The sequence below is a fragment of the Sporocytophaga myxococcoides genome (assembly GCF_000775915.1).
GTDB lineage: Bacteria > Bacteroidota > Bacteroidia > Cytophagales > Cytophagaceae > Sporocytophaga > Sporocytophaga myxococcoides_A.
The window spans coordinates 1-115,343 of the sequence record NZ_BBLT01000010.1 but is presented as its reverse complement, the minus strand read 5'-3'; the positions used below and the strand labels follow the sequence as shown (position 1 = coordinate 115,343).

Annotated in this window: 92 protein-coding genes, 4 tRNA genes and 1 riboswitch (1 of these 97 running past the window's edge); of the genes, 23 read left to right on the top strand and 73 right to left on the bottom strand. The window is 36.4% G+C overall.

The features are described from left to right. The 17 genes from MYP_RS20180 to MYP_RS20100 form a co-directional block, all read right to left on the bottom strand. A protein-coding gene (locus MYP_RS20180; RefSeq protein ID WP_045467546.1) for a PRC-barrel domain-containing protein crosses the window boundary here: on the bottom strand, nt 1-304 show its 5' portion. The gene continues 200 nt to the left of window position 1, outside the view; 304 of the gene's 504 nt are visible here — the first part of the coding sequence; the start codon lies at nt 302-304; its stop codon lies off the left edge, out of view. A gap of 12 nt (nt 305-316) precedes the next feature. After that, nucleotides 317-949, bottom strand: a complete 633-nt coding sequence (locus MYP_RS20175) for a hypothetical protein (protein ID WP_156140756.1) — start codon at nt 947-949, stop codon at nt 317-319. 231 nt (nt 950-1,180) lie between these two features. After that, complete coding sequence (locus MYP_RS20170) at nt 1,181-1,513, bottom strand: DUF3467 domain-containing protein (protein ID WP_045467542.1); 333 nt, start codon at nt 1,511-1,513, stop codon at nt 1,181-1,183. 98 nt (nt 1,514-1,611) lie between these two features. Continuing rightward, a complete protein-coding gene (gene rpoC, locus MYP_RS20165; RefSeq protein WP_045467540.1) occupies nt 1,612-5,931 on the bottom strand; it encodes a DNA-directed RNA polymerase subunit beta' in 4,320 nt (1,439 codons plus the stop codon). Nucleotides 5,932-6,010: 79 nt separating this feature from the next. Further along, complete coding sequence (gene rpoB, locus MYP_RS20160) at nt 6,011-9,880, bottom strand: DNA-directed RNA polymerase subunit beta (protein WP_045467538.1); 3,870 nt, start codon at nt 9,878-9,880, stop codon at nt 6,011-6,013. A gap of 150 nt (nt 9,881-10,030) precedes the next feature. Continuing rightward, the gene (gene rplL / locus MYP_RS20155; protein ID WP_028979654.1) at nt 10,031-10,408 is read right to left on the bottom strand and encodes a 50S ribosomal protein L7/L12; all 378 of its coding nucleotides are present in this window, start codon (nt 10,406-10,408) and stop codon (nt 10,031-10,033) included. A 65-nt stretch (nt 10,409-10,473) separates the two neighbouring features. Continuing rightward, nucleotides 10,474-11,010, bottom strand: a complete 537-nt coding sequence (gene rplJ / locus MYP_RS20150) for a 50S ribosomal protein L10 (RefSeq protein ID WP_045467753.1) — start codon at nt 11,008-11,010, stop codon at nt 10,474-10,476. Between the two features lie 4 nt (nt 11,011-11,014). Next, entirely contained in the window at nt 11,015-11,713 is a 699-nt protein-coding gene (gene rplA / locus MYP_RS20145; RefSeq protein WP_045467536.1) for a 50S ribosomal protein L1, read from the bottom strand. A gap of 12 nt (nt 11,714-11,725) precedes the next feature. Further along, entirely contained in the window at nt 11,726-12,169 is a 444-nt protein-coding gene (rplK, locus tag MYP_RS20140; RefSeq protein WP_045467534.1) for a 50S ribosomal protein L11, read from the bottom strand. Nucleotide 12,170: 1 nt separating this feature from the next. Further along, nucleotides 12,171-12,731: a transcription termination/antitermination protein NusG gene (nusG, locus tag MYP_RS20135; RefSeq protein WP_028979658.1), complete on the bottom strand. Its 561-nt coding sequence runs from the start codon at nt 12,729-12,731 to the stop codon at nt 12,171-12,173. A gap of 15 nt (nt 12,732-12,746) precedes the next feature. Continuing rightward, complete coding sequence (secE, locus tag MYP_RS25850) at nt 12,747-12,938, bottom strand: preprotein translocase subunit SecE (protein ID WP_045467750.1); 192 nt, start codon at nt 12,936-12,938, stop codon at nt 12,747-12,749. A 20-nt stretch (nt 12,939-12,958) separates the two neighbouring features. Next, nucleotides 12,959-13,029 (bottom strand) — tRNA-Trp (locus MYP_RS20125). A 110-nt stretch (nt 13,030-13,139) separates the two neighbouring features. Then, nucleotides 13,140-14,327 (bottom strand): elongation factor Tu, encoded by a 1,188-nt coding sequence (gene tuf, locus MYP_RS20120; RefSeq protein WP_045467532.1) that lies wholly within the window; start codon nt 14,325-14,327, stop codon nt 13,140-13,142. 108 nt (nt 14,328-14,435) lie between these two features. Continuing rightward, nucleotides 14,436-14,507: transfer RNA gene (locus tag MYP_RS20115), tRNA-Thr, on the bottom strand. Between the two features lie 35 nt (nt 14,508-14,542). Then, nucleotides 14,543-14,615 (bottom strand) — tRNA-Gly (locus MYP_RS20110). Nucleotides 14,616-14,738: 123 nt separating this feature from the next. Then, nucleotides 14,739-14,821 (bottom strand) — tRNA-Tyr (locus MYP_RS20105). Nucleotides 14,822-15,011: 190 nt separating this feature from the next. Further along, nucleotides 15,012-17,513: a M1 family metallopeptidase gene (locus tag MYP_RS20100; RefSeq protein WP_045467530.1), complete on the bottom strand. Its 2,502-nt coding sequence runs from the start codon at nt 17,511-17,513 to the stop codon at nt 15,012-15,014. A 54-nt stretch (nt 17,514-17,567) separates the two neighbouring features. Between MYP_RS20100 and MYP_RS20095 the strand changes: the two genes are divergently transcribed. The 3 genes from MYP_RS20095 to frr are packed head-to-tail and all read left to right on the top strand — an operon-like array spanning nt 17,568 to nt 19,422. Next, entirely contained in the window at nt 17,568-18,068 is a 501-nt protein-coding gene (locus MYP_RS20095) for an acetyl-CoA carboxylase biotin carboxyl carrier protein subunit (RefSeq protein ID WP_052430381.1), read from the top strand. Nucleotides 18,069-18,127: 59 nt separating this feature from the next. Beyond that, nucleotides 18,128-18,835 carry a UMP kinase gene (gene pyrH / locus MYP_RS20090; protein ID WP_028979663.1) on the top strand — a complete coding sequence of 236 codons (708 nt, stop codon included), beginning with the start codon at nt 18,128-18,130 and terminating at the stop codon, nt 18,833-18,835. A gap of 26 nt (nt 18,836-18,861) precedes the next feature. Continuing rightward, entirely contained in the window at nt 18,862-19,422 is a 561-nt protein-coding gene (gene frr, locus MYP_RS20085) for a ribosome recycling factor (protein ID WP_045467528.1), read from the top strand. A gap of 9 nt (nt 19,423-19,431) precedes the next feature. On the opposite strand, the gene nadD is transcribed toward frr, so the two are convergent. From nadD to MYP_RS20065, 4 genes are read right to left on the bottom strand one after another with little or no spacing between them, the layout of a single operon-like run. Then, on the bottom strand, nt 19,432-20,004 hold the full coding sequence (gene nadD / locus MYP_RS20080; RefSeq protein ID WP_045467526.1) for a nicotinate (nicotinamide) nucleotide adenylyltransferase: 573 nt from the start codon (nt 20,002-20,004) through the stop codon (nt 19,432-19,434). A gap of 14 nt (nt 20,005-20,018) precedes the next feature. Then, nucleotides 20,019-20,615: a guanylate kinase gene (gene gmk, locus MYP_RS20075; RefSeq protein WP_045467524.1), complete on the bottom strand. Its 597-nt coding sequence runs from the start codon at nt 20,613-20,615 to the stop codon at nt 20,019-20,021. 8 nt (nt 20,616-20,623) lie between these two features. After that, nucleotides 20,624-20,869 carry a zf-HC2 domain-containing protein gene (locus tag MYP_RS20070; protein ID WP_045467522.1) on the bottom strand — a complete coding sequence of 82 codons (246 nt, stop codon included), beginning with the start codon at nt 20,867-20,869 and terminating at the stop codon, nt 20,624-20,626. 36 nt (nt 20,870-20,905) lie between these two features. Next, nucleotides 20,906-21,496, bottom strand: coding sequence for a sigma-70 family RNA polymerase sigma factor (locus tag MYP_RS20065; RefSeq protein ID WP_045467520.1), 591 nt, complete (start codon nt 21,494-21,496; stop codon nt 20,906-20,908). Between the two features lie 252 nt (nt 21,497-21,748). Between MYP_RS20065 and MYP_RS20060 the strand changes: the two genes are divergently transcribed. From MYP_RS20060 to MYP_RS20045, 3 genes are all read left to right on the top strand, one after another. Beyond that, complete coding sequence (locus tag MYP_RS20060; RefSeq protein ID WP_045467518.1) at nt 21,749-22,954, top strand: O-antigen ligase family protein; 1,206 nt, start codon at nt 21,749-21,751, stop codon at nt 22,952-22,954. A 43-nt stretch (nt 22,955-22,997) separates the two neighbouring features. Beyond that, nucleotides 22,998-24,002, top strand: coding sequence for a glycosyltransferase family 9 protein (locus MYP_RS20055; protein WP_045467517.1), 1,005 nt, complete (start codon nt 22,998-23,000; stop codon nt 24,000-24,002). A 486-nt stretch (nt 24,003-24,488) separates the two neighbouring features. Beyond that, nucleotides 24,489-26,330: an ABC transporter ATP-binding protein gene (locus MYP_RS20045; RefSeq protein ID WP_045467513.1), complete on the top strand. Its 1,842-nt coding sequence runs from the start codon at nt 24,489-24,491 to the stop codon at nt 26,328-26,330. An 81-nt stretch (nt 26,331-26,411) separates the two neighbouring features. On the opposite strand, the gene MYP_RS20040 is transcribed toward MYP_RS20045, so the two are convergent. After that, the gene (locus tag MYP_RS20040) at nt 26,412-27,383 is read right to left on the bottom strand and encodes a glycoside hydrolase family 16 protein (protein ID WP_045467512.1); all 972 of its coding nucleotides are present in this window, start codon (nt 27,381-27,383) and stop codon (nt 26,412-26,414) included. Between the two features lie 290 nt (nt 27,384-27,673). On the opposite strand from MYP_RS20040, the gene MYP_RS20035 reads away from it, so the two are divergent. Next, nucleotides 27,674-28,378, top strand: coding sequence for an N-acetylmuramoyl-L-alanine amidase family protein (locus tag MYP_RS20035; RefSeq protein ID WP_370568887.1), 705 nt, complete (start codon nt 27,674-27,676; stop codon nt 28,376-28,378). 265 nt (nt 28,379-28,643) lie between these two features. Here MYP_RS20035 and MYP_RS20030 read toward each other — a convergent pair whose 3' ends face one another. Beyond that, nucleotides 28,644-30,149, bottom strand: coding sequence for an MFS transporter (locus MYP_RS20030; RefSeq protein ID WP_045467508.1), 1,506 nt, complete (start codon nt 30,147-30,149; stop codon nt 28,644-28,646). 171 nt (nt 30,150-30,320) lie between these two features. Here MYP_RS20030 and MYP_RS20025 point away from each other — a divergent pair, with 171 nt between their 5' ends. The 5 genes from MYP_RS20025 to MYP_RS20005 all read left to right on the top strand — a co-directional run bounded on the left by MYP_RS20025 (nt 30,321) and on the right by MYP_RS20005 (nt 35,693). Then, entirely contained in the window at nt 30,321-30,584 is a 264-nt protein-coding gene (locus tag MYP_RS20025) for a hypothetical protein (protein WP_045467507.1), read from the top strand. A 49-nt stretch (nt 30,585-30,633) separates the two neighbouring features. Then, nucleotides 30,634-30,852: a hypothetical protein gene (locus MYP_RS20020; RefSeq protein WP_045467505.1), complete on the top strand. Its 219-nt coding sequence runs from the start codon at nt 30,634-30,636 to the stop codon at nt 30,850-30,852. Between the two features lie 104 nt (nt 30,853-30,956). Next, nucleotides 30,957-34,547, top strand: a complete 3,591-nt coding sequence (gene dnaE, locus MYP_RS20015) for a DNA polymerase III subunit alpha (RefSeq protein WP_045467503.1) — start codon at nt 30,957-30,959, stop codon at nt 34,545-34,547. A gap of 76 nt (nt 34,548-34,623) precedes the next feature. Next, a complete protein-coding gene (gene trxA / locus MYP_RS20010) occupies nt 34,624-34,944 on the top strand; it encodes a thioredoxin (protein ID WP_028979679.1) in 321 nt (106 codons plus the stop codon). A 203-nt stretch (nt 34,945-35,147) separates the two neighbouring features. Then, entirely contained in the window at nt 35,148-35,693 is a 546-nt protein-coding gene (locus MYP_RS20005) for a hypothetical protein (RefSeq protein WP_045467500.1), read from the top strand. Nucleotides 35,694-35,702: 9 nt separating this feature from the next. Here the strand turns inward: MYP_RS20005 and MYP_RS20000 are convergent, their stop codons facing one another. The 5 genes from MYP_RS20000 to MYP_RS19980 form a co-directional block, all read right to left on the bottom strand. Continuing rightward, nucleotides 35,703-37,001 carry an HTTM domain-containing protein gene (locus tag MYP_RS20000; RefSeq protein WP_045467498.1) on the bottom strand — a complete coding sequence of 433 codons (1,299 nt, stop codon included), beginning with the start codon at nt 36,999-37,001 and terminating at the stop codon, nt 35,703-35,705. Nucleotides 37,002-37,120: 119 nt separating this feature from the next. Then, the gene (locus MYP_RS19995) at nt 37,121-37,687 is read right to left on the bottom strand and encodes a hypothetical protein (RefSeq protein ID WP_045467496.1); all 567 of its coding nucleotides are present in this window, start codon (nt 37,685-37,687) and stop codon (nt 37,121-37,123) included. Nucleotides 37,688-37,780: 93 nt separating this feature from the next. Further along, complete coding sequence (locus MYP_RS19990) at nt 37,781-39,175, bottom strand: hypothetical protein (RefSeq protein ID WP_045467494.1); 1,395 nt, start codon at nt 39,173-39,175, stop codon at nt 37,781-37,783. 156 nt (nt 39,176-39,331) lie between these two features. Further along, nucleotides 39,332-42,139, bottom strand: a complete 2,808-nt coding sequence (locus MYP_RS19985; RefSeq protein WP_045467492.1) for a TonB-dependent receptor — start codon at nt 42,137-42,139, stop codon at nt 39,332-39,334. Between the two features lie 346 nt (nt 42,140-42,485). After that, entirely contained in the window at nt 42,486-42,833 is a 348-nt protein-coding gene (locus MYP_RS19980) for an ArsR/SmtB family transcription factor (RefSeq protein ID WP_045467490.1), read from the bottom strand. Between the two features lie 177 nt (nt 42,834-43,010). Here MYP_RS19980 and MYP_RS19975 point away from each other — a divergent pair, with 177 nt between their 5' ends. After that, the gene (locus MYP_RS19975; protein ID WP_045467487.1) at nt 43,011-44,252 is read left to right on the top strand and encodes an MFS transporter; all 1,242 of its coding nucleotides are present in this window, start codon (nt 43,011-43,013) and stop codon (nt 44,250-44,252) included. 30 nt (nt 44,253-44,282) lie between these two features. Here the strand turns inward: MYP_RS19975 and MYP_RS19970 are convergent, their stop codons facing one another. The 9 genes from MYP_RS19970 to nusB form a co-directional block, all read right to left on the bottom strand. Continuing rightward, complete coding sequence (locus MYP_RS19970) at nt 44,283-44,597, bottom strand: GNAT family N-acetyltransferase (RefSeq protein WP_045467486.1); 315 nt, start codon at nt 44,595-44,597, stop codon at nt 44,283-44,285. Nucleotides 44,598-44,753: 156 nt separating this feature from the next. After that, nucleotides 44,754-46,316: a hypothetical protein gene (locus MYP_RS19965; RefSeq protein ID WP_045467485.1), complete on the bottom strand. Its 1,563-nt coding sequence runs from the start codon at nt 46,314-46,316 to the stop codon at nt 44,754-44,756. Nucleotides 46,317-46,374: 58 nt separating this feature from the next. Continuing rightward, a complete protein-coding gene (coaE, locus tag MYP_RS19960; RefSeq protein WP_045467484.1) occupies nt 46,375-46,971 on the bottom strand; it encodes a dephospho-CoA kinase in 597 nt (198 codons plus the stop codon). Further along, a complete protein-coding gene (locus tag MYP_RS19955; RefSeq protein WP_156140755.1) occupies nt 46,961-47,896 on the bottom strand; it encodes a hypothetical protein in 936 nt (311 codons plus the stop codon). Before MYP_RS19955 ends, coaE begins: the two co-directional genes overlap by 11 nt. Before the next feature lie 5 nt (nt 47,897-47,901). Further along, entirely contained in the window at nt 47,902-48,228 is a 327-nt protein-coding gene (gene yajC, locus MYP_RS19950) for a preprotein translocase subunit YajC (RefSeq protein WP_045467482.1), read from the bottom strand. Nucleotides 48,229-48,257: 29 nt separating this feature from the next. After that, nucleotides 48,258-48,764: a DUF1573 domain-containing protein gene (locus tag MYP_RS19945; protein WP_045467481.1), complete on the bottom strand. Its 507-nt coding sequence runs from the start codon at nt 48,762-48,764 to the stop codon at nt 48,258-48,260. A gap of 26 nt (nt 48,765-48,790) precedes the next feature. Continuing rightward, entirely contained in the window at nt 48,791-49,792 is a 1,002-nt protein-coding gene (locus MYP_RS19940) for an isocitrate/isopropylmalate dehydrogenase family protein (protein WP_045467478.1), read from the bottom strand. A 31-nt stretch (nt 49,793-49,823) separates the two neighbouring features. Further along, nucleotides 49,824-50,123 carry a YtxH domain-containing protein gene (locus MYP_RS19935; RefSeq protein WP_028979694.1) on the bottom strand — a complete coding sequence of 100 codons (300 nt, stop codon included), beginning with the start codon at nt 50,121-50,123 and terminating at the stop codon, nt 49,824-49,826. A gap of 377 nt (nt 50,124-50,500) precedes the next feature. After that, nucleotides 50,501-51,637, bottom strand: a complete 1,137-nt coding sequence (gene nusB / locus MYP_RS19930; protein ID WP_197060146.1) for a transcription antitermination factor NusB — start codon at nt 51,635-51,637, stop codon at nt 50,501-50,503. Nucleotides 51,638-51,863: 226 nt separating this feature from the next. Between nusB and MYP_RS19925 the strand changes: the two genes are divergently transcribed. Then, on the top strand, nt 51,864-53,645 hold the full coding sequence (locus tag MYP_RS19925) for an ABC transporter ATP-binding protein (protein WP_045467474.1): 1,782 nt from the start codon (nt 51,864-51,866) through the stop codon (nt 53,643-53,645). A gap of 101 nt (nt 53,646-53,746) precedes the next feature. Here MYP_RS19925 and MYP_RS19920 read toward each other — a convergent pair whose 3' ends face one another. The 4 genes from MYP_RS19920 to truA form a co-directional block, all read right to left on the bottom strand. After that, nucleotides 53,747-54,736 carry a sugar-binding protein gene (locus MYP_RS19920; protein ID WP_052430378.1) on the bottom strand — a complete coding sequence of 330 codons (990 nt, stop codon included), beginning with the start codon at nt 54,734-54,736 and terminating at the stop codon, nt 53,747-53,749. 324 nt (nt 54,737-55,060) lie between these two features. Continuing rightward, entirely contained in the window at nt 55,061-55,588 is a 528-nt protein-coding gene (locus MYP_RS19915; RefSeq protein WP_045467472.1) for a hypothetical protein, read from the bottom strand. Then, complete coding sequence (locus MYP_RS19910; RefSeq protein WP_045467469.1) at nt 55,588-57,357, bottom strand: ABC transporter ATP-binding protein; 1,770 nt, start codon at nt 57,355-57,357, stop codon at nt 55,588-55,590. Before MYP_RS19910 ends, MYP_RS19915 begins: the two co-directional genes overlap by 1 nt. A 132-nt stretch (nt 57,358-57,489) precedes the next feature. Beyond that, nucleotides 57,490-58,239: a tRNA pseudouridine(38-40) synthase TruA gene (gene truA / locus MYP_RS19905; protein WP_045467742.1), complete on the bottom strand. Its 750-nt coding sequence runs from the start codon at nt 58,237-58,239 to the stop codon at nt 57,490-57,492. A gap of 81 nt (nt 58,240-58,320) precedes the next feature. Here truA and MYP_RS19900 point away from each other — a divergent pair, with 81 nt between their 5' ends. From MYP_RS19900 to MYP_RS19885, 4 genes are all read left to right on the top strand, one after another. Beyond that, nucleotides 58,321-58,791 (top strand): DUF4293 domain-containing protein, encoded by a 471-nt coding sequence (locus MYP_RS19900; RefSeq protein ID WP_028979700.1) that lies wholly within the window; start codon nt 58,321-58,323, stop codon nt 58,789-58,791. A gap of 162 nt (nt 58,792-58,953) precedes the next feature. Next, a complete protein-coding gene (locus MYP_RS19895) occupies nt 58,954-60,816 on the top strand; it encodes an OmpA family protein (RefSeq protein ID WP_045467464.1) in 1,863 nt (620 codons plus the stop codon). Between the two features lie 161 nt (nt 60,817-60,977). Beyond that, entirely contained in the window at nt 60,978-62,627 is a 1,650-nt protein-coding gene (pgi, locus tag MYP_RS19890) for a glucose-6-phosphate isomerase (protein WP_045467462.1), read from the top strand. A gap of 223 nt (nt 62,628-62,850) precedes the next feature. Beyond that, nucleotides 62,851-63,117 (top strand): hypothetical protein, encoded by a 267-nt coding sequence (locus MYP_RS19885; RefSeq protein WP_045467460.1) that lies wholly within the window; start codon nt 62,851-62,853, stop codon nt 63,115-63,117. Nucleotides 63,118-63,280: 163 nt separating this feature from the next. Here the strand turns inward: MYP_RS19885 and MYP_RS19880 are convergent, their stop codons facing one another. After that, nucleotides 63,281-64,258, bottom strand: coding sequence for a type I phosphomannose isomerase catalytic subunit (locus MYP_RS19880; RefSeq protein ID WP_045467458.1), 978 nt, complete (start codon nt 64,256-64,258; stop codon nt 63,281-63,283). A gap of 161 nt (nt 64,259-64,419) precedes the next feature. Here MYP_RS19880 and htpG point away from each other — a divergent pair, with 161 nt between their 5' ends. Continuing rightward, on the top strand, nt 64,420-66,237 hold the full coding sequence (htpG, locus tag MYP_RS19875) for a molecular chaperone HtpG (protein ID WP_045467456.1): 1,818 nt from the start codon (nt 64,420-64,422) through the stop codon (nt 66,235-66,237). 406 nt (nt 66,238-66,643) lie between these two features. On the opposite strand, the gene MYP_RS19870 is transcribed toward htpG, so the two are convergent. The 11 genes from MYP_RS19870 to MYP_RS19815 all read right to left on the bottom strand — a co-directional run bounded on the left by MYP_RS19870 (nt 66,644) and on the right by MYP_RS19815 (nt 79,207). After that, nucleotides 66,644-67,387, bottom strand: a complete 744-nt coding sequence (locus tag MYP_RS19870) for a choice-of-anchor Q domain-containing protein (RefSeq protein WP_197060145.1) — start codon at nt 67,385-67,387, stop codon at nt 66,644-66,646. 241 nt (nt 67,388-67,628) lie between these two features. Further along, on the bottom strand, nt 67,629-68,249 hold the full coding sequence (locus MYP_RS19865) for a DUF417 family protein (RefSeq protein WP_045467453.1): 621 nt from the start codon (nt 68,247-68,249) through the stop codon (nt 67,629-67,631). Nucleotides 68,250-68,418: 169 nt separating this feature from the next. Next, a complete protein-coding gene (locus tag MYP_RS19860) occupies nt 68,419-69,648 on the bottom strand; it encodes an MFS transporter (RefSeq protein WP_045467449.1) in 1,230 nt (409 codons plus the stop codon). Next, the gene (locus MYP_RS19855; RefSeq protein WP_045467447.1) at nt 69,648-70,121 is read right to left on the bottom strand and encodes a MarR family winged helix-turn-helix transcriptional regulator; all 474 of its coding nucleotides are present in this window, start codon (nt 70,119-70,121) and stop codon (nt 69,648-69,650) included. The genes MYP_RS19860 and MYP_RS19855 overlap by 1 nt, the downstream gene beginning before the upstream one ends. Before the next feature lie 561 nt (nt 70,122-70,682). Next, the gene (locus MYP_RS19850) at nt 70,683-71,069 is read right to left on the bottom strand and encodes a hypothetical protein (protein ID WP_156140754.1); all 387 of its coding nucleotides are present in this window, start codon (nt 71,067-71,069) and stop codon (nt 70,683-70,685) included. 184 nt (nt 71,070-71,253) lie between these two features. After that, nucleotides 71,254-71,583, bottom strand: a complete 330-nt coding sequence (locus MYP_RS19845) for a hypothetical protein (RefSeq protein ID WP_045467445.1) — start codon at nt 71,581-71,583, stop codon at nt 71,254-71,256. Nucleotides 71,584-71,774: 191 nt separating this feature from the next. Then, nucleotides 71,775-72,095 (bottom strand): hypothetical protein, encoded by a 321-nt coding sequence (locus tag MYP_RS19840; protein ID WP_045467444.1) that lies wholly within the window; start codon nt 72,093-72,095, stop codon nt 71,775-71,777. Nucleotides 72,096-72,251: 156 nt separating this feature from the next. Then, nucleotides 72,252-74,192: a CotH kinase family protein gene (locus MYP_RS19835; protein ID WP_045467443.1), complete on the bottom strand. Its 1,941-nt coding sequence runs from the start codon at nt 74,190-74,192 to the stop codon at nt 72,252-72,254. A 331-nt stretch (nt 74,193-74,523) separates the two neighbouring features. Then, entirely contained in the window at nt 74,524-75,555 is a 1,032-nt protein-coding gene (locus tag MYP_RS19830; RefSeq protein WP_045467442.1) for a YncE family protein, read from the bottom strand. A gap of 7 nt (nt 75,556-75,562) precedes the next feature. Next, complete coding sequence (locus MYP_RS25450) at nt 75,563-77,188, bottom strand: T9SS type A sorting domain-containing protein (protein WP_052430376.1); 1,626 nt, start codon at nt 77,186-77,188, stop codon at nt 75,563-75,565. Nucleotides 77,189-77,269: 81 nt separating this feature from the next. After that, complete coding sequence (locus MYP_RS19815; protein ID WP_081990617.1) at nt 77,270-79,207, bottom strand: TonB-dependent receptor; 1,938 nt, start codon at nt 79,205-79,207, stop codon at nt 77,270-77,272. 113 nt (nt 79,208-79,320) lie between these two features. Beyond that, nucleotides 79,321-79,514: riboswitch (cobalamin riboswitch) on the bottom strand. Nucleotides 79,515-79,672: 158 nt separating this feature from the next. Here MYP_RS19815 and MYP_RS19810 point away from each other — a divergent pair. Further along, a complete protein-coding gene (locus MYP_RS19810) occupies nt 79,673-80,341 on the top strand; it encodes a superoxide dismutase (protein WP_045467440.1) in 669 nt (222 codons plus the stop codon). A 126-nt stretch (nt 80,342-80,467) separates the two neighbouring features. Here the strand turns inward: MYP_RS19810 and MYP_RS19805 are convergent, their stop codons facing one another. Both MYP_RS19805 and MYP_RS19800 read right to left on the bottom strand, forming a co-directional pair. Then, nucleotides 80,468-81,100 carry a hypothetical protein gene (locus MYP_RS19805; protein WP_045467439.1) on the bottom strand — a complete coding sequence of 211 codons (633 nt, stop codon included), beginning with the start codon at nt 81,098-81,100 and terminating at the stop codon, nt 80,468-80,470. Nucleotides 81,101-81,258: 158 nt separating this feature from the next. After that, complete coding sequence (locus MYP_RS19800) at nt 81,259-81,909, bottom strand: hypothetical protein (protein ID WP_045467437.1); 651 nt, start codon at nt 81,907-81,909, stop codon at nt 81,259-81,261. A gap of 311 nt (nt 81,910-82,220) precedes the next feature. Here MYP_RS19800 and MYP_RS19795 point away from each other — a divergent pair, with 311 nt between their 5' ends. Then, complete coding sequence (locus MYP_RS19795; RefSeq protein ID WP_045467435.1) at nt 82,221-82,868, top strand: cyclase family protein; 648 nt, start codon at nt 82,221-82,223, stop codon at nt 82,866-82,868. Between the two features lie 5 nt (nt 82,869-82,873). Here MYP_RS19795 and MYP_RS19790 read toward each other — a convergent pair whose 3' ends face one another. Next, entirely contained in the window at nt 82,874-83,356 is a 483-nt protein-coding gene (locus MYP_RS19790) for a GNAT family N-acetyltransferase (RefSeq protein WP_045467433.1), read from the bottom strand. 120 nt (nt 83,357-83,476) lie between these two features. After that, nucleotides 83,477-84,619 carry a putative sensor domain DACNV-containing protein gene (locus MYP_RS19785; protein ID WP_045467733.1) on the bottom strand — a complete coding sequence of 381 codons (1,143 nt, stop codon included), beginning with the start codon at nt 84,617-84,619 and terminating at the stop codon, nt 83,477-83,479. Nucleotides 84,620-85,365: 746 nt separating this feature from the next. Here MYP_RS19785 and MYP_RS19780 point away from each other — a divergent pair. Continuing rightward, nucleotides 85,366-86,220 carry a hypothetical protein gene (locus MYP_RS19780; RefSeq protein ID WP_045467431.1) on the top strand — a complete coding sequence of 285 codons (855 nt, stop codon included), beginning with the start codon at nt 85,366-85,368 and terminating at the stop codon, nt 86,218-86,220. A gap of 271 nt (nt 86,221-86,491) precedes the next feature. After that, nucleotides 86,492-87,532 (top strand): aspartate--ammonia ligase, encoded by a 1,041-nt coding sequence (asnA, locus tag MYP_RS19775; RefSeq protein WP_197060144.1) that lies wholly within the window; start codon nt 86,492-86,494, stop codon nt 87,530-87,532. 126 nt (nt 87,533-87,658) lie between these two features. Here the strand turns inward: asnA and MYP_RS26435 are convergent, their stop codons facing one another. The 16 genes from MYP_RS26435 to MYP_RS25835 form a co-directional block, all read right to left on the bottom strand. Continuing rightward, entirely contained in the window at nt 87,659-91,015 is a 3,357-nt protein-coding gene (locus tag MYP_RS26435; RefSeq protein ID WP_197060143.1) for a rhamnogalacturonan lyase family protein, read from the bottom strand. Between the two features lie 581 nt (nt 91,016-91,596). Further along, the gene (locus MYP_RS26215; RefSeq protein WP_156140753.1) at nt 91,597-94,602 is read right to left on the bottom strand and encodes a rhamnogalacturonan lyase family protein; all 3,006 of its coding nucleotides are present in this window, start codon (nt 94,600-94,602) and stop codon (nt 91,597-91,599) included. A 286-nt stretch (nt 94,603-94,888) separates the two neighbouring features. Beyond that, the gene (locus MYP_RS25440; RefSeq protein ID WP_197060142.1) at nt 94,889-96,931 is read right to left on the bottom strand and encodes a TolB family protein; all 2,043 of its coding nucleotides are present in this window, start codon (nt 96,929-96,931) and stop codon (nt 94,889-94,891) included. Nucleotides 96,932-96,935: 4 nt separating this feature from the next. Next, nucleotides 96,936-97,832 (bottom strand): PorP/SprF family type IX secretion system membrane protein, encoded by an 897-nt coding sequence (locus MYP_RS19755; RefSeq protein WP_081990616.1) that lies wholly within the window; start codon nt 97,830-97,832, stop codon nt 96,936-96,938. 55 nt (nt 97,833-97,887) lie between these two features. After that, the gene (locus MYP_RS19750) at nt 97,888-99,948 is read right to left on the bottom strand and encodes an RCC1 domain-containing protein (RefSeq protein ID WP_045467428.1); all 2,061 of its coding nucleotides are present in this window, start codon (nt 99,946-99,948) and stop codon (nt 97,888-97,890) included. 52 nt (nt 99,949-100,000) lie between these two features. Further along, entirely contained in the window at nt 100,001-100,735 is a 735-nt protein-coding gene (locus MYP_RS19745; RefSeq protein WP_045467426.1) for a hypothetical protein, read from the bottom strand. Continuing rightward, nucleotides 100,732-101,307 (bottom strand): RNA polymerase sigma factor, encoded by a 576-nt coding sequence (locus tag MYP_RS19740; protein ID WP_045467423.1) that lies wholly within the window; start codon nt 101,305-101,307, stop codon nt 100,732-100,734. Before MYP_RS19740 ends, MYP_RS19745 begins: the two co-directional genes overlap by 4 nt. A 511-nt stretch (nt 101,308-101,818) precedes the next feature. Beyond that, the gene (locus MYP_RS25435; RefSeq protein WP_052430373.1) at nt 101,819-104,188 is read right to left on the bottom strand and encodes a GDSL-type esterase/lipase family protein; all 2,370 of its coding nucleotides are present in this window, start codon (nt 104,186-104,188) and stop codon (nt 101,819-101,821) included. Between the two features lie 25 nt (nt 104,189-104,213). After that, on the bottom strand, nt 104,214-106,607 hold the full coding sequence (locus tag MYP_RS25430) for an SGNH/GDSL hydrolase family protein (RefSeq protein ID WP_052430372.1): 2,394 nt from the start codon (nt 106,605-106,607) through the stop codon (nt 104,214-104,216). Between the two features lie 238 nt (nt 106,608-106,845). Next, nucleotides 106,846-108,780: a sugar-binding protein gene (locus MYP_RS26960; protein WP_156140752.1), complete on the bottom strand. Its 1,935-nt coding sequence runs from the start codon at nt 108,778-108,780 to the stop codon at nt 106,846-106,848. Nucleotides 108,781-108,956: 176 nt separating this feature from the next. Further along, nucleotides 108,957-109,352: a hypothetical protein gene (locus MYP_RS19720; protein WP_156140751.1), complete on the bottom strand. Its 396-nt coding sequence runs from the start codon at nt 109,350-109,352 to the stop codon at nt 108,957-108,959. A 142-nt stretch (nt 109,353-109,494) separates the two neighbouring features. Continuing rightward, nucleotides 109,495-110,682 (bottom strand): hypothetical protein, encoded by a 1,188-nt coding sequence (locus MYP_RS19715; RefSeq protein ID WP_045467419.1) that lies wholly within the window; start codon nt 110,680-110,682, stop codon nt 109,495-109,497. 204 nt (nt 110,683-110,886) lie between these two features. Then, nucleotides 110,887-111,219 carry a hypothetical protein gene (locus tag MYP_RS19710; RefSeq protein WP_045467417.1) on the bottom strand — a complete coding sequence of 111 codons (333 nt, stop codon included), beginning with the start codon at nt 111,217-111,219 and terminating at the stop codon, nt 110,887-110,889. Nucleotides 111,220-111,375: 156 nt separating this feature from the next. Beyond that, nucleotides 111,376-111,582 carry a hypothetical protein gene (locus tag MYP_RS19705; protein WP_156140750.1) on the bottom strand — a complete coding sequence of 69 codons (207 nt, stop codon included), beginning with the start codon at nt 111,580-111,582 and terminating at the stop codon, nt 111,376-111,378. A gap of 113 nt (nt 111,583-111,695) precedes the next feature. Next, complete coding sequence (locus MYP_RS19700; protein ID WP_197060141.1) at nt 111,696-112,787, bottom strand: T9SS type A sorting domain-containing protein; 1,092 nt, start codon at nt 112,785-112,787, stop codon at nt 111,696-111,698. An 884-nt stretch (nt 112,788-113,671) separates the two neighbouring features. After that, the coding region (locus tag MYP_RS25835; RefSeq protein WP_156140749.1) for a T9SS type A sorting domain-containing protein at nt 113,672-115,343 on the bottom strand (1,672 nt) is incomplete at its 5' end.

Below are 115,343 nucleotides of genomic sequence, written 5' to 3'. Positions count from 1 at the left end.
AAAGATCTCTGTCAATTCCTCTTAAGAGAAGACTCTGCAACGGTATACTAAACTCACAATGATTCAAGGCAATAAATAAATGTCGCTCTCCTCCTCCATGACTAAATTCCTTGCTGGTTAAAATATCAATGAACTTAGTTTTTCCTTCGATTGGATCAATAATGAGATCTGATACTTTTCCCAAGGTTTCACCTTTGTCATTAACAACCACATATCCGAGAAAACTTTCTTCGTCTACCAGATTGCTGTGCTTCAAACCACTAAAGCGCACTAAATGTCTCTTCCATTCCATCTCATCTTCCATTATACACCTCCTTTATGATGGCTGCTCCATTTCGTCAATAATATCTGCTACCTCAACAAAAAAATCCTCAACTTTATTTTGCTGTGCTACTACAGATTTGTCCGGAGATATAGAGCTTGCCATATTACTTATCCTTCTGGACTCTTTAACGAGCGAAGGATAATTTTCCTTCTGAATTTCTGTTACAATCTCTGAAGTAGAAGTAAATATTTTTTTCAAATCACTCGGACTATCTGTAAGAGCTGGATTTTTTATTATATCATTTACCTTTCCATTAAACTCTTTTAGTTTCTCTACAACTTCCGCATTACGTTTATTCTCTGTACTAATAGCATTTAATGCTTGCGACATCTTTACAATAGCCTGAAGTGTTACTACATTATCTTTTCCAATAGATTTTTTTGTTTTTTTTGAATTTACGTATTCAAGGAAGTCGATGACTCTTTCTTCCTTGTTAAAATTTCTTGGAAGAGAATTAACATCGGCCTTATCGCTATCAACAGGAAAAGGTTCATAAATAACAATTTCTTCTGCTTTACCTGACTGATTCACATCTCTCGTTGACATCTTGATATATATCCATGATCCTACAAGGATAAATACAAGAACGAATATCCATGGCCAGAAGGACTTTTTTTTATTCATATTAGTACCTCTCATCCCTTTCTCATATATAAAAAACCTGCCTGAAAAAATATTGGTTCAGGACTGCTGTATATATAAAAAAAGCTCCCCGGAAATTCCGGGGAGCTTTTTGCTGTTTGAAAGACCCATTCTCTATGTCAACCACAACAAAGAGAAGCGAATCTAGCTAATTTATAGATATTTACAACAACCTTAATTAATTATTTTTTGATTATTGAATAAATAATGAATTCAGGCTTCTCCCATTGTGCCACCAAAATTCATAGGGAATCTGGGAAAATCTTCTGTATTGTTAATTTCTCCAAAAGCCTCTTCATATTTTTTTACATTTTCTTTCAAGGCTACAACCAATCTTTTGGCATGCTCTGGAGTAATTACAATCCTGGCTTTTACCTTTGCCTTAGGTACACCAGGCATTAATCTGATAAAATCAATAACAAACTCACTATTAGAATGAGCAATCATTGCCAGATTAGAATATACACCTTCCGCAATTTCCTCAGTTAATTCTATGTTAATCTGATTCTGCTCAGCATGTTGATTTTTCTTTTTATCGTCTGCCATGTTTTTTTAAATTAAATTCTAAAACTGATATAAAAAATAAGACCTTAGACTTCAATTATGCTGAATGCCTAAGGTCTTAATAATTCTATACTAAAACACTATTTCTCCTGAAGTTCTTCCTTCTTTGAAGCCTGATGAAAAGCCTCTTTAGAAGCAACAAGTTGATCGTATTCTTCCTTAGATCCTACAATGTAAGACTGATACTCTCTCTGTCCTGTACCTGCAGGGATCAAGTGACCAACAATAACATTTTCTTTCAGACCTTGAAGATAATCTACTTTTCCTCTGATTGAAGCCTCGCTCAGTACTTTTGTAGTTTCCTGGAACGATGCCGCAGAGATAAAGCTTTCCGTACCCAAAGAAGCCTGAGTAATACCTTGAAGAGTTGGTCTTGAAACAGCAGCCTCTGCATCTCTTACAGTGACAAGTTTCATATCTTTCCTCTTAAGGCTTGAATTTTCATCTCTCAATCTTCTTGCAGTAACAATCATACCTGGTTTTAGAGTTTCAGAATCACCTGCATCTACTACAACCTTCTTGTCAAGTACACTGTCATTTTCTTCTCTGAATGTGAATTTATCGACAACCTGATTTTGAAGGAAGTTAGTGTCACCAGCTTCAATGATCTCTACTTTCTGCATCATTTGTCTTACTATAACTTCGCAATGCTTATCATTGATTTTTACACCTTGAAGTCTGTAAACCTCCTGAATTTCATTTACGAGATATTCCTGAACCGCAGTAGGACCTTTGATTGCAAGGATATCTGAAGGAGTAATAGCTCCATCTGATAATGGATAACCTGCTTTGACAAAGTCATTATCCTGAACCAAGATATGCTTAGAAAGAGGCACTAAGTATTTCTTTCTTACACCATCTTTAGATTCGATAAAGATTTCTCTGTTACCCCTCTTAATACCACCATATGTTACTACACCATCAATCTCAGAAACAACAGCAGGATTTGAAGGATTTCTTGCCTCGAATAACTCTGTTACTCTTGGAAGACCTCCAGTGATATCTCTTGTTTTACCAACAGCTCTCGGGATCTTTGCAAGAATTTGACCTGCCTTAACTTCCTGCTCGTTTTCAACAGCAAGGTGAGCACCTACCGGGATGTTAAATGTTTTTGTTTCACCCTTTTTAGAGTGAACAAGTATCGCAGGGTTTTTAGATTTATCCTTAGTATCAACGATAACTTTCTCTCTGTGTCCAGTTTGCTCATCTGACTCTTCACGGAAAGTAACACCTTCTACGATCGCTTCAAATTCGATTCTTCCGTCAAACTCAGAAAGAATTACAGCGTTATATGGATCCCAGTTACAAATATCCTGACCTTTGGTTACTTTATCACCTTCTTTCACTTTAAGGAAAGCTCCGTAAGGAACATGGTTTGTAATAAGAACTTTTTCATTCTTATCATCCATAATTCTAATTTCACCAGAACGTCCCATTACCACATCTACTCTGTCTCCTTCGTTATTTGTAGTAACGATAGATTTAACTTCGTCAAATGCGATTATACCTTCAAATTTAGCTTTGATAGAAGCATCAACAGCAATGTTAGAAGCAGTACCACCGACGTGGAATGTTCTAAGAGTAAGCTGTGTACCTGGTTCACCGATAGATTGAGCAGCAATAACACCTACAGCTTCTCCTCTTTCTACCATTCTTCCGGTAGCAAGGTTTCTACCGTAACACTTAGCGCATACACCTCTTCTTGATTCGCAAGTTAATACTGAACGAATCTCAACTGATTCAATAGCAGACTCGTCAATTGTTCTTGCAATATTTTCATCCACTTCTTCTCCGGCTCCAATTACTAACTCGTTTGTAATAGGATCAAAGATATCATGAACAGTTACTCTACCTAAAATTCTTTCAGAAAGTGGCTCGACTACTTCTTCGTTATCTTTTAGAGCAGTAACAGTAAGTCCTCTAAGAGTACCGCAATCTGGCTCGTTGATAACAACGTCCTGTGCAACGTCTACAAGTCTTCTTGTCAGGTAACCAGCATCCGCAGTTTTAAGAGCTGTATCCGCAAGACCTTTTCTAGCACCGTGAGTAGAAATAAAGTACTCGATAACGTCAAGACCTTCTTTAAAGTTAGAAAGGATCGGGTTCTCAATAATCTCACCGATAGACCCCTGAAGGTTTTTCTGAGGTTTAGCCATAAGACCCCTCATACCTCCGAGCTGACGAATCTGCTCTCTAGAACCTCTAGCTCCTGAGTGCATCATCATGTAGATGGAGTTGAATCCCTGCTGATCACTCTCAAGTTGCTGCATTAGCGTTTCAGTGATCTGAGAGTTGATCCTAGTCCAGATATCAATTACCTGATTATATCTTTCGTTATCCGTGATCAATCCCATCAGGTAGTTGTTCCAAACAGCATCCACATCTTCTTTCGCCTGAACAACAAGAATATTTTTAGCATCAGGAACTTTAACATCGGAAAGACCAATAGAAAGTCCTCCTCTGAATGCAGACATGAATCCCAGTTGTTTAATATCATCTAGGAAATGTGCTGTTCTTGAGTTCCCTGCCACTTTGAATACGTGACCGATAATTTGCTGAAGTTTTTTCTTGGTTAAAAGCTCATTGATATAACCTACTTCTTCTGGAACAAGTAAATTGAATAAAACTCTACCTGCAACAGTATCAATTAGTTTTTTAACAAGCTCACCATTTTCATTTCTCACATTTACACGCACTTTAATATGCGCATGCTGAGAAAGTCTTCCTTCATTCAATGCAATAACAACCTCTTCTGGTCCATAGAACACTTTGCCTTCTCCAAGTACTGGATATTCAGGAGTTGATTTTCTTCCTTTGGTCACATAGTACAAACCAAGAACCATGTCCTGAGATGGTACAGTAATCGGAGCACCATTTGCAGGGTTAAGGATGTTATGAGAAGCAAGCATTAATACAGATGCTTCAAGAATTGCTTCCTGACCAAGTGGTACGTGTACCGCCATCTGGTCACCGTCAAAGTCGGCGTTGAACGCAGTACAAACCAGAGGATGCAACTGAATCGCTTTACCTTCAATAAGTTTAGGCTGGAAAGCCTGGATACCTAATCTGTGAAGCGTTGGAGCACGGTTTAGTAATACAGGGTGTCCTTTCAAAACATTCTCAAGGATATCCCATACCACAGGATCTTTTCTGTCAACAATTTTCTTTGCAGACTTAACAGTTTTAACAATTCCCCTTTCAATCAGTTTTCTTATAATAAATGGCTTGAATAACTCAGCAGCCATGTCTTTAGGAAGACCGCACTCATGAAGTTTCAACTCAGGACCAACAACGATAACCGAACGACCAGAGTAGTCAACCCTTTTACCAAGTAGGTTTTGACGGAAACGACCTTGCTTACCTTTAAGCATATCACTTAAAGATTTCAATGCTCTGTTACCTTCAGCTCTTACTGCATTTACTTTTCTTGAGTTATCGAATAGAGAGTCAACAGCTTCCTGAAGCATACGCTTCTCATTTCTAAGAATTACTTCAGGAGCCTTTATTTCAATAAGCCTTTTCAGACGGTTATTTCTGATAATAACTCTTCTGTATAGGTCATTCAAATCTGATGTTGCAAAACGACCACCATCCAATGGAACAAGAGGACGAAGTTCAGGAGGAATAACAGGAACCATTCTGACAACCATCCACTCAGGCTTGTTTTCAATACGGGTTCTTGCATCTCTGAAAGCTTCTACCACTTTAAGCCTTTTTAAAGCCTCTGCTTTTCTTTGCTGAGAAGTATCGTTTGCTGCTGCGTGTCTTAAGCTGTAAGAAAGCTCATCAAGTTTAATTCTTGATAAAAGCATTTCTAGAGCATCAGCACCCATTTTAGCAATAAACTTATTAGGATCCTCATCATCAAGCATTTGGTTTTCTCTTGGAAGTTTATCCAGAATATCCAAATACTCATCTTCTGTCAGGAAGTCAAGATAGTTGATTCCATCTTCAGATTTAACACCTGGCTGAATAACAACATATCTTTCATAATAAATGATCTGATCAAGTTTTTTAGTAGGTAAACCTAATAAGTAACCTATTTTATTTGGTAAAGATCTGAAATACCAGATATGAGCAACAGGAACAACAAGTTCAATGTGTCCCATTCTTTCCCTTCTAACTTTTTTCTCAGTTACTTCAACTCCACATCTGTCACAGATAATACCTTTATATCTAATTCTTTTGTATTTACCACAATGACACTCCCAATCTTTCACAGGACCAAATATTCTTTCGCAGAATAGTCCACCCATTTCAGGTTTGTAGGTTCTGTAATTGATCGTCTCCGGTTGCGTTACTTCTCCATGAGAGCTTTCCAAAATGGATTCAGGTGAAGCAAGGCTAATGGTGACTTTTGAGAAGTCCTGATTTAATTTTTTATTTTTTCTGAAAGCCATCTTTTAGGTTTTATATCCTGAAACAAACTTAAAAAAATATGAATAGCTGCCGGATAAATCCGGCAGCTTTGGTTAATGATTAGTCTAAAGTGATTTCCAGCGCAAGGCCTCTTAACTCGTGAACCAATACGTTGAAGGATTCCGGTATATTTGGCTTAGGCATATTTTCGCCTTTAACTATGGCTTCATAAGCTTTTGCTCTACCTATCACATCATCAGATTTCACAGTCAGAATTTCCTGAAGAACGTTTGCTGCACCGAATGCCTCAAGTGCCCAAACTTCCATCTCTCCAAATCTCTGACCTCCGAACTGAGCTTTACCTCCAAGTGGTTGTTGTGTGATTAATGAATATGGACCGATTGAACGGGCGTGCATCTTATCATCAACCAAGTGGCCTAGTTTTAGCATGTAGATAACTCCAACAGTAACCGGCTGATCAAATCTTTGACCTGTTAAACCATCATGTAAGTATGTTCTACCGAAAGAAGGCAAGCCTGCAAGTGATAATTCATTTGCTACCTCTTCTTCACTTGCACCATCAAATATTGGCGTTGCATAAGTTTTGCCCAGTTTTAATCCAGCCCATCCAAGAACTGTTTCATAAATCTGACCAAGGTTCATACGAGATGGTACACCAAGCGGATTTAGAACAATGTCTACAGGAGTTCCATCAGCAAGGAATGGCATATCTTCATCACGAACTATTTTAGCTACAACCCCTTTGTTACCGTGACGACCTGCCATTTTATCACCCACTTTCAGTTTACGTTTTTTAGCAACATAAACTTTAGCAAGCTGAACTATACCAGCAGGTAATTCGTCTCCTACTTCCAAAGTGAATCTTTCACGTTTAAATCTTCCTGAAAGTTCATTTCTTTTCCTGTTATAATTTTTAACAAGACTGTGGATCATAGCATTGATCTTATCTTCAGAAGTCCAACCTTCAAGTATTAAATCGCCCAAAAGATTTACTTCTTCCTGTACATTGTATGTACTTTCGTCTCTATAGCTGTTACGCTCAGGGAAGATGTTTTCAGAAATATTTCTTCTGTTGAATTTCACTCCTTTGGAAATAATTTCATCTCCAAATTTGTGCTTAACTCCATTACTAGTTTTACCATCAAGCAATTCAACCATTTTCTCAATCATTGTTGCTCTGATTGCCAAAAGGTCTTTACTATATTTTGCTTTTAATGTATCAACTTGTTTTTTGGATTTTGCTCTGATGTCTTTATCCTTTTTAGGACGAGAGAACAGCTTAGTATCAATTACAACACCTCTTAATGAAGGAGATGCTTTTAATGATGCATCTTTAACATCTCCAGCTTTATCACCGAAGATTGCTCTAAGAAGTTTTTCTTCAGGAGTTGGATCAGTTTCACCTTTAGGAGTGATTTTACCAATAAGAATATCCCCTTCCTTAACTTCAGCACCAATACGTACAATTCCGTTTTCGTCAAGGTTTTTAACAGCTTCTTCACTTACGTTTGGAATCTCAGAAGTAAGCTCTTCTTCCCCTCTCTTTGTATCTCTAACTTCGAGTTCAAATTCTTCAATGTGTATTGAAGTAAAGATATCGTCACGAACGACTTTCTCAGAAATAACAATAGCATCCTCAAAGTTATATCCTTGCCATGGCATGAATGCTACTTTTAGGTTTCTACCAAGAGCAAGCTCTCCGTTATTTGTAGCATATCCTTCGCAAAGAACCTGGCCTTTTTTAACTCTCTGGCCTTTAAAAACTATAGGCTTAAGATTTATACAAGTATCCTGGTTAGTTCTTCGGAACTTAACAAGATCATATGTTTTGCTTTCGGTATCAAAGCTTACCAGCTTTTCATCGTCGTTAAGATCATATTTGATAACTATTTTCTTAGCATCAACAAAATCTACAACTCCTTCACCTTCTGCAGTTACAAGCGCTCTTGAATCAACAGCTACACGGCCTTCAAGACCAGTTCCAACAATTGGAGCTTCTGGTTTTAATAGAGGTACAGCCTGACGTTGCATGTTTGAACCCATCAAAGCACGGTTAGCATCGTCGTGCTCAAGGAATGGAATCAATGAAGCCGCAACAGATACAATCTGGTTAGGCGCAACATCCATGTATGACAATTTATCTGGCTCAACAACAGGGAAGTCACCTTCATATCTTGCTTTAACTTTATCAAGCATGAAGTTACCAGTGTTATCGATTTTCGCGTTGGCCTGAGCTATATTATGGCGATCTTCTTCTTCAGCTGTTAAATAAACAGGATCCTTCAAACTTACTTTACCTTCTTCCACTCTAAGGTATGGAGTTTCGATAAAGCCCATGTTATTTACTTTTGCATGAACGCAGAGAGAAGATATAAGACCGATGTTTGGTCCCTCAGGCGTTTCGATAGTACAAAGACGACCGTAGTGTGTATAGTGAACGTCACGAACCTCGAAACCTGCTCTTTCTCTTGAAAGACCACCAGGACCAAGAGCAGACATTCTCCTTTTATGCGTAATCTCAGCTAATGGATTGGTTTGATCCATGAATTGAGATAACTGGTTTGTACCGAAGAAGGAATTGATTACAGAAGAAAGAGTTCTTGCATTAATAAGGTCAACAGGTTTAAAATCCTCATTATCCCTTACGTTCATTCTTTCTTTGATAGTTCTAGCCATTCTGGCTAAACCTACACCAAACTGGCTGTATAACTGCTCTCCTACAGTTCTTACTCTTCTGTTACTCAAATGGTCTATATCATCGACAACAGCTTTAGAATTTATAAGACCTATAAGATATTTAACAATACTTATGATATCCTGAGTAGTTAATACTCTGATATCAGAAGCGATCTCAAGACCGAGCTTCTTGTTAATCCTATATCTTCCAACTTCACCAAGATCATATCTCTTATCACTGAAGAAAAGATTATGAATGATATCTCTTGCTGTCTGTTCATCCGGAGCCTCAGTATTTCTAAGCTGTCTGTATATGGTTTCAACAGCTTCTTTTTCAGAGTTTGAATTATCCTTTTGAAGTGTATTATAAATAATAGTGTAATCAGCTATATTTATGTCTTCTCTGTGAAGGATAATTGATTTTGTGTTTGAATCCAGGATAGTATCTATATCTTCCTCAGAAATAACAGAATCTCTTTCCAAAAGAACTTCATTTCTGTCGATAGAAACTACCTCACCAGTATCTTCATCAACAAAATCTTCAGTCCAGCTTCTAAGTACCCTTGCAGCCAGCTTTCTACCAATAACTTTCTTTAAAGAAGCTTTATTAGCTTCCACTTCTTCTGATAAACCGAAAAGGTCAAGAATATCTTTATCTGAACCATATCCGATAGCACGTAAAAGTGTAGTAACCGGAAACTTTTTCTTTCTGTCGATATAGGCATACATTACGTTGTTAACGTCAGTAGCAAATTCGATCCAGGACCCTTTAAAAGGTATAATTCTGGCAGAATAAAGTTTTGTCCCGTTTGTATGTTTACTTTGAGCGAAAAAAACACCCGGAGATCTGTGCAACTGAGAAACAATAACCCTTTCTGCTCCGTTTACTATGAAAGATCCCTTTAGAGTCATATAAGGTATGTTCCCAAGGAATACCTCTTGCTCTATTGTTTGGAAATCTTCGTTGTCTTCGTCATTGCAGGAAAGTCTTAACTTTGCCTTAAGAGGCACAGAATAAGTAAGACCTCTATCAATACATTCGTCAACGGAATATTTGGGCGGGTCTATTGTATAATCAATAAACTCGAGAACAAAATTTTCCCTTGAGTCGCTTATAGGGAAATTTTCCGCAAATACTTTATACAAACCCTCCTGTGTACGGCTTTCAGAGGGCGTATCAATCTGAAAGAAATCCTCAAAGGATTGTAATTGCACATCCAGAAAATCCGGGTAATCAATTAAAGATTTTCTTGAAGCAAAACTTATTCTTTCTCCTTTATTATTGATAGCCAATGCTTTATAAGTTTGGTTAGTGAATAATTTTTAAATATTATTACTTAAATCAAGGGGTGCTTGAAAGGTTTATACCCACAAACAGCAAAAGACCTGACTATGTTGCCAGGCCTTGAAATTATTTTTAAGGCTGTTAAAGGTAATCTTACCTTATTTAATTTCAACTTCAGCTCCAGCCTCTTCTAATTGTTTCTTTAGAGACTCAGCTTCTGCTTTAGGTAGACCTTCTTTAACAGGCTTTGGAGTAGAATCAACTAAATCTTTAGCCTCTTTCAATCCAAGACCAGTAAGATCTTTAACAAGTTTTACAACTGCAAGTTTAGCAGCTCCTGGGTTTTTAAGGATTACATCGAAAGCTGTTTTTTCAGCAGGTGCTTCAGCAGCAGCTCCACCACCTCCAGCTACCATAACAGGAGCAGCAGCAGCAGGCTCTATACCGTATTCATCTTTCAGGATTTGCGCAAGTTCGTTAACTTCTTTAACAGTTAAATTTACAAGTTGCTCAGCGAATGCTTTTAAATCTGCCATTTTATTATTTATTTAAAAATTACTAATTTGATTAAATGTTTATTAATTGATTGTATTTTGAATTATTACTCAGCTTTCTCAGAGAGAGTCTTAACAATTCCTGCAAGTTTATTTCCACCACTTTGAAGAGCAGAAACAACATTTTTAGCAGGTGATTGAAGTAAACCAATGATATCTCCGATAAGTTCGTTCTTAGATTTAAGATTACTTAAAATATCTAAGTTATCAGCACCGATAAATAATCCACCGTCTATAGAAGCACCTTTAAATACTGGTCTTTCGTTACCTTTTCCAGCTTCTTTGTGAAACTCTTTTAACAGTTTTGCCGGGGCATTACCTGCATCGGCAAATAAAATGCCTGAGAATCCTTTTAAAACGGATTGGTTAAAAGGTGTATAATCTGTATTGAGATTCGCAAGAGCCTTTTTAATTAAAGAATTTTTTACTACTTGATACTCAATGCCTTTCTTATAGCAAAGTTTTCTAAACTTGTTTATCTTCTCAACAGAAAGACCTGAGGCATCAGTAATATAGAAATAATTCTTTGTTGAAAATTTCTGGCTCAAGTCCTCAATAATCTGAGCTTTTTGTTCTTTTGTCATTTTCTTATATTCCTGAAATTGAACTCTTATCAACTGAAATACCAGGGCTCATTGTACTTGACAATGAAACACTCTTGATATAAGTACCTTTTGCTGAAGCAGGTTTCAGTTTTGAAATTACCTGAATTAGCTCATTAATATTCTCCTGAATTTTATCAGGAGAGAAAGATACTTTACCGATACTGGTATGAATGATTCCGTACTTATCTACTTTGAAGTCGATTTTACCTTGCTTAATTTCTTTAACAGCTTTTCCAACTTCAAGAGTTACAGTTCCAGCTTTAGGGTTTGGCATTAAGCTTCTTGGACCAAGAATTCTACCCAATTTACCAACCTTTGCCATTACTGTTGGCATTGTAATGATTACATCGATATCTAACCAGCCTTGCTCAATTTTAGCAATATAGTCATCGAGGCCAACGTGCTCAGCACCGGCATCTTTTGCTTCTTGAGCTTTATCAGGAGTACAAAGAACAAGAACTCTAACATCCTTACCAGTACCATGAGGAAGAGCAACAACTCCTCTCACCATTTGATCCGCCTTCTTAGGATCAACTCCTAATCTAACATCTATATCAACAGAAGCATCAAATTTCGTGAAAGTAATCTCTTTAACTAAATTAGCTGCATCTGCAAGAGAATATTCCTGCTCAGGGTTATATTTGGCAATTACTTGCTTTTGTTTTTTTGTAAGTTTTCCCATGTCAATTTCCTATTAAGATTCCCAAGGAGCTTTGCCTGTAATTGTTATACCCAAACTTCTGGCAGTTCCGGCAATCATCTTCATCGCTGAATCAATTTTAGAACAATTTAAGTCTGGCAATTTAGTTTCAGCGATCGTTTTAACCTGATCCCAGGTAACTGATCCTACTTTATTTCTGTTAGGTTCTGCAGATCCTTTTTTTGCTTTTGCTGCTTCCATTAAAAGAATTGGAGCTGGAGGAGTTTTAATAACAAAGTCAAAAGACTTGTCTTTATACATTGTTATTAACACTGGTAATAAAACACCTGGTTTATCTTGTGTTCTAGCATTAAACTGCTTACAGAACTCCATGATATTCAAACCTTTACTACCCAATGCTGGACCGATTGGAGGAGATGGATTTGCGGCTCCGCCCTTTACCTGCAATTTCAGATATCCGCCTATTTCTTTTGCCATTTTACTGAACTTTTTCTACTTGCATATAATTCAACTCAACCGGTGTATTTCTTCCGAAAATTTTCACCATAACATTGAGCTTCTTTCTTTCTTCAAATACTTCTTCTACAGAACCTGTAAATCCGTTGAACGGACCATCCATAACTTTAACCAGCTCTCCTACTATAAAAGGAGTTTCCAGTTTTTCTTCTCTTTCATCAACCTGATCCACTTTTCCAAGAATCCTGTTAACTTCAGATTGTCTTAATGGTACTGGTTTTTTTGAAGCTGCACCTGTTTCACTAGATCCCAGGAATCCTATAACTCCAGGAATACTTGTAATAATGTGTGCTGCTTCGCCGTGATTTATATCTGCTTGAATTAGTACATATCCAGGGAAAAAATTTCTCTCACGTACTCTCTTTTTCCCATTTCTCATTTCATATACCTTTTCTGAAGGTATCAAAACCTGAGGAACAAACTCTTGAAGATTCTGTCTTACGATTTCGTTTTCAAGATAGCTTTTTACTTTCTTTTCTTGACCACTTACCGCCCTAACAACATACCATTGTAATTGACTCATCGATCTATCCCCCCTTTAGAAGTTTTCGTAAATGAAGGACATACCGTTTTTAAATAAATAATCGATAACACCGATTATTAGTGCAAAAATGATAGAAGCAACCAGAACAAGGACAGTACTGCTCTGAAGTTCACTGAACTTCGGCCAGGAAACTCTACTTCTGATTTCTTCAACTGACTCTTTTAGAAAATCTATTACCTTTTTCATTTTTGACTTATTTTCCTGTGCACGGGTGGAGAGATTCGAACTCCCATCAACGGTTTTGGAGACCGCTATTCTACCCTTGAACTACACCCGTTTAACTACACACCCCTGAAAAGGGAGTGCAAAGTTAGAGAATATCTTATAAATAAACAAGTGCGTTCTCGAAAATAATTTTCAAAAACGCACTCTTATTTATTTTTTTACTTATTTTAAAATTTCAGTTACCTGACCAGCACCTACTGTTCTACCACCTTCTCTGATCGCAAATCTTAATCCTTTCTCCATCGCAACAGAGTTGATTAGTTTTACAGTGATTGTGATATTGTCACCAGGCATAACCATTTCAGTTCCTTCAGGAAGGATGATTTCGCCAGTAACGTCAGTTGTTCTCATATAGAACTGAGGTCTGTATTTGTTGAAGAATGGTGTATGTCTTCCACCTTCCTCTTTTGAAAGAACATAAATCTCAGCTTTGAATTCTAAATGAGGAGTTACAGAACCTGGCTTACAGATTACCATTCCTCTTCTGATCTGATCTTTCTCAATACCTCTTAGAAGTAAACCAACGTTATCGCCAGCTTCTCCTCTATCAAGGATTTTTCTGAACATCTCAACTCCAGTAACTGTAGACTTAAGGTTTTCAGCACCCATACCAAGAATATCAACAGGCTCTCCAGAGTTAATAACACCTCTTTCAATTCTACCTGTTGCAACAGTACCTCTACCTGTGATAGAGAAAACGTCTTCAACTGGCATCAAGAAAGGAAGCTCTGTCATACGAGGAGGAATCGGAATATCGTTATCAACCGCATTCATTAGCTCTTCGATTGTAGCTACCCATTTAGCATCTCCATTCAATCCACCTAGAGCAGAACCTCTGATTATAGAGATTGTATCACCAGGGAATTCGTAGAAGCTAAGTAGTTCTCTAACTTCCATCTCAACTAAGTCAAGAAGTTCAGGATCGTCAACTAAGTCAACTTTGTTCATGAAAACAACTAGAGCAGGAACACCTACCTGACGAGCAAGAAGAATATGCTCTCTAGTTTGAGGCATTGGTCCGTCAGTAGCAGCAACCACAAGGATAGCACCGTCCATCTGGGCAGCACCAGTAACCATGTTTTTCACATAGTCAGCGTGACCTGGACAGTCAACGTGAGCATAGTGTCTGTTAGCTGTAGCATACTCCACGTGAGAAGTATTGATAGTAATACCTCTTTCTTTTTCTTCAGGAGCGTTGTCAATAGTAGAGAAATCTCTTTTCTCTGCTAGACCTTTTTCTGACAATACTTTAGTGATTGCGGCAGTCAAAGTTGTTTTACCGTGGTCTACGTGACCTATAGTACCTATATTCACGTGAGGTTTGGAACGGTCAAAAGTTTCTTTAGCCATATTTGAAAATCCTCGGTTTTATTGTTAATTTATAATTTTATAATTATTTAAATGCGATAAAGGAATTTGTAATCTTAAGCTGACTTGCTCTTGAGTTTGAATTTTATGAGCCAGTGACGGGAATTGAACCCGTGACCCCTTCCTTACCAAGGAAGTACTCTACCCCTGAGCTACACCGGCTTAAGAGCACCTCTCCAGGAAGCTCAAAAAAATTGAGCGGGAGACGAGGCTCGAACCCGCGACCTACAGCTTGGAAGGCTGTCGCTCTACCAACTGAGCTACTCCCGCTTTTAATTAATTTGGCTAGTCTGAGATTTTTCCCTTCTCAGAATCAAAATTGGTTCGCAAAGTAAACAAACCATTTTCAATTCCCCAATTTTTCTCGAAACTATTTTTAAATAAAATATATTGTGGGGAGAGAAGGATTCGAACCTTCGAAGTCATATGACGACAGATTTACAGTCTGTTCCAGTTGGCCACTTTGGTATCTCCCCAAACTAATTTGAAAACTTCCTTTTCAAATCAACCTTTTAAACTTGCTGTTTTAAAAAATTGAGCTGCAAAAATAGGTGCTTTTTTATTTAAGTCAAATTTTTGCACCTATTTTTATTGCTTTTTTTTTAATTATTCTTCAGTCTATTAATTATCAACCATTTAAGCTTACATCTTTTTTAATAAATAATTCTATTTAAGCATTTGCAGATAATAATTTGCAGCATTTCTGATTACTTCATGTTTATTTGTTTCTGATATTTTCTTTAACAATTGCTTCCCTTCATTCTTTTCCGCTTCCGGAAGTATCGCCAGATATTGGCTAAAATAACTCAACAATGCATAAGTCCTTCGATCTTCAGAAGTTTGCATATTTTTTTTAAACCATATGTATTTTGTAGTATCCTTCGAATTAATAAAGTAATTGGCCAGAGGTATTATTATGTTAATATTGTCAATAGATTCAAACTCCGGAATCTTTTTTTCAATATTTGCATCTTTTGCCTTTAACAAACTGGAGAGTGACGCTCCAACAACTGAATAGGCCTTTTCATCTAGGCCTTTATAATAAAGATCCACAAATCTCTTATTATCATAAGATGACAATAAATAAATAGCCTGGGCTCTAACTGCAGGCTTACTATCGGATGACGCAATTCTTTCAAGGTCTGGTATATAATTTTCAATATTGGGAATAACATATCTAGAAAACTGATCCAAAGCATAATCTCTTATACCCCAGAATCTATCATTTAGCGCGCCTTTTAATAGACTTTCAAAATCTTTGGTTTTGAATTTTGCCTGAGCCATTTCCTGATTTTCAGCTTTACTCAGATCAAAATAAGCCACCAAGGCATCTTTTCTTCCGAAATACCCATGAGAATTTTTGAATTGAAAAATAAGCTCTTCATCTGTTTTTTCATGAGACTTCTTAGATAAGACTTCATTTTCAGGATCAAAGTGCACAAGATTCGGCTGAGCAGCACAAGGCAGGGAAAAACTCTGCTTTGATTTAGTAAGTTCAAGATGATAGGTATTTTTCATTCCATTTACCCAAACATCAAGCTTAAATGGTATCCTATATATAGGAGTTCTTAAGGTATCCTGTTGCTGTTCCACAGTTAAACTCAACATACCACTGCTATACTGACTTTCAATTTTAAGACTGGGGTGCCCCGGAGCTAAAAACCATTGATTAAAAAACCAATTCAAATCGATTCCGGTCACTTCCTCAAATGCAAGCCTTAAATCATGAATTTCTGCAGGTTTAAACTGATTTCGTTTTAGATACAAATTTAAAGCTTCGAAAAAAGCAGAATCCCCAACAACCGTTCTCAGAGTATGTAAAACCCTTCCTCCTTTATTATAGCTATGTCTATCAAACATATCCTCCCTATCGTGATAATGAAATCTGATCAAAGGTTCCTGTTTGTGATTTGCTTCATCAAAGTATTGCTTCTCTTCTGTTTCAGCATGCTGATCAGCCTCATCCTTTCCGTATTTATAATTCAGCCACAGATATTCAGAATAATTTGCAAATGATTCATTTAATGGTAAGTTAGCCCAGGATTCGGCAGTAACTAAATCGCCAAACCAATGGTGAAATAGTTCATGGGCAATGATTGGATCCCAGCTTTCGTCAAGCAATTCTCTATCATCAGATTGAAGAGCTTCCATAAAAACTGACGCAGAAGTATTCTCCATAGCGCCTGATACAAAATCCCTTACTACAACCTGTGAATATTTATCCCAGGGAAATTTATATTTTAACAATGAGGAGAAAAAAGCAATCATTTCAGGTGTATTCCCAAAAATCGATTTGGCATACTTCCCATACTGAGGTTCTACATAATAATTAATTTTAAAATCATCCCAATCAAATCGTGTATCTGTCATTTGATCTTCGATAATAGAATATTTTCCTATTGCCATCATAAAAAGGTATGGTGCATGAGGAAGATCCTGTTTCCAATAAAAAGTGTTGGTTCCATCTTTATTGGCTTTTTGATAAACCAGTTCTCCGTTAGAAAGAACAGTAAAGGCTGAATCAACTGTAATAAACATTTCCTGAGTAGTCTTTTCATTCGGAGAATCAATGGTAGGAAACCAGCATGAATTGGCTTCGGTTTCACCTTGCGTCCATATTTGAACAGGTTTCTGAGGATCCTTTCCATCTGCGTTTATAAAATACAAACCTCTATCATCAGTGATTGCTTCACTCCCTCCTTTTTTAATTTCATTTGGCTTCGCGGTGTATTTTATTCGGATCAGAAAAGTATCCTTACTTTGATAAACCTTATCAAGAGTAATATCCAGTTTTTCTTTATTATACAAATATTTTAGGGGAATTGCATTTGGGGTTACCAAATCTACAGAATGTATGTCCATTCCCTTTGCATCCAACACAAGTCCTTTTTGAGGATAAAACAGGGGTTTAAAAGTTAAATAGGCTACACCATTAAGGTATTGGTTCTTCCAGTCGAATGAAACTTCCAGTTTAGTATGAAGTAAATCTACCGGCCTTGTTCGTGACGGCTGATAAGGACCATTACTTGTCTTAAAAGTAGGAACACTTTTTTTCTCCTTTTCAGCTACCAGTACTGTTTTATCATTTTTTTTTAATGATTTACAAGAAAATAATAGCAGCAAGAGGGGTATCAGAAAGAACCGCCCTGTTGAAACAGAAAAACTCATACTCAGTTGTTTTTTGATTGATTTAATTATATTTAAGAACGAAATAATATTGAAATGTTAAAAATAAAAACTAGTAATCAAAATTTTATTGAGTTTCATAAAGAAGGTGATAAGCTTATCCTTAATGGAAGTCCTTTAAACTGGGACATTTCCGAACTGGCTTATCAAAAATCTTATCATATTATTAAAGAAAACAAAAGCTATTCTGTGGAAGTATTAAAATTCGACAGAGAGCAGAAGATGCTCTATTTAAGAATAAACGATAAGGAACTTCAGATTACGCTCCAGGATACCAGAGATCTTATGCTCGAAAAACTTGGAGTCAGTAACAAGAGATCCGAAACTCTCAATGACATAAAAGCTCCAATGCCAGGAAAAGTTTTAGAGATAAAAGTAAAAGAAGGTCAGACCATTGAGAAAGGAGAACCTATATTGATCCTTGAAGCCATGAAGATGGAAAATCTGATAAAATCTCCAGGAACAGGTATTGTTAAAAGTATTCAAATTAAGGAAGGACAGAGTGTCGAAAAAAATCAGGTACTGATCAGGTTATAATTTAATTATTAGATAATCATTATTATATTTGCCAAGTTTGCGGTAAAATATCTTCTGAAATGAAATACAAAAGAATTCTTTTAAAACTAAGTGGAGAAGCATTAATGGGAAATCAAAAGTACGGTATAGATCCGGAAGTTCTCATGAGGTATGCAAAAGAAATAAAGGCTGTAAGTGATAAAGGTGTTCAGCTGGCAATTGTTATCGGAGGAGGTAATATATACAGAGGTGTTGAAGCTGCGGCTACAGGAATAGACAGAGTTCAGGGCGACTATATGGGAATGCTTGCTACTGTGATAAATGCAATGGCCCTTCAAAGCGCACTAGAAAATATTGGTCTTTATACAAGATTAATGTCTGGTATTAAGATAGAACAAGTTTGCGAGCAATTCATCAGAAGAAGAGCGGTAAGACATCTTGAGAAAGGACGAATTGTAATTTTCGGAGCAGGTACTGGAAACCCATATTTTACTACAGATTCGGCAGCAAGCTTAAGAGCTATTGAAATTGAAGCTCAGGCTGTTCTTAAAGGAACGAGAGTGGACGGAATTTATTCATCAGATCCTGAAAAAGATCCAACAGCAACAAGATTCTCCAACATTTCATTTAAGGAAGTATATCAAAAAGGTTTACAGATCATGGATATGACAGCCTTCACCCTTTGCAAAGAAAATGGTTTACCAATTATCGTATTTGATATGAATAAACCTGGCAACCTTTTGAAGATCGCAGAAGGTGAAGATGTCGGTACACTGGTAACAATGTAATTTTATTATATAACTTATTTTTCCAAATGGAAGAAATTCAATTATACCTGGACGAAGCAAAGGATGCAATGCAAAAAGCATTGAAGCATACTGAAGCTGAATTCGCTAAAATACGTGCCGGCAAAGCTATGCCGTCAATGGTTCACGGAGTTTCTGTAAGCTATTATGGTATAGACACGCCGTTAGAACAAGTGTCGTCAATCACTACTCCGGATGCAAGAACAATTTTGATCAAGCCTTTCGAAAAAAAGCTGATCTCTGAAATTGAAAAGGCTATTAAAGACAGTAATCTTGGTTTCAATCCTCAAAATGACGGTGAAAACATCAGAATCTCTTTACCTCCTCTTACTGAAGAGAGAAGAAAAGCTCTTGTAAAACAAGTGAAAGGTGAGTCAGAAAATGGAAAGATCGGCATCCGTAATATCAGAAAAGACACTAATGAAGAATTAAGAAAACTTCAAAAAGAGGGTGCTTCAGAAGATGAAATCAAAAAAGCCGAAGAGAAAGTACAATCTTTGACTAATGACTTTATTGCAAAAATAGATCAGGTTTTAGCTAAGAAAGAAGCTGAAATAATGACTGTTTAATTCAATATTTTAACGGTAGAGATTTTTATTTTTAATAAAAGTCTCTACCTCTTGAGTTATCATATATTTTACAGAAAGATTTTTTTTGATTGACTGCCTGATGTAAGTAGCAGAAATATCCAGTAAAGGAGCCTCCACAAACCTTACATTTTTATGATTTTTCAATTCACAATCACCTGAATCCGGCCTTGGATAAACATACAATTCAAAATACTCCAGTATACTGTTGAAATTTTTCCATTTGGGAAGTTGACAAAGGTTATCCTCTCCGATAATAAGAACAAACTTATTTTTAGGAAATTTCTCCTGAATATAAGTCAGCGTATCTATAGTATAACTCGGCTTAGGTAAATGGAATTCAACATCGCTGACGCGAAATTTCGGATGATCCATTATGGCCAGATTTACCATATCATACCGGTCAAACTCGTGAAGTAAAGTATTATTTTTTTTCAGAGGATTCTGGGGTGTCACAACATACCATACTTCGTCAAGGTCAGCATGCTCAGCCATTACGTTCCCGATAATCAGGTGACCTATGTGGATAGGGTTAAACGAACCAAAAAAAAGACCAACTTTCATGAAACGCTAAACTATCAACCTTTTTGAGGAAAACTGATTTTTCCATTAAGAAAATCATCTACTAGTTGTTGAGCTCCTTTTAATGCCTCTTCCAAATCATTATTTACCAAAGTAATATCAAACTGATTTTCAAAGCTCATTTCAAATTTCACTTTGAATAATCTCGCAGAAATACTTTCCTCTGTATCTGTTTTTCTTTCTCTCAGTCTTTGTTCCAAAACTTCCATAGATGGACATTTCACAAAAATTGCTAATGCCTTATCACCATAGAATTTTTTCAGACTAAGGCCGCCTTTAACATCAACATCGAAAACTGCACTTTTCCCTTCACTCCAAATTCTGTTAATTTCAGATTTTAAAGTACCATAGAATTGGCCGGGGTATACTTGTTCCCATTCAACAAAATCTTCTTGATCAATTTTTTGTTTGAATTCTTCTGGGGTAAGGAAATAATAATCTTTTCCATAAGTTTCATTACGACCTCTTTTGTCGCGTGTACAAGCAGAAATTGAGTATCCCAGATTATTATTTTTGGCAAGCAGATGCTTGACAATAGTCGTTTTACCAGATCCAGAGGGAGCTGAAAAAATGATTAATTTGCCATCTTCCATAGACAAATTTAAAAACTTTCGTTCAATTTATCCTTAATATTCGCTATTAAGGCCGAAGGAACGGGCTTTTTTTCGATTTTGCTTTTTAAAACCTCCTTTACATTTTTATCAAGATTATAGCTTTGATAACATGGCATGCATTCTTCTATATGTTTTTCCAGAAATTGTTTCTGATTATCAGAAGCTTCTCCATCTATTAAAAGATGAAGCGCATGCAAACACTCATTACATTCAGAGATTTTTCCCTTATCCATTCGAGTTAAATTGTTCGCAATCATACGGAATTTTTCTTATTTGTTATAGCCCATTGTACCAGCATAAGCTTTCAACTTTTCCTTTAATAAGTTTCTAGCCCTATGCAATCTTGACCTAACTGTACCGATAGGAATATCAAGAATTTTGGCCATTTCTTCATAAGTAAATCCCTCAAGGTCGCAAAGAATAATAATAGTTCTGAAATCCACTGCCAATGCATTCAGCGCAGTAGCAACCTCATCCCCAATCATTTCCTGCAAAGATTCTATCCTAAGATCGGTGGTGATACTTTCATCCACGTCATCTGAGTTATAATAAGACTCTACTTCCTGATAATCAACCTTTGAAGGTTCCTTGCTTTTCTTTCTAAAATCATTTATAAAGCTGTTTTTCAATATTCTGAACAGCCAGGCTTTAGCATTTGTACCTTGCTCGTATGAATTAAAGAATCGATAAGCCTTTAAATAGGTCTCTTGTACAAGATCATTTGCATCGTCTTCATCAAGGGTCAGACGATAAGCAAAATTATAAAGAGAATCAATTAAAGGCATAAACTCCTTTTCAAACTGAGCATCTTTCTCCGCTTTGCTTAAATCCTTTCTTATATTTTCTCTATTCTCTTCCATTTAAAGTATTATTTATAATTTTACTTAATGAATAAAGTAATTATCGTACCATATTTACGATTCCTTAAAGTAGAACATTAAAATTTCTGCATTTGTTGTGTTTGGAATCCCAAGGAAACCAACACTCTAATTTTCAAAGACTTTTAAATCAAGAAAAATATTTATTACCCTTAATTAATGGATTCACAAAACCAATATTATTTAATTTTTGTAAGAATATGCCTTTTTGTCATAATCATAGGGATGTTCACTATGGATAGTTTCCATATCCTTGCAAACCAAGGCATACTAGCTTTAACAGGATTTGCTTTACTTTATTTTTTATTGAATATCAGAAATTTTAGCGTTTTTCTAGTTGAAAAAAGATTTTCAGTTTTCATCCTTATTTTTATTACATTCATAATAAGTCTTTTAAAAACGAATCCTGAAAATCAAAAATATGCAGCCCTACAATTTGAACTGCATTATCAATTTCTTGCATTGCCATTTTTATTTGCTGTGCTTCCTCCCTTTCCCAAAAAACTCTATTACGATACTTTTTTTCTCTTTCTTCTCATTGTTTTTGTTTGCTCGGTGGGTAGCACTGCTATTTACTTTCAAAATAAAGAATACTTTGACTGGGCATATGGCAAATCACATCTGATACCCACCCCCATAAATCATGTTCGCTATAGTCTAATGGTTACCTTCGCGATATTTGTCTCCTTTTATCTATTAGTGAAAAATTATTTTAATGATCTTTTCTTTAAATTTCTGAATATTGCAATCCTTATATTTCTCATCTTTTATCAGCATCTTCTAGCTGTCAGATCTGGATTAGTTGCGTTTTATGCAGTACTTCTATTAATTATCTTTTATTCAATAACTTCAAAAAACTTTAAAAATGGCATTCTAGTTTTTTTAGGTGCAATTGCATTAATTACGATTTCGTTCTTTTCACTTGATACCCTGAGGAATAAATGGGGATATACAATGTATGACTGGAACTTAAGTGATATTAAAGATAAAGCAAATCATTACTCTATTGGAAAAAGGTTAGTCTCTCAGCAGGTAACATTCGAGTTGTTCAGAGATCATCCAATTTTTGGAGTAGGTGAAGGAAACTTAGAAGCTGAGGTAAGAAAAGGTTACGAAAAAAACTTCTCATACGTAGAACCGGCTAATCGACTGAGTCCACATAATCAATACCTAAGAACACTTGCAGCTACTGGCATTCTGGGATTTATCATCTTTATGTGCTGTTTTTATTTTCCATTGTTCTCGGGCAAAAATTACAAATCCAAAATTCTTTTGTCCATATACATTATTACCTCTGTTTCATTCTTGTTTGAAGACACACTAGAAACCAAGGCAGGCCTGACATTTACTTTTTTCTTTATCATGTTTTGCCTTCATTACACAAAAGCGATAAGGTCGGACAGGGATTTAATTCATGATTTAGAGAAGAGACAAAGTTAAGGTTAGTCAAATTTCTAGGGATTTGTTAAGGTTTAATTAATTTATGAAAAATATACTGATAAGCAGAACTGATAACCTTGGAGATGTAGTACTTACTTTTCCTATGGCTGCATATCTAAAAAAACATTTTCAGGGTTCCAGAATTTTGTTTCTTGGGAAAAAATATACAGCAGATCTAATAAAGGCATGCAACTCTATTGATGAATTCATTTCAAGAGAAGACCTCATAAGGGATCCCGATATTTTAAGATTAAAGAATATAGAGGCTGTCATATTTGTGTATCCAGACAAAAAGATTGCAAAAATATGCAAGCAAAATGACATATCGATCCGCATTGGTACCAGTCACAGAATATTTCACTGGTTTTATACCAATAAAAGAATAAATTTTTCCAGAAAGAAATCTAATCTCCATGAAGCTCAGTTAAACTTCAAATTGCTTAAAGGGATAGGAATAAAAGAAATTCCATCCACTGAATCTCTGGGGGAACTACTCGATGTATCCCCAAAAATTGACATTCCAGAGTCGATAAAATCCGATCTTGAGCATGCGAGAAAAAAGATTATACTTCACCCCAAATCAAAAGGAAGCGCCAGAGAATGGCCTCTAGAAAACTATTTTTTTCTTGCCCAAAAATTAATTTCAGCAGGCTATACACCCGTAATTACAGGCACAAAAGAAGAAGGCGACAAAATCCGAAAGGAACAAAACAACTTTTTTTCTCTTCCTGAATTGATTGATCTTACTGGCAAAGTTTCTTTGGGAGAACTTATTTCGGTTATTTCCAAATCAGAGGGGCTTATAGCATGTAGTACAGGACCACTACATATTGCTTCTGCCCTGGGAGTAAATACGATAGGCTTCTATCCTCCAATAAAGCCAATGCATGCAGGAAGGTGGAAACCCTTGGGAAAATTATCTACAGTATTATCGCTGGACAAAGAATGTACGGATTGTTCCAAAGGTGGAAATTGTGCATGTATTGAATCTCTAAGAGTAGAACAGGTTTTTACCATTATTGAGAAATGGGATACAAAAAACGATTAAGTAAAACCACCAATAGTGTATATAACAAAGCCTTAATATCTAATTTTAATTTAAAAATCAGTCTTGATAACCCATTAGTTAAGATCAATAATTTAATAAAAGGACATTCAGAAAATACTTTGATTCATCTAGAATTAAAAGTATCTCCTAACTATATACTTCATTCTGACATTCATATGTAATACTTGCCAACCTGTAATTTTAAACATGCCATTCCTGGTATTTTCTTACAGATTTTATTACATCATAAATTTAAAGTAATAAAAAAGATTAGGCCACTTACTTAACTGGTAATTAATCATTTAGACTAGTTACCTGGAAATTAAAAGGTAATCACGGCAGTTTAAGGAATAATAAGATTATAATGGAAAGAAAAAAAACGTCAGATTCCCATGGAGCAATTGGTAGGGAATAGACCTTCTTATTAAAGTGGATATAATTTAATAACTTTGCTTAAGTTTATATTATAGTTTACAATCCAATATCATGAAAATATATTTAAGGCTCATTTCGTTTGCCAAGCCTCTAGAAAAATTTGCAATTCCATATATAATCTTTGCTATGCTCAGCATTATTTTTGGTCTTTTGAATTTCACCCTTCTTATACCAGTATTTAATTTGTTGTTTTCTGAAAACCCTTCTGAGTCTTTGAATAAAGTGACTCAGTTGCCTTCATTCACTTTAGACTATGATTATTTTAAAGAGGTATTTTATTATTATCTGTATAAAGCAGCCCAATCTTCAGATCAGAAACTTGCAGCGCTTTTTTATATTTGCGGTGTTATTTTCACATCGGTTTTTTTATCAAACCTTTTCCGTTACCTGTCTCAGATTGTACTTGAGGACTTGCGAATTCACACACTTTTGAATTTAAGAAAAACAGTTTTTAATAATGTGCTAAACTTGCACCTTAGCTTTTTTTCAAATGAGAAAAAAGGAGATATAATGGCAAAGATTTCCGGTGATGTGCAAGTAGTGCAAGGATCTATAACAAATACCTTAATTGTTTTTTTCAGGGAACCAGTGACTATTATTTTTTATTTCTTCGCTCTTTTTAAGTTATCTGCTTCTTTGACCTTTTTTACGATTTTCTTTATTCCTGTTTCAGGATTAATAATAGCTACAATTGTAAGAAAGCTTAAACAAGCAACATCCGATGCTCAAACATCAATGGGAATAATGCTAAGCATTCTGGATGAAGCACTTACAGGACTACGTGTAATCAAAGCTTTTAATGCTATATCTTATGTCCAGGATAAATTTCAACAGGAAAACATCAGGTACTCTACTGCTTCCAGAACAATGGTGAAGAAAAACGAACTTGCATCTCCTGTATCTGAATTGATGGGTGTTACTGTAGTAGTTGGAATCCTTTTATATGGTGGTGCAATGGTATTGGAGGGGAATAATTCCCTCAAACCTGAAGAATTTATAGCTTACATTGCAATATTCAGTCAAGTACTTAGACCGGCTAAGGCTATGACAGGCTCATTTTCCCAAATACAACACGGTATCACTGCAGGAGAAAGAGTACTACAATTAATTGATACAGAACCTGCAATTAAGAATAAACCAAATGCAATAGAGTTAAAAAACTTCGAACAAGAAATTTCCTTTGAGAATGTTAAATTCTCTTATGATGAGCATAAAACAATTCTTAATGGAGTCAACTTTAAACTCCAAAGAGGTAAAACTATAGCATTAGTAGGACCCTCCGGAGGAGGTAAATCTACTATTTCGGATCTTATTCCAAGATTTTATGACCCTACGGAAGGTTGTATAAAGATTGATGGTAATGATATTAAAGATTGCACTGTGGAATCTGTAAGAGATATGATGGGAATAGTAAATCAGGAATCTTTGTTATTTAATGATACCATTCACAACAATATTGCCTTCGGAAAACCAAACATGTCAAGGGAAGATGTTATTCAGGCAGCTAAAATTGCAAATGCTCACAATTTTATAATGGAGTCTGAATACGGGTATGACACCGTTATAGGCGACAGAGGTGTAAAGCTGTCGGGAGGTCAAAAACAACGTATTAGCATTGCTAGGGCTGTTCTAAAAAATCCGCCTATCTTAATACTGGATGAAGCAACCTCTGCCCTTGACACAGAATCTGAAAAACTGGTTCAGGATGCCCTTAACAACTTGATGAAAAACAGAACTACGCTTGTTATTGCACACAGATTAAGCACTATTCAAAATGCTGATGAAATTCTGGTTATAGAAAAAGGGAAAATTGTGGAAAGAGGTACCCATCAGCAACTACTTACTTTTGAAGATGGGGTGTATAACAAGCTTACAACAATGCAAGCATTGTAAAAGCGAGAATAAATAAGCTACTGATGGGATGGAGACCGTAAATTCTACTCTTTCAAAATGTAGAATTTACGGTCAATTTCATTAAAAATCTTTTAGATTTTTGTTTTCAACCTTAAGAATCTCGGGTTCATTAATGGTACGGGCTTTTCTACAGTTATCAGTTCTGGTACAGGTTTCCAGAGTATTCTCTTTATCCTTTAGATTATAGATTTTAATCCAGTCTATGACAAAACGCTGAGGAAATTTTACTTCCGATATTGAAGGGGAATTTCCCAAGGCCAGGTTTGCAATCAAATACATCTCCGCAGACACGGAAGGAACATAATCTGTTACAGTTCGAATCTCCTTTCCATCAATATAAAAAACAAGTTTATTATTTAGCCAGGCGGCAGAGAAAATATGAAAGTCATTGAAAAAAGGTTGTTTTTCACAATATTCAATAAAACAACCCTGCCTATTTCTATTTCCATCACACCAGAAGACGTTATTGGTTCCACATTTGAAATTATTACCCCAATACTCAAAGATATCTATTTCCCTGTATCCATCAGTCTGAGGAGAGCAGTCTCCATTCCACATCCAAAAGGCAGGCCACAAAGTCTGTTCTCTGCCCTCAGGCATTTTACATCTTATTTCAAACAAGGCATTTCCTTTCACCATATTTTTATAGTGGATCCAGCCTGAAGCATAATTATAAGTGATCCCATTAGAGGCCATTTCGGGCTTAGGAAGAGATTGAGCTGTAATCACCAGATTCCCATCGGAAACAGACAACTGTTCCCATTTATAAATTTGTAGTTCGTCTTGACCATGATTGTCTCCAAACAAGTACCAGTTTTCAGACAAGTCTTTGACAGACCCATTGAAATCATCCTCAAAAGTTAAGTTCCAGTCTTGGTAATCAATTCCACAAGGTTCAGATGATTTCTCTGCATTGTCATTCATTATTGGTTCATTTCTTTTTCCCGAAGAAGAATTAACTAAAGACCGCTGGCCGAAGAGTACTGACGAATGGAAAAGTAAAATCAGGATTTGAATATGGATTAACTTCATAATATAACTCACAAAAGCTCACTTTTTAAATTACAACTATTTTAATCTGCAATTCGATTATTAAGCATTTCAAACTCTCTGTATAAGAGCAATTATACCTCTATTGGAAAGTGAAAGTGTAAAACTTTTCCTTATTCAAAATATTTTGTAATTTTACTAGCATATAATGCGTTTTTAGTTGATATTAATCTTTATCCCAAAAGGATATGGCCAAAAAGTTCTTATCAATAGGATTCTGTCTCACGTTACTTTTATTCTCATTTACTCCCTTAGAGCGCAGATCCTTAAGGGTGAAAACAATTGTTATTGATCCCGGACATGGAGGAAAAGATCCTGGATGCATGAAGAACAAAACCAAGGAAAAAGATATAGCACTTGATATAAGCCTGAAAGTAGGCCAGCTTATTCAGGAAAATATGCCGGACGTAAAGGTTATTTTTACCAGAAAAGATGATCGATTTGTAGAACTTCATGATAGAGCAGGTATTGCAAATAAAAATCATGCAGATCTTTTTATTTCGGTGCATGTGAATTCTGGCCCCGCCGGAATGCATGGAACTGAAACATATTGCATGGGACTTCATAAAACAGAGCAGAATCTTGAAATAGCTCAAAGAGAAAATTCATCTATTCTGATGGAAGATGACCACAAAGAAAACTATGAAGGATTTGACCCTAATTCACCTCAATCCTATATTTTGTTCTCCTTATATCAGAATGCCTTTATGCATAGCAGCATGAAGCTTGCTCACAAGATTGAAACAGAATTTAAACAGAGTAATAAGAGACATAGCAGAGGCGTAAAACAAGCAGGTTTTCTTGTATTATGGAAGACTTCTATGCCTAGTGTACTTGTGGAAACTGGATTTATCACAGATACAGCAGATTTTAAAATACTCAATTCTGAATCAGGCAGATTTGATTCCGCCTGGGGCATCTATAGTGCTATAGAAGATTACAAAAAAGATATTGAAAGTGTAGGTTTAGAGGATTAAATTTCCAATTTACACAATTCTGTGATTCCCAAACAGAATGTTCTCTATCTACAAATTAACATTGCCTTCATTTCTGGAAAGAGAATTCATTCAGCTTATAGAGAATATTTCTTTCAAAAATGCATTTATAATCTGAAAATCACATTTAAAAAAAACTAAGAATGATGCTGAGAGACTAAAATCATTTTCAAAGATTTCATCTATAGAAAGTATTTTTTAGGGCCTGTTCTATTTTAACTTATGCCCATTAAAGCGCTATAATGAATTAAGAAAAAGAACCAGAAGAGTCTTTAGGAGAAGAGTAAATATGATCATCATCATTGTTATTATCCAGCTTCTTTAAAGCAGAATACACCTTTGTCTTTGACAGAGACAAAGGCTTACGTTGCCTGAAATTAGAAATATTTTTCAGGTCTCCCACTAGCTGGTTTTTCAAATTTCTCCACAAAGATTCTTTTTCTATCTCAATACCCTCTTTAAGATTTGCAAGAATTCTAAAGCTTATTACTCCAAGGATTACTGAAAAAACAAAAGGGAAATCCCATGATTGCAAACTTATAAAATGAATGGCCTCTTTCATATCAGGACCAGAATAGTTAAAGCCTATTGACAAATCCTTTAGAGTAAAGTAACCGGAAACCATACCTGACAACAAGGGCCCAAAACCTGCAAAAATAGAGTTACTCATATTCATAGAAATGAGAAAAACAGATCCTTTTCCTTTTGGAGCAAGTTTTAAACCGATATTCCCTACAGCAAGAGAAATTCCACCATTGGCGATACCGATCAGGATATGAATAACAACCAGCAATGGAAGGGTAAAGAAATGCTTTGCCGGAAAAGTAGTATAAGTCCATGCAAGAACAGACAACATATACAAAGGGACACAAATCCTAAGCACAGCCTTGTTATTTAATGTATCGGAATATTTGCCCCAGAAACCAAGAGAAAGAATTGTAACCAGCTGAGCTAGCACAGTAAGACCAATAACAGTACTAACAGGATAATGCAACTGGCTGAGCAGGTATACAGAGAAGAAAGGTGTTGCAAAATTTGAAGCGAGGTTCCATAAAACAGTAAAACCAATAAGTGTTCTCAGATTTTCATTGGCAAAAGGTCTTGTCAATTCTTTAAATGAAAATACCGGAAACTCCTTCATAGTAGGTTCATGTGTTTGAGAAAGCAAAAAGGTACTAAGTAACCCCAATCCTCCTGCTACCAAAAAAAAGCATCCAAAGACGAATCTCATCTTTTCATGACCTGCAAAATGATCAAGGACAAATCCGGTAAAAAATGATACTGCAACTGCAAAAGCCTGAGCCCATCGGATTCTGTTGCTAAAAAACCTTCCTAACTGATCTGAAGGGATAAGATCATGCATCCAAGAAGTCCAGGAACCACCCGAAATAGCACCCACAAAATTATGAACAAACATTACTCCTATCAGAAGGTAAATCAACCAGCTTCCCTCCGAGAACAAACAGGCAAATCCCAAGATCAACAAGGGAAATCTTCCTAAAAAAGAAAATATGACACAAACCTTTCTTCTACTTTTGATTTTATTCAGAAACCAAACTGAGAACAATTGAAAAAGATTGGCAAAAACAGGAATACATGCAAGCAAACCAAGCTGAAAGCCTGATGCACCTAATAATAGTGCAAAGGCAATCAAAACGGGACCACCGCTGAAACCGGACATAGACTGAGAAACGATACCATCAGAGAGTACCAATTTCTTTGCCCTTTCGAGTGAGTGAAAATTATCTTCCAAAGCTGATTAAACTGAATAGGGGAACACGTTTATAAACGATAAAAAGCGGAAAAAAATTTCCGGAAAATAGCATTGACAGAAACAATTGTAATACTTATATTTACTATAGATTTGATTGATCAAGCTGCAAGGGATATAGGCTTTGTTTTAACTGAAAAATAAACTACCGATATGAAAACCTTAAAAGAATTTTTAAAATCAACCATTATCAACCTATGCATATTCAGCACAACAGTTATAGCTTTTTATGCAAGCGCTATATTCTTCACCATACTTCTTCTGGAAGAAATTTACTTTAATCGTCCCAATCAGGTTTTAAAAGAAGATTTTGAATTACTTATTCAGAAGCTTCATAATGCTCCGGAAATTCTTCGGGAAATCCTTTATCCAAATCAGGATAATAAAGGTGTAAAAATGGCGAAAGAAGGATTTTAAACACCTAACATTTCAGGCGTTTCCTTGTTGTATTTTCAAAAGGTAAAATATGGAAAACCCCGAATATTTTGAAGAACCTGAAAGTGAAGATCTTGGTGATATTGAGGATTCTAAATTTGGAAGAAAAAGGCAAAACCTGGAGATGCTTCCCATTCAAGAACTTAGAAAAAGAGCAGAATTAAGGAAGATCAAGGATTTTGAAAGCCTTAATAAGCAAAAGCTTATAGAAGCACTACATAAATACGACGAATCAAAGCAAAAAAGGTAAAGGACCGGAATCCGACAGCAGGTTATTTTGTTTCGCAATATTGTTGAAAACTTTTGAAGAATATCAATTAATTTTAGAATTCAACTTTATTGTTAAATACCGAAATGCCGGATTTCGCACATTTACACGTACATACCCAATTTTCCCTTCTTGACGGAGCAGCCAACATCACAGATCTGATGAAAAAGGCTCAGAAAGATGAGATGAAAGCTGTTGCAATTACCGACCATGGGAACATGTTTGGAGTTTTTAAATTTGTTGCAGAAGCAAACAAATACAATGTAAAGCCTATAGTCGGGTGTGAATTTTATCTGGTAGAAGATCGTCATAAAAAATCATTTACCAAAACTGATAAGGACGTCCGCCGCCATCAGCTCCTGCTCGCTAAAAATGCTGAAGGATATAAAAACCTCGCCAAGCTTTGCTCCCTCGGCTACATGGAAGGACTTTACGGAAAGTATCCTAGAATAGATAAGGAATTAATCTTAAAATACCATAAAGGGCTTATTGCGACCACATGTTGTATAGGAGCCGAAGTACCCCAAACAATTCTCAGAAAAGGAGAAGAAGAAGGTGAAAAAGTCTTTAAATGGTGGCTGGATCTTTTTGGAGAAGATTATTATGTAGAGCTTCAGCGTCACGATATTCCGGAGCAGAATATAGTAAATGAAGTGCTTATAAAATTTGCACTGAAACACAAGGTAAAAATTATTGCCTCCAATGACTCTCATTATGTAGATCAGGAAGACTCCAATGCTCATGACATTCTGCTTTGCATCAACACAGGAGAAAAACAAAGTACCCCTACCAATAAAGAATTTTCTGACGACGGCGCCTTTACCAAAGGAACCCGTTTTGCATTTTACAACGATCAGTTTTATTTCAAGACTAAAGCTGAAATGGGGAAACTTTTTCACGATATCCCTTCCGCTGTAGATAATACAATAGAGATCGTGGATAAAGTGGAAAGTCTGAAACTCAAAAGAGATATTCTGCTTCCCAACTTCCCTATCCCTGATTCATTTAAAGTCAATACGGGGCCGGATGCCGATGTTCTTAATCAGTGGGAATATTTAAAGCATTTAACCTTTGAAGGGGCAAGAAAAAAATATCAGGAAATAACACCTGAAATTGAAGAACGTCTCAATTTCGAATTATTTACCATCAAAACGATGGGGTTTGCAGGTTACTTCCTTATCGTACAGGATTTCATCAATAAAGGAAAAGAGATAGGCGTATTCGTGGGGCCAGGAAGGGGTTCGGCGGCAGGCTCTGCTGTTGCTTATTGTGTTGGTATTACCAACATAGATCCGATCAAGTACGATTTGCTTTTTGAACGTTTCCTGAATCCGGACAGAAAGAGCATGCCCGATATTGATACCGACTTTGACGATTCCGGTCGTCAAAAGGTAATAGATTATGTTGTTGAAAAATATGGGAAAACTCAGGTAGCCCAAATTGTAACCTATGGTTCCATGGCGGCTAAAATGAGTATCAAGGATGTTGCAAGAGTTCTTGATCTTCCGCTTAGCGATTCCAATGCCCTGGCAAAACTGGTTCCTGAGAAACCAGGAATTGAGCTCAACAGAGTTCTGACGGCCCCTATTGACGGTCCCGGCAGTCTAAGTGAAAAAGAAGGGCTTAACGGTGATGATCTTGACGGTGTAAAAAAACTCCGTGAAATCATGAACGGAAAAGATCTTCAGGCCAATGTACTAAAAGAAGCCCTCGTCCTTGAAGGATCAGTAAGAGGTACAGGAGTTCATGCTGCAGGTATCATCATTGCTCCTCAGGACCTTTCTGACCTGATGCCGGTAGCAACCTCCAAAGACTCTGATCTTCTGCTTACACAGTATGACGGTAAAGTAATTGAAGATGCGGGAGTAATCAAGATGGACTTCCTGGGCTTAAAAACCCTGACCATTATAAAGGATGCCCTTGCTCTGATAAAAAAGAATAAGGGGATTGAAATTGAGATTGATGAAATTGATCTGGAGGATCAAAAAACATTTGAGCTCTACCAAAGAGGTGAAACCAACGGAACCTTCCAGTTCGAGTCTGTGGGTATGCAGAAATACCTGAAGGAACTGAAACCAGATAAGTTTTCTGACCTTATTGCGATGAACGCCCTTTATCGTCCTGGGCCTCTTGAATATATTCCTAACTATATCCGCCGTAAACACGGAAAAGAACCTATTACCTATGATATTCCTGAAATGGAGCAATACCTGAAGGATACATATGGTATTAACGTTTATCAGGAGCAGGTAATGCTTCTGTCTCAGAAGCTTGCCAACTTCAGTAAGGGAGATGCCGATGTTCTTCGTAAGGCCATGGGTAAAAAGGATAAGGCGACTCTGGACAAGATGAAGAGCAAATTTATGGAAGGTTGCGGAGCAAACGGCCACGATCTTAAAGTTGCTGACAAGGTCTGGACCGATTGGGAAGCATTTGCCTCCTACGCTTTCAACAAATCTCACTCTACCTGTTATGCCTTTGTGGCATTCCAAACCGCATATTTAAAGGCACACCATCCGGCAGAATATATGGCCTCGGTATTAACTCACAACATGAGTAATATCGATAAGATCTCCTTCTTCATGGATGAGTGTAAGAAAATAGGATTAACAGTTCTGGGGCCTGATATCAATGAAAGTTCCATGACCTTTGACGTTAACAAGGAAGGTAAAATCCGTTTCGGACTAGGGGCCATCAAGGGAGCAGGAGAAGCTGCAATTGCAGCAATTATCTCTGAAAGAGAAGAAAACGGTCCTTATACAGACCTGTTTAATCTGGTACAAAGAGTGAACCTTCGTACCATGAATAAGAAAACATTCGAATGCTTTGCTTATGCAGGAGCCTTTGATTCGTTTGGTCTTCATCGCGCACAATACTTCTTTGTAACCGCAGAGAAAGACAATACAAGTACAATAGAAAAAATCATCAGATACGGATCCGCTTATCAGCAGGATAAAGATGCGAACCAACAGAGCCTATTTGGTGGTTCTAGTAGTGTTGAAGTAGCGAAACCAAAGATTCCGGATTGTGAGCTATGGAGTGAAATTGAGAAATTAAAATTTGAGCGTGATGTCGTAGGATTTTATATTTCAGGACACCCGCTTGATCAATACAAAATGGAAATTGACAATTTCTGTACTTGTCCTGCAGATAAAGTTTTCGACTACAAAAACAGAGAAGTTTCTGTAGCAGGAATAGTAGGAACTGCGAATGTCAGGCAGATGAAAAACGGTAAATCCTTCATCGTATTCAGTCTGGAAGATTTTGATGGTAAAATAGAAATGGCTCTTTTTGGAGAAGATTATCTTAAGTTTGCACATTGGATAAAGCCAGGAGAGTTTTTACACATTCGCGGTAAAGTGCAACAAAGGTATAACGGCGATCAATGGGAATTCAAACCGCTTAATATTAGCTTATTGGCTGATATCAGGCAAAAAATGGTAAAAGGAGTATCTGTTAAATTAAATATCCAGGGATTAAAACCAGAGACATTAAATAGTCTGGAGGAAGTAATCACTGGAAACCTAGGCAATACGGAATTGAAATTTACGCTCTCTGATGACACGGAAAACATTCACGTTGAGCTATTTTCGCGAAAATTCAAAGTAGACCCAAACAATACCTTACTCGACCAGTTAAAAAATCTTAATGAGGTGGAGTATAAAATTCTATTTTGATAGAACCTAAATATTTAAAAAAATAGTATGTTTACGGTCTGGTAATAATTAATAAACCTCTTTTTATTTTAAAAATATGGGAAAAGCAATAGAAATCACAGACGCTAATTTTGAAGATATAACCAACACAGATAAACCTGTGCTAGTTGATTTCTGGGCTGAATGGTGCGGACCCTGCAAAATGATCGGTCCGGTTGTAGAAGAACTTGCTGCTGACTATGAAGGAAAAGCTATAATAGGAAAAGTAGATGTTGACAACAACCCTAACACTTCAGCAAAATTTGGTATCAGAAGTATTCCAACTCTTCTGGTAATTAAAAATGGAAAAATTGTTGAAAAACAAGTTGGCGCTGTACCTAAGAATGTTCTTAGCCAAAAGATTGAAGCTCATTTATAATTTATAATGATTTTCATAAAATAAAAAGAGACTGTCCTATAAGACAGTCTCTTTTTATTTTATCAGACTTCCTCCCTTAAGCACTTTATAATTTATCCCAATGATATAAACATAAATCTAAAGCCATAACAAAGAGAATAAGGTAACTAAAAACAAATTTCATTTTGTAAAGCTTAAATATACATAGCTACTATACAATTAAAATGAAATATATTTTATTATTGTTATCTGCGTTAACATCATGCCTTGATAGTCTTAAAGTTAAAAACGGAATTGCTTATGAAGCCAGCGAAGGATTAACACTTGCCAAAGACAGCATTAATTATGATAAATTATTTCAAAGACTCGAACGATCAGAAGCTGACTTTTTTCTGACTTTAAAGCCTGTCAAAACAGAACCGCAAATCAAGAAGGAAAATAGTTTTCTGGTGACACAAGTTCAAGTTAACGATTATAGAAAGGTTACTATAGTTGCATCGAAACCAATAATTCAAAAAGCTACAAATGAAATCAAAGATGTAATATTAATCAAGGAACCTAAGCTTGACGAAACAATTAAAATTAAAAATGAAATTAAACCTATAATTATTAAAGATTCAGTCCTTCCACTTGTAAAACCTGCTTTGGATACAGTATGGACAAAAATCGATAAAGGCGATACTGAATTTGAGGAAATGGAGTATAGTAAAAAGACTAAAAAGAAAAAGAAGTTTTTATTCTTTAAAAAAGAGAAATCTGAAACAGATTGATTGTAACAATTATCTTTTAGGTATAATCCAGTCTGAATGTTTAAAATGATACCAGGTAACCTGAGCCAGATCTACCTTGGGGTCAATGAAAGCTTCAAGATCTCTTCCATTTAAACTTAAACGTGAGTCAGCAAAGATCTGCACAGACTTCTCTCCTTTTTCTTCCATCTCCTGTTTTAGGTACTGCACATATTGCCATATCATATCAGGATCTGAACACATTGAGTGGTACTGAGAAATTGATATTTTATTCTGAGGATAATCATGTATAAGCATTCTTCCCTGAGCATCTTTCACAATAAATGACAGAACCCCATGCTTGGAATTTAACATCATTCTCCAGGCCATAGAATAACCTTCTTCATTCCAGTTTACATCTCCTTCATAATGCCAATGTCGCAAAGGTAAATATATCTGAATAATTGCATAAAATATTAGAGCATAAGCTAGTGAAGGTTTCTTATCTTCCTCCTTTAATGTATTCTCAATTTGAACTTTAAATAAAACCTTACCAATTATAGATGGAGGAAAATAGAGAATTAATGAACCGATCATTAAAAAAGGAAATGTACCAACCTGAAATACAACTGCATTAAAAAGGTTAAAGAAAACAGCCATCACAACAGCATATTTTCTTGTCTTTGACCAAAGTAAAAGTGGTACAATAAAAAGGTCAAAACAAAGTCCGCCATAAAAAACAAGATATTTCATAAAGTCAGATCTGAATAAGCATCCTACTATAGGCCAATTGCTGCATTCAGAAAACTTATATGAAAGAGGTTTCATAGCAAGCCAGTCAGGATTGATCTTTGCAATACCGGCGAAAATAAAAACTATCGAGATCTGAAATAAAAGAATATAATGACACCATGCTGAACAGTATTTTTCTTCAGTGACAGCTTTCCTCTTTACATCCAGCGATAACCTTTTATGAGCAGGAACAAAAATCATTAAGAACGCAAGCAGAATCATGAGGTAGTAATGATTATTATAATGAGCTTTTTGCATGAGATAACTTCCCCACCACATAAAAGCAAAGAGCACGGAGGATAATCTGTAAAAAAAACCTGCAGCTATTGCAAGACCAAGTAACGCCATAGTTGCATAATAAAAGTACATTCCATTGCCTGGTAGGGGTTTCAGCCATTCCACGCTGATGTAATTGAATACATATTCTGGCTCAATAAAAATATCATAAACCCAACCGGTAAGAATTGCTCCTGATGTTTCAATAAATACGATGATCCCAAATACAATTCTGAAAGCAACAATTCCGCTATTGTCTATTCTTTTGAACAGGCTCTCCATTTGAAAAATTTAATACTAAAAATCGCAAAACTACAGAGTAAAAACAAATACCAATCAGCAGATAAAATAAAAGCCCGCTAAAATAACGGGCTTTGTAAATAATGAAATTAAACAACAAATCAATTCTTTTTTAGCAGACTATCCAAACCTGCATTAACCCAAGCCTTTTTTTCTTTATTATAAGTCCAGGTAAGATTTGGAAATTCCACATAAGAGATATCGTTTTTATACTTATCAATATTTCCAGTTGTGATATATTCATGAAGCAAGGCAACACCTTTATCATGCGCCTCCTTATCTGATAAAATAGGAGTCAGAAAGATCTCTTCAAATTCAGTAATTTTACCGTTTGCATCTTTTCTGAATTTTCCTGCTTCCGCTCTTTTATTAGCTTCATAAAGACTTGGCACTCTTCTGATAATCATAAAATAATGAAAACCATCTTCATCAATATAATATTGATCTAATGAAAAAAATCTTTTGCGTTGCTCATATCCCTCTCTGAATTGCTCATCAAAACGGGTCTCCATATTTGCACCAGATTGAAGTTTATCCATTTGAATAATCAGTGTAGTAAGCAAAGTATCTTTTTGCCCAGCAGTAACAAGGTTTTCCGGATTATAAGACTTCTTACAAGACAAAAATACACTACCTAATAAGATAACTATTATTAATTTCTTTAGCATGGTCTCTCCTGTTTAAAATGCTTCAGATTTTTAATTTATAAAGAAGCCGGAAACATTTGCTTCCGGCTTCATTGGGAATTAATTGATTGGATTTTAGTAAGCTTTGTTTTTCGGATCAAATTCAGTCCATCCATGCATCCAGTTATTAGAACCATCAAATGCACCTACGAAAGAAGTTTGCTCAAGACCAGCAGGTACTGATTTTGAACCAGAAAGAAGAGGTGAACCTGCTTTCAACAATGGATTAGGATTAGACAGTTCGAATATGTTTGCAACATTTGAACTTGAATCTATTCTCTGATTAACCACACCAGCAAAGTAATCTGCCAAGTTAAATCCTGCAAGTGTTCTGTTATTGGCTGCAAAACCTGTTGTATCATTACCATTTCCAGAACTGAACGCAGCAAGTGTTTTATATCTGCTTAAGAAGTTACCTGAGAATTTTGAACCAGAGTTAGTTTTCTCAAAATTTACTGCTGTTGGGAAACCTATTATAACGCTGTTATAAATTGATTGGGCTGTATTTCTTCTTAAATGCGCTCCCTGACCGTAACTTCCGTTGATGTCACCAAATGTATAGTTATATATTTTCTTTGATGCTGAAGCTACTGATTTCACTTTGAAAGCATAAGGACCAAGAACTGTAATATTGGAAAACTGAGCAGCTGTTAATGGAGCCTCAGGACCTCCCGTTGCATTGTTATCTGATTCAAAGCCATTAGAAAGAGAGATATCAGCAATAGAAGGATCTCTTACTACTATTCCATACTGTACATTACCAGAGAAACCGTTATCAGTATCGAAATCATCATCCCAGCTTCTATAAGCCACAAGGTATTTAGCATTTACAGTACCGCCGAACCATTCAAAAGCATCATCTCCAGAGAAAGATACCTGAACATGATCAACTTTAGTAGAACGACCAACGCTTCCGAATGTCAGACCGTTCAATTCATTGTCTGGAGAAAGAGCTATACCTGCGAATTCAACTCTTACATATTGGAATTCCCCTGAATTGTCATCAGCATCAGTTCCACCATGCTTACCGTTTTCTCCAGCCTGAGCACTGACACCTTCAATGTTAACATTAGCCCCCCCATTGTTTGGAGCTTTACCAAGGATAACTATTCCACCCCAATCTCCATAATTTTTATATCCTGCAGGAGCACCTGAAGTAAAGATAATAGGATTGCTGGATGTACCTGTTGCATGGATTTTAGCGCCTCTATCAATAATAAGAGCACCTTTAGTTACCTTATCTCCCATAATAACAGTACCTGCAGGAATAGTCAATTCTGCCGGAGCAGTGACATAAACATTACCTCTCAGGATATATTTTTTTCCTGCATCAAGTGTCATGCTCTGATTAATGGTACCTTCAAGAGTAACATCATTTGACGGAGTTACTGTAGAATCGTCCTTATCTTTTTTACATGCAAAATTCACCGTCAGTAATGCAGCAAGAAAAATAGATGATAATCTTTTCATAATTTAATTTATTGTTTGTTTTAACCTTTAAAGCTTCACAAAGCTAACTTCCCAGTATTAAGCAAATGTTAAGCACTTGTTAGTAAATATTAAAATCAAAAGGGCCTTTGTAATTTATTGACAAAGGCCCTTTAATATCCAACGAAACGATTTCAGTTAAAAAGTGTAAGATATCCCAGCTGTTATATATTGTCCTCTCCTGTTCTTCTGAAAGTACCCATCAACAGAGGTAATCTTTGAATCGAAGTTTGAATCGTACATTAATTTATATTGCTGATTGAATAGATCCTGTACCCCGATCTTTACAAGGAATCTATTGGTAATGCCTTTGGTTATCGTTAAATCCATCACATTTCTGGGCATTTCATAAATAGTCGGAGTATTGTTATTTCCAACAAGGAATATTCTCTTACCAATAACATTGTAAAGCAATGAAATTTGCCAGCGGGTATCTGGGTTGTTGTAGTAAAGTCCTGCATTAATAACATATGGTGATTGTCCCTGCATTGGTCTTGATTTTTCTTTGATATCTGTATTCCCAAGATCTACTCGGCTTCTTATAACTGAAGCATTTGAAACGATACTCAGATTTTCTAAAAACTTATAATTGGAAATAAAAGACAAAGACTTTCTTAACTCAAGCTCTGCTCCCACACTGCTTGACTTTGGAGCATTTCCATAAGTGAATACAGGTAAAGATGCTCCCTGCTCGTTATAAATTTCTATTGGATTAATAAAACTTTTATAGAAAACACCTAAAGCTATATTTTCAGAAGGTGAAGGATATAATTCCCACCTCAGATCATAGTTATTAATGTTCGCGATTTTCAACTTAGGATTACCAACATAGTTTACGTTATATTCAAAATCATAATAGGAAAAAGGGGCAAGCTCCCTGAAATTACCTCTGTTAACAGTCCTGCTGAATGCAGCTCTTACAAGCATCTTTTCACTGAATGTATAGCTAAGATTTGCAAAAGGAAGTAAATTGATGTTGGTAGAATTAACTTTGTCATTTGGATTGAATGATGGTGTAGTCAATTCCTGATGATAGTTTTCCAAACGTAGTCCTGTTGAAAGATTGAAATTGTTTAGAAAGCCAAAGGAAGTTCCGACATAACCTGCAGACAAAAAACTATTGGCCTGATAAGCATCTGTTAAATTGGTACCTTCTTCTATAACCAGCTTATTGGGAGCTATATTTCCAGGACCAAATATCTGGTCAATAGGTTGAGCATTAAAATTCTGATTTTCCGGCAATGAAGGATTCTCAAAATCAGCCCATTTATAGGATAACCATCTTGCTTCAAAATCTCTTTTCTTATATTCAAAATAATAACCACCTTTTACTATGAATGGTTTTGTCGTATCCGAATCTTTAAAATTATGCTCAAGATCTCCGCTAGTCATTACAAGGTTTTCATTCATATTGGAATAAAACCTTGCAGCATCAAATGTAGAGGCTGAAGATGGAATCTGTATCTGAAAAGCCTCATTTGACCCTGAGGGTTTCTGAGATCTTACTCTTCTGTAATCAGGTTCATTCCTGTTTATATTACTATAACCTACAGTCCAGTTAAATTTAGTCTTATCATTAGCAAGATTATGCTCCCCCTGCAACTGGCCCATATAGATCCCTCTGCTTAAATACCAAATGGCCAGATTCTGAAGATCATATTTATTCATCAGATCAACTCCATTCCTTTCTGTTGTCTGACTAGTTCCTAACCTCGTATATAGGTTTCTGAATAAAATTTTATTTCTTGAATTGTATTCAAATATCCAGTTTGAAATAAGTCCAATGTTAACATTTCTTGAATACTGAGCATCATTTACACTCGTTCTTTGAGGAGTATTCTGAGTGCTTTCATCATAAGCATCATATGAAGCCCTTGAAATTTTGAAATAAGTATAAGCATTGGTATAATTTACTGAAGATATGTTTGATACCTTAATACCTTTCACAAAGAATTTCCTTGATAGATTAATATTGAATCTCATATCAGGCAATGCTGTTACCGATTGTGTGCTCCATGAATTCTTAAATGACTTACTTACATCAAGCAGTTGATTGCTATAGTAGTTTCTTAAATTGTCCTTTGGAAAATCTGAAGGAAGTCCTCTTTTTGAATCTACACCGATAAAATCTGTCCCGCTGCCTTTCTCAAGATGAAGATTATTAAAAGTGGTTCCTACTCTGTCTGAGAGAGAGAATCCGATTTGTGTAGCATTGGTATCAACAATGTTTCTGGTATAAACTTTAATAACAGCACCGGCAAAATCACCAGGAAGATCTGCAGCACCTGATTTATAAATTAAGAGTCTGTCCAATAGTCCGCTCGGTATCACATCAAATGAAAAGCTTCTTCTGTCAATCTCAGTGCTAGGAGCCATCATATCATTAAGCATAACGGCATTGTATCTTTCACTTAATCCTCTGACAACAACGAATCTATTGTCTACTACGGTAACTCCTGGAATTCTTCTCATAACATCAGCAGTAGTTCTGTCCTGTGACTTACTTATCTGTTCTGCAGAGACTCCAGTTACCACTTCCTCACTTTCCTTGATTTCCTGCACCACAGCCTTTTCACTGTTGGTTACTTTTGTTCCGATAACAACCACCTCAGCAATTTGTTCCGGATCTGCCTTCATCTCAATATTCAGCTTTGTAGTTTCATCCACATTGATGATTACATTGTGAACCATTTTATTTTCATAACCAAGGTATTCAACTTTAATAGTATATGTGCCAGGCTTGATTCCTTTAATTAAATAATCACCGTCAATACCTGTTGCGGTTCCGAGCCCCGCCCCTTCTACAAATACAGTAGCTCCGATCAATGATTCACCTAGAGAGTCTTTTACAATTCCTGTAACGCTGCCTGTTTGAGCTAATACATTGCTTTTTGCAAAAACAAGAATTGAAAAGAGAAAAAATAAAATAGAATAAAACTTATTCATATCAGTTTGGATTTGTTTTTCTTTATCGGCAACAAAATTAAGTAGAACCGAACTGATAAGACCTCAATAAACAGTTAAGGAAATATTAACAAATTATATCCAATGTTAAGACATTGTTAAAATCAGACAAATAAAGAATACACCTTACCTGATGTGACCGCATCATCTATTAACAATTCCTTAACATAAACTTTAATATTTGAGAATAAAAAATGAGAAGTTACATATTTCGCTCAACAGCAATGATGAATAAATGCCAATTGAATCGATGGTATCAATAATGACTAACAAAAAAGCGAAAGTCCTCTTTAAGAACTTTCGCTTTTTTATCAGATTATTTTTAGAGTTAATTCTGTAAAACTTTCTTTGTATTTTCTATTGCTCTAAAAGATTCATTATAAAATCTATCCATGAATATTTTGGATAATCTAAACTGTTCTTCATCCAGAGAATAGTACACCCTTGGCCCATCTATCGCACCTTTGATAAGTCCAGCTTCTTTAAGATCTTTAAGATGCTGACTGATAGTTGACTGGGACAATGGAAGTTCATTAACGATACTTCCGCACAAACAAGGCCCTTTTGCAGCTAATAGCTCCATAATAGCGACTCTGGCCGGATGAGCAAGAGCTTTTGCCAATACAGAAATTTTTACCTGATGCGCCTGAAATTCATTCCTTTTTGTAATAGCCATGTGAAAAAATTTTATATCGCAATTTTACGTTCTTTTATTAGAAAAACAATACATTTCTTAAATAAGAGTAAATTATTTCTCTATAACTGTTTTATTCTGGCTACCCATTAACAAATAATTCAATATCCTTTTCTCAGTAAATTCTAAAAGTAACTTGATTACATTTGCTGCTGAAATATGAAAGTAATATCGCACGACCCTTACGCTGCCCTTAGAATACCGGATTTCAGGTTATTCATCTTTTCAAGATTGTTTTTGACTTTGTCTATACAGATGCAGACTGTAGTAGTTGGATGGCAGATTTACGACCTAACAAAAGATCCGCTTGCTCTAGGCCTGATAGGACTTGCAGAATTTCTTCCTTCTATCTCTGTCTCTCTGATTGCAGGGCATGTAGCGGACATAGTACCAAGAAAAAGAATTATTCTATCCTGCATGTTTCTGCTACTTTTTTGCACAACTTCGTTGTTTTATTTTACTACAGACCTGTCAACATTCCTTTCCAGGTATAATGCCTTGCCTATTTACATTGTAATTTTCATAAGTGGATTTGCAAGAGGATTTATAGGACCTTCTCTATTTTCCTTTATGCCACAGCTGGTTTCGAGAGAAATTTATGCAAATGCCATTACCTGGAACTCCAGTACCTGGCAGGCAGCAGCTGTCGGAGGACCAGCACTGGGAGGGCTTATATATGGATTCCACGGAATCAGTATATCCTATTTTACGGATCTCTCTCTTATGATAATTGCCATAACCCTAATGAGCTTTGTAAAAAGCAGACCTGTACCACCTTCTGATGAAAGTGCAAATTCTATATTAGAAAGAATCAAAGTAGGGATCAAATTCGTATTCACAAATCAGCTTATTTTGAGTGCTATCAGTCTGGATTTATTCGCTGTACTGTTTGGAGGAGCTGTTGCGCTGCTTCCTGTATTTGCTAAAGACATTCTGAATGAAGGTCCTCAGGCGCTGGGATATCTTAGAGCCGCTCCTGCTCTAGGGGCTGTAACGATGGCTGTAATCATGGCCTATAAGCCAATAAAACAAAAAGCTGGATTAAAAATGCTAGCAGCTGTAGCTGGGTTTGGAGTCGCAATGATTGTATTTGCTGTTTCTAAAAACTTCTGGTTGTCATTTGCAGCACTGCTATTAAGCGGAGTTTTTGATTCTATCAGTGTGATAATCCGGTCAACACTTGTACATACACTTACTCCAGAAAGTATGAAAGGAAGAGTATCGGCAGTTAACAATATTTTTGTAGGATCTTCAAATGAACTTGGGGCATTTGAATCAGGTGTAGCTGCAAGATTATTAGGTGTGGTTCCGTCAGTAATTTTTGGAGGATGTATGACTTTACTTGTTGTTGCAGTAACCCGTATAAAAGCAAAGAAGCTTGAATCCCTTGACCTGGACTAAGCTTCTTATTTAATACATTAACTATTAAAATCAATTATCGCTTAAAACAATATTTTGTAATTCCTCTCTTTTCAATACCATGTCATTCAACTCAGGATGTTCTATCAGATAATTGGCAATGTAAGAACAGGATGTTTTAATTTTTAAATTATTCTTTTTAGCAAACTTCACTACATGTTCTATCACTTTTTTAGCGATTCCTTTACCCCTCAAATTCTGAGGAACAAATAAAACACGCAGGTCAAGTATGCCGTCAAATCTTTCGTATTTAAGTGTTGCGCTGCGGCCAGCTATATCTATATAAAATTTTTTATACTGCTGATCATGGTTAATTTTAAGCGTCATCTCATCCTCCTTTTTTCAAATTTTCAAAAAACGTATATAAATATTTAACCCACTGGAAAGTCAAATTGTTATATACGTTAATATCTAGGAAACAAAGGATTTTATGGAATTCGTTCAATTAAGTTCAACTTTCCACTACTCCATACAATTAGCTATTTAAAGCTTAAATTTGGCTATGGAAGATGATTTCCCCATCAGACCTTTTTTACCAACAAGAACAATATTAGATTCATCCAGAAAGAGGGTATAATCCTTTACAAGAACCAGTTTGTCCTGATTAGGCAGTACAATATTTTTTATAATTTTACCAGAGTTCCTGTCAAATGAAACCATATTAATAGTGTGAGGTGCAGCATCCATTCCCTCAGTTGAGGCATAAAGAATTCGAATATGATCTTGAGGAGAATTATCAAGGACAAATGAAATTGTATTCAAACCATCATTTGCAGGATAAACCTGATTTTTTGCGAGATAACTGCTCCATTGTTTATCGCCATTTTTATTGAAAGAAAACAGGATGATCCCCTCAGCCTGCACGTGACCAAGAATTTCGACATTATGAGATTTATCAAATGCATCTTTCTTTATGTGAGGATATCCTTCCGCATAAAGATCCCTTTTCTCAAGTGCCATCATCACTGATTTATCCGGATTAACAATAAAATGAGTAAGGTCGTAATCCATCCAGTTCTCCTCGCCTTTCAGACTTTTATTTTTCTTTCGCTCCTTTGCTATTGCATTTTTCATCTCATCTGTCAACTCCTCATAGACAATCATATCAATGCTTTTTTGGGTAAAATTACATTTTGTGTATTTCACACCTGTTAGTTTCTCCTGGGAAAGTTCCAGATTAGCAATATAGATTCCATCATCCTGAAATGATATATGGAAATCTTCTTTCTGATGATTTGAAGCAGGAAGCTCTATAATTTCAAAATCTTTGGTGTCTAAGCTATATCTGATAAAATTAACTTTTCCAAAGTTGTTTACATTGAGCAGATAAATCAAACCTTGATTGTCAACATAAATACCATTATTTATAAAGTCATTATCAATACCTACTTTTCCTCTTGACAAGAGATTGCATTTGTTGTCATATACACTTACACTGGCAGAGAGATATTTCTCTCCATAATTAAATACATAGGAAACGATTTTTTTATTATCGGGAGAAAAGTGAACGTTATGCTTATATTCGAAGGGGGTAACATAATTATGATTGGCATGTTCACAAACGACATCAAGGAAAGTTTCTTTCACTTTTCCTTTATGTGGATGCATTTCCCATTCGCCTACTTCATAAGCCTCCAGTTCTTTAGTCCATGTTCTTGATCCATTTGAAATATCAAAACCATATGCTTCCATTCTGGTCTTTTTTTCTGATTCATTATGGATCACGGAAAGTAAAACCAAGTCTTTACCATTATAATAAAGGTCTTTGTAATCTTCATAAGCCTCTACATTAAGGCTTACCTTCCATATTGAGTTTAATTCATTGGTGTATCTTTCAAGGGAAAATTCGGACTTTCCGGTCTGATTTCCTTTTACCTTCGCGAGCGTAATAAAATCTGAGTCGGAGATCCGAACAATATCATTTCTTCCATCGGGCTCGCTGTATGGGCTTCCTAAGCCAAATTCCTTGTTTAACAAAAGAGTTTGTGAATGCAAAAATGAAGGCAATCCTAAAAAGAGTAAGAGGACAATTAGTAAAAATCTCATAGAATATCGGTTAAAATGTAGAACAAATTTAACCAATTTCAGATTTTGGAAAAAAGATTTAAGTTAGTTCTCGGTGAATCTTAATAACTTGCGGAATAATCAGATGAACTTCATCATTCAAAATACTAAAGTCCGCCAGGTTTTGTTTTTCTTCATCTTTCATCTGCCTTTCAAGAATAGCCTTGATATCTTTCTGAGTCCTGAACGGATCCCTTTTAATTATTCTCCTTATTCTAAGATTTTCAGGAGACAAAACCAGAATGGTTTTATCAAGATCCTTATATGAACCCGCTTCAAAAAGCAATGCAGCTTCTTTGAGAGTATATGGAATGTCCCTTTGAGACAAATGCCAGTCTTCGTAATCCTTTTTTACAGCTGGATGCACAATAGCATTGAGTTGTTCCAGTAACACAGGATTGTGGAAAGCTCTTGATGAGATAACTGACCTATTAAGTTTTCCTGCAGAATATGCTGTATTTCCGAAAAGTGTAGAAATCCCCTCAATCACATCACTGTTATTTTCCATTAGCCATTTTGCTCTGTCGTCTGCATAATAAACAGGAATTCCCAATACAGAAAACACCCTGCTGACAGTTGTTTTCCCACTGCCAATACCACCAGTAATTCCTATCTTCAGAATTTGCTTACTCTTCATCACTTACTTTAATAAAAGCGGGTGTAAAATAATATCTGTAGACAAAAGAAGGTTTTTTAAGCAGTTTTGCTTTAATAGTTTTATCCCGATTCAAGTTATTGTAATCTACCACCACTTTAAAGTCTTCTTCCTTTGCTTGATTTCTGGAGTTTTTATTAACGAAGTAGGACAAGATGACAGTTTTTTCAGATAACTTTTTACCTTCAGGGAAATTCACCTTTTGAAGCGAAAGAACAATATTTTCTTTATGCACTTTCTCTACTTCAAATTTAACTTTTACCTTAGGGACACTCAGGACAATATCAGGAGAGTAAGAAATTTCGGTCTTTACATCCTCATCATAAGAAGAAGAGATATTTGTCTGAGGGATAAAAAGGTTTAAAGTATCAGGAAACTCATTTACCTGGGAATAGCCGCCACGGACAGTCAGGGTATCCGGAAAAATTTTTATTGGCCCTACAATCATGTAACCGGGAGCCATAGAAATTTTTGAAGTATCTGCAGCTATTACAACTTTCTTCTTTCTAAGTTTCTCGAATGGCAAATACAAAGAGTCTGTCAAAACATAATTCACTTTGAGGTCATCCAATTGCTGACTCACAATATGATAGAGCTGCTCAGAAGACATATATTTCTTCTTAGGAACCTTTTTGATTTCAATGTGAATAGGAGCGGTTTTAAACCAAAAAGTTTTTCTAAAAAAATTCCATCCATAACCAGATGCATTGATTCTGATTTTGGATGGAAGTTTTTCGACGGCTACCAGCTTATCTTCCGGATAGTCGAATATAACAGGATAAGTAATATTGGAAGTATAATCATCATTCATAGCGTTCAAAAACCAGAATGTACTGGCTGCCACAATACATAGTATTACTGCCCGCCAGTCTGCTTTTATCCCCAATATGAACTTACCTTTACTCAATCGAATTAAGATTTGGCAGCAGGAGTCTGAGTTCTTTTAGTTGCCTCAGCAGAGATTGCTGATTTTTCAAATTTAAGCCTCACACCTTTATCTACTTCCAGAATGATGGTATCATCGTTTTCTACACTGGAAACTTTTCCATGAAGACCGCCAATTGTAACAACATCATCCCCTTTTTTAACGCTTTCTCTAAATTCCTTTTGTTCTTTTGCCTTTTTCTGTTGTGGTCTGATCATAAAGAAATAGAATACCACAATGATAACACCGAAAAAAACAAGAGATACCCACTGATCTCCTCCTTGTTGCGCCTGCAATAAAATGTTTAGGTTCATAATTTAATTAGTAATGTAATATTTAGGTTTTATTGGTTTTTATAAGGGCCATTCAAATTCTTCTTTGTAATTACTTCCGCCTCTATTTCCAGCTTTGTTTCTGAAGGCTCAGTGTTGGCAATTACAGTTACTGTTTTACTTATTTTTCCTTCTTTTCCGGAACTGTTGTATTTCACTTCCAACTTTCCTTCCTGTCCTGGTTGTACAGGCTCTTTGGTCCATTCAGGGATAGTACACCCACATGAAGCCTTAGCATCTCTAATAATAAGAGGAGCTGTTCCTGTATTTTTGAAAGTAAAAGTATGTTCCACAATTTCTCCTTCATTGATCTTTCCGAAGTTGTGGCTACTTTCAGTAAATGTTATCTGAGTAGCTGCAAGTTCTTCTTGCTTTTTTACATCGGCAGAGTCTCCTATTGCAGAAGATTCGGTTGTTTCAGAAGTTCCAGTTGATTCCTCACCTTTCTTTTCGCATGCAGAAAGCATCAACGCCCCTGCCAGACTCAAAGAAAACATTAGTTTAAATGCGCGTTTCATATTAGGCATTGGTTAATTAAAACGTATTAAAGGTTCTTTATAACATTTTTAGTAAACTCTTTGGTTGAAGCTTTTCCCCCAAGATCACCAGTACACTGATCTTTAGCTGAAAGCGTCAGGTCCAGAGCTTTATCAATTCTTTTGGCAATTGCTTGTTCACCCATATGTTCAAGCATCATTACCGAAGATTTAAGAATAGCAGTAGGATTTGCAATACCTTTTCCTGCAATATCCGGAGCCGAACCATGAACAGCTTCAAATATAGAAGCTTCTTTTCCTATGTTTGCTCCGGCAACAATTCCCAATCCTCCCACAAGACCAGCACAAAGATCTGAAAGAATATCACCGAAAAGATTGGTAGTAACAATAACATCGAATTTTTCTGGTCTAACTACCAGCTGCATACACATGTTATCGATAATAATTTCGTCTTTCTGAATTTCGGGATATTGTTTGGCAATTTCTTCGCCTGCCTGTAGAAAAAGCGCTCCGGCTTGTTTGAGAATATTTGCTTTATGAACCAGAGTAACCTTTTTCCGGCCGTTATTTTTAGCATATTCAAATGCTTCTTTAACTATCTGGTAACAGCCCACTTTAGTTACACGAGCTATTGAATCTGCAATCCCCAAGCGTTCGTCGTAATATTCCAATCCTGAATAAAGTCCTTCTGTATTTTCTCTTACAATAACCAGGTCTACATTTGAGAATTTAGTAACCAGACCTGGAATATTTTTGCAAGGTCTTAGATTGGCATAGAGATCAAACAGCTGACGAAGCTGCACATTGATACTTTTAAACCCTTTGCCTACAGGAGTTGAAATCGGACCTTTCAAACCGATTTTATTCTTTTTTAAAGAAGCAATCAACTCATCTGGTATAAGTTTTCCGCCAGTGTCGACAGAAATTTGGCCAGCGTTTATCTCTTCCCATTCGATTGGGGCGCCGGCTGCACTGAAAATATCCTTAACGGATTCAACAATTTCCGGGCCTATTCCATCGCCCGGAATTAGAGTAACCAGCTTCTTCATAATTCAAAAATTTAGGGACTTTATTTAAAAATTACTTTCGACCTTTTATCTGATCAATCAAGCTTTCTACATCTCCCAGAAGCTCCTCTGCTCTCACTTTTGTATCATTGATTACCTTTTGCCCTTCTGCTCTGGCAGCAGTATGAGGCAAATCTTTTTCTTCCATTAACTGAGCAATAAGTTCCTGAAGTTTGGTTTTATATTTATCAAGCTGAAAGCTTAATTTATCTCTGGTATTTTTTCCTTTATCAGGAGCGTAAAGGATACCAATGATTGCGCCTGCTGTAGCACCGGCCAGAAAAGCCAGGAAGGTTTTAGAACTTTTGCTCATGTCAATATAAATTTATATTTGAAACTTTTTAATCTTCTTTTAAAAGTTAAAAGCTTAAAGTTAAAAGCTTAAAGATCTCACCTTTAATACTCAAACTTTAGCTAAGCATAAATCCATTCATGCGGCTCCTCCCTAAGTTTGGAATTCTGACTCACTTAAGTTGAAAAGTTTCTCGTTTTAATAATTGGAAGCTTTTAACTTTAAGCCCTATGGTTTCCGCTTTTAATGAATTTTCTTCCCTTAAAATAAAGCCTGCCAGAGGACAGGGAGACCCAGCATGGCGTCTCTACGATTAATTTCTGTTTTTTTTCCACTTTAAGCTTTATGCAATCAGCTTTAAGCTTTTTACTTTAAACTTAAAACTTATGACTTAAAACTTATTTATTGTCTATCAAGCCTCTTCCGCTTTTCTTAATAACCCCTGATTTTACAAGCTCTTCAGAGACTTTATCAAGGACCCCATTTACAAATTGTTTGCTTTTAGGAGTACTGTATTCTTTTGAAATTTCAATATACTCATTAATGGTTACTTTCACAGGAATACTTGGAAAATGTATCATTTCCCCTATAGCCAGTTTAAGGATAATTTTGTCTGTGGCCGCTAACCTTTCAATATCCCAGTTTTTAATCTTATCCTCAACAAGTTTTTCCAACTCCTCTTCATCAGCTACTGTTTTATCATAAAGTTCTCTGTAAAATTCCTGATCTTCCTCCCAATTTCCCGAAATTTCAAGAAGATCAAAATCCTCACGTTTGTCCTCTTCTATTTCTTTCAGGGTTTTAACGACCAGACTTTTTATGATAGACTTATCTTCTGTCCAATAAATATCACCTTCTTCGAAGAACCCATCAACAATATTACTTTTAAATATCAGTGTTTTTAAAAGATAAAGAATAAATGCCTTATCCGTTTCAAAATCAGAAGGTTTCATAAGATATTCCCGATATTCCTTGTCAGGACGGACTATATCTCTGTAAATACTTGCTATTTCCCCTTCTCTCCAGCTGATGTTCTTTTTGATTCTTGCAGCCTCAATATGTTTATTCAACGATAAAGCTTCAACTAACTTGTTTTGTTTCAGTTTGATTTCATTAAGAGCATCTTCCGGAGTAATGATAAATTTATTTTTATTCTTGTTAAAGTTAAATTCTGCCTCTTCTGCGATTTTATATGGCAACATCAGGAATTTGATGTATCTCTCATAGATTGAATTTACGTTTTCACCCAGTAATACCCTGAAATATTTGCGGTCTTTGGCAACCTGCTTCTTGAATTCATTTCTTGCATTCAGTACAGCAACTTTTACTTCAGGATCAGATTCTGTATCAATAACACTCTGGTGTAAAAAACTTCTTTCGTATACTTTTTTGGCATGCTCCTTTTGCTTGTGCAGCTTTTCATAATCCGGCCTTTCCGGGGCATTGAGATCCGGAGCAAATTTTTCATCCATGTAATCTTTTCCCAGCTCAAAATTTGACACTTCAGATTGACTTAGTGCATAGAGCGTTTGCATCACTTTTACTCGTAATAGCCTCCTGTTTAACATCGCAGAATTGTAAAGAACGTTTTTTGTATTTTAATTAAAATTTCAGAATCTTCGGGACTTCAACTTTTTAAACTTTATTTAGTTTATCTTTGGGTCGAATACCTTCTTAAATCCCGGGAGCAATATTAGTTTATTTTTCACTCCTTTTCAATTTTAAGAAGGGATGGATTTTAAAATTAAGTATTAATTCGTTGTGAAGGAGTTAAATTACCTCAATAAATATTTCTACAAGTACAGAACCAAATTCCTGCTTGGGCTCGGCTTTATAATTTTATCAAAAGTTTTCGCTACAGTACCTGCCGTAATTGTTCGATGGGCAATCAACTATGTTACTGAAAGTTACAACAGAACCAGTACCGAAGGAATTGAAAAAATTTTTTTTCAGACTGATAACTTTACCTATAACATAGCTATGGCTGGCCTTGCCATTATTGGGCTAGCAATACTCAGCGGGCTCTTCCTTTATTTTCAGAGGCAGACTATAATAGGCACCTCAAGGCTTATCGAATTCGATCTCAAAAACGAAATTTATGAGCATTATCAGACTTTGCCACTTAGTTTTTACAGAAAAAACAATACCGGAGACTTATTAGCGAGAGTTTCAGAAGATGTAAGCAATGTCAGAATGTATTTAGGACCTGCTGTTATGTACATCCTGGATTTGATTGTACTTTTTGCCGTCACAGTGCCTATCATGTTTTTTGCAAATGCCAAACTTACCTTATATGTGTTACTTCCGCTGCCAGTTCTTGCCCTATCTATATTTCTTATAGAAAACCTTATTGTTAAAAAATCTCTCGCTATACAAAAAGAGCTTTCCGCTCTATCTACCTATTCTCAGGAATCTTTTTCAGGAATCAGAGTAACTAAATCATTTGTCAGAGAAGACAAAATTTCCCAGGGGTTTGCAGAGGCAAGTGAAGTATATAAAGCCAAATCTCTGGAACTTGCAAGGGTAAATGCATTTTTCTTCCCGGTTATTCTGGCCCTCATTGGATTAAGTACAATCATGGTTTTATATGTAGGAGGTAATGAATTGATTGAAGGAAGGCTGCACTACGGCAATATTCCGGAATTCTTTTTATACATTAACCGTCTGACCTGGCCCGTTGCTTCTCTTGGCTGGACAACCAGTCTGGTACAGAAAGCTGAAGCTTCACAGGGAAGAATTAATGAATTCCTGAAAACAAAGACAGATATTATTTCTCAAAAAAATTTCAGCAAAAACCTTCAAGGAGAAGTTGAATTCGAGAATGTATCTCTTGTTTATCCTGATACTGGAATAACTGCGCTCAATGGTGTTTCTTTTAAAGTAAAAGCGGGAGAATCTCTTGCAATTATAGGGGGAACAGGCTCTGGTAAATCATCCATCGCCAATCTTATGGTAAGGCTTTATGATAGTACACATGGAAGCATCAAGATAGATAATGTTCCCATCAGGGATTATGATATTCAATCCTTAAGAGCACAATGCGGATACGTTCCTCAGGATGTATTTCTTTTCAGTGATTCCATCAGAAATAATATTGCATTTGGTTCACTATTCATAGGAGAAAATCAGGTCATACAGGCTGCGAAAGATGCAGATCTCTACCAAAACATTATAGAGTTTCCGGAAAAGTTTGATACTATTCTTGGTGAAAGAGGAATTACCCTTTCAGGGGGACAAAAGCAAAGATTGTCCATCGCCAGAGCTATTTCAAGGTCTCCTAAGATTTTAATTCTTGACGATTGTCTTTCAGCTGTTGATACAAAAACAGAAAACACAATTCTGAATAACCTTAAGAAAATAATGAAAGACAGAACAACAATCATTATTTCGCACAGAGCATCTTCAGTAAAGCTTGCGGATCAGATTATTGTCTTGGAAAATGGTGAGGTGGCAGAAAAAGGCAATCATGAAAGCCTGATGAAGCTTAATGGAATTTATAAAACGTTGTATACCAAACAGCTTGAAGAAGAAAGTAAGGTTTAATAAATTAAACTAAAAAATAAAAAAGCTAAGCATCCTCAATGCTTAGCTTTTTTTATTTCAGCCCAGTGTGATATATTTTTTTCAAAACTGATATTATAACTTTACTTCTTCACAAATCTTAAAACTTCACCTTTATTTGTCTTTACAATATATTCTCCTTTAGAAAAAGTAGATATATCTACTACTGAAACCGCTTTGGCAGAAGAAACAAAATTCCCAAGAGCATTATAGATCTCTATATCAGATGTTTGATTTAAATAAATAACGCCTTCTTCAGCTGGATTAGGGTAAATCATAAAAGCATCCTGAGTGCCCGGAACATCAATGGTTGTTGTAACAGAACCGGCAACCAATTCCAGTGTGGCGAAAACATCTGCTGTGATATATCCATTGTTTGCTATAGATTTCTCCAGGTAGCGGGAGCCAATAAAATTTTCTCTGGTCTGGGCTCTGTCATTATCACAATAAGCCAGGTTAAAGCCCATTATTTTTCCCTCTGTCAATTTCAACGGAGTATTATTTTGTCCATAAACAAAGTTATCGCCGAAAACCTTTACAGAGACCTCCCAGGTATACGTTGTTCCAGCTTGTGTTTTAGCAGAAGTGATGTGATCATTAAATAAATGAGGCTGCCTATCTGCACCCATGTCTGCAACATCAATATTATTGATCGCCATATGGTATGCAAAAGCATTATAATTATACTCATGATTTCCTCCTGACTTATTTTCATCCAGGAATAGTTCAAGACAATCATCATCCCAATAATTTTTAAGTGCAGGAGTATTTACATCCCGTAAAATATCATCTGTTATCTCTGCAAGCAGATATAATCTGTCTTCTGTCCAAATTATCTTGTACCTGCCGCTGAAATCATCCGGTGTTACTGGATTACCAATATAAACATTGCTAATAGGAACCCATGCGGCATCATTCCATGCAACGTCATTGGCATTTCCATCGATAACAGGGGCTATAGCGGCTTTAGGAGCCTTGTAGTGTTCTGTAGTGGACTCTGCCTGAGCATAGAGCAAGTGCCCGAATAACACGGATAAAACTAATAATGAAAAATGTCTTGTATAAATTTTCATAAAGTGTTGTGATTAATAAATGAATGTATGATAAGTGATTTGATAGCTATTTTATTGAAGACATGCATTTCCCTCTCTTAACTTATTGTAATAAAAAGAAATATAATAATTTATAAAACAAAGCTATTAAATAAAGCCAAAAAAATATTAAAAAATAAATATTTCAAAAAGATTACAATCACTAGAAAAGAAACAGTTCTTTATTGATTCTTAGTTCTTAATAAGAAAAGAATGTATGTGTTTGGATAGGAAAACTTTGGCGTGGTGTATTATGAAATCCCAGCACAGTAGATAAGGAGACGCCAGCACGGCGTCTCTGCGCGGTCACTTTATCACAGGAACCTGTATTACAAACTGTCTTTCTTTAGGATAAATTTCCAATGCAGGTGAAGCAATCACCGTTAAATTTTGTTCTTTCCCAAAAGCTTTAATTTTATCATAAATGTTAGCTGGAGCTACCAGAAAATGCGCATTCACTGTCGCTTCCACTACCTTTCTTTCATTAATTCTCAATACAGAGTAACCTTTGATTGGAGCGATAGAATCCTCAAACAGCAGACCTACAAAAGCTTTTATAGTGTCTGTTCCTTTTTGAGTTTCATTATAAAAATAACCTGCGACTAATCCGTTTTGAAACCTCCCCGATTTCAACTTCTCTGCGTCATTAAAAAGCTGGCCAAAAGCCTGATCAGCTAGAATGCCGTGGTATGATTTTCCTAACATAAAGAAAGTGGGAGCTTTCTTTACTTTATAAATAGGCTCGTTAAATCCACCAAGCGTTTTGTATCCATAGCTTCCCAGCACAGCTGCTAAAAATATTACACCGATCCAGATTAACAGTTTCTTATTCATTATGCCTCCAAAAGATTTTTATACTGAAGTTTGTTAAGTTGAGCGTACAGCCCTCCCTTGGCAATTAACTCTTCATGTTTTCCGGTTTCTTTAATTTCACCTTTATCCATGACTATAATTTTATCAGAATTCCTTATTGTAGAAAGCCTGTGTGCTATTATGATAGATGTTCTTCCTAACATTAGCTTCTCTATTGCTTTCTGAATCAACTCTTCCGTTTCTGAATCAATAGATGAAGTAGCTTCGTCCAGCACTATAATTTTAGGATCATAGACCATGGCGCGGATAAAGGATATTAATTGTCTCTGACCAACGGATAAAGTCGCACCTCTTTCCTGAACATTATAATCCAATCCGCCTGGAAGTCTCTCAATGAAGTTTCTTGCTCCTACCAGTTCAGCCGCTTCCCAAATCTTTGCATCACTTATCGAATCATTCCTTAAAGTAATATTATTTCTGATACTGTCGCTGAAAAGAAATACATCCTGCAGTACCATTGAAATCTGAGATCTTAAATAATCCAGGTCATACGTTTTTAAATCAATTCCATCAACCAGGATTGTTCCCTTATTGATATCATAGAATCTGTTTAAAATACTAATGATTGATGATTTTCCTGCTCCGGTGGCACCAACAAAAGCAACCTTTTCACCTGCATTTACATTAAATGAAATATCTTTTAAAACATAATCTTCTTCAGAATAGGCAAACCAGACATTCTCAAATTTTACTTCACCTTTAAAAGATTGAGCTTTATGATTTCCGCTTGGAATAATGTCTTCATCATTATCCAGTAATTTAAATATCCTGTCCGAACTGACAATACCCATTTGTAAAGTATTAAAGCGGTCTGCAATCATTCTGATCGGTCGAAAGAACATGGAGATATACAAAATAAATGCGACAAGATCTCCGAGACTTACCATTTCCTTCATCACAGCATTGGCTCCATACCAGATTAAAAGTCCAGTTCCTATTGCTGCCATGATTTCAGCTACAGGCATATAGATTGAATAATAAAGGACCGACTTCAGATTAGAAACTTTATGCTCCTCATTGATCTTTTTAAATTTCTCGAATTCTCTTTCCTCACTGTTGAAGATCTGAACGATGTTCATCCCGGTGATATGCTCCTGAACAAAAGCGTTTAGACGGGCAACAGCAGTACGCACCTCATTAAATGAGCTTTTTATTTTTTCCTTAAAAATATAAGTAGAAAGTAACAACAAAGGTAGCATGGAAAGGCTGTACAAAGTAAGCTTCCAGTTAATATAAAACATTACACCAAGAATCGTTGCCAACTGCAGTAAATCTGCCACGATAGATGCCAAACCTTCACTAAAGACATTTGATAGGGTTTCCACATCTGACACATTCCTTGTAACAAGTGTACCGATAGGTGTTCGATCAAAAAATTTCAGACGGAACCTGACAAGGTGTGAAAACAATTTTATTCTGATGTCTTTAATTACACTTTGGCCAAGCCAGCTTGCAATATAAGTATGTAAATATTCTACGACTGAGTGCAGGGCCAGAAGTCCCAATAGCAGCAGTACCATATTTCTGAGCCCTATAGCATCACTGCCTTGAACATAGGTATCAAGGGTATATTTGATGATCAATGGCTTGGCTGGTCCCAGTATTGCTGAGAGAACGGTAAGAAAAACCAGAAACAGAAAAGATCCTTTATAAGGCTTCAGGTATTGAAAAAGTCTGTTCAGGATCTTCAGATCAAATAAATTCCCACTGATCGTTTTCTTATCTTTCACAATGCTTCAATTATTTAGAGCAAAAGTAATCTAAAAACTAAGAGGAGCGAAAGAAAGTTAAATCCCAATTTTCCTCATTTGCTTAAAGAACCTAATTACTAATGCTTTGATTTAAAACTTTCTTCTTTAAAATTATTTTTCCGAAAAGATTTCTTGGGGATATTTTACTTCGCAAAGGAATAGCCCTTCCGGAGGTACTGCACGTCCTGCCGCTTTCCGATCCTTTTTATCCAGGATTTCTTTAAATTCATCGATAGACATTTTCCCTAACCCAACATCAATTAGAGTACCCACCAATGCCCTAACCATCCCTCTTAAAAACCTGTTAGCTTCCACATGAAATATCAATAGCTCTCCTCTTTCTTCCCATTCAGCTCTATAAATCGTGCAAAGGAAATTCTCTACCGATGTTTTCACCTTACTAAAACTCTGGAAGTCAGAATAATTATACAATAAAGCGGAAGCATTGTTTAAAAGAGTCATGTCCATAGGACGAGGGTAAAAGTAGGATAGCCCAAACAAAAATGGATTTTTTACCCTTGCAATTCTATACTCATATCTTCTTGAAAGGGCATCAAATCGGGCATTTGCCTCAGGGTTCACTTCAATATATTTTCTTACTGAAATATCTTCAGGAAGCATCCTGTTAATTTTGTACAAGTAATCCTGCGTAAAGTCTTTTTCCAGGTCTATTTGTACAAATTGCTGTTCTGCATGAACACCGGTATCTGTCCGACCGCTTCCAAGGGTATTTATATGACCTCCAAATAGCACCTTTAGGACTCTGTTTAGCTCCTCCTGTACTGAAACAGCATTTTTCTGTATCTGCCAGCCACTGTAATTTGTCCCTTTATAGGCAACCTCTAGAAAATAACGTTTCACTTTACCTCCACTCAAAGAAAGTTGTAATTTAAAACAAAATGATATTATTTTTGCTTTTCGCAATTTAAAAACGATCCTAAGATGATTCAAAGAATCCAATCAGTCCTACTCTTTTTTGTGGCAGTAGTGATGGTACTGACATTGTTTTTTCCTATTTGGGAAAAAACAGAACCACAAACAGGTCTAAAAATCATTGTAAATTCTTTTAAGGCATATGAGACGACCAACCCCGGTGATGCTGTTTATGCTTCCTCCTATATAGCAGCTATAGCCATAGTGGCGGCAGTGACTGCTTTAATATCTATTTTCAAATACAAAAACAGACTGTTTCAGATGAAGCTTGGCCTGGTTAACTCTCTGCTAATGTCTGCTCTTATTGGTGCTAATGTTTATGCTATCCATGAGGTTAAAAAGATAGGCTTCACTCTTTATGAAGAAAGTTTCGATATTGCTTTCTTTTTACCTATAGCCGGTATTATCCTGAATATGCTGGCAAACAGATTTATCAGAAAAGATGAAGAACTTGTAAGATCAGTGGACAGACTTAGATAGTCCAATATTTATAGATAAATCTCGTTTATTTATCAGCAGAATGTCAGGGAGCACCTAAGTTTTCTGACATTCTTTCTTTTTAAGCCACAGTAGGACAGGCTTATATTTCAAAATTGTCGTAATCTCTTCTACTGGGACAATCCCTCTAAATCCTGGAGCCTTATGCAATGCACAAAAATTATATTGATCCTTTTCACCCTTTTTCTTTCGTTAAAAAGTTTTAGCCAGGATGAAAAGCAAATCAAAAAAGCAGACAAGCTTTTTGAGGAAAAAAATTTCTTTCAGGCACTTGGAATATATGAACAGGCTCTGGAACAAAAGAAAACGGATCCTTATGTTAATTTCAGGATAGCACAGTGCTACCTGCTGACTTCCCCCAAAACAAAGGCTTTGAAATATGCTGCTGATGCCGTAGCATATGCAGAGACTCCAACCAGTGAAATGTACTTCATCCTTGGCCAATCCTATCATCTTAACCATAACTTCGACAAGGCTATTGAAAACTATAAGAAATCAGACCCCGGCAACAAAAATAAAAGAGCTATATCAAAACTTATTGCTGAGTGTGAGTTCGGAAAAGGTTATATAAGGAACCCAGTTGATTTTAAAATTTCAAATGCAGGACCTATTGTGAATACACAGTTTCAGGAATATCTGCCCTATATCACTCCTGACTTGTCCGAGCTTTATTTTACTTCCCGCAGAACAGGCTCTACTGGAGGGAAAAAGGAATATGACGGACTTTATTTCGAGGATATTTATGTAAGTCAGAATAAAGGAGGCTCCTGGGATACTCCACAAAATATGGGTACTCCGGTTAACTCAGATTTACATGATGCCTGTATAGGAATAGCTCCGTCAGGAGAAACAATGTTTATTTACAAAAGCAGTAACGGAGGAGATATTTATATCTCAGAGAAAAAGGGAAATCAGTGGACCAAACCCGAACCACTTTCCATTAATACTCCCTTTTTCGAAACATCCGCTTGTCTTTCTCCTGATGAAAGAACCTTGTATTTTGTAAGAGCTGAAAACTTTAAGGCAAACAGAGATATTTACTATTGTTCCAGAACATTAGGGGGTAAATGGTCTGTACCTAAGAAGCTGGAAGGCATAAATACGCCCTATGATGAAGATGCTCCATTTATTCACCCAGATGGAAAGACCCTTTATTTCAGCTCCAAAGGACATTCTACAATGGGTGGATTTGACATATTCAAATCTGAGAAAACTCCTTCCGGCGGATGGTCTGCACCGGTAAATCTTGGATACCCTCTTAACACAGCAGGAGATGATGTTTATTTTGTGCTTTCTGCTAATGGTAAAATCGGATATTATTCATCTGACAAAGAAGGCGGACAGGGAAGGCAGGATTTATACTCAGTAAGAATGCCGGTAAGCGAAGAGCCAGAGCTTGCATTGCTTAAAGGAACTGTAAAAGATGAAACAGGTAAGCCTCTGGATGCTGATATCACCATTACTGATAACTCAAGCAGAGAAGTAGTTGCAAAATTTTCCTCTAACAGTGCAAACGGAAAATATATGGTAGCCCTTCCATCAGGAAAAAATTATGGAATTACGATTGAGAAAAAAGGGAAATTATTTTACTCTGAAAATGTCTTTCTTTCAGAGAAAGATGGATATAAAGAATTAAAAAATGATGTTCAGCTCCAAAGTGCTAAGGCAGGGGCAACAGTAGTTCTGAAAAATATCTTTTTTGATACGGGTAAATCTGACATTAGACCCGAATCAACCATTGAGTTACAGAAACTTATTAAACTATTACTTGAAAATCCTTCTATAAAAATTGAGATCTCCGGTCATACTGACAATACAGGAAATTCAGATGCAAACCTCGCTTTGTCCAAGTCAAGGGCTCAAAAAGTCTCGGAATACCTCTCCTCTTCTGGCATACCCAATAACAGACTGATATACAAAGGATACGGCAGCACAAAGCCAATTGCGGATAATACTACAGAAGAAGGCAGACAAAAAAACAGACGTACAGAGTTTAAGATTTTGTAGTTTTAACCATAATGCATCTGGGAAAATCCCGATATTTTTATATCATTTTCTTATATTTGGCGGATTTTTCGAATAAAAATCGAAATAGTGAAAATCTTTTTATCGCCATTTTAATAGCAGGAAATTGATATTCACCGGGAAAAACAGAATTAAACACACTTATGAAAAAATTAACAGAGCTTGCTTCCTGGCAGAAACTAAAAACGCATTTTGACCAAACCAGTTCTCTGCAGATGCGCGACTTGTTTGAGAAAGATCCATCTCGTTTTGACAAGTTTTCATTAAAGTTTAATGACATACTTGTTGACTATTCTAAAAACAGAATCACGGAAGAAACTCTGAAACTTCTTTTTGATCTCGCTAAAGAAAGAGATGTAAAAGGATGGACTGAAGCGATGTTCAAAGGTGAAAAGATCAATAACACCGAAGGCAGAGCTGTATTGCACGTGGCACTAAGAAACAGATCAAACACTCCTGTAATTGTTGATGGCATAGATGTGATGCCTGAAGTAAACAAGGTGCTTGACAAAATGAAAAAATTCTGTGAGCAGGTTAGAAGCGGCGCCTGGAAAGGATATACAGGTAAAACTATAACTGACGTTGTAAACATAGGTATCGGAGGTTCTGACCTTGGTCCTTATATGGTTACAGAAGCATTAAAACCATATGCAAAAGCAGGTCTTAATGTTCACTTTGTTTCAAACGTAGACGGCACACATATAGCAGAAACTCTTAAAGTTGTAAATCCGGAGACTACACTATTTATTATAGCATCAAAGACTTTCACAACTCAGGAAACTATTACGAATGCTGAATCAGCAAAAAGCTGGTTCCTTGCAACCGCAAAAGACCAGAAGGCTGTGGCTAAACACTTTGCAGCTCTTTCTACAAATGCAAAAGAAGTATCTGCATTTGGTATAGATACAGAAAACATGTTTGAATTCTGGGATTGGGTTGGAGGAAGATATTCTCTATGGTCTGCAATAGGCTTGTCCATTGCAGTATATATTGGTTTTGAGAATTTTGAAAAACTTCTTGCAGGTGCTCATGCGATGGATAACCATTTCAGAAATGAACCTCTTGAGAAGAATATACCAGCCATACTTGCATTACTAGGTGTATGGTACAATAATTTCTATGGAGCGGAATCTCATGCAATCCTCCCATACGATCAGTATATGCACCGCTTCGCAGCATATTTCCAGCAAGGAGATATGGAAAGCAATGGTAAAAGAGTTACAAGAGATGGAGACGTTATTGAAGGTGCATATCAGACAGGCCCTATTATCTGGGGAGAGCCAGGCACGAACGGTCAACATGCTTTCTATCAACTGATACATCAAGGAACAAAACTTATCCCTTCTGACTTCCTGGCTCCTGTGCAAACTCAGAATCCAGTAAGTGATCATCATGAAAAACTTCTTGCAAATTTCTTCGCTCAGACTGAGGCTTTAATGAAAGGGAAGACAGAAGCTGAAGCAAAAGCTGAACTTGAGAAAGAGGGATTAAAAGGTGAAGCTTTGGAGAAACTACTTCCACATAAAGTATTTCCTGGCAACAGACCAACCAACTCCATTTTCTTCAAGAAACTGACACCCGAAACTCTTGGCGCACTTGTGGCAATGTATGAACACAAGATATTTGTACAAGGAATGATCTGGGGTGTTAATCCATACGATCAATGGGGAGTCGAGCTTGGTAAACAACTTGCTAAAAAGATCCTTGCAGAGCTTCCTGGTGATACTAAAGTAACCTCTCACGACTCGTCAACCAATGGATTGATCAACTACTACAAAACCAATAAGGTTTAGTAAGTTAGTTTAAAAAAATATGCAGAGGCAACCAGAAACAGGTTGCCTCTTTTTTTAACTTTTCAATGCAGTCTGTATTCCTTAACAGACGAGCAGTTTTAACTTTTACAAAAATCAAATTCCTTCTATATCTCAATAGAATCAAGGACTTCAACACTTTTACAAACATATCATTTCCTGCTCCTGTTCTTCAAATAAGAGGAACATATTACTCCAACAACTTATGAAGAAGATTCTATTAATTCTTATAACATATATACTTGTAATACCTGTGACGCATGCTGAAGCTATTGAAGATGTAAACACTTATAGAATTACAATGCTTGCTTCTATTGGCACAATTGTCTTATCCATATTCGTTTACTATCTCATCTGGAAATCCGGAAATACTGCGGGAGCAAAGAATAAAATCAAAAGAACTACAGTACAGGCAGCGAAAGTTAATCCTAAAGCTACAACTTCTGTACAAAAGCAAAAAATGGCAAGCTGAGGTTTGTCTTTTACCAGGAATTGTTTGCGGAGTTTTGCATCAATTCCTGTTTTTTTTAACTCCCCTCAATATAAACCTAATTAAACGGAATGATTATGCAAATAAAAAATCCTTCCCTTTCAAAAAAAAGAAGGATTTTAACACAACAGTATGCAGATTTAATCTATTCTATATAAGACTCCAGAAGCTTGGTTTCTGAAATGCTTTCAACTGTTACCTCTTCGATAGTTGCAGGAATCAGCAAAGAGTCTCCCTTCTGGATGTTTACAGCCTCTTTCCCGTACTTAATAACCGCCTTACCTTCGAAGCAAACATAAATCACAAAGCAATCAAGACCTTTATATGAACGGGAGATTAAACCGTCAACATGTAGTAAATTGGTTGTAAAGCAGACATTCTGAACAAGCTGAACCGAAGTATTGACCTTGTCTGTGTATTGCGTTTTATAATCGGAATAGTGGTTAAAATCGATCACATCCAGAGCCAGCTCCGTATGCAATTCTCTTTTCTGTCCCTTGTCATCCACTCTGTCAAAATCGTAGATGCGGTAAGTGATGTCAGAAGTTTGCTGAATTTCAGCCAGAAGAATACCCTTACCAATAAAATGCACCCTTCCGGCAGGAAGGAAAAATACATCTCCGGATTTTACCTCCTCAAAATTCAGAACTTCTTCAAGCTTCTTTTTTTCGAGGTATTCAAGGTACTTTTCTTTCGTTACTCCCTTTTGAAAACCAGTATTCAGTCTTGCTCCTTCCTCCGCCTGAAACACATACCACATCTCAGTCTTTCCGAAGCAACTATGTTTTGCTTTCGCAACTTTATCGTCAGGGTGAACCTGAATACTCAGATCTTCATTTGCATCAATAAATTTTACAAGCAAAGGGAATTCACTTCCGAACTCCTTATAAATTCTTTCACCTACAAGTTTTCCTTTATACTCCTCAATCAACGAATCCAGACCACAGCCTTTCAATAAGCCCTCACTCACTACGGAAACATTTCCTTTTACTCCGGAAATCTCCCAGGTCTCACCACAATTTGGTAAGGGACTAAAATCTTTTCCAAGGATAGTCTTAATCTTTTGTCCTCCCCAAATTTTTTCTTTAAATATCGGGTTAAACTTTAAAGGATATAATTCCATACTAAAATATTAAACGTCAAAATTGATAGATATAATTTAAACTACAAAAAGTATTGACGATAATGTTTACATAAATTTACTGTCAGATTGACAGTTTTTCCATCCAATGGAATGGTTTTTGAAAATTATCGAACAGAAAATTAATTAAATATAAAAATACAATGGCAGAAGAAAAAGGTACTTTATCCATTCACACCGAAAATATTTTCCCGATAATCAAGAAATTTCTTTATTCGGATCACGAAATTTTTCTTAGGGAACTGGTTTCTAACGCAGTAGATGCCAGTCAAAAATTAAAAAAACTTGCATCATTCGGAGAATGCAAAGAAGAAGTCGGTGACCTTAAAGTTACCGTATCACTGGATGAAAACGCAAAGACCATAACCATTAGCGACAATGGTATCGGTATGACTGCAGATGAAATTAAAAAATACATCAACCAGATAGCTTTTTCCGGTGCAACTGAATTTCTTGAAAAATATAAAGACAAAGGAGAAGACAAGCAAATCATTGGGCACTTCGGATTAGGCTTTTACAGTGCCTTCATGGTTGCTTCAAAAGTAGAGATTGTTACCAAATCTTTCAGAGAAGGAACTGAAGCTGCAAGATGGATATGTGACGGTAGCACGGAGTTTGAAATTTCACCTGCAGATAAAGCTACAAGAGGTACTGACATTATCCTTCACGTAGCAGATGACAGCAAAGAATTTCTTGACAAGTACAGGCTTCAGAACATCCTTGATAAGTATTGCAAATTCCTTCCTGTTCAAATTGAGTTTGATGCAAAGGTTGTAAACAATCCAAATCCAATCTGGACCAAACAGCCTTCAGAACTGAAAGACGAAGACTACATTAACTTCTATAAAGAACTTTATCCATTCACTGAAGATCCGTTATTCTGGATCCATCTGAATGTTGACTATCCATTCAACCTCACAGGTATTCTATATTTTCCTAAACTGAAAGGAGAGTTTGAAGTACAGAAAAATAAAATCCAGCTTTACAGCCGTCAGGTATTCATTACAGATGAGGTAAAAGACGTTGTTCCTGAATTTCTGATGTTGCTTCACGGCGTGATTGACTCTCCTGATATTCCACTTAACGTTTCCAGAAGCTACCTCCAGGCAGATAGTAATGTAAAGAAAATCAACACTTACATTACTAAAAAAGTAGCTGACAAACTATCTGAGTTATTTAACAATGACAGAAAAGGTTTTGAAGAGAAATGGAATGACATTGGAGTGTTCATTAAATATGGAATGATCAGTGAAGATAAATTCTATGAAAAAGCTAAAGACTTCTGTCTGCTAAAAAACCTTAAGAATGAATTCTTCACTGTAAACGAATACAAAGAACGCATCAAGGATAGTCAGACTGACAAGAATCAGGATATTGTTGCGCTTTATAGCTCTGACCCTGGTAAGCAGGATGCTTATATTCAGTCTGCGGAAAGAAAAGGATATGATGTTCTATTGTTAGATACTCTTATCGACAGTCACTTTATTGGCCTTGTAGAAAGAAAAAATGAAAAATTCCATCTGAAGAGAGTTGATGCTGATACTGTGGAAAAGCTTATAGATAAAGATGAAAAGCTTGAGAGCGTATTGAGCGAAGATCAGCAAAAATCAATCAAAGAGATTTTTGAAAAAGTGATCAGCAAGCCAAATATGACTGTAACAGTGGAATCTCTTCCTGTGGATGAACTTCCTGTATCTCTTACCATGCCAGAATTTATGAGAAGAATGAAAGACATGGCTATGGGTGGAAGAACAGGTTTTGGAGAATTCCCAGATCAATTCAATGTAATCGTGAATGCTAATCACAAAACGATACAGAAAATCCTTCAGGCTGACGGCGATGAGGCGAAATCAAAAATTGCAAAACAGGCATTTGACCTGGCATTGCTTTCGCAGGGGATGTTAAAAGGCAACGACCTTACAAGCTTTATTAAGAGAAGTGTTGAGCTGACATTGGTATAAAGCTGAAAGCTTAAAGTTGAAAGTTAGTTTCATACATTAAAAAGCTGCTGTATTTTTATGGCAGCTTTTTCTATTTTAACTATTGTGTGACTGATCTAAGTCTTTTTCTAACGCCAATCCCTTTCTTGGATACCATTTCTCGCATATTTATACCTCTTTGATAGGTATTATCATTAACGTGATAAAATAAGGTAAATTTAATGGGAAATATAAAAATAACTGATATCTGTTTCTTTGCTATGACATATATATTAGCAAACAGAATATAAAAAACACTCTCCTTTGACGCATTGCATATTGTTTTTTAATGAAGCATGATCAATGAAAGTATATATTACTTTGTTCTCTAAGGCTGGTAAAATATCAAAGACTGCCTTATAAGCAGGCAGCCTTTGGAAATTCAAAACTAAAAATCTATTCTATTATAATTTTTTTCAAAAGCTAGTACATTTTTATCTGACAGATGCTTTATCATATATATACCTTTAGGTAGTTCTGTTAAGTTCAGAAGCTCCCCAATTGAAATATTTCTTTCCGCTACCAGCGCACCTTGCATATTAAGAATTGAAACTTTACCTTCTACATCTTTCATGTAGAATACCCCTTTCGATGGGTTAGGATATGCATAGTTAATGCTTACATCTGAAGGTTTATAGATAGATGTAGCAATAACGTCAGACTCAAAAGCACCAATATCTCTAGAACTTGTAACAGCAATGCCTCTCTGATCTGTTGTAGGAATATAAGGTAAGCCTGAAACCCCTGCATTGATAGCCGGACTATTATTTTGTAATGCATGCGTTTTCGTCGGGCCACCATTATCTTCCAGCTCTAACAGCAAGGGATCAACATTTAATACATTTATCTTAACTCCGTTAAAAGCAGAAGCCTCAGTCTTTCCTATAATGGAATTTGTTACATTAAGAATGCCACCAAAGCGAGATATGTCTGAAGTCTCTGGAGTCTTCTCAATACTTCCACTTATAATCGTATTGATTACATTGACAGTATCTGTTTGCATTGCAAAACCACCACCATTGTTATTGGTTTTATTCTGAGTAACGGTGCAGTTAATCAGAGTAGCTTTATTATAGATGAACATTCCACCGCCGTGATCTATGCTAAAATTATTTGTTACAGTAGTATTCACAAGCATCCAAGCTTTATCCTGACCAAGTTGCTTGAAATGCCCCCCTTCTATATCAGGAACACTTATTTCACAACTAATTAATCGTTGGCTGTTCCCTTACCACTATAAAAAGTATCAGAAAATGAGGTCAACTTAGATTGATAAAGCGACATAAAATCTTAATCTTTTTTAAGTTCAAATTATTGCAATCAATTAGTTTTACATATTCTGCGCCTCAAATTCAAACCTCACAAACAGAACTTTAACGATAGTTGGCAACTAATCTTCTGGCACTATCGGAAGCAACAATAAGTCCGGCACCCAGCATAATCACATCTTTTATCACTAGTCGTCCGGCTCCTGATAAATATGGAAATCCGTGTACTGGTGTTGGAAAATCCCCGCCTAAGTCTGGTACATATACTTCCGGTGTTGTAATTAAAAATGTCAGGGTTATTATAGACATTCCAAAGGTCAATAATCCACCTATAAAACCAATTGTAGGAAACCATATTCCTAAGAAAACTAATAATCCAATGATAACAATGACAGTCCCAAGACCATAAGAAAAGATATATGTACCATTTTCCTTATGCCAGTCAATATTTTTCTGAACTGTTTTACCTTCAGGATTTTTATATAAAGTGTATTCCGCTACGATTTTTCCTTTGTCATTTACAGCGGTCTTTCCAGTATTATGATAAAAGAATTTCATAAAGGGACTATTGATTACAAATGGCACAATACCATCTGCTTCATACTGAAATGCCTTTAAACCTCCAATCCAAACCATTACAATCATTATGGAAATTCTTGTAAGGTTAATAAAGGCACTTTGTAGTGATGCTGTTAATTCTACTATTTGTCGAACTTGTTTATTCATTATCGATTATTAATTATTGTTTTCCAAATTTACTATAACGGTGTATTCTCTCAAGAATTGTAAAATTATCTTCTGCATATCCTTAACATATACTACAGAAAAAATCACCAACCATAGTTATCCTTCTTATTGCCAATTATATTGAAAGCCGAAGTTATTTGTCAGTTGATTAAAGCCTATTATGCTTTACAATTTTGCTAACCTTATAAACCAAATAGGCAGCAACAACAGAGAGACTAACAGCAACATATCCCAACCAATCAAAATTTTGCAGTGGACTATTAGGTGTTGGCTGATATACAATACTGCCTGCGATAGTTATACCTAGTCCTCCAGCCATTTGTTGCAGGGAAGACGATATACTCATGTAGCCACCTCTCGCGGAAGGTTCTGGTATCATTGAATTTAAAGCCTGAAATGGTCCCATCCTGCTCATTATTGCAGCAAACATAATTACATTCATAACCAGCACAACCCAAAGTGGAACAATCGGCAAATGTGTGTATAAAGGGATGATAACAATTGTTGCTATTGATCCGATTAAAAAAATTTTAAACTTATCAAACTTGTCTGATAATTTTCCAACAAATGGCATAACAAAAAATGCCGAGGCGCCAGTTACCATGAATATGATTGGCACTTGATCATTTGTGATATGTATATTATTAACTAAGAATATACTAATAAAAGGTTGGAGCATCATGCCCATCCCTAAAAATATCGTTGCAGAAAATCCGATTTGATGTTGTTTATTTTTTGCCAGATCCCAAAAGTGAAAAAATGGATTTTTACCATTTACTTTTAAATGTTCGTTAACTGGATTTAGTTTCAGAAGAATAACTAATAAAATCAAAACTGAAAGAATAACAATTAAAAAAAATGTATAATGCCAGCCTAAATTATTAGCTATAAACAACCCTATAGGGATTCCTATAATCTGACTTGCAGCAAAAGCCATCTGGATAGTCGTCATAGCTCTCCCTCGTTGGTTTGGTGTAAACAAATCTGTAACAATTGTCATTGTTATAGAACCTATCACCCCCCCGAAAATACCTGTAATAATTCTTGCCGTTAATAATGAGATGAAAGAATTTGATAATGCACAAAACAGAGTACCTATAATGAAACCTGTAAAGAAAAAAAGCAACACATTCTTTCTATCAAACTTATCAATAAACCCGGCTGAAATAATTCCTGAAGCTGCTGCACTGAAAATATAAGAAGAAACAATTAATCCGAATTGATTTGTGGTAATGTCCAAATCTTTAGTGAGGATATATCCGATAGGCGAAATTATCATAAAATCCAAAATCACAATGAATTGCAAAAGGGCTAAGATTGCTAATATGATTTTTTGATAAGCAGTAAATTTCCCGGCTGTTAAAATTTTACTTGTCATCAATTTTCTTTTTTATTTACCTGACTAGAGTTTACAATTGTTGTTTCATTCATGATGTCAATAGATTTCAAAAGAAAGGCTTCAATAGTTTTTATTTCTTTGTTTGAAAAGGAAGCTATAAGCTCTTCAGACTTTTTACCATATTCTTCAAAAAGAGGCTGTAAGAGGGCCATTATATTTTTAATATTGGGATTAATAATGACTTTTCGTCTGTCATCTTTCGCAAATTGTCTTTTTACAAGCTTTTTCTTTTCAAATCTGTCTATTAACCCAGTAACTGCTCCAGTCGTCAGTCCTGTTAAATTAGATAGTTCCCCTGCTGTCATTTGCCCTTTCACAATCAAAAAACTTAAGTATTTATGGTCGGTTCCTGAAAGGCCCGCCCTGAGCGCTATTGCTTCATGCATCTTAATAGAATCATAAGCGTATTGCTGACTCAGTTGCCTTATTCGGCTTATTATTTCTTTTTCCATATTTATCTCATCAACTAATTATCTTAGGAACAAAGATAAAATCAAATTATTAAATCGTCAAATAACTTTGCCTACATATTTCACCTATTTACAAATTTTCTTTATGGAAGGATTTGTATTTATTTAGACAACTTTCCCTTAGCTTTAAACTAACAAACATAAGATACTTTAAAAACAAAACTCCAATCGATTAATATCAACTGGAGTTTTAGAAGCAGATAATAAGTGTAGTGTTTATTATTTAGTTTGCAGTATTTTTTTTGCCAGGATCATTGATTTTTATCTGATCATTAATACCAATCGTGGAATCAAATGCGGCTATTTATCACTTATATCCTTGATAACTTTCACCTATAACAAGAGAATATCATTAGTTACTTATACTAATATTTCTCCCATTTCCATTTTTTTAAAAGTAATTGATATCTACTAAAATCCGGGTCACTTTTGCCACCCCTATTTATTTTTCCAAGTTCGTATAGAATGGAATACTTTATAAAATAACATCGTGGATCAGTATTATTTTTCAATATTGACCTATCAATTTCAGTTAATGCCTCCTCATTTTTTTTTAATTGCTTCCAATACTAATGCCCTATTCATATTTATCCTATAATCATCCTTCATACCTGATTCTTCTGCCTTCCTAATATCATTTAATGCCTCATTGCAATATCTATTAGCTTCTTCTCCCCTTCCTATAGAAAAGGCTCTAACATAATATGAAATTGCTCTGGCCAGGTAGATTTCAGGATTTCTGGGATTTTTACCAATGATCGAATCAAAATGACTAATGGGAGAATCATATCTATATTTACCGTATCCATACTCTTCAGTCTTCAGCCAATGCCTGAAAGCAGATTTCTTGTCTCCATTCAGGTACTCCGCCAAAGCAAAAACAAAATATACATCATAATATTCAGACAATCCCAAAGGGCTATCGCTCATATGATTATCCGGTATCACATCTATTATTGACTTTAGATCATTTATTGCACCTTTGTAGTCCTTAAGGTATTTTATTTAAACCTTGCCTGCTCATGCCTTACCACTTTTTTATCTTCTGAAATAACAAACAACGTATTGTAATCATCCAAAGCTTTATTATACTCGTTTAGCCTAATATATAACTCTATTCTTTTCCGATAGGAATCCCACTCCTCATTTCTGCTGTAACATTCACATTGAATTGCCTTCGAAATTTTTCATATTGAGCCGTTTGAGCAAATGCATCACAAAGAAGAAATAGAGTTTCACAATCTTGTCTACCGTTGTTTTTCTCTATTACTTTATCAATTTCTGCAAAAGCAAGTTGAGGTTTATTATATTTATTAAAATATGCAGCTCTCCTGAGAAAGTGTTCCGCGGGAAGATCTCTTTCATCCTGAAAGGAAAGATCTATTTGTGGATTATATTGAATATAACCTGCTTTAGATAGTTTTTTGACTGTAAAAAATGTCAATCCACTTCGGATCAGCTTTACATTTCTAATATAATCCTCTCTAACAAATGAGACTCCAAATTTTTTGAACGATGAAACTTAAAATATCCCTTTTGTATTACCAGTGAATCCATCCAATCAGCGCGACCAGCAGCGTTTTCGCCAATAATTCCATAAAAATCAACTATCATAGTGTCTAGTTGATATTCAATTTACATTCTTTGGCATGAACCCTCCTTTGAATAACCATTTTTATCCGCATCATCTATTGAAGGGATACGATATCCATAATGATGATCAAATATTAACACTTCGCCACTTTCTTTAGGCAATGATTGAAACATAAAAAACTCCTTATGAGTTTTTCCCTCAAACATGCTAAAAAATCTTATTTTAAAAGAAGTGTCGGATGAAATATCAATGAGGTCAAGTTTATTACTGTAAAAGCTACCTATTCCTAAACCGCCTCCACCACCTGGTTGCCCATACACCTCTCCTGTAAAAAATAGCATGGCAATAAAAATGACAAGCATTTTAAAGGGATTTATAAAACGAGAGAATCTAAGATCTCTTTTGAATATCTTACTATCTATTCAAACACCTTTAACATAGATATATTAATCTTTCAAAAACAACTTAGCTATCAACTTTAAAACCAATTTTTATCAACTATATATCATTTATTCCTCTTAAGGAACCATACATTTCACAACTTCAGACACTCCTTCAGAGTTAGTTACAAGTATTAGGTATATACCCTTTTCTACATTAATTACAGTGCTTTCTCCTACTGCACGCGAAAGAATTGTTCTTCCTAAAAGGTCAATTACATCTATGTTCAGAGGTTGCGCAAGAATGTTAAAATGTATACTGTTTTCATCGGTTCGTATAGAGATATCAGAATTTCTTATCTTATTGCTAGAAGCAACAACAGGAGGAGTATAATCCAGTTTCTTGTCCATCCATAACAATCTATTCTTAATATAATCTTTGACATGATCTACTTCAGCAGCATAACTTCCATATATTTCAGGATTATTAATATTGGTTAAAAGTATATTCCAACGGGTAAAATTGAGTTGTTGAGATTGATCCAATTCTGCTGCATAGTTATCAACGACACTAAGTAAAACGGAATCTTTCAATATTTCCCGATCACGATAAGAGGCATATACAGATTTTATTCTTTCAAATAGATTTGGATCAGAAAGTAAACGATTGACTATTGTGCGGGCCCCTCCGGCAGAGCTTCCTGTTGACGCATAAATCCAGTCTGGGTTATCATTGATAGGATAAGTACGATGATCATTTTCATAGGCTATATCAAAGTCCCATATTGGACCAAAGCGAAAGAGATCATCATTTCTTCTCTTGTATATATAAGTGCTCCAATACGTGTCGGTATTACCACTAAGCTCTCCTATTAAAAAATGACGTATAAAACTCTCCTTATCTATATATTTAGAATATCCATTTCTTTCGTCTTCAAATGCAGCAGAAAACAAGGCACTTTCCATTGAATTGAAATAGGACGTTATATAATTCTTTTGCTCAGGCACAATTTCATCATCTTTTGGATATTTAATAGTTACAGGAGTACTGGTTTTAGCAGATTGGAACCATGAGATCTCCTTATTAGCATATCCGTCTATTTCTAATAAGTATCCACCTGATAAGTTAGGCAAAGTAACATCTTCCGGATCCATTTTTTCGATATCAACTCTTTGTTTTGCAACTTCTATCTGATCACATAGTTGGTAGGTGCCTTTGTACTCTCCATTTAAAATAACATCTACTGGCTTTCCTGCAGGGGTATAAGACATATCCAGTCGCTTACTTAAATCAAACGCAAGTAAATTTCGCATCAAGGTTTTGTCGCTATAGTTGTTAATCAAGGTCCAGTTTTTTTCTTTTGCAGGCATATTCAACAATGAAGCTTTATTGTAAAGTTTTATCCTATAAGGCTTCTTTGGGAAATCCCAGCTGGCATTGCCTCTACCTCTGATCTCCAGACTATCTGTAAATAACTTGGTACCATTTTCAGAAATTATGGTTACTATACCAGCTATATAGGTATCCTTTGATACAATATCCTCAGCATTTGCAGTATGTATAGTAACTGTTGGTAGATTTGTCAGTTGAAAGAGCTTCCTGTTATCACCCGCTCCGAGATATCCATAAAATTCAAGCTCCGCAATGTTGCAATATGAACCGGAAGGGCCAATATATCTTACATATCGAAACCCTTTGGAACAATTTATAATTTGCTCTGTAAGTATATTTTCCTGAGGAGCATCTTTGATAATGGATAATGGTACTGCATCTCCGAAGTCTGGGTTATTGGCACCTTCAAATATTCCAAGCAATAATTTGGAGGAAGCGTTTTTTCTAGGACTGTATGAAATCTTTTCTATTACATATTTTTCACCTAGATCCAAGCCAACCCATCCACCACTGCTTTGTGAAGTAGAAAAAAAGGTTTCCAAATCGCCATCAAAAGCTTTATGCAAATTATCATCACTGCCAATAACATTTTCAGCATAAAGTTTTTCAGGAACAGCTTGCGCTCTAAGCGTCAACCAATTAAAAATAATAATTACGAATACAAAGGAATTAAGTGTATTTTTCATTGTTTCGGGAGTTATAAAAATTGTAAATCTACAAAGAAATACGGTAAATTAATAGAGAAAAAAGCAAAAGTCAGATCGCCGGCACCTATACTTAGCAGCCATATCACATGGCCATCAGCATATTAAATCTTATTTGAACATATCTTAATTTTCAAAATAATTAAATTGACCAATGGTCAAAATCATTTATTGAAATAAAAATATCAAGTATTTGATCAAATCAGACCATGAATGCTCCAAAAGGCAAGGCTTCAGATTACGATTTTAATGTTTTAGAATACAAGACAAACTTTCTACACAAAGCCACAGAAGACAATTCTGGGACTTTACATTAATAAAAGCAGAAATCTCCTGGTGTTGTCCCTACCTTAAAGCTATTCAACAAAGTTCCATTCGGTTGATACCTATATACTATCCCTGGCTGAACATAATCTATTGCATCTGAAACAAAAATAACTCCTGAAGCTGGATCTATGCCTAAACCATAGAACAACATATTGCCCTGTGGGATTAAAGTTATAGCATGCAAGGAAGTTTCTGAAATCGGAAGTTGACACACTCCTTTATTCAGGTAATATAAAGTATCTTTTGTACCGTTGATCTTCAATGAAGATGGGTTGTCTGAGGCATTAAATGATAATGTTTGCTCAATAACATTATTTACCGGGTTTATCCTGTGTAAAGTTGCAGCAACTGATCCATTCCTGCCTGCCAGCACCCACACCTTATTATCCTTATCTGTCTTGACAGAATAAGCATTCATACCGATCTTAATACTATCTTCAATAATATCACTTACAGGATTTATGACGTACAAATATTGCTTCCTCACATTTGTAATAAAAACCTTATTACCAGCCATTACCAGCTCTTCCGTCCAGCCTCTGCAGGGTATCTCTTTAATCACATGGTTGGTTGAAAGATCCACAACGTAAACAGCATTTCTTTTGTAATCCGTCACATAAGCTTTGGTTTCATTTACCGCAAGTATATAACGCGGAGAACTTAATCCGCTTATCACACCTACTGATTTCAAGCTATCTGGAGTAACTACCTCAATTTTGAACGAGTTATTGACAACGATGTAGGCTTTACCATTTATAATAGACATAGACTGACATACATCTCCTAACTGACGATTATTGGCTGCTTTAAAAGCATCTTCCGTGACCAGTTGGTCTGAAAAGTTATAATAACTGACAGAAGCATTCCCCCAGGTGAAATTCCCTTCATTAGTAATGTATACACCGGAAGCAGGCTTTGCTGCTACCGGCATTTCAGGTTTCACATCTTTGGCCCTATCGCTTACACAGGAACATAAAAATAAAACACCTGCGCAAACAAATCCTACGATATACTTCATCTTTGAATTAGTTAACAACAAATTTTCTTGTAATTACCTCACCTTCATCAATTACTTTCAATACATAGATGCCTGCAATAAAACCCTCAGTTGAAATAGAGAACTGCTGAGATCCGGCTTTATGTGACTTCATAAGCTGACCTGCAAGATCATATATCTGCACACCATACTCCTGATCAACAGAAACATCAAGCGTAATATTTATGAATTGATTTTTCTGGGATGGATTAGGATAAATGCTGATTCGACTCTCTCCTGCACCAACAATACCTGCAGGAACACCTGTATTGATAACTCCAATAGCATCAAGGTCAAAACCACTTGAAGGAAAAGGAGTGGGCCAAGGATCATTTACATTTCGGCCTTCCTCGTCTTTACTGGCATATAGTGGATTTATACTTCCTACAACATCTACTATACGTACATGGGTCACAGCATCAATATTCAATCCCTCTATGTCTTTTAATTCCTCCAGATCGAAAGGTGTACCAAACTCACCATTATACTTTCCTGCTAAGTTGTTTAATAGGTTTTCACTAAGATACGCATTCGTACCGGCCTGATCGATCTGATGTGTTACAGGATCTGTATAAGAAGTTGCAGGAAAACGGAAGAAGTGTTCTCCATCTGAACTTACTTCCACAAAAGCCAGCTCCTTAAATGCCTGCTCAAAGCTGTATTCAAAAACTGCAAAGTCTGAACCATCTCCATTCCTGATTGGCATATCAAAGGTTAGCGTAGCATAACCGCTATCACCCAAACTTACTAATCCTGTTCCAGCTTTTCCATAAGCGCCTGACAAATCTCCAGTGGATGCTTTACCCAGCTCCTTCTTAGAAATATCCTGAAACCCTCTTGTAACAGAACCACCGGAAGCCCATATTTTAAACACCTGACTATCCTTGTGAATAGCAGTACTTCCTGTCATTCCAGGCTTGCCGGGAAACTGAGGGTTGTTAAAATTATCTATGGCAAAATAGGCAGGAGTATTCATCCCCCATACTCCAACATCAGAAGATGATAGTTCAAAAGCAAGGCTATCAACATTTCCCAGAGGAGTAAGATCTACCCATTGCCAGGTATTTACGATATAGTCAAATAAATTATCAGGAGAGCGATAATCGGCAAGATAAAAATCTACATGATTATCCTTGGCTTCACCATTTATATAACCTTTTATCGTTAACTTAAACCAGTCTTGCTCATCACCTGATGCTCCACCGAACTGCTTTGCACCAAATTCACCATTTTTCTTATCCTTCATAGACAGTGCAGTATTCGTTGTATTAGTAACAAAAAAACCACTGACAGTCTTTCCTCTTAGTTCGCCAGTCAGACGAACAGAAGCTGGTGAATACGCTGACGATACTATATAATTATCTGATGCATTATAGCCAGATCCAGTAATTGCGCTATATGAATTTCCATGTTTAGGTGTGATAGTATCCTTCATATTTGTGTAAGCAAAACCGGACCAAGAATTATAAAGTGTGCTATAATTATTATAAAAAAATGCATCGCCGCTTTGAAATCCGCCAGAGCCGTCAGAGCCATTCCAATAAGAACCAGGGGCAAGTGTATACTCATCAACAGTTGAAATACTCTGTGCTATCGAAACATGTTCTAAAAGCAAAAAACAACAAAAAGTCAAAAGAGAATTCAGTACCCTCGAACATTGACTATGCCTACTGTAATTTTTTTCCATTTTATAATTTCAGTTTATACTTTTATTTGATTTATTAAATACATATGAAAGACCTGCCTGATAATATCGCATTGGCATAGCCTGATTTAAAACTACCTGATAAGATTCATTCCACAGGTTATTCACTCTTACATTTACATTCAAAAATGAACTACCCATTTTAAAATTCTTACCTGCAACTATACTCCCCAACTGAAAGGCTTCCACCACTTTGGAGTTATCCGTAGTATAATACCTGTTACCTGTATAGTTTTGAATATAATTCACATAAAAACCTTTGTAAACAAGCTCCACAGTTGCCTGACCTGAATATACAGGTACATAGATCAACTGCTTCCCAACTATATTATCATTAGCCATTCTTGCTTTTTGATTTGTTGCGACAACATAGTTGTAGAGTACTACAAGTCCGAACTTAAAATCTCTGATTTCTTTATTAAATGTAATAATGCTTTCCAACCCTCGTGACCAAACCGATTGTATATTCTGTGCACTCCAGGTTCCTCCAGCAGGTAGCCACATAATACAGTTTTCAATATTACTGTTAAAGAATGTCAGCATAACAGAATTTCTACTTCTGCTTTTGGTAAATTGAGAAGCTGTTAAACTTATCTCCCCGCTCCATCCTGACTCAGGTTTAAGACTTTTGTTTCCTCCCGGATTCCAGTATAAGTCGTTAAAGGTGGGAACCTTGTAGGTTCTTGAAACATTTGCCCTGGCTGATAAAAATTTAACAAGCTTGCCTTCCACACCTGCTGAAGGTATAAGAGGTATTAACTTTCCCCTGACCATCTCCTGACGGAGGCTTATTACTGTCCTCCAATGATCATTTAGAAAAGAAAACTTATAAGAACCAAACAATGCTAATCGATTCTGTGAAGGAGAATCCGGATACCCATTAGACGTGGCCTGATTAAAAGTGTTATGGAGTCCTATATTCAACAAATGCTTTCTTCCTAATCTTAGAATACTCTCTGCTTCTGAAATCGAAGTATGGAAGCGAGTTATTGCATGCATATTTGCTAGGGTATCAACATAGCTCATACGATCATTAAAATAGGCAGTTCTGACGAAATAAGAAGCTACCTTTCCTGATTTCTTCCATTCAGAACTTAGCCTTAAAAAATCTGATTCCAGCGTCTCATTAACAAACAACATAGGCTGGTTGCCGGATCTGGAAGCAATAGATGGCGGAATCTCTCGATAATTATCCTGCAACCAGATCCTGACATTCAGCTGCTGGTCTTTTTTTATTCTGAAAAAATTTTCAGACATTAGCCCCTTCTGCTTCACGTCAGCATTGACCTGACGCACTTTATAACCATTTGCATAAAATGGGAAATTATTCTCTGTTGAATAATTAAAGACCTTAAGAACACTTACAAAGTTCTTTTGAGAAAGACTAACATTAGCCGATTGCTGGCAAGAATTAAAACTTCCTCCATTCAATGAAGCGCCAAATGTTAAACCATTATTAAACTTAGGGGTAGAATTAAAATTGATGACACCACCAGTTGCCCCACTACCAAACAGAGCTCCCGCACCTCCATATTGGATTTCTATATCATCAGCAAAGCTTACAGGAAAATAGGAGAAGTCAGCCTGACCAAGAGTAGGTGATTGCACATTAAAGCCATTCCATAACACTGCAGTCTGACTGGCATTTGTACCTCTGGAAGAGATGGATGCCAGGTTTCCGATTCCATAGGATTTAATAAACAGATGAGAGTTAAAAGTCAATAAATCTCCAAGATTGCCTGATTTAAACCTTTGTATAGTTGCAGAATCAATTCTTTGTATTTTGTTCCCTGTCGTAAAAATATTCAGCCTGTTCCCTTCTATAATCACCTCTTCCAGAAGAGATGTTGTATCCTTGACTGATTGAGCAAGCAAAGGCTCACTCAGCATAAAGGATAGTGACAGAAACAGAAACTTAATAAACTTCATTACAGGATGATTATTATATCAACAACAATTCGTAACGATGAAAAACACGGCTTGAGTGAATACAGGTATCCTAATCAATGAAGCATTTATCCTTTGCCCTTTCTCCGAAAGCTACGAATGTACAGATTCTGGCAGGTCTTCTGACTCACTTTACTTTTGACGGCCTTCCCATCCATTAAGGACAGTGGCGAGGATGTCAATCGCTTTAACAAAGTTTACAGCAGCGGGAACTGTTCAGGATTTCCACCTGATTCCCTTTTAATTCCGAAGGAAAAACCTTTCGGAAACCAAAACTTGCGACAAATATACAAATCTATTTTTCTTTTTACTCTTTTTTAAAAACCATATTTTTCTGAGGTTTAATAATCATATAATTAACAAGCCATTACAACATACTATCATAAGTTTATATAAATAAATCTAAATCTTATTATTTTTAGCCATTAATAACCTAACTCAGTCCCTATGAAAAAAATATTGTTAAGCGTTTTTGTATTGTTCTTTTCTACATTAACATTCGCACAATTTACCCTTCCTGCTTTGCCTTACGCTTATGACGCCTTGGAGCCAAGCTTTGATACTCAAACCATGCAGATTCACCATGACAAACATCATGATGCTTATGTTAAAAATCTAAATAAGGAGGTCGCTGCAAATTCAGCTCTCAATGGAAAGACTATTGAAGATATCTGTAAGAATGTAAGCAAATATAACTCAGCAGTAAGAAATAATGGAGGCGGGCATTACAACCACAGCTTGTTCTGGACAATTCTTTCTCCCAAAGGGGGAACACCAGCAGGAGCTTTATCAGAAGAAATTAACAAGACTTTTGGCTCATTTGATAATTTCAAAGCCCAATTCAGTGACTCAGCAAAGACAAGATTCGGATCAGGATGGGCGTGGCTGATCGTTGATCAGCAAGGAAAACTGAAAATCACAACAACTCCGAACCAGGACAATCCATTAATGGATGTTGTAAAAGTTAAAGGAACTCCAATACTTGCGCTGGATGTCTGGGAGCATGCATACTACCTGAAGTATCAGAATAAAAGACCTGATTACATCACGGCATTCTGGAACATTATAAACTGGGACGAAGTAAGCAAAAGGTATTCAGAAGCAAAGAAGAAGTAAGTTGTAATCTAAAAGTTGAAAGTCTAAAGTTAAAAGTATGAAGAAGAGAAGCCTGTATTACAGCTTCTCTTTTTTATCTTGATCTTCCTGATTAAGAAACATTGTTGTTGCTCCATCAGGAAAGATTTAAAACTTAAGCCCTATAAACAATTTAGGATTAAAATAGGAAGCTTTTTTATAAACAGGATCATCTTCTTTATCAAGGTCATCAATGAAAAGTGTACCGAAATTAACTTCCGCACCTACCACAAGCTTTTGGTGTCTGAATTTAAGTCCCGGAACCCACAGGGCTCCATAGTACAAATAAGCATATCCCTGATCATCGTAGCTAAAAAAATTAAATTTAGCAGTCGGACTAACGTTGAAATAGAAATCAAATGCAGTATTCTCATCCAGCTTAGCTGAAAGCATTGGTCCGAATCTTATGAGGCCGAGATTCAGGTCCCAGCCAAAAACATCTTCTCCATCCCGGATGCTGGTTGCTATGGTCACCCAACTGATGTTTAAACCAATTGCCAGGTTACTACCCTTTGATAACATATGTTGACTTCCAAACTCAAAGGAAGGCTGTATTCCCTGGAACAATCTACCCTTTCCCAGATAATCAAGCCGGGGCAATCCAATTCCGAAATGCAGGTAAACCCCATCATTGAACATATCTCTGCCTTTAACACGGCTTGTAAGACCTACTAACTGATCTCCTGCTACTGATGAAATTGCAATTAAAAAGAACCATAAAACAAAACCAAACCTCTTCATAGACAAAAATGGGTCATCTGATTAAAAATAATTTTTACACTAATTTATGGAAAACAATCAGAATATATGCCAACAAAGTTTGTTAAAAGTCTTAAAATAAAAGTGGGAACTGATATAAAACCAACTCCCACATCTTTATGCTTTAACCTTTGCTTATATTAAAACTTCATACCCAAAAGAATTCTTGGATTCATATATGACAATTTAACAGCTTTTACATCTGAATTTTCCAAATCCTGTGCTTTAAGACGACCAAAGCTATTTTCAAATCCTACAGCAAATTTTTTGAATCTGAATTTCACCCCTGGAGTCCATGCGGCTCCATAAATCAAGGTATTACTATCAAATTGATCAGTGGACCAGAAGTTGTATTTTACTGTTGGATTCAGATTGAAAAACACATCAACTGCAGCATTGTCTCCAAACCCTACAGATGCCATCGGACCAAATCTTAAAAGTCCAAGATGAAAATCATAAACATTTTCATCTATACCTTCAAGTTTATAAACACTTCCACCAATTGTTAACCAGCTTACGTTCAATCCGAATCCGATACGATCACTCTTAACAAACATCCACTGATTTCCGGCCTCCAATGTAAACTGTACACCTTGGCTTTCCCGCTTTGAATCGGTAATATCAGTGCCTTTAAAAGATGGAAATCCAATTCCCAAATTCCAGTAAAAACCGTTACTGATCATTCCATCGTCTTTACCCATTTTACTTGTAAGACCAATCATGTTGTTTCCCCCTGCAAAAGACGAAAAGGTTAGCAGGCACAGCGTAAAAAATAAATAAATTCTTTTCATAATAAATAGAAATTTAAATGATTATAAAATAATTCAATACGAAATCTACGTAAAACAGATTAAAAGGATTATTTTATTTATCACCATTTTTAGGTATAACCTCAATAAGAGCATTTTATAGAATAAATTTCTTTATCTTGAAGATTCAAACAGCTATTGAGATTTTATTCTACATATATCCATCTGCCTTTCTCAAAACAAATTGAATCACATCTTATAATACAATTATCATCCGTTAATCAGAGAACTCTGTGTATAATTCGATAAAAAGTCAGCCTAAAACTGTCTTAGATTTTTCTGGTTAATATTATATGAAGACTGTAAATAACCAAAAAAGCTGGACAGACCTCTCTGCCCCGCTGACAAACAAAATGGTTCATTGGCCTGGAGAACCTGAAGTTTCGATTTGCAAACTTTTTGACATGAACAAAGGAGGTCCTGCAAATGTTACCACCCTCTCCATGAGTGCCCATACAGGTACACATATTGATGCGCCATTACATTATATAAAAAATGGAAAAGACATTTCTTCTTTTCCTCTTGATCTGATGACAGGATCTGCCCGGATTATAGAAATCAAACATGACAGATTTATTCCAATCGAAGAGGTGAAACAACATGACATTAATCCTGATGAAAGAGTTTTATTTAAAACAAAAAACTCCTGTTCCGACTGGGCAAAGCAAGAGTTTAAGAGGGATTACATTTATCTTTCATCAGAAGCAGCCAACTACCTTAAGGAGAAAAAAGTATCAGTGGTAGGAGTTGATTACATTTCTATCGGAGGAAAGGATAATGGTAAAATAGTACATGAAATACTTTTGGGAAATGAAATATGGGTCATTGAAGGTTTATATCTTAATGGAATAAAACCGGGACTATATGAAATGATATGCATGCCTCTCAAAATAAAGGATTCAGACGGAGCACCTGCAAGAGTAATTGTTAGAAAAATCTGATATCGTTAAACGAGATGTTTTACAAATAAAACTCTGTCTTCTCCGTTTCCATCATAGTCACTGTAAAAGTCTATGCCGTCAAGGGTCTTATTGCTTCCTGGCACAATTTCAAAACCGATCCTTTTGTGAAATGCAATTGAGTTTTTATTAAAAGGAGAGGTTACACAATAGATTTTTTCTACCCCAGCTCTTTTTACCCTATCGACAAAAAAACCATACAACCTTTTCCCTATTTTATAATTTCTATATCCGGGATCTACTCCGATAAAATGTACATAGGCATCTCTATGATCGTCCTGGCTGAAAAATCCAATAATAAAGCCCAATATCCTTCTATCAGCGATAGCTACAAAGCCGGTATCTTTAAAATATCTAAAGAACAAACGAGGAAGCATGTTAACCATGGCCCTGCCATCCCACCAACTATTAAGATTATTGATCACATATGGATAATCATCATCTGAAATGTTTCTGAAAGTTATTTCCATAAAATAATTTTGAATAAAAATATTAGCTGACTTATTTTTCTTTCTAATACTCCTACAACTCAATCATCATTCCTGAGTTTACTTTCTTTCAAATGACCTGAATTTTCTTTCACCATTTACCTATAATAGTAAGGTATCAATCTTATGAGCCTGAACCACTTCTTCAGTTGGAGACCATGTAAAAATAGTAAAATGACCGTCCTGAGAAGCAACAAAAGCTAAGGCATTCTTCTGATCATATACAAACTGGGCAGCAGAAAGATGTCTCGTCCCCCCCGAAATGGATGGGTTAATCATAACTGCCCCACCACCTACAATAGGCTCACTCATATAGACCTTTTCCACCCTCGCATTGCCAACAGACCTTCCTATTTTTGCACCAAAAGCATAGAGCTCATATTTGTCGCTGATTACTGTTGCCCCATCAACAGCAGTGAGACCAGCAAGTGTTTCAACCTCTGTACGCAATGCACCCTGCCACATAACCTCCGAACGAACATTTATATCTTTACTCATGAGATCTGAAAGGCCTGAATAAGGAGGGGAAACAGAATATTTAATAGGATGCAGAATAGATTTTCTCCAATTATCATTATCCGAAGGAACAACAAGGAGGGAACCACCATGACGATGAGCTCTCATAGAAACAGCAAGCTGAACCAGCACATTCATTGAATCGCTCCATGAATGAGGAACCGTATATCCCAATAGGTATTGTAAAAGTTCAGGACAGTCAGGATGACTGGCACTGTTTTCATCAATAATTTTAACCTGATCCCCTATAAGCACAGCCACATTCGCAAATTTACCAAAGCCATGTACCCTTCTGTGCTTAATAACCAGCATACCAGGCTCACTCACATCAAGAATAAAACAAAGATTCGGAATCTTAAGCGTTGTTCCCCATATAAACAATTGATCATTCTCATGCCACACCCCCAAGTGAACACCTGGTCGCTCTACACCAAGGGAAAGTTTAGTAAGGTGATATGCAGTAAATGCCATTTTCTGTTCAAAAAGAATGGGAACACCCGCTTGTTCCGGCGGCAGAAATGCTATTGAAATTTTGGTAGAATTCCCTTCCTCCCTTCTCAAACTTGCCCAAAATGCGGTATCGATCATCGTCTCTACCATTTTCACATTAGGCTCTATGGCTAAGTTAGTATCTCCTCTCATTCTGGCAGCAGAAAGTTGATGAGCAAAATGCTTCTCAATAGCTTTTGCTACCGACGATGCTGCCTTATAAGTAGTTTTTTTACTCATATAATCCTGAAAATCTCTGTTATCTAACTTCAATAAGGTGACAAATTTATAGGTTTAAGTTTATGACTGCCCGATTCTTCACTCAAAATGTAAAAAATAGAGTTCAATAATGAAATTTAAAATCCTAAATTCAAAAGTGGAATCTTTTCTCTGAATGATTTTACTGTTAACCTTAAAAAAATCAGCTTATTAAAATCTAAGAAGTTCTAAAATTGAAGCAAATAACTCGAATTTTAACTTAAGAAATCGAAAATTGGAAAAAATAGCTCGAAATTTCAACCTGAGCAATCCAAAATTGAAGCAAATAGCTCGAATTTTTAACCTTAGAACTCTAAATTTGGAGCCCAATAGCTCAAATTTTAACATAAATTACTCAAAAATTGAAGCCCAAAACTCGAATTTTAACTTAAGTACTCGAAAATTTAAGCTAAATGCTCAAATTTTAATTTAAGGAATTCGAATTCCTTTGCATAAAATCAAAGCTAATCCTATTCATTTTTTGGGTATTTGTTATTTTGGGAATTGCATCAAAATAGTGGACAAAATATTTATTAAGCTTTTAAGTTTGGAAGACTAACCAGGGACTCGCTTCAATAACCTTAATTATCTTTTAGTTCCATAAAAATAAATATCATTTAATCTTCCTTTGTAAGCTTCTCCAAATTCATTTAAGACTTGTTTCCTTGAAAGCAAACCAAGATTCTGATTTTTAGGTTTTAAAATAAAAGAACCGGAAGGAGGTATATATGATTACAGAAGTTGGTGAGTTAATACAAAGAGTTGCCCCTACGAAGGAAATAGCTAAAGATTCCATAAATCTTTTTGAGGAAAAAATTTCAAAAGAGTTCAAACAAAAAGCAGAAACAGAGGAGCGAAGAGCCAGTCTAGTTACCAAGATATCAGAACCTTACATAACTTCTGTTATTGGTAACATGAACATAAGCACCCCTGACTTTAAATCTTTGAAAGAACTGGCTCTTGACGAGCATGAACTACATCGCCAAAAATTAAAAGAAGAACATTCTGATGTAGAAGAAAGAGCCCGGTACATGCTGAGAATTGATGAGCGTTATAATATTATGGGTCCTCCCTATGATATAGACTGGACCAGCGGTGCTATAGGCTATGTACACCAAAACACTGGAGAGTTCGGGATATCACCATTTAATGGACAAGCAGCGGCAGCTGTTGGAATATTTGTTTCTCCAATTCAGGATGTTATTGGACGTTTTACTGCATATGTTCCTGTCACCTACTCCTGGTTCAACTGGATCATAAACACTGGATATGCCAGTACCAACGGAGGAATAGGAGTTATGATTTACGATGTTCAGTCTGGCAAAACTCTCCTGGATAACAGAGCTAAATTATGGAATAACACTTTAGTTGGAGCCGGTTTTTCTAATGAATCGGAAACGTCAACTTATCTTAGCAGTACTTCGGCAGCCGAAAGTTATTTTGCAATGACAGGAGGTGATTTATATCTGGTTTGGATATGGTGCTGGGGAGAAGCAAAATATAATGGCAGCCCCGCTTTATCTATGGCGTCCATTGCTGGTAAAATTCCGTTTGTTGCAGTACAATCCTGGCCAACAAGGTAATTTTATAAAAAACAAAATATAATCCCACCTTCAATCTAATTATTCTGAAATACAAGGAATAGCAATAAGTATATCATTGCTTTTCCTTTTGGCATTCAGAAGTTTCAATCGATTTTTCGCCAGAAAAAAACTCATTTTTATTCAAATGTGTTTCATTCTATAGAATATAAAACACCACCCCTATCAGTATAAACCCTGATTACAGACAAAAATTAAGTATGTGTATAAAAGCATAAGAATTTATACTTTTACATTGCTATAATATAACAAAATGTTGAATCACCTCTTTATACCCAAAAATTACGACCCCATCCTTAATCTAAAAAAGACAGAAAAAGCTATCAAGCTCATTAAGGATACTTTTGAACATCAGTTAGCTTCAGAATTAAGACTCAGAAGAGTAACTGCTCCTCTATTCGTTCTTAAAGGAACTGGCATCAATGATGACCTTAATGGAATTGAAAGGCCGGTTACCTTTCCAATAAAATTCATGAAAGAAACTCCTGCCGAGATAGTTCATTCCCTTGCAAAATGGAAAAGGCTGATGCTGGCAAAATTAGAGTTCGCAACAGGTTTCGGACTTTATACTGATATGAATGCTATTCGTCCGGATGAAGATCTTGACAACATTCACTCTCTTTATGTTGATCAATGGGACTGGGAAAGAGTAATGTCTGACAATGACAGAAATATTGATTTTCTAAAAAAGACAGTTACTCAGATTTATACTGCGATGAAACGTACTGAATATCTGCTATGTGAAGAATATCCTGAATTAAATCCGGAACTTCCTGAGCATATTCACTTCATCCATAGTGAAGAGTTATTAGAGAAATACCCTGACTTAAGTTCCAAAGAAAAAGAAGACAGAATTGCAAAAGAATATGGTGCAGTATTTATAATTGGAATCGGAGGAGCTTTAAAGAATGGTCAGAAACACGACGGAAGAGCTCCTGACTATGATGATTGGAGCACAGAATCTGAAAACGGTTTTAAGGGCTTAAACGGAGATATTGTTGTCTGGAACCCAATACTGCAAAGATCCTTTGAATTATCATCCATGGGAATCAGAGTAAACGAAATTGCATTGAAAAAGCAATTGGAAATAGCAGGCTGTGAAAACCGGGCAGACCTCATGTGGCACAAGATGCTTTTAAACGGTGAGTTACCTCAAAGCATTGGAGGAGGAATTGGTCAGTCCAGACTATGCATGTATCTGTTAAAGAAAGCACATATAGGAGAAGTACAATCAAGTATATGGCCAGATGAGATGATTGAAGAATGCAGAAAACATAAGATCAATATTATATAAAAGTATCTAAGAAAGAAAGCCCCGAAATCCGGGGCTTTCTTTTTCTTAAACTCTTACATAAGAGTAAGCCACTTAAACCAGTGGCATACCCATTCAAAAAATACCTAATAAAAACATAAAACGACATTACAATTTTTGTAATCTTATAACCTCAACTTTTCCGGAAGTGTATACAATGGTTAAAGTATACAAACCTGTATTAAGAGAACTTCCGAATTCTAATAGATCTCCCTGTACAACTTTTCCATATCTGAAAACTTCAATTCCGTTTGTATTAGAAATTGCGAGAGTCTCAATATCCGCATGAGCTGTTACATTGAATGCTCCAACAGATGGATTAGGCCCTACCTGAACCAGAGGTGCTGAACGCAAAGAACGGGCTGCAGCACAAACATCTACTTTTAGACAATAAGAAGCATAATAAGGTGAAACATTATAGCTGATACCAACACAAACATCTCCACCGGTATAATGCTCTCCGGTTTCAAGATTTGCTTTGTGTGCAGCGCCTGATTCAGCTGTGAAACTCTTACTATACCCGCTAGTCCACCAGGAGTATGCTGTTGCTCCATTTCTTAATGAAGGATTGAGTTCAAATGATATGGTAGAGTTCGGAACACTGCAAGCAGGGCCGGTTATACTTTCCTGAGAACCGCCAACTGATTTCACATTGATAGTAATGGCAGAAGAAGTAGTCGATGCCCCTTGATTATCGGTAGCTTTAGCAGTGATATTATAAACGCCCGCAGACAGATTTGTCCAGAAGAACGAATAAGGAGCTGTAATATCAGTTGCTATTAAAGTTGATCCATTAAAAAACTCCACCTTTGTCACGGAACCATCAAGATCACTGGCTGATGCTGATAACGTTATCGTAGCCGGTGCAGTAAACTCTGTATTGGATGGAGGAGAAGTCAGACTAACGATTGGAGGGGTATTCTGAGTCGCATTACATTGCCCTTGTGTGATAGGATCAGAGGCAAAAGTAAGTTCATCAATATTAGGACCTCCGTTTTCTGTTAAAGAAGACAATGTTAACAAATTATTTCCCTGAGAAAGTGAAAGCTGTACTACTGCTGTATTCCAGGTTGTCCATGCACCTGTTCCCGTAAAACTTACAGAAGCAATCTGAGTAACACCATTTACAGCAACAGACATTGTCCTGTTTGCCGTTGTACCATTTGCGAAGCGTATGGTAACACCTACATTACCTGCAGCACCTGCAGATACCGCCCATGAAGCTTTGCTTCCGACAGCATTGTTAACATTCACATAGCCGGTTCCATTAAACCCGGTGTTGGTATTTTCATTTGCTATACCATCAACAGAACAAGCAGATTCTCCCTGCAACTTGAAAGGAGCGACAGGAGTAGAACTTACTGTAACCACTGCAGCAGCTGAAATAGCAGTCCCTCCGGCATTGTCAGTAGCAACTGCCGTAATAGAATAAGTACCAGCTGCTACATTCGTCCAGTTGAATGAGTAAGGAGCAGTGGCATCAGTCCCTATCAAAGTAGTTCCATTAAAGAAAGCAACAGAACTTATTGTTCCGTCAGCATCGCTTGCATTAGCTGTAATATTTATTGATGCGGGAGCAAGATAACTGGCATTGTTGGCCGGAGCAGTTAAAGAAACTGTCGGCAAACGATTGGATGTATACTGGCCAACCAATACTATATTTGGAGTAGGAGCCTGATCAACACCTGCCCCCAGGAAGAAGCCCAGATGCGGAGGCTGGTTATAGGAAGACTGCTGCCATGAAATAGCATTTCTGTAAACAGGATCATGCATTAGCGTATACAGTTTATGCTGAGTAGGAATGGTGGTGGTGTGAATATAAAGACGGTTAGCGCCGTCATGAAGAATTACTTCCTCACGCCAATCTCCTAGTATATCTGCACTGAGATTGGGAGTTGCCTTTGTTCCATTGCAGGAATTTCCTGTTAAGGAGAGTACACGTGATGTACCGTTCCCATTCCATTTATCGATCGTATTGTTATTGAGCAATTCATCCTGCAAGTCACCGTCCCAGTAGACCCTGAAGTTTACAGATGCAGGTTTTGCCGTAGAAATCCGTGTTCCGGTTGCACCAAAAGTTCCGGAAACAGTACTTGACCATGCTTCCTGACCAGGGTAACGGGAATCGATATCACCAATCATACCACGGCCATCATCATTTCCACCTCCCCCACGCCAAAGAACACGACCATCCCTTGCTCTTACCAAATAATGATCAGGCTGACTTCCGGTTTGCTCGTTTACCAGCCATATCTCTAAACCAGGACTGGCTGGATCGAAATCACCGACATGGTTAGCATCTCCATGACCAAATCCAGTTGACCACATGAACTTTCCATCATGATCAATAGCACTGGCTCCAGGAATTATTTCATCAAAACCATCTCCATCAATGTCTGCTGCCATCAGACTATGATTTCCCTGTCCACGTGCACCAGTACTTCCTGAGTTGTTTGAATCAAAGATCCATCTGGTTGACAATCTTTGTCCATCCCAATCTATAGCAGCCAGTGTCAACCTTGTATAATAACCTCTTTGGAAGATCATACTAGGTTTAACTCCGTCAAGGTAAGCATTGGTAGCATTAAATCGATCAACTCTGTTTCCATAGGAATCTCCCCAACTACTTACAGTTCCTCTCGGAACAGGGTAATTGATTGTTGCCATTTCCTTACCTGTTTGTCCGTTGAATATGGTAAGATATTCTGGCCCCGTTAAAACATACCCGGTACCATTTACATAATTTGTAGCATCATTATCATTTGCAGCAAGTCCGTTACTCAAATAAGTTCCTGTACCATCTCTGGTACCAGGAGCTGTTTTGCAGGCTACTTCAGCTTTTCCATCCGAATTATAATCGCCTACCAGATGTTGTGTATAATGTGCACCTGAACGAATATTTCTTCCCAGGTCTACAATCCACATAAATGTACCGTCCATTTTGTATGCAGCAAGATAGGTGTTAGCCGTAACACCTGAATTGGAATTATCCTGTGCATTATTAGGATACCATTTTACCACAAGATCATACTTACCATCTCCGTCTAGATCACCTACATTTATGTCGTTAGGCGTATGGCTGCTGCTGGGGCGGTTACTTAATGTAATCGTCCTTACTTGCGAACCCCATACGGTTGCAGAACCACCTACAGATTGTTCTGCTCCACCGACAACAGGCCTTACGGTATATGTAGAACTTGATGAGCCACCATTATCAACCATATTGGTAGCGCCGGTTATAGGAGATGAATTTACCTTTGTACCATTTCTGTAAACATTAAATGCAACACTTTTGGGATCTGTACCGAATACTCTCCAGCTTAGAAACACACCATTTCCTGTTTGTACCGCTACTAATCCACGGTCAAGGTTTTCCATTCTCCGTTGTGCCATGAGGCCTGAACTTAAAATGAATAACAGGGAAGATGCAAAAAATATAACTTTAAACGAATAAGAGTTTTTCATTGCTTTATTTTTTAAGTTGTTGTTTTATTAACTATTCATCCGGATTTATCTATTTACAATCTTTCATTTTTGAGGTGAACAATTATTGTTTAAAAAGTCCCATTTTATTTTATACTCCATTCAGATTATAACTTCATAACTATAAGTATTCATAACACATTTTAATCATGATCATATGAATACCAATGATGCAAGAATGATAGCCAATAATAGTTTAATTGATTTGAACACCTTGTAGTACGATGATCATTAATATGCTAGCTATAAAATCATCTCAATTAAAAATAAGCTCAGAATGAAGGCATTAATGGACAATTCAGTTCATCTTACCAAATAATCATAACGACTAGTATATAATCTTTCTGACGAAACAAAAAAAGGGACTGTCTTCATGACAATCCCTCTAACGATAGTGAATGTAAAACTTTAAAAGATCTCTCTCTAATTATCTCTCATGAAGGAGAGGGACTTTAATGGGTATGTTATTAGTTATGGCAGTTATAATCTAACTTTTTTCTCATCGACTGTTCCCTTCTCCTGCAGGAGAAGGGTTAGGGATGAGGTTTCCAATACAAGTTCGATTATAATTTTTGCAATCTTATCACCTCTACTTTTCCTGAGGAGTACATAATTGTTAAAATATACAATCCGGCACTAAATTCGTTTTCAATTTTCAATTCCTCCATCTGTGAGAGTTGTCCGTATCTGTACACCTCTATTCCGTTAGTATTTAAGATAGTCAAAGACTCAACATTTTCTGTTGCTGTCAAATTAAATATATCCATGAATGGATTAGGTCCAATAAGCACTTTGCTTCCGGCATGGAGGTTATCATATATAGAAGTAATAACAGGATCCACAGTTATCGTAACAGGTGCAGATACGGTGACTGCTCCCTGATCATCGGTTGCCTTAGCAGTGATAACGTAAGTTCCATGCTCTACATTTGTCCAGTTAAACTCATATGGAGCTGTTAAAACCGAGCTGATTATTTCTGAGCCATTATAGAATTCTACCTTACTTACTGAGCCATCATTATCCGTTGCGGTAGCGCTTAACTGAATACTAGCAGGGGCTGTATATTTCCCTCCACTTACAGGTGAGGTCAGACTTACAACAGGAGGAATATTAGCCGGATTAGGATTACATTGTCCTGCTGATATATTCTCGGAACCGAATGAAAACTGGTCGATATTAGGTCCACCATCTGCAGTTAAAGATGTTAGTGTAACAATATTGTTCCCTTGAGAAACGGAGATCTGCACTACTGCAGTGTTCCAAGTAGTCCATGCCCCTGTTCCTTCAAAGCTCACTGAAGCAATCTGGATAACACCATTTACACCGACAGACATAGTTCGGTTTGAAGTTGTACCATTAGCGAAACGAATAGTCAGGCTGATATTTTCCTGAGCACTTGCAGCTATTGCCCATGAAGCCTTACTACCGACAACATTATTAAAATTAGCATAACCAGTACCGATAAATCCGGCATTAATGTTTTCATTGATAATTCCATCAACAGCACATGCAGATTCACCTTGAAGTTTAAATGATGGCGTTGATTCCACTATCACAGTTATTGGACTTGAGGTTGTAGTTCCTCCCGCATTATCGGTAGCAACAGCAGTAATCGAATAAGTACCTGCTACAACATTTGTCCAGGTAAAAGAATAAGGAGCACTAGCATCTGTAGCTATTAAAGTAGTTCCATTATAGAAAGATACAGAACTTATTGTACCATCTGCATCATTTGCATTAGCAGATATCGTAATGGAAGCAGGAGCAAGATAACTGGCATTATTAGCAGGAGCTGTTAATGTTACTATTGGTAATTGGTTCGAAGGATTATGAGAGCCTACTAAAACAATATTTGGAGTCGGAGCTTTGTCAACACCGGCACCAAGGAAAAAGCCAAGGTGAGCAGGCTGATTATAGGAGGATTGTTGCCACGATATTGCATTTCTGTAAACAGGATCATGCATGAGTGTATACAATTTATGATCTGTTGGAATGGTCGTAGTATGTATGTAAAGGCGGTTAGCGCCATCGTGAAGGATTACTTCCTCCCTCCAATCACCAAGAATATCTGCACATATATTAGGGGTTTCCTTGGTACCATTACAAGAATTACCAGTTAAAGTTAATAGCCTTGAAGAACCATTACCATTCCACTTATCAATTTTATTTCCGGTAAGCAATTCATCCTGCAAATCACCATCCCAATATATTCTGAAGTTGGCAGAGCTTGGTTTAGTAGTGGAAAATTGAGTTCCATTAGCTCTAAACGTTCCTCCAACGGAATTTGACCATGCCTCCTGACCAGGATAGCGTGCATCAATATCGCCAATCATACCCCTTCCGTTATCATTTCCACTACCGTTGCGCCAAAGAACCTGACCATCTCTTGCTCTAATCATATAGTGATCAGGCTCACTTCCTTTATTCTCACTTACCTGCCATACTTCCAGACCAGGGCTGTCAGGATCGAAATCGCCGACATGGTTTGCATCTCCATGACCATATCCGGTTGCCCATCTAAACTTTCCATCATGATCAATACAAGCAGACCCAGTTAAAATTTCATCAAACCCATCCTCATCTATATCAGCGGCCATAATGCTGTGGTTCCCTTGTCCACGAGCGGCAGTACTTCCAGAATTGTTTGAATCAAAGATCCATCTGGTTGACAACCTCTGTCCATCCCAGTCCATGGCAGCCGCAGTCAACCTGGTATAATAACCTCTTTGAAAAATCATACTAGGTTTAACACCATCCAGATAAGCATTGGTTGCATTAAAGCGATCCACTCTGTTTCCATAATTATCGCCCCAATTGCTTACTGTACCCCTAGCCACAGGATAATTTACCGTTGCCATTTCCTTGCCTGTTTTACCATTAAAAATGGTAAGGTATTCTGGTCCTGACAATACATATCCACCATCGTTAATATAGCTGGTAGCGTCATTGTCAAAAGCAGCAGGACCATTGCTCAGATAAGCACCTGTACCATCTTTGGTACCAGGTGCAGTTTTACATGCTACCTCTGCAAAACCATCAACATCATAATCTCCAACAAGATGCTGTGTATAATGTGCACCTGAACGAATATTCCTCCCCAGATCAATGATCCACATGAATGTTCCATCCATTTTATAGGCAGCAAGATATGTATTGTCCGTAACACCGGATTGTGAATTATCTTTCGCATTGTTTGGGTACCATTTTACCACAAGATCATACTTTCCATCCCCATCAAGGTCTCCGACATTAATGTCATTTGGAGTATGGTTGCTGCTTGGCCGGTTACTTAAAGTAATAGTTCTTATCTGGGAATTCCACACTGTCGCAGTACCTCCATCTGCTTGTTCAATCCCTCCTATAACAGGCCTTACGGTATAGGTAGAGTTTGCGGAACCGGAGGCATCTACCATGTTGGTTGCTCCTGATATCGGTGAAGCATTTATCTTTGTTCCACTTCGGTAAACATTAAATGCCACAGCTTTCGGATCAGTACCAAATACCCTCCAACTCAGGAACACACCACCATTTGTTTGTACTGCTACTAATCCACGATCAAGTTTTTCCATTTTCCGTTGCGCCTTAAGGTCACTACTAAAAATGTGTAACAGGATACATGCACTAAAAATAACTTTAAGAAAATAAGAGTTTTTCATTGCCGTATTATTTATTATATCACCACTATATACTTTTTCGGTTTTCTAGTGTAGAATACAATTCGCAAAATGAAAGGTGAACAATTATTATTAAAAAAATTTAATTTAGATAGAAAGCTATTCAGACTGACAACCCCAAAACTGACATCAAACTGATTTACAATACATTTCATCTAAAAAAGTATACCTGTGATAAAAATTATTTTTGTAGCCTGAATTGCTGACGGCCCGAATCATGAAGATATTTAATACAATAGTTATCATGTACAGCTTCATTCCCTTGTAACTTAACCTCCTTATTGTCAATCAGAAGATCATATAATCTATCATCCATTACAACGATCTGGAAAACACCTTCAGGACCAGGAGTTATATTGAACTGGTTTCTGTTTACCCAATCCCAAACTGTAACTTTTGGAACATTCGCCGCTTCAACATCTTTTGTCGAAACACATTCCTTTATCCTCACATATAATATGGAAGGTGTTGCTGCACCAAGATATAAATTATAATATGGTACCAAGGCTGACAATTTGAAGGATTTCTTTTCCACATATATATACCTGAGCTTGTCTCCATTTCTTGAAGTAATAATATATTCACAATCCCCATCAAGTTTTATTGTAGCAGTAGCTGTAATATTATCAAGGGTATCAAGCGTATTTTCCGTCATATTATTAATAAGAATTAAAGCTCCGCTGAAATTCTCTCGGGAAAATTCACTCTTAAAATGAAGGCTCGCATTATAGATATGTTTTCTTTTTAGATAAACTGATTTGGAAATCCTCTTGGTATATGCGGCATTACCATAGGTTGAAATATTTAAAGTATCATTTTTATAATCATCCTTGTAAACAACCAACCTATATGTATGACCAGGGCGAAGATTGGCCTTAATTTCATTGGGAAAGGCCCCTGGTATGCACCGTATTGGAATATTTAACTCTGCATCAATAAGACTTACAGAAAAACCAATCAGGTCTTTCTTATCAAAATCATCAAAAATACTTAGATCAAAAAAAACTTTATTTTCTGTATACATATAGAGGTCATCATCACCTCCATTGTTTCTTCTGTTTGAAGAAAAGTACCCTGATTTATTCTTTAAATTATAACTAAATCCAAAATCATCAAGATTAGAATTCACAGGAAATCCCATATTTACAACGATGGTATCTTTAAACTGAAAGTCCACATAATAAATATCAAGCCCCCCCATTCCATACTTTCCATCGGAAGAAAAAAATAAAATATTATCCTCGGTCAGAAAGGGATATTTTTCATCTCCTTTGGTATTGATCTTTGAGCCAAGATTGATCGGATCAGACCATGAACCACTCTTTAATATACTCATATAAATATCAGTCCCACCATAGCCACCTTCCTTATCTGAAACAAAAAACAACCTTTGGCCATCCTTACTTATCGCCGGATGCCCGACTGAATATTCAGAATTATTCAAAGAAACAGGAGAAAGATATTTCCATTTATTTAATGATTCATCAAATTCAGCTGAATAAAGCTCCAGCCTGTAAGGCTCCTGATCTCCTTTGATACATAGGTTCACTATTGCTTTAACACTATCATAAAATGCAATCGGACCTATGTGAAGAACATCCTTCTTATCAAAATCAACTTTAACAGCATTGCTCCATCCGGTATCACTTTTTTGTGCAAAGTATATACGAGCAAAACCACCATTATTCAAGGCATTATAATTCCTTACCACTGAAGTATCTTCTTCTTCAGTAACATAAAACATACCCTTATACAACTGAACAGGACAATATTCAGAACCGGCAGTATTAAAAGGTAAATCGAAGATATTATAATAAAGACTATCTCTGAATAAATTATTCAGTACAATCCTTGAATGGACCTTTGTAAAAATTGTATCAGCCTTGGGATCGTTGATTGCACGTAAGGTATTGAAATAATCTATACTGTCCTGAGCACTCAGGGCATGACCGGAAAAATGAATATTTTCAAAGCACCTCTTCGCCTCTTCATACCTGGCCATTTTTTTAAAAAGCATTGCAGCTTTTCTGTTAAGGTCACAATCTTTAATATTTTTCTTTTTCTTTAAAGCTTCTGCATATAAGTCTGCTGCTCTTGCATAAGCCAGCTGTTTATAATAATAATCAGCACGATTTTTAAGGCTATTAACATCCGTAAAAATCGTCTGAGAAAAAGTTTCACCGACTTTTATTAATAAAATCAATATGACTATCAACTTCTTCATCTTATTAAAAATACCTTGGCATATATGCATTATCTTTAAAAAAGACGAATCTATAACTTAGTTTAAACTCATGACTTGCCCCTGCCACTGAGGAAAAACGGGAAAAAGGAGCATCATAAGAATAACCTGCCTGAAGCTGATTGGTAATCTGAGCCTGAACAATAAAATTCAAAGAAGTCCCTATCCGGTAGCCTAAACCGAGCCATAAGACATCATTTAAAATAAAGATATTATTTATATCAATCTGTGCTTTGCTGCCCATTACATCTTTCACAAGAAAACCTGGAAGATACTTAACCTGATAAGAGAGCTTAAAAACATAACCTCCATGAACAAACAGATGCCTGTATTTAACAGTTTCTCCATGCTCATTAATTCTGACCTCCAAAAGATCAGGAACAGAAACTCCAAGATAATATCTGGGAGAGTACCAATAAACCCCGGCACCAACCCCTGGAGCAACATATATGGATTTATCAGCACTCATATCAGGATCATTGGCTTGCTTCGTCTGAATTTTGCTGAACCTTGAAACCATTTGTACTAATCCAGCCTGCAACCCAAGAGATAACTTGGAATTATTATTAAAGCTTATTCTATAAGCATAAATACCATAAAGACCTGTTTTTCCCGTAACCCCTATCTTATCATGTACAGCCAATAAACCAAGCGCAATTTTCCTTTTCTTAATAGGACTGTGAATTGAAAATGTTTGAGAGGAAGGAGCGCCCTCAATATCCATCCACTGCTTTCTGTATACAGCTGTAGCGTTCAGATCTCCCTGACTTCCGGCATAGGCGGGATTAATAACCAAAGTATTAAAAATATACTGACTATACATCGGTTCATTCTGAGCATATGCAAAAGCAGATTTGAGAAGAAGCATCATGATTAGCACCATGTAACTCTTCCATTTGTAAAACAGGCTCAAATATAAATTATAATTCAACTTTAGTCTATCTGTTAAGAACTACAAATCCTTTCATTACAGGACTCCCATCGCCCAAATTGATCACGTAAAAATACGTATCGTCTGCTAAAGGCTCTTTACCGTTTATATTACCATTACCCCTCCATACATTAGATTCATTATTATACGAATTGCTTCTGTAAACCAGTTGCCCCCACCGATTATATATTTCCACTTTATTATCAGGATATAAATCTATAAAATCTATGACCCACTCATCATTAATATGATCATCATTAGGAGTAAAGCCATTATAAACCTTAACTGCAGATGCATCAACTATTCTTATCTCTGCACCTTCAGAATATTTAGCAGGACAGCTGCCTCTTTTAATCAAAGCTCTATAATAGGTTGTTTCTGACAAATCAGAATAAATACAATATGGATCTGATGACTTTATAGCGTGCCAGTCTGTAGTAAAATTATCTTTTGAATATTCCCAGAATAAAATGGTTCCCTTATAATCTTTTAGATGAAGCGTATCTTTGTTCAAATGAGCACGGGCACTTGTTGAAGATTCAACCACACCGCCTTTGGTCAATGAGTCTATATCTATTATGGCAACAGGAGAATAGAAGGTTTTACCACAGTCATTAAATAAAACTCTATAATACGTCTTTCTCTTAAGATTCGAATATTCGTAAGAAAAACTGATATTGACAACAGGAGTGAAAGTTTCAAAATTATCAGTGGATAGTTCCCATCGTTCAATTGCAGAATGATATTTAGTGATATAAACTTTTCCCTTATTAGATTCGACACATACTGAAGGAGCATTTTCCATTTTCCCATTACCTGGGAATACATCTCTGTCAGGTTCACATGGTAAAAGTAACATAACAGGCAGCCACCTGTCTACATGGTCATTAAGTCCCAGTTGACCAAGAGGATTTCCTCCCCATACATAAATTTCATTCTTATCATTCCTTACTATGCAATGAATATCTCCGGTTGCTATATAATTGATATTCTGCAAATCCCCTGTTCCGGAAGGATCTTTAACTTTTACAGGAAGTGTGGAATCAATTGTATCATTTCTGCCAAGTTGTCCATAATCATTAATTCCCCAGGAGCAGACGGTCTTGTCAGACAACAAAGCAAGAGCCACACCCTGCCCCCCCGCTATTTCAACTACTCCGGCTAAGTGTTTGGTACCATCTATACTCCGTACATAGTCCGGTAATAAGCGATCGGTTTTATTCCCTGTACCAAGTCGCCCATCCCAGTTGGGTCCCCAAACCCATAGTGTGTCATTATTAGATAGTGCATAGGAGTAGTTATCAGCAGCTTCTATTTTAATGATATTCTTAAGAACACCCTTTCCTGATTTATCTTTAACAGGTATGGCATAAGCAGAATTTGTTTTATTATTCTGACCAAGTTGTCCGACATGATTTTTCCCCCATCCCCACACACTACCATCACACAATAATGCCATACAAAATGTACCTCCTCCGCTAATTGCCTTCACATTTTTCAGAGTATCACCAGGAGCTTTCAACACATAAGAAGGATAATATACAGGATCCGTAAAATTTCCAGTACCTGTTTCACCACTCGCATTACCACCCCAGCTAAGGACCTTTCCATCATTGGTTAAGGCATAACCCGTAGTGTTTCCGGTTGAAATTTGTTTTATATTACTAAGATGACCAACACCTCCAACACCCTTTACAACATAAGGAGTAAGTCTTTTCTCCAAAGTTCCATCACCAACCTGTCCACGATCATTAGGGCCCCAGGACAATACAGTATCCCCGGAATTGGTAAGGGCCAAAAATGTTGTTACTCCTTCTAAGGAAATCTGTTTACACCTTGGAGGCACTCCACCATTTATACCAGAGATCATTATAGGTACATTTGAAGGAATTAAAGAACCTATCCCGAGTTGACCAACGTTATTTTCACCTGTTATGAAAATCCTTCCGTCTTCACATAAAAAAGCAGAATTGTCATCGTTCCCAGAAAAAAATACATTTTGTCCCTTTGCTTCTGTTAATGCAAGGTAAGCAAACAATATACTATACAAAACAACTCTGAAAGGCATTTAAAGGACTTACTATTTCACTGTTAACTTACAGACTATAAACACATCGATATTAATTACAATTTATTGAAGGAACCTCCACTTTAACATTCAACCTGCGAACACAACCTTTACCATCTCTTACGAATAAACTGTACTTGCCCTGTTTAAGGTCTCCGATAAATGGCTCAGAAATAAATTCCCCATTGGGATTTATTGAAAATTCGAAAGGTGCTTTTCCCAATTTAATGGTATTCAAATCAACTTCAATAGCACCGTTATTTTGACCAGAACAAGCTGCTCTTGCCTGACAGGAGAAACTGATCAACGTATCTTTACAAATATCTTTATGATTCTCTACAGTAGTATTTTTATTCTGAATTTCTTCTGGCATAACTTCAGGAATATTGTTCCAGGCAGTAGTATCGATTTCATTATTTTCAGGAGCAGAAGTAACGGTATCAATTAGTACAGGGCTACTTTCAGGCTCATTTTTCCCCTGTTCATCTGGCTTAAAAAAGAAGTACAATAAAATGGCCACCAAGATCAAGACTGCAACACCACCAAAATACTTCCATTTATTATTCCCAGTAAACTTACTACCACTTAAATCCTTCTGCATTCTGGCCTTTAAATCCAGAAGATTTTGGCCAACAACTATCTGATAGCTAATATTCTGTATTTCGAAGTACTCAGCAAATTCCTTATCTGTTTTAAGCCTAGCTTCAAAATCAGACTTCTCCCCCTCGCTCAACTCTCCGTTGAGATAGCGATCTATTAATTCATAAGTATTATCAGGGAGACTCATTGCTTAAATAATGATATAATGTAAGAATTATCCTTTACCAGATTAAACAGTTTCTGTCTGCATCTGTAACTATATGTTTTAACTACCTGATCACTCGAGTAGCCCATTTTTACTGCTATTTCTTTAAGGCTGACTTTATCATATATAGTATACATTAACAGCTTCTTACACTCCTCACCCACCCGTTCCATTAAATCTTCTATAGCCTTTGCCTTCTCTGCTGTAATCATATCTGCCAATACATCCATGCCCTCTTCTTCACTATCGTCAAACTCAGCTGTATTAACAAGTTTATTATCTCTTTTAGCTTTATTGATCCAAAGGTTTCTTGCAACACTGTACATAAAAGCGCCAATCTCCTTTCTTTCATCAAACCTGTTAAGCTTGACCTGATTATAAAATATCACTACCGTATCCTGAAATATATCTTTAGCATCTTCATAAGAACCACTATTGCTGATGATATATTTTTTAATATGCGGAAGGACATCTTTATAGAGATTACTCAGAACTGACTCATTATCGCCTGTTCTGATCGCCTTCAGAATTTCTTTATCATTTAACCTTCTCATTTAGTATACAATGATGGTAAAGAAATGTGAACAAAGAGTTTTTGCTTAATTTCCTGGACTTTATAACAAAGTATATTCTTTCTTTTTATAAAGAGATTAGACGGATGCATCAATTTATATTTTCTAAAAGATCTCTAACTAAAACCTTTTGTTGTCATTATTTACAGAGAGGTTGAATTTCTCAATCAAGATTAAAAATACTTTTTAAGCGTCATTCAAACCAATTAAAATACTATTAATAAAACACTTAGAGTATACGATTTCTCTCCATTGCGTGTTTTACACATCTGATTTTCGAAATAAATCCCCTGTACCTATTACAACTGAAATAACTGAAGGTGAACAATATTTTAAAAAATAATAGCTTAGAGATTCCAATTCTGAATAAAATTAAAAATCCCTGCCTCATTTGATTTAGACAGGGATTTCTTATCCCGATGACTCATACTGTACGATTCACTATAAATCAGTCAATTACATTCATCTTCATTAAGAATTATTTTTTATGAATTTATCTTTTAATAATTCGCAAAGTGCTTGTATTCTTTTCTGTCTTTAACCTTAAGAAATAAATTCCAGGAATCAATTCGTTTCCAGCTAGGCCTGTTTCAACTCCATCACCCGATTCAATTTCCTTTCCCATAAGGTCAAAAATAGCATAAGAATAGGCCCCTGAAGCCTTTAATAAGACAGAACCGGTAAATGGATTTGGATAACAAATAAAATCATTGGAGATCAGCTCCTCACCTAAAATACTGGTGACCAGACAAGATCCTCCTGAGACTGAATTGTCGGTAAAACCGAAATAATCAAGATTTGGTAAGCCATCAGAAGTCTTTGCAACTAACCTAACCATATTCCCACCTTTATGAAGATAAATATCAGTTTCTATTGTAATCCATTTTGTAAAGGCTCCTGTAGAAGGAAAAACAAATACATTGTTTTGTTCTATCGAATTGACAACAACACCTGAAGATCTGCTTGCAGTTCCTCCATTGGCATAGCGGATTAACAGTTTATAATTTCCAGAAGCCGCAGCATTAAAGGCAAAAGTAGCAGACTTACCAATGGCATTATCTGTATTTACATATCCAGTACCTTCAAAACCAGCATTGATAGCTTCATTGTTGATACCATCAACTTCACAGGCTTCCTCTGCCTGTATTTTTAATACACAGGCCATTTTTCCTGTATTCCCTCCGACACACACTCCACATGCATCCAAACTTGCTGTTCCATTCACTACATTTGCACAATCCACACATTTGGACTCATCTTTCCCACAACCACAAATCCCTGGTTCTGACATATTTCTATCATTCGGGCAAAGATCAGTGTTATCTGCTACATAACCTAAAGGCTGAGTACAAGAGGATTGGGAAATTGCAGGATCTCCTTTGCCATCTCCATCAGCGTCTGCATACCATGTACCTTTGGGTTGAATAGTCACTGTAACTCCCGTTGAAGTTGCTTTACAACCATTTGTTCCTGTTACTTCCACTGTATAAACACCGGCAGTTGTTGCAACATAAGTCTGAGCAACCCCTACCTGATTCGTTCCGTTCTTCCATACATAAGATGCTCCTGCAGATGCTGTTAACGACACGCTTCCTCCATCACAGAATGAAATTGCTCCTGATGTGCTGATAGTCGCCGTGCAAGTTGTTGTTGCTCCTTTATATACAGCAGTATAAGTTGTAGCTGCTGTTCCAGATTTAACAGTAGTAAGAGTTGATGTAGACAATTGTATTCCTGAAGCATTGTTCCACTTCTGAAAGGTTCCGCTTGTCTTAGGTAAAGTTTTTAAGGTAATGGTAAGTCCTTCCGGATAACTCGATGTACGTGTCGTTACCAAGTCTGAACCTACCGGATCCACATTAAAACCTATCTGATACCTTGGTTTGATATAAGGAATAAGTTTGCTGACATTTACATCAGACTTTAATTCTTCGATTCCCTGAACAACAAGGTTTGCCATGGCTATGGCGCCCATCTCCTGAAAGTGAACATCGTCTGTATTTCCATTGGGATAATTGGGATATTCACCTGCAACATAATTATTATACCAGAAACGTGTAGTATAAGTTTGTCCGGCTGCCTCCATCTGCACTTTTGCTTTCGCATCCAAATCTATCAAAGGAACTTTAAGGGTATTTGCTACAGTGCGTACAGCAACAGGATGATCATGGTATGCATCATATACTGTTCCATCAGCGTTCCAGGCATTCCTTCTCAATGTAGAAACAAGAACAGGATAAGCACCTTTCGCTTTTGTTTCATTCACAAATTTCGTTAAATAACCTTCAAATTCTCCTCCTGTCGGAGTATATCGGGCAACATCTGCTTTGTTCCTGTCATTAATCCCAAATTGAATAAATACGTAGTCACCAGGCTGCAGCGCATCTCTGACTACAGACCAGAAATTGTTGTAAAAACTTTTGGAGCTTGTCCCTCCGACAGCTTTATTCACCACCTGAACATTGCTACTGTTAAAGAAATAAGGCAATACCTGTCCCCATCCTTTTCTGGGATAATATCCGTCATTATAGTCCTGAACAGTGGAATCTCCTATAGTATAAATTTTTATAATTGCTCCGACGGAATTGATAGCAATAGATATTTCTTCTGTATAAGAGTATCCTGACTCTTCGGTTATAATTACCGTGTAGTTACCAGCATCATCAACTGAAAGAGATTGATGAAACGCTCCTATAATAAGTTTACCTTCTTTAAACCATTGATAAGAACAACCATCAGGGGCTACCAGAGATTTCATTTGATTATCCGCTACTATTCCCTTCCCTGAAAAACCAAAGCCCAATGCCGGAGATAATAATAAAGTGAATAGTAAACCAAAGATTATTTTGTTAATGTTTCTCATTGTTATAATTCGTTCTATTCAGTATTTATCTTTTAATAATGCTCATAATCCTGGCAGACTTTTGAGCCTTCACCTTGATTGTATAAATGCCAGGTAATAACTTATCACCTGCGAGACCTGTATTTTGTCCTTTACCCGACTCAACTTCTTTCCCTGTTAGATCATAAATTGAATAAGAATATTCATTAGGAGCCTGCAATGTAACTTCTCCGGAAAATGGATTAGGATAACAAAGAATCTCACTAGACCCAATCCCTTCTGTATTAATACCAGTAATCAAACAGGGACCGGAAGTAATGTTATTGTCAGTAAAACCAATGTAATCAATATTCGGCAAGCCATCAGCTGTATTTGCTATTAACCTGAACATATTATTACCTTCATTAAGATATGCTTCAGCCTCCAATGTTGCCCAGGTAGTAAAAGCGCCTGTAGTGGGAAATACCAATATGGTGTTTTGTTCTATGGCATTAACCAAGACTCCTGAAGAGCGAGTGGCATTTCCACCATTCGCATATCTGATCAATAGCTTATAGTTTCCTGAAGATGCTGCATTAAAAGAAAACGTAGCTGATTTACCAATAGCATTATCTGTATTTACATAACCTGTACCTTCATAACCCGCATTGATAGCTTCATTTCTAATACCATCCACTTCACAGGCCTCCTCTGCCTGATATTTAAATGTGCAAGCTTTTTTTCCCGTATTACCTTCAACACAGGCTCCGCATGCATCCACAGTAGCATTACCGTTCAAAACATTTGCACAATCCATACAACTTAACTCTGTTTTTCCGCAACCACAATTTCCTGGTTCTGACTTATTTTTATCATCGGAGCAAAGATCAGTGTTATCTGCTACATAACCAGATGGCTGAGTACATGCTAATTGTGAAATCTTGGAATCCCCCTTTCCATCTCCATCAAGATCAGCATACCATATTGTTTTGGTTTGAACAGTTACAGTAGTTGCTACTGCTATTGCTTTGCAACCGCTGGCATTTGTTATTTCCACAGTGTAACCTCCAGATGTCTTTGCTACGTAGGTTTGAGACGTTCCGACCTGAGTAGTTTCGTTTTTCCAGAGAAAGGATGAACCGGCAGAGGCTGTCAGCGTAACACTTCCTCCTTCGCAAAAAGTAGTCGCTCCGGAAGCTATGATTGTGGCAGCACAAGTAGTTGTAGCTCCATAATAGGTAGCAGTGTAATTTGTTGCTGTAATTCCTGATTTGACAGTTGTAAGTGTTGCAGTTGAAAGCTGGCCACCGGAAGCGTTTTTCCATAATTGAAAGGTACTTTCTGCTTTGGGCAAGGTTTTTAAAGTAACCGTAAGCCCCTCCGGATAATTTGCTGTTCGGGTTGTCATCTGGTCAGAACCTGCTGGATTTACAAGGACTTTGATTTCATGCATAGGTTTCAGGAACTTAGCCAGGTTAACCATATAGGCATTTCCCGTTAATTCAGAAATTCCCTGAACAATCATTCTTGCATTTTCAATAGCACCCATTTCCTGAAAGTGCGTGCCATCTGTAACTCCATTGGGATAATTAGGATATTCACCTGCAGGATAAGTATGATAAACAAATCGCGAGATATAGTTTTGCCCCAAACCTTTAAATAGATTCCAGGACTTCATATTCAGATCAATAAAAGGAACATTCAATGCAGTAGCGACTTCAAGCATTCCTCCACGATAGTTGTTACCATTTTCTGTAAAAACATTGCGCATGCTTCCGTTGCTCCAGGCATTCATTACCATAGGTGAGATAAGGACTGGTATAGCTCCTTTTGCTCTGCTTTCATTTACGTAGATAGTAAGGAACTTCTTATAATCATCAACAGAAGTATATCGTTCGGCTTTTGAAAAATCCCGGTCGTTATGACCGAATTGAATAAAGACATAATCGCCTGATGCCAGGGCATTCTTCACTGTAGTCCACCGACCCTCTTCATAAAAACTCCGGCTACTTCTCCCCCCTATTGCTCTGTTATCGATTTTAACATTGGCTGAATTGAAAAAATAAGACAGGACTTGTCCCCATCCTGTCATAGGATATGCCGAGGATGCATAATTGCAGACTGTGGAATCTCCGATAAGATATATTGTTATAACTGCACCTGTTGCATCAATAGAAAGTAAAACTCTTTGGAAAGTTGAAAAACCTTCATCATTAATAAGCTGAACGGAATACTCCCCTGTTTGTAATGGTTTTATAAACTGCGCATCCTCCTCACTGAGCTTCTCACCATTGTAAAACCATTGATAATGACATGCATCGGGTGCAATCAGAGCCTTTAAATTTTTATCATAAATTATTTTGTTGATCTCTCTGGAATAAGCGGATATAGAGAGAAAAACTAAACAAATAAGAATTAAGGGTTTACAGGATTGAATGATCTTTAGAAAGGGTCCTTTCATATATGGTTTAATCTTTTGAAAACTTTAGAATACCCCATATACAAATTAAGAGACGAAAGGGTAACAAATATTGAAAAGTTTTTTTGAAAAGTTTAAAAAGTCTTTAACAAACCAGGCATGTTTTATAAACCTTATTAAAAAAAGGCCCAGGTTTTGAAACCTGAGCCTAGATAAACTAAAACTAACTATAAAAGTAAGGGTAGCATATTGTGTATTTAGAAGCTCAAAAAACCCAGTATTATTCCTTAATAAACTTCATTACTGTTCTCTTTGAGTTTTCCTGTATCCATACAGCATAAAAACCAGGAGACAGGTTATCGATATTCAAATGAGTATCAGATGTTCCTGATAGCACTTCTCTTCCGGAATAATCCATAATACTATATGTAAATCTATCTGACACTCCTGATATCTGGATAGTGTTCTTTGCAGGATTAGGAAACAAAGCTATGGTATTTTTATCTGTTTCTTTGAGGGAAGTCACCACAAGGCTTTCCAATCTTCCAACACCGAAAGTTGACGGATCAGAATAAGAATTATCCTGTGTTGCAAACCATGAAATTTTACCATCCCTTAAAGCAAGATCACTATCGTTTACGTGAAAATCCAAACCAATAATTTTCCGGTCTGAAGGAGTCACACCTATTAAAGCCCATGGAATAGATGCTTCAATGACATATCCCGTGCTGTTTTGTGTGGCTTGTGCAATAATGCCTGTAACAGATTTACTATGTCCTTCCTGAATCTGACCGGCATCATATCTGATCACAAACTGAAAATCATTGGCATCGTAACTTGTAGCTTTATCATTGTTACCATCTATATAAAGTTCAATCCCATCATTCTCCCAGAAGTTTGTGGACGATGCTCGTTTTAAATTGTCAGTAACAGTGTATAAAACATACAAATTCTGATTATCATAAAGCAAATTAACTTTTCCGCTTAAATCTGCATCGTTATCTACAGTCAATATTTTATTTTTAAGCTGATAAAAATTGGAATTGCTCCAGATTGGATCTTCAACGCCATCTATGACAACTGGGCTCAATGTCTTTACAACTTTAGCTCCAATAAAATCTGTAACCGTAAGGGTTATTGTATTACTTGTTACCGTTCCAAACTTATTTGAAACTACAACTTTAAAAGTACTTTTATCATAACTGGCATCAATATTAGGAATGGTAAGTGCTGCCGAAGTAGCTGCATTAATAATCTGATCATTTCTATACCAAACGTATTTAAGATCAGAACCGCTTGCACCGATGGTTAAGGTAAGTGTTTGATTCTCCACCACGGTAGTATTACTTAAAATGGATGTAATAGTTGGAGGTGCGTCTTCCTGTGGAGGAAGCAATGTCAACATTTTTTGTGCATACCTTGTACCCAACAATCTGTAACCAGCAGATGTAAAATGCAATTTATCGCTTACTGCTATACAACCACTTGAGGAAATAACATGTGCAGTAGGAATAGTATTGCTTATATTATTAATAATATTGTTATGAGCGGCACATAATCCTCCCTGAGCTGCATCTACAACCTGACCAACCAACAGTGGTACATTATTAGCTGTAAGGCCAAGGTCAGTTAAAAGATTTTGATATACGCCTTTTACCTTATTAGGCCACGCAGTCTCTCCGCTATTGGATTCACCCTGATGCATCAGGATACCCTTTATCACTCCATCTTTCTGTGCAAGCTTTGCCAACTGCACAAGTCTTCCATAAGGATTTCCACCATATTGTGCAATAATATCCTTCATCCACTGTTGCTCTCCATTAGCATAGCTGGCATAATTAACCTTATCAAACAGCTCTATCTTACAGCCTGCAATAGCCACATGCACTATACCTACTTTAATATTTGACGGAAGATTTTTAACCATTTCACGGCCGAAATAATCAGCAGGACCTAGCCCTGTGTTACATCTGGATAATGGTGGAGTTGCTGTACGCCAGGTTTCCTGTGGTTTTCCTGAACAATTAACCGCTTGCATTATTCTGAATCGGCTGTCCACGGTTTGATCCTGACTTTCAATAGTACCCTGCCCTTCCATATTGGATTGCCCGAAACACAAATAAATGTGAAAGTTCGGATCCTGAGCATTTGCAAAGAAATGAGCTCCCATAAGGAATGAGAATAATAAGAGTCCTTTAGTAAGTATTCTTTTCATTTTAATTAATGTTGTATCATAAAATAGAAATTCTTCAAAACCTGAGGTTTCGACAAAAGCTAATAGATTATTAGCCAGCCTCATTAAAGTCTTTCAGAGATTTTAACTTTACACGGAGTCCTTAAAAAGGTAAACAATCGGATTAATTATTAAAAAAATGCAGATAACTATTCCATTTAAATGACTAACAGAGGAAACTCATAATTTTCAAATGAGCAGAATAAAAAAACTAATGAGGCTGTCCTTATGAAGACAGCCTCTCCAGCAATCCATTTCTGTCCCTTCTTTTTTATCTGGGCATTTATTTGAGCTACCTTTTCCTTTGCTTGTCTTAAACGAATAGTATCAGCAGGAATTGTTTCTCCTCTTAATGATCTTTTTACACTTGCAAGTGTGTATTTTACATCATTTAAAGTTAAAGTAGCTTCCTTAAGTTCGACACGTAATGAAGCAGGATTAACAGAAGGAAGGCAAGATGTCTCCTCTCCTATATCATTAAAAGATGTTGACTTCCCAACTATCGTTAATCCGATTGCATCATACACCAACCCAATTAGTAGCGCAATTCGCAAAAAAACAGAGAGACATCAGTTTCAGACTTATTCTTATAGCTGGGCAAAAAAGATCTTCAGATAAAAAATCAAGAAATAAATAAAAACAAGAAACAATGTAAGTCCGCTCCTGGGATCAGACTTACATTGTAATTAAATATGTTTAAAAATTAATTCCAGGAATAATAATTCTATTTTCAGATCCTTTTCTAACATTAGTAGATACTACATCCCGAGAAAGCAGTCCCGAAACCAAAACATTACCCTTATCTTTATTCCAGTAATTGGTTTGTGCAGCAAACAAACCATTGGAAACGGAGATCCCCATCGATGGGAGCTCTCCCCAATAGGTAGTTTGAGGTGAATCAAGGTCTGTTATTTTATATATAAACAACGTATTCAAACCTGTTCTTCCAGCCCAGCCATACCCAACTTTTGCAATAGATTCATTCATATAAATAGGATCTGCACTAAGTAAACTTTCACCGTCCTCATAAACCATCAACAATCCATTATCTTCATACCAATATTGATATGCTGTTTTTGATGCATCTGATTCATATGCTACCTTTACCTTGTAAATATTGGCATTCGGCAATTTGCTTTCTATGCTTATATTGACGAAGTCTTCATCACCCCCAAATATTGATTCAGAATATCTCCATTTATTACCTACTTTCATAAATGCATAATCTCCGAAAGTAATCGGATACGCTGCTCCAGAAGGTGCCAGATTAGAAATAGTATAATCCTCTAGTTGCGCCTCTGCATCAGATCCGAAAGAACCAGTTCCCAACAAGCCTATTGTCGGAGAATAATAATTATAAGTTGTTCTGGCACCAATAACTATTTTTACTTTTACAGCATCCTTAACAAGTCCCTTCCCCGTATTTACAGTAGCATTTAAAGAATCAATGGTACAGGTAAAAGCGCTACCATTTTCCGTTCCGCTCCATGAAGTTCCTACAGGAACATTAAACTTGCATCTTATAAAATAAGTATTCGGATCTCTTAGTCTGAAAGAGCTATAAAGATTTCCATCTTTTAATACATAAAATACTGTTGGGTAAATTGTAGTAACTTCTTCTGAAGAGTTCCTTACCATAAAAGTATCTTTACCAACTTCCTGTTCGACTTTGGTAGTAACAGTTCCACCAAAAAAACCAGTATAAAGATACGTGTGTGTCGTACCTACCTTTAAAAAAGTTACTCCATTATTACTACCTCCATTATTGCCTCCAGTATTAGAGTTGTTAGAAGAAGGAGCAGGATCACTTCCCTTTTTACAAGAAACAGATATTCCTAATAACAATAGGAATAGAAACGATTTAAAAAAATTTAGTTTTATCATGTTAAAATATATTTATTATTAAAAATACAGCAATATGTAGCTTCCTCAAAAATAAACATGAAATAATTACTCCCATATGTAAACAAAATATGTACATTTTAAAAAACATACACAGTACCTATTAAGAATTAACCACTTACTTAATTATCAAAAAAAAACATGTCGTTAAAAAAAAATCTGAAGCAGTTGATCCTCAATAGTAAACTAAACGTTTAAAAAATCAAATCCATGGTAAACAGATTCAAAGATACCTATCGCTGTCACCCACTTAATCTCTTCCTCGTTGATTCCATCTTCCACTACCACTCTTGCATGCGCTTCCATCTGATCTTTTCTAATGAATATGGGGTTATTTCTGGACGTTCGTCTATCACTATCATAAAAAGGATTTTTTCTTATAGTTGACATGTCAACTTCCCTTATCACAAATGCAACCTTCTTTTTATTAATAACAACTGAATATCCAGCATCATCATAATGATTTACCGATCCAATAACAGCACCAGATGAATTTATAATATTAAACTGACTGTCCATTTTCCCAAAGTACTTATCATTATAAAAGAATGTAATTTCAGTTCCGTTATATTCATAATAAATATAAAAGTCTGTTGTTGCAGCAAGTATCCTGCAATCTACTTTAAGTCCCCTCTCAATTCTCTGAAATGCGATTAGGGGAGTACTATCAAGAGACTATAAATGTCCTGTAAATTGTCTGGTAAAACTTTTAACGAATCTATAATTGGCACGACTTGAAATTTCAGAAACACCGTATTCCTTCCAATTGTGAATACCATCTTTCAGATCATCAACAACATCCCGCATTTCAATCTTCTCATTAGCTAAAAATTCAGGAGATTTTTTCTCTACTGATTTTTTGATCCAAAAAATAATTTTCATTACCCCTAACACAAATGGAACAATGATGAATAGAAAAAAGAAAAATAAAAACATTTCAAATAACTAAATAAAATTTCAATAAATTTAAACAATAAATCTAAAACCCTACTCCTTTACTCCACAACAATTCGCTTCATCACAACTTCATTTCTATCAAAATATTTGATAAGATAAATGCCGTTATTAACCGGAGGAACAAAGACAATACCTCCTTTATCTACCATACTTTTAGCAAAAACCTTCCCCATCATATCTATCCATTCTATAGTAGAATTTTCTGCCACTCCATGCACATACACGACCTCATTCTGTTTCACAGGTATGGGAGATATACCGGAGTTATTACTTCCGGACGTTTGCCAATTCGAAGTAACAGTACCATTAACAACATCTGTTACCTTGGTTGAAATAACAATGTCATCAAACCATACATAGGAATCCACAAGAGGAGCCCAGTCTGTTGTACTTCCCCCATGAAATGTTGAAAAATAAAGTGCATCCACTTTATCTCCATTACTTACAAACTGAATCCCTGAAAGCTTATCAACCAGAGAGCCGTTATAAAGCTTTATTTGTGCATGCTGATCATTAATCCACATTTCAACTTCCCCGTCCTTATTAGTGCCTGTATTCACTTTTACCCTCTGAGAAATTTTATACCATTGGCCTTTCTCAAAATATAAAGTTTTTCCATCTACAACGATATCATAATTATCTCCGCAAGGTGGATTGACTTTATTCAAATGATATAAGTAAATAACTGCTTTACCATTAGTACGCCACATCAACCTTGCAGTAAATCCATTACTTCCTGTGCACGTTGCACAACCACTGCAACGCCCGCCTCCGGCCAAACCAGGAAGCTTACCACCTTCACTGTTCGTTCCCCAGCTAAAATCTTCGCTAAATCGAACGTAATAAGAAATAAAATATTCATCCTGAGGGGGAACCATCAAAGGCGCTTGCCCTCCCGTATTCGCTGTACCAAATTGCCCCTTAGGATAATAAAGACGAAGAGCATTTGAACCACTTTTTGAATATTCTCCATCAATAACTGCCCTGTTAGCATCAAAACCATTCACCCAGGGAACTGTAAATCCTGCTGATTGCCATTGTGATCTGGTAAAAAATGATCCCTTTGAGAATTGCTCAAAATCTGTAGATGCAACTATCTGGCTATAAAGATTTACTGATAACAATAGCAAGAACGATAGGATTAACCTAAATAAGACGCTATATTTCAAACACATAAATTTTAAGATAAATCATTAAGAGACACTTTAAGTAAATATACTCAAAACAAAACTTATAGTTACTTAATGGAATATAGACATTATTGTATTTACAAATTACTTGTCTCATTTTAAACTATAGAAATTTAAAACCTTGCTTCAAACTAAGAATTAATGGACAACTTGATACACTCAATTTTCTAGGTGAACTTTTATCTGCCTCCCCAAAAAAATCAAATCAAAGATCACTTATAGAAAAATCATTTTTTCTAATACAGATACTATGTACAATATTTATCATTCTAAAAATTGTCATTTCACTAATAGAAATAAACTTTAAACTTATTCCTTCCGACTTATGGCTTGTCATTCTAATAGTTTATGTTCTTTGCACATTCATTACTATAGGATTTTCTATTTTACTGAACAGATTTTTTGAAGTGCAATACACTTATAAATCATTCATAATTCTCACAATAACAATGACTCTATTCTTAAGCTCACTGGCTTTTTCAGTCAATAGAATAACCGGACAATTATTTTTCAAACTTGTCCCTTATTATGCATCCTTTAAATCTCAATCGTGAAAAGATAATATTTAAGAGTGAATATAGGATGAGAATATTGCTCATTACATTTATCCTTTTTCTCTCCTCTCAAATGCAGGTTCAAATCACGCTTGGTGGTAAATCTTAAGCTTTCTGCTGATTTAAGGGTCTTTGTCCAAAAACGAATCAATCGTCCGCTTGAAAACATATAAATTCACCAGGTAATACGAAAACTCATAAAACAAAAGAGGCTGAGTAAGATTTCTCTTACTTCAGCCTCTTTATTTATGAGTAACTTTATTCAGTATGTTATCTTTCTACAACCATTTTCTTAACTGACTTTCCTTTCTTCGTATAACAATTTACGAAATAAATTCCAGGATCAAGCTTAGGCGAAAGTTTAACTTCCGAATCAATAAAATAAGCAGCATCTCTAAAGTCTGTCACAAACATAGACCTTCCCAGAACATCTACCACTTCAAGAGTTACTGTCTCCTGAATCTCAAGACCGGTTATAAGAACATTGAACTTATAGCCATCAGAAGGATTCGGATAAAGTATAAATGTTCCTTCAACCTTCGGAGTTACTGTTCCTGTGACTACCCCAGTGGAAATAAAGCAAGTATCTGCCTGAGGTTTCTGAGCTTCTTTATTATTTACATTATCTTTTGATACTGCATATAAACAATATACTTCGCCTTCTTTGGATGCAATTTTGAACGTACTATCATTAGGCAAATCTGAAGCTACCAGTTTGAAGTCTCCGTTTCCTTCTGAAACATACAGGTCATATGCTTTTGCACCGCTTCCTTTGAAATCATCCTCTATTTCAGCAGTCACAGTAATGGAATCACTGTCTATGCCAAGAACTTTCACTTTAGAAACAGGAGGTTCTGCATCAATGATATTAAATATCTCAGGAGTTATAATCGGAGCATTAATATCAAATACGATTTCAGCGAGAGCCAGAATAGAATCACCTGTAATGGCATTGTTCTTCGCTTTAATTGTATAGTTTACAAAACCCTCTCCTGCACCTGTTGAATCATTCAGTGCAAGGAAACCTTTCAATGGATCTGCAGGAGGTAATCCTGTTTTTGAATCTATAGTTTGTAAGATCCAGAAAGCTTCATTTTTCTCAATATCAATACCTGCAGTTACTTCAAGATCATATCCTAATGAATCCGGAAGGTCCACAGTATTGAAATAAGAGGATACATTTCCTTCAACAGCAAACACATAGTCCGCAAATCCAAAATCTTTAACTCTGAAGGTCAAAGGGTTCAGATCACTATCAAGCACCTGTCTTATTTCAACTTTCTGAGCAGGAGCAGTAGCAGCTTCAGGATCATTTTCATAACGGATCGTATATGGCAACACTTCACTTCTTGAAACATATCTGCCTTCTCCATATCCTTTCGGGCCAATTATGTCATTCGGATCGCAAGATGCTACAACCTGATTACAGATAATTCTCTGTGCAATACAATTTAACACTGTAGCAGCTCCTAATAGGTTAAATCCTCCAGGTACACAACCAACATCACCAGGACCAACACCCCATCCCGGAGGCGCTTTAGGATCTGTTAGTAATCCTCCTACAGCGTATCCGCAACCGAAGGCTCCCATTGAGCAGTTCGCTACTCCCCACGCAGGTGTAAGCGCTACAGATTCGAACAAACTCTCTGCACAACCACCTACAGCTAAAGCACAACCTGTTATTGTAAAGAATGTATTACAAATCGCCGTACCTACAGTTCCGTTATTACCGCATCTTGGTTGTCCACCAGGACCTCCAGGACCAGGGCCGCCAGGTCCACCAGGACCTCCTGGGCCGCTTGGGCCACTTGGACCGCTCGGGCCACTTGGACCACCAGGGCCAGGACCTCCAGGACCAGGGCCACCTGGACCGCCAGGACCTCCGGGACCACCTGGGCCAGGACCACTTGGACCACTCGGACCGCCAGGACCTCCTGGGCCA

Coding starts and splice junctions, on each gene's coding strand:
- MYP_RS20175 (WP_156140756.1), bottom strand. CDS start 949: ATGAATAAAAAAAAGTCCTTCTGGCCATGGATATTCGTTCTTGTATTT.
- MYP_RS20170 (WP_045467542.1), bottom strand. CDS start 1,513: ATGGCAGACGATAAAAAGAAAAATCAACATGCTGAGCAGAATCAGATT.
- rpoC (WP_045467540.1), bottom strand. CDS start 5,931: ATGGCTTTCAGAAAAAATAAAAAATTAAATCAGGACTTCTCAAAAGTC.
- rplL (WP_028979654.1), bottom strand. CDS start 10,408: ATGGCAGATTTAAAAGCATTCGCTGAGCAACTTGTAAATTTAACTGTT.
- rplJ (WP_045467753.1), bottom strand. CDS start 11,010: ATGACAAAAGAACAAAAAGCTCAGATTATTGAGGACTTGAGCCAGAAA.
- rplA (WP_045467536.1), bottom strand. CDS start 11,713: ATGGGAAAACTTACAAAAAAACAAAAGCAAGTAATTGCCAAATATAAC.
- rplK (WP_045467534.1), bottom strand. CDS start 12,169: ATGGCAAAAGAAATAGGCGGATATCTGAAATTGCAGGTAAAGGGCGGA.
- nusG (WP_028979658.1), bottom strand. CDS start 12,731: ATGAGTCAATTACAATGGTATGTTGTTAGGGCGGTAAGTGGTCAAGAA.
- secE (WP_045467750.1), bottom strand. CDS start 12,938: ATGAAAAAGGTAATAGATTTTCTAAAAGAGTCAGTTGAAGAAATCAGA.
- tuf (WP_045467532.1), bottom strand. CDS start 14,327: ATGGCTAAAGAAACTTTTGACCGTTCCAAACCTCACGTGAATATAGGT.
- MYP_RS20100 (WP_045467530.1), bottom strand. CDS start 17,513: ATGAGTTTTTCTGTTTCAACAGGGCGGTTCTTTCTGATACCCCTCTTG.
- MYP_RS20095 (WP_052430381.1), top strand. CDS start 17,568: ATGTTAAAAATAAAAACTAGTAATCAAAATTTTATTGAGTTTCATAAA.
- pyrH (WP_028979663.1), top strand. CDS start 18,128: ATGAAATACAAAAGAATTCTTTTAAAACTAAGTGGAGAAGCATTAATG.
- frr (WP_045467528.1), top strand. CDS start 18,862: ATGGAAGAAATTCAATTATACCTGGACGAAGCAAAGGATGCAATGCAA.
- nadD (WP_045467526.1), bottom strand. CDS start 20,004: ATGAAAGTTGGTCTTTTTTTTGGTTCGTTTAACCCTATCCACATAGGT.
- gmk (WP_045467524.1), bottom strand. CDS start 20,615: ATGGAAGATGGCAAATTAATCATTTTTTCAGCTCCCTCTGGATCTGGT.
- MYP_RS20070 (WP_045467522.1), bottom strand. CDS start 20,869: ATGGATAAGGGAAAAATCTCTGAATGTAATGAGTGTTTGCATGCGCTT.
- MYP_RS20065 (WP_045467520.1), bottom strand. CDS start 21,496: ATGGAAGAGAATAGAGAAAATATAAGAAAGGATTTAAGCAAAGCGGAG.
- MYP_RS20060 (WP_045467518.1), top strand. CDS start 21,749: ATGGATAGTTTCCATATCCTTGCAAACCAAGGCATACTAGCTTTAACA.
- MYP_RS20055 (WP_045467517.1), top strand. CDS start 22,998: ATGAAAAATATACTGATAAGCAGAACTGATAACCTTGGAGATGTAGTA.
- MYP_RS20045 (WP_045467513.1), top strand. CDS start 24,489: ATGAAAATATATTTAAGGCTCATTTCGTTTGCCAAGCCTCTAGAAAAA.
- MYP_RS20040 (WP_045467512.1), bottom strand. CDS start 27,383: ATGAAGTTAATCCATATTCAAATCCTGATTTTACTTTTCCATTCGTCA.
- MYP_RS20025 (WP_045467507.1), top strand. CDS start 30,321: ATGAAAACCTTAAAAGAATTTTTAAAATCAACCATTATCAACCTATGC.
- MYP_RS20020 (WP_045467505.1), top strand. CDS start 30,634: ATGGAAAACCCCGAATATTTTGAAGAACCTGAAAGTGAAGATCTTGGT.
- dnaE (WP_045467503.1), top strand. CDS start 30,957: ATGCCGGATTTCGCACATTTACACGTACATACCCAATTTTCCCTTCTT.
- trxA (WP_028979679.1), top strand. CDS start 34,624: ATGGGAAAAGCAATAGAAATCACAGACGCTAATTTTGAAGATATAACC.
- MYP_RS20005 (WP_045467500.1), top strand. CDS start 35,148: ATGAAATATATTTTATTATTGTTATCTGCGTTAACATCATGCCTTGAT.
- MYP_RS20000 (WP_045467498.1), bottom strand. CDS start 37,001: ATGGAGAGCCTGTTCAAAAGAATAGACAATAGCGGAATTGTTGCTTTC.
- MYP_RS19995 (WP_045467496.1), bottom strand. CDS start 37,687: ATGCTAAAGAAATTAATAATAGTTATCTTATTAGGTAGTGTATTTTTG.
- MYP_RS19990 (WP_045467494.1), bottom strand. CDS start 39,175: ATGAAAAGATTATCATCTATTTTTCTTGCTGCATTACTGACGGTGAAT.
- MYP_RS19985 (WP_045467492.1), bottom strand. CDS start 42,139: ATGAATAAGTTTTATTCTATTTTATTTTTTCTCTTTTCAATTCTTGTT.
- MYP_RS19980 (WP_045467490.1), bottom strand. CDS start 42,833: ATGGCTATTACAAAAAGGAATGAATTTCAGGCGCATCAGGTAAAAATT.
- MYP_RS19975 (WP_045467487.1), top strand. CDS start 43,011: ATGAAAGTAATATCGCACGACCCTTACGCTGCCCTTAGAATACCGGAT.
- MYP_RS19970 (WP_045467486.1), bottom strand. CDS start 44,597: ATGACGCTTAAAATTAACCATGATCAGCAGTATAAAAAATTTTATATA.
- MYP_RS19965 (WP_045467485.1), bottom strand. CDS start 46,316: ATGAGATTTTTACTAATTGTCCTCTTACTCTTTTTAGGATTGCCTTCA.
- coaE (WP_045467484.1), bottom strand. CDS start 46,971: ATGAAGAGTAAGCAAATTCTGAAGATAGGAATTACTGGTGGTATTGGC.
- yajC (WP_045467482.1), bottom strand. CDS start 48,228: ATGAACCTAAACATTTTATTGCAGGCGCAACAAGGAGGAGATCAGTGG.
- MYP_RS19945 (WP_045467481.1), bottom strand. CDS start 48,764: ATGAAACGCGCATTTAAACTAATGTTTTCTTTGAGTCTGGCAGGGGCG.
- MYP_RS19940 (WP_045467478.1), bottom strand. CDS start 49,792: ATGAAGAAGCTGGTTACTCTAATTCCGGGCGATGGAATAGGCCCGGAA.
- MYP_RS19935 (WP_028979694.1), bottom strand. CDS start 50,123: ATGAGCAAAAGTTCTAAAACCTTCCTGGCTTTTCTGGCCGGTGCTACA.
- nusB (WP_197060146.1), bottom strand. CDS start 51,637: ATGCAAACGCTCTATGCACTAAGTCAATCTGAAGTGTCAAATTTTGAG.
- MYP_RS19920 (WP_052430378.1), bottom strand. CDS start 54,736: ATGAAAATTTATACAAGACATTTTTCATTATTAGTTTTATCCGTGTTA.
- MYP_RS19915 (WP_045467472.1), bottom strand. CDS start 55,588: ATGAATAAGAAACTGTTAATCTGGATCGGTGTAATATTTTTAGCAGCT.
- MYP_RS19900 (WP_028979700.1), top strand. CDS start 58,321: ATGATTCAAAGAATCCAATCAGTCCTACTCTTTTTTGTGGCAGTAGTG.
- MYP_RS19895 (WP_045467464.1), top strand. CDS start 58,954: ATGCAATGCACAAAAATTATATTGATCCTTTTCACCCTTTTTCTTTCG.
- pgi (WP_045467462.1), top strand. CDS start 60,978: ATGAAAAAATTAACAGAGCTTGCTTCCTGGCAGAAACTAAAAACGCAT.
- MYP_RS19885 (WP_045467460.1), top strand. CDS start 62,851: ATGAAGAAGATTCTATTAATTCTTATAACATATATACTTGTAATACCT.
- MYP_RS19880 (WP_045467458.1), bottom strand. CDS start 64,258: ATGGAATTATATCCTTTAAAGTTTAACCCGATATTTAAAGAAAAAATT.
- htpG (WP_045467456.1), top strand. CDS start 64,420: ATGGCAGAAGAAAAAGGTACTTTATCCATTCACACCGAAAATATTTTC.
- MYP_RS19865 (WP_045467453.1), bottom strand. CDS start 68,249: ATGAATAAACAAGTTCGACAAATAGTAGAATTAACAGCATCACTACAA.
- MYP_RS19860 (WP_045467449.1), bottom strand. CDS start 69,648: ATGACAAGTAAAATTTTAACAGCCGGGAAATTTACTGCTTATCAAAAA.
- MYP_RS19855 (WP_045467447.1), bottom strand. CDS start 70,121: ATGGAAAAAGAAATAATAAGCCGAATAAGGCAACTGAGTCAGCAATAC.
- MYP_RS19850 (WP_156140754.1), bottom strand. CDS start 71,069: ATGAGCGATAGCCCTTTGGGATTGTCTGAATATTATGATGTATATTTT.
- MYP_RS19840 (WP_045467444.1), bottom strand. CDS start 72,095: ATGCTTGTCATTTTTATTGCCATGCTATTTTTTACAGGAGAGGTGTAT.
- MYP_RS19835 (WP_045467443.1), bottom strand. CDS start 74,192: ATGAAAAATACACTTAATTCCTTTGTATTCGTAATTATTATTTTTAAT.
- MYP_RS19830 (WP_045467442.1), bottom strand. CDS start 75,555: ATGAAGTATATCGTAGGATTTGTTTGCGCAGGTGTTTTATTTTTATGT.
- MYP_RS19815 (WP_081990617.1), bottom strand. CDS start 79,207: ATGAAGTTTATTAAGTTTCTGTTTCTGTCACTATCCTTTATGCTGAGT.
- MYP_RS19810 (WP_045467440.1), top strand. CDS start 79,673: ATGAAAAAAATATTGTTAAGCGTTTTTGTATTGTTCTTTTCTACATTA.
- MYP_RS19805 (WP_045467439.1), bottom strand. CDS start 81,100: ATGAAGAGGTTTGGTTTTGTTTTATGGTTCTTTTTAATTGCAATTTCA.
- MYP_RS19800 (WP_045467437.1), bottom strand. CDS start 81,909: ATGAAAAGAATTTATTTATTTTTTACGCTGTGCCTGCTAACCTTTTCG.
- MYP_RS19795 (WP_045467435.1), top strand. CDS start 82,221: ATGAAGACTGTAAATAACCAAAAAAGCTGGACAGACCTCTCTGCCCCG.
- MYP_RS19790 (WP_045467433.1), bottom strand. CDS start 83,356: ATGGAAATAACTTTCAGAAACATTTCAGATGATGATTATCCATATGTG.
- MYP_RS19785 (WP_045467733.1), bottom strand. CDS start 84,619: ATGAGTAAAAAAACTACTTATAAGGCAGCATCGTCGGTAGCAAAAGCT.
- MYP_RS19780 (WP_045467431.1), top strand. CDS start 85,366: ATGATTACAGAAGTTGGTGAGTTAATACAAAGAGTTGCCCCTACGAAG.
- asnA (WP_197060144.1), top strand. CDS start 86,492: ATGTTGAATCACCTCTTTATACCCAAAAATTACGACCCCATCCTTAAT.
- MYP_RS26435 (WP_197060143.1), bottom strand. CDS start 91,015: ATGAAAAACTCTTATTCGTTTAAAGTTATATTTTTTGCATCTTCCCTG.
- MYP_RS26215 (WP_156140753.1), bottom strand. CDS start 94,602: ATGGAAAAACTTGATCGTGGATTAGTAGCAGTACAAACAAATGGTGGT.
- MYP_RS25440 (WP_197060142.1), bottom strand. CDS start 96,931: ATGAAGAAGTTGATAGTCATATTGATTTTATTAATAAAAGTCGGTGAA.
- MYP_RS19755 (WP_081990616.1), bottom strand. CDS start 97,832: ATGGTGCTAATCATGATGCTTCTTCTCAAATCTGCTTTTGCATATGCT.
- MYP_RS19750 (WP_045467428.1), bottom strand. CDS start 99,948: ATGCCTTTCAGAGTTGTTTTGTATAGTATATTGTTTGCTTACCTTGCA.
- MYP_RS19745 (WP_045467426.1), bottom strand. CDS start 100,735: ATGAGTCTCCCTGATAATACTTATGAATTAATAGATCGCTATCTCAAC.
- MYP_RS19740 (WP_045467423.1), bottom strand. CDS start 101,307: ATGAGAAGGTTAAATGATAAAGAAATTCTGAAGGCGATCAGAACAGGC.
- MYP_RS25435 (WP_052430373.1), bottom strand. CDS start 104,188: ATGAGAAACATTAACAAAATAATCTTTGGTTTACTATTCACTTTATTA.
- MYP_RS25430 (WP_052430372.1), bottom strand. CDS start 106,607: ATGAAAGGACCCTTTCTAAAGATCATTCAATCCTGTAAACCCTTAATT.
- MYP_RS26960 (WP_156140752.1), bottom strand. CDS start 108,780: ATGAAAAGAATACTTACTAAAGGACTCTTATTATTCTCATTCCTTATG.
- MYP_RS19715 (WP_045467419.1), bottom strand. CDS start 110,682: ATGATAAAACTAAATTTTTTTAAATCGTTTCTATTCCTATTGTTATTA.
- MYP_RS19710 (WP_045467417.1), bottom strand. CDS start 111,219: ATGGACAGTCAGTTTAATATTATAAATTCATCTGGTGCTGTTATTGGA.
- MYP_RS19705 (WP_156140750.1), bottom strand. CDS start 111,582: ATGAAAATTATTTTTTGGATCAAAAAATCAGTAGAGAAAAAATCTCCT.